The 115343-nt window shown below is 43.8% G+C and carries 99 protein-coding genes and 1 pseudogene (2 of these 100 cut by a window edge); 71 read left to right on the top strand and 29 right to left on the bottom strand.

What is annotated here, in order from left to right; all coding sequences use genetic code 11:
* The 6 genes and pseudogenes from MKY85_RS15970 to MKY85_RS15995 all read left to right on the top strand — a co-directional run.
* On the top strand, positions 1–1642 hold the 3' portion of the coding sequence (locus tag MKY85_RS15970) for an L-fucose isomerase (protein ID WP_342570047.1). Its footprint begins 149 nt before the window's first position; only the last 1642 of its 1791 coding nucleotides appear in the window; the start codon falls outside the window, past its left edge; its stop codon occupies positions 1640–1642.
* Positions 1643–1719: 77 nt separating this feature from the next.
* Positions 1720–3624 carry a DUF2961 domain-containing protein gene (locus MKY85_RS15975; RefSeq protein WP_342570049.1) on the top strand — a complete coding sequence of 635 codons (1905 nt, stop codon included), beginning with the start codon at positions 1720–1722 and terminating at the stop codon, positions 3622–3624.
* Between the two features lie 20 nt (positions 3625–3644).
* A pseudogene (locus MKY85_RS15980) lies at positions 3645–3743 on the top strand (LysR family transcriptional regulator); the annotation flags it as partial.
* Between the two features lie 71 nt (positions 3744–3814).
* The gene (locus MKY85_RS15985; protein WP_342570051.1) at positions 3815–4126 is read left to right on the top strand and encodes a hypothetical protein; all 312 of its coding nucleotides are present in this window, start codon (positions 3815–3817) and stop codon (positions 4124–4126) included.
* 200 nt (positions 4127–4326) lie between these two features.
* A complete protein-coding gene (locus MKY85_RS15990) occupies positions 4327–4767 on the top strand; it encodes a class I SAM-dependent methyltransferase (protein WP_342570052.1) in 441 nt (146 codons plus the stop codon).
* A 1-nt stretch (position 4768) separates the two neighbouring features.
* Positions 4769–5044, top strand: coding sequence for a hypothetical protein (locus MKY85_RS15995; protein WP_342570053.1), 276 nt, complete (start codon positions 4769–4771; stop codon positions 5042–5044).
* A gap of 95 nt (positions 5045–5139) precedes the next feature.
* Here the strand turns inward: MKY85_RS15995 and MKY85_RS16000 are convergent, their stop codons facing one another.
* Positions 5140–5484, bottom strand: a complete 345-nt coding sequence (locus tag MKY85_RS16000; RefSeq protein WP_339233920.1) for a helix-turn-helix domain-containing protein — start codon at positions 5482–5484, stop codon at positions 5140–5142.
* A 275-nt stretch (positions 5485–5759) separates the two neighbouring features.
* Here MKY85_RS16000 and MKY85_RS16005 point away from each other — a divergent pair, with 275 nt between their 5' ends.
* The 7 genes from MKY85_RS16005 to MKY85_RS16035 all read left to right on the top strand — a co-directional run bounded on the left by MKY85_RS16005 (position 5760) and on the right by MKY85_RS16035 (position 13052).
* Positions 5760–7097, top strand: a complete 1338-nt coding sequence (locus MKY85_RS16005; protein ID WP_339233922.1) for an NtaA/DmoA family FMN-dependent monooxygenase — start codon at positions 5760–5762, stop codon at positions 7095–7097.
* A gap of 20 nt (positions 7098–7117) precedes the next feature.
* Positions 7118–7858: an oxygen-insensitive NADPH nitroreductase gene (gene nfsA, locus MKY85_RS16010; RefSeq protein ID WP_339233924.1), complete on the top strand. Its 741-nt coding sequence runs from the start codon at positions 7118–7120 to the stop codon at positions 7856–7858.
* A 92-nt stretch (positions 7859–7950) separates the two neighbouring features.
* The gene (locus tag MKY85_RS16015) at positions 7951–8682 is read left to right on the top strand and encodes an NAD(P)-binding domain-containing protein (RefSeq protein WP_339233926.1); all 732 of its coding nucleotides are present in this window, start codon (positions 7951–7953) and stop codon (positions 8680–8682) included.
* Positions 8683–8918: 236 nt separating this feature from the next.
* A complete protein-coding gene (locus tag MKY85_RS16020; protein WP_339233928.1) occupies positions 8919–9377 on the top strand; it encodes a MarR family transcriptional regulator in 459 nt (152 codons plus the stop codon).
* A 288-nt stretch (positions 9378–9665) separates the two neighbouring features.
* Positions 9666–10202, top strand: coding sequence for a GNAT family protein (locus MKY85_RS16025; RefSeq protein WP_339233930.1), 537 nt, complete (start codon positions 9666–9668; stop codon positions 10200–10202).
* Between the two features lie 662 nt (positions 10203–10864).
* Positions 10865–12055 (top strand): glycine C-acetyltransferase, encoded by a 1191-nt coding sequence (locus MKY85_RS16030; RefSeq protein WP_342570056.1) that lies wholly within the window; start codon positions 10865–10867, stop codon positions 12053–12055.
* A 37-nt stretch (positions 12056–12092) separates the two neighbouring features.
* The gene (locus tag MKY85_RS16035) at positions 12093–13052 is read left to right on the top strand and encodes an L-threonine 3-dehydrogenase (RefSeq protein ID WP_342570057.1); all 960 of its coding nucleotides are present in this window, start codon (positions 12093–12095) and stop codon (positions 13050–13052) included.
* 253 nt (positions 13053–13305) lie between these two features.
* Here MKY85_RS16035 and MKY85_RS16040 read toward each other — a convergent pair whose 3' ends face one another.
* On the bottom strand, positions 13306–13902 hold the full coding sequence (locus MKY85_RS16040; RefSeq protein WP_339233937.1) for a TetR/AcrR family transcriptional regulator: 597 nt from the start codon (positions 13900–13902) through the stop codon (positions 13306–13308).
* 197 nt (positions 13903–14099) lie between these two features.
* Here MKY85_RS16040 and MKY85_RS16045 point away from each other — a divergent pair, with 197 nt between their 5' ends.
* From MKY85_RS16045 to MKY85_RS16070, 6 genes are all read left to right on the top strand, one after another.
* Positions 14100–14759, top strand: coding sequence for an SDR family oxidoreductase (locus MKY85_RS16045; RefSeq protein ID WP_339233940.1), 660 nt, complete (start codon positions 14100–14102; stop codon positions 14757–14759).
* A gap of 38 nt (positions 14760–14797) precedes the next feature.
* Positions 14798–15442 (top strand): NAD(P)H-binding protein, encoded by a 645-nt coding sequence (locus MKY85_RS16050; RefSeq protein ID WP_342570058.1) that lies wholly within the window; start codon positions 14798–14800, stop codon positions 15440–15442.
* A gap of 56 nt (positions 15443–15498) precedes the next feature.
* Positions 15499–16131, top strand: coding sequence for a DsbA family oxidoreductase (locus tag MKY85_RS16055; RefSeq protein WP_342570059.1), 633 nt, complete (start codon positions 15499–15501; stop codon positions 16129–16131).
* A gap of 238 nt (positions 16132–16369) precedes the next feature.
* Positions 16370–17035: a GntR family transcriptional regulator gene (locus tag MKY85_RS16060; protein WP_342570060.1), complete on the top strand. Its 666-nt coding sequence runs from the start codon at positions 16370–16372 to the stop codon at positions 17033–17035.
* A gap of 17 nt (positions 17036–17052) precedes the next feature.
* The gene (gene ilvD / locus MKY85_RS16065) at positions 17053–18744 is read left to right on the top strand and encodes a dihydroxy-acid dehydratase (RefSeq protein WP_339255505.1); all 1692 of its coding nucleotides are present in this window, start codon (positions 17053–17055) and stop codon (positions 18742–18744) included.
* A 316-nt stretch (positions 18745–19060) separates the two neighbouring features.
* Positions 19061–20056 carry a glycoside hydrolase family 43 protein gene (locus MKY85_RS16070; RefSeq protein ID WP_342570061.1) on the top strand — a complete coding sequence of 332 codons (996 nt, stop codon included), beginning with the start codon at positions 19061–19063 and terminating at the stop codon, positions 20054–20056.
* Between the two features lie 273 nt (positions 20057–20329).
* Here the strand turns inward: MKY85_RS16070 and MKY85_RS16075 are convergent, their stop codons facing one another.
* The 5 genes from MKY85_RS16075 to MKY85_RS16095 all read right to left on the bottom strand — a co-directional run bounded on the left by MKY85_RS16075 (position 20330) and on the right by MKY85_RS16095 (position 24066).
* The gene (locus MKY85_RS16075; protein ID WP_342570062.1) at positions 20330–20800 is read right to left on the bottom strand and encodes a DinB family protein; all 471 of its coding nucleotides are present in this window, start codon (positions 20798–20800) and stop codon (positions 20330–20332) included.
* Between the two features lie 31 nt (positions 20801–20831).
* The gene (locus MKY85_RS16080) at positions 20832–21413 is read right to left on the bottom strand and encodes a TetR/AcrR family transcriptional regulator (RefSeq protein ID WP_339308144.1); all 582 of its coding nucleotides are present in this window, start codon (positions 21411–21413) and stop codon (positions 20832–20834) included.
* Positions 21410–21871, bottom strand: coding sequence for a nuclear transport factor 2 family protein (locus tag MKY85_RS16085; protein ID WP_339255511.1), 462 nt, complete (start codon positions 21869–21871; stop codon positions 21410–21412). Before MKY85_RS16085 ends, MKY85_RS16080 begins: the two co-directional genes overlap by 4 nt.
* A 299-nt stretch (positions 21872–22170) precedes the next feature.
* Positions 22171–23007, bottom strand: a complete 837-nt coding sequence (locus MKY85_RS16090; protein WP_342570064.1) for an alpha/beta hydrolase — start codon at positions 23005–23007, stop codon at positions 22171–22173.
* 483 nt (positions 23008–23490) lie between these two features.
* Entirely contained in the window at positions 23491–24066 is a 576-nt protein-coding gene (locus MKY85_RS16095) for a TetR/AcrR family transcriptional regulator (protein ID WP_342570065.1), read from the bottom strand.
* A gap of 260 nt (positions 24067–24326) precedes the next feature.
* On the opposite strand from MKY85_RS16095, the gene MKY85_RS16100 reads away from it, so the two are divergent.
* From MKY85_RS16100 to MKY85_RS16110, 3 genes are all read left to right on the top strand, one after another.
* Positions 24327–24959 carry an FMN-dependent NADH-azoreductase gene (locus tag MKY85_RS16100; protein ID WP_339233964.1) on the top strand — a complete coding sequence of 211 codons (633 nt, stop codon included), beginning with the start codon at positions 24327–24329 and terminating at the stop codon, positions 24957–24959.
* A gap of 128 nt (positions 24960–25087) precedes the next feature.
* Positions 25088–25558: a VOC family protein gene (locus MKY85_RS16105; protein ID WP_342570066.1), complete on the top strand. Its 471-nt coding sequence runs from the start codon at positions 25088–25090 to the stop codon at positions 25556–25558.
* A 372-nt stretch (positions 25559–25930) separates the two neighbouring features.
* Positions 25931–26878, top strand: a complete 948-nt coding sequence (locus MKY85_RS16110) for an oxidoreductase (protein WP_339255519.1) — start codon at positions 25931–25933, stop codon at positions 26876–26878.
* Positions 26879–27443: 565 nt separating this feature from the next.
* On the opposite strand, the gene MKY85_RS16115 is transcribed toward MKY85_RS16110, so the two are convergent.
* Complete coding sequence (locus MKY85_RS16115; protein ID WP_342570067.1) at positions 27444–29045, bottom strand: PucR family transcriptional regulator; 1602 nt, start codon at positions 29043–29045, stop codon at positions 27444–27446.
* 273 nt (positions 29046–29318) lie between these two features.
* On the opposite strand from MKY85_RS16115, the gene MKY85_RS16120 reads away from it, so the two are divergent.
* The 13 genes from MKY85_RS16120 (at position 29319) to ggt (ending at position 43606) form a co-directional block, all read left to right on the top strand.
* A complete protein-coding gene (locus tag MKY85_RS16120; RefSeq protein WP_342570068.1) occupies positions 29319–30116 on the top strand; it encodes an ABC transporter ATP-binding protein in 798 nt (265 codons plus the stop codon).
* Positions 30117–30146: 30 nt separating this feature from the next.
* On the top strand, positions 30147–31025 hold the full coding sequence (locus MKY85_RS16125; RefSeq protein ID WP_342570070.1) for an ABC transporter permease: 879 nt from the start codon (positions 30147–30149) through the stop codon (positions 31023–31025).
* A 27-nt stretch (positions 31026–31052) separates the two neighbouring features.
* A complete protein-coding gene (locus MKY85_RS16130) occupies positions 31053–32081 on the top strand; it encodes an ABC transporter substrate-binding protein (protein ID WP_342570072.1) in 1029 nt (342 codons plus the stop codon).
* Positions 32082–32144: 63 nt separating this feature from the next.
* Positions 32145–32957, top strand: coding sequence for a cysteine hydrolase family protein (locus tag MKY85_RS16135; protein ID WP_339233983.1), 813 nt, complete (start codon positions 32145–32147; stop codon positions 32955–32957).
* Positions 32958–32978: 21 nt separating this feature from the next.
* Positions 32979–34166: an amidase gene (locus MKY85_RS16140; RefSeq protein ID WP_342570073.1), complete on the top strand. Its 1188-nt coding sequence runs from the start codon at positions 32979–32981 to the stop codon at positions 34164–34166.
* Between the two features lie 72 nt (positions 34167–34238).
* Complete coding sequence (locus tag MKY85_RS16145; protein ID WP_342570075.1) at positions 34239–35081, top strand: creatininase family protein; 843 nt, start codon at positions 34239–34241, stop codon at positions 35079–35081.
* On the top strand, positions 35078–35944 hold the full coding sequence (locus MKY85_RS16150) for a fumarylacetoacetate hydrolase family protein (RefSeq protein WP_342570076.1): 867 nt from the start codon (positions 35078–35080) through the stop codon (positions 35942–35944). The genes MKY85_RS16145 and MKY85_RS16150 overlap by 4 nt, the downstream gene beginning before the upstream one ends.
* A gap of 35 nt (positions 35945–35979) precedes the next feature.
* Positions 35980–36996, top strand: a complete 1017-nt coding sequence (locus MKY85_RS16155; protein ID WP_342570077.1) for an ABC transporter substrate-binding protein — start codon at positions 35980–35982, stop codon at positions 36994–36996.
* A 46-nt stretch (positions 36997–37042) separates the two neighbouring features.
* A complete protein-coding gene (locus MKY85_RS16160) occupies positions 37043–38377 on the top strand; it encodes an FAD-binding oxidoreductase (protein WP_342570078.1) in 1335 nt (444 codons plus the stop codon).
* Positions 38378–38473: 96 nt separating this feature from the next.
* Entirely contained in the window at positions 38474–40156 is a 1683-nt protein-coding gene (locus MKY85_RS16165) for a CocE/NonD family hydrolase (RefSeq protein ID WP_342570079.1), read from the top strand.
* 46 nt (positions 40157–40202) lie between these two features.
* Positions 40203–40643 carry a cupin domain-containing protein gene (locus MKY85_RS16170; RefSeq protein ID WP_342570080.1) on the top strand — a complete coding sequence of 147 codons (441 nt, stop codon included), beginning with the start codon at positions 40203–40205 and terminating at the stop codon, positions 40641–40643.
* Complete coding sequence (locus MKY85_RS16175; RefSeq protein ID WP_342570081.1) at positions 40640–41968, top strand: amidohydrolase family protein; 1329 nt, start codon at positions 40640–40642, stop codon at positions 41966–41968. The genes MKY85_RS16170 and MKY85_RS16175 overlap by 4 nt, the downstream gene beginning before the upstream one ends.
* A 57-nt stretch (positions 41969–42025) precedes the next feature.
* A complete protein-coding gene (gene ggt / locus MKY85_RS16180) occupies positions 42026–43606 on the top strand; it encodes a gamma-glutamyltransferase (protein ID WP_342570082.1) in 1581 nt (526 codons plus the stop codon).
* Between the two features lie 332 nt (positions 43607–43938).
* On the opposite strand, the gene MKY85_RS16185 is transcribed toward ggt, so the two are convergent.
* Complete coding sequence (locus MKY85_RS16185) at positions 43939–44667, bottom strand: SDR family oxidoreductase (protein ID WP_339255545.1); 729 nt, start codon at positions 44665–44667, stop codon at positions 43939–43941.
* A gap of 198 nt (positions 44668–44865) precedes the next feature.
* Here MKY85_RS16185 and MKY85_RS16190 point away from each other — a divergent pair, with 198 nt between their 5' ends.
* The 12 genes from MKY85_RS16190 (at position 44866) to MKY85_RS16245 (ending at position 64883) form a co-directional block, all read left to right on the top strand.
* Positions 44866–45210, top strand: a complete 345-nt coding sequence (locus MKY85_RS16190; protein ID WP_307534208.1) for a helix-turn-helix domain-containing protein — start codon at positions 44866–44868, stop codon at positions 45208–45210.
* Positions 45211–45600: 390 nt separating this feature from the next.
* Positions 45601–46737, top strand: coding sequence for a GntR family transcriptional regulator (locus MKY85_RS16195; RefSeq protein WP_342570084.1), 1137 nt, complete (start codon positions 45601–45603; stop codon positions 46735–46737).
* Between the two features lie 166 nt (positions 46738–46903).
* Positions 46904–49129: a hypothetical protein gene (locus tag MKY85_RS16200; protein WP_342570085.1), complete on the top strand. Its 2226-nt coding sequence runs from the start codon at positions 46904–46906 to the stop codon at positions 49127–49129.
* A gap of 27 nt (positions 49130–49156) precedes the next feature.
* Positions 49157–52231 (top strand): glycoside hydrolase family 38 C-terminal domain-containing protein, encoded by a 3075-nt coding sequence (locus MKY85_RS16205; RefSeq protein WP_342570087.1) that lies wholly within the window; start codon positions 49157–49159, stop codon positions 52229–52231.
* A 25-nt stretch (positions 52232–52256) separates the two neighbouring features.
* Positions 52257–53171 (top strand): ABC transporter permease subunit, encoded by a 915-nt coding sequence (locus MKY85_RS16210; RefSeq protein ID WP_342570088.1) that lies wholly within the window; start codon positions 52257–52259, stop codon positions 53169–53171.
* A gap of 12 nt (positions 53172–53183) precedes the next feature.
* Complete coding sequence (locus MKY85_RS16215; protein ID WP_091020055.1) at positions 53184–54080, top strand: carbohydrate ABC transporter permease; 897 nt, start codon at positions 53184–53186, stop codon at positions 54078–54080.
* A gap of 80 nt (positions 54081–54160) precedes the next feature.
* Positions 54161–55816, top strand: a complete 1656-nt coding sequence (locus MKY85_RS16220) for an extracellular solute-binding protein (RefSeq protein ID WP_342570090.1) — start codon at positions 54161–54163, stop codon at positions 55814–55816.
* Between the two features lie 46 nt (positions 55817–55862).
* Positions 55863–57869 (top strand): DUF4965 domain-containing protein, encoded by a 2007-nt coding sequence (locus MKY85_RS16225; RefSeq protein ID WP_342570092.1) that lies wholly within the window; start codon positions 55863–55865, stop codon positions 57867–57869.
* Between the two features lie 24 nt (positions 57870–57893).
* Positions 57894–61175, top strand: coding sequence for a glycosyl hydrolase (locus tag MKY85_RS16230; RefSeq protein WP_342570094.1), 3282 nt, complete (start codon positions 57894–57896; stop codon positions 61173–61175).
* Positions 61176–61386: 211 nt separating this feature from the next.
* On the top strand, positions 61387–63423 hold the full coding sequence (locus tag MKY85_RS16235) for a GxGYxYP domain-containing protein (RefSeq protein ID WP_342570096.1): 2037 nt from the start codon (positions 61387–61389) through the stop codon (positions 63421–63423).
* A gap of 253 nt (positions 63424–63676) precedes the next feature.
* Positions 63677–64408, top strand: a complete 732-nt coding sequence (locus MKY85_RS16240; protein ID WP_339234025.1) for a hypothetical protein — start codon at positions 63677–63679, stop codon at positions 64406–64408.
* A gap of 172 nt (positions 64409–64580) precedes the next feature.
* Positions 64581–64883, top strand: a complete 303-nt coding sequence (locus MKY85_RS16245; RefSeq protein WP_339234028.1) for an immunity 53 family protein — start codon at positions 64581–64583, stop codon at positions 64881–64883.
* Positions 64884–65536: 653 nt separating this feature from the next.
* Here the strand turns inward: MKY85_RS16245 and MKY85_RS16250 are convergent.
* Positions 65537–66496 carry a carotenoid biosynthesis protein gene (locus MKY85_RS16250; protein WP_342570097.1) on the bottom strand — a complete coding sequence of 320 codons (960 nt, stop codon included), beginning with the start codon at positions 66494–66496 and terminating at the stop codon, positions 65537–65539.
* Positions 66497–66651: 155 nt separating this feature from the next.
* Here MKY85_RS16250 and MKY85_RS16255 point away from each other — a divergent pair, with 155 nt between their 5' ends.
* Positions 66652–67221 carry a TetR/AcrR family transcriptional regulator gene (locus MKY85_RS16255; protein ID WP_342570099.1) on the top strand — a complete coding sequence of 190 codons (570 nt, stop codon included), beginning with the start codon at positions 66652–66654 and terminating at the stop codon, positions 67219–67221.
* Positions 67222–67655: 434 nt separating this feature from the next.
* Here the strand turns inward: MKY85_RS16255 and MKY85_RS16260 are convergent, their stop codons facing one another.
* Positions 67656–67883: a hypothetical protein gene (locus tag MKY85_RS16260; protein ID WP_342570100.1), complete on the bottom strand. Its 228-nt coding sequence runs from the start codon at positions 67881–67883 to the stop codon at positions 67656–67658.
* A gap of 509 nt (positions 67884–68392) precedes the next feature.
* Here MKY85_RS16260 and MKY85_RS16265 point away from each other — a divergent pair.
* From MKY85_RS16265 to MKY85_RS16285, 5 genes are all read left to right on the top strand, one after another.
* On the top strand, positions 68393–69730 hold the full coding sequence (locus tag MKY85_RS16265; protein WP_342570103.1) for an extracellular solute-binding protein: 1338 nt from the start codon (positions 68393–68395) through the stop codon (positions 69728–69730).
* An 84-nt stretch (positions 69731–69814) separates the two neighbouring features.
* Positions 69815–70711: a sugar ABC transporter permease gene (locus MKY85_RS16270; protein WP_342570104.1), complete on the top strand. Its 897-nt coding sequence runs from the start codon at positions 69815–69817 to the stop codon at positions 70709–70711.
* 1 nt (position 70712) lies between these two features.
* Complete coding sequence (locus MKY85_RS16275; protein ID WP_342570106.1) at positions 70713–71561, top strand: carbohydrate ABC transporter permease; 849 nt, start codon at positions 70713–70715, stop codon at positions 71559–71561.
* Between the two features lie 296 nt (positions 71562–71857).
* Positions 71858–72004, top strand: coding sequence for a paeninodin family lasso peptide (locus MKY85_RS16280; RefSeq protein WP_145331132.1), 147 nt, complete (start codon positions 71858–71860; stop codon positions 72002–72004).
* 397 nt (positions 72005–72401) lie between these two features.
* Positions 72402–73238, top strand: a complete 837-nt coding sequence (locus MKY85_RS16285) for a class I SAM-dependent methyltransferase (RefSeq protein ID WP_342570108.1) — start codon at positions 72402–72404, stop codon at positions 73236–73238.
* A gap of 369 nt (positions 73239–73607) precedes the next feature.
* Here MKY85_RS16285 and MKY85_RS16290 read toward each other — a convergent pair whose 3' ends face one another.
* The 4 genes from MKY85_RS16290 to MKY85_RS16305 form a co-directional block, all read right to left on the bottom strand.
* Positions 73608–75011, bottom strand: a complete 1404-nt coding sequence (locus MKY85_RS16290) for a family 1 glycosylhydrolase (RefSeq protein ID WP_339234046.1) — start codon at positions 75009–75011, stop codon at positions 73608–73610.
* A gap of 21 nt (positions 75012–75032) precedes the next feature.
* Positions 75033–76901, bottom strand: a complete 1869-nt coding sequence (locus MKY85_RS16295) for a beta-glucoside-specific PTS transporter subunit IIABC (RefSeq protein ID WP_342570110.1) — start codon at positions 76899–76901, stop codon at positions 75033–75035.
* Between the two features lie 167 nt (positions 76902–77068).
* Entirely contained in the window at positions 77069–77914 is an 846-nt protein-coding gene (locus MKY85_RS16300; protein WP_342570112.1) for a PRD domain-containing protein, read from the bottom strand.
* A gap of 333 nt (positions 77915–78247) precedes the next feature.
* Positions 78248–79423 (bottom strand): MFS transporter, encoded by a 1176-nt coding sequence (locus MKY85_RS16305; RefSeq protein WP_342570113.1) that lies wholly within the window; start codon positions 79421–79423, stop codon positions 78248–78250.
* Positions 79424–79528: 105 nt separating this feature from the next.
* On the opposite strand from MKY85_RS16305, the gene MKY85_RS16310 reads away from it, so the two are divergent.
* A complete protein-coding gene (locus MKY85_RS16310; RefSeq protein WP_339234056.1) occupies positions 79529–80410 on the top strand; it encodes a LysR family transcriptional regulator in 882 nt (293 codons plus the stop codon).
* Positions 80411–80482: 72 nt separating this feature from the next.
* Here MKY85_RS16310 and MKY85_RS16315 read toward each other — a convergent pair whose 3' ends face one another.
* Complete coding sequence (locus MKY85_RS16315; protein ID WP_342570115.1) at positions 80483–81211, bottom strand: MurR/RpiR family transcriptional regulator; 729 nt, start codon at positions 81209–81211, stop codon at positions 80483–80485.
* Between the two features lie 557 nt (positions 81212–81768).
* Here MKY85_RS16315 and MKY85_RS16320 point away from each other — a divergent pair.
* Positions 81769–83190 carry a glycoside hydrolase family 1 protein gene (locus tag MKY85_RS16320; RefSeq protein ID WP_342570117.1) on the top strand — a complete coding sequence of 474 codons (1422 nt, stop codon included), beginning with the start codon at positions 81769–81771 and terminating at the stop codon, positions 83188–83190.
* A 67-nt stretch (positions 83191–83257) separates the two neighbouring features.
* Here the strand turns inward: MKY85_RS16320 and MKY85_RS16325 are convergent, their stop codons facing one another.
* On the bottom strand, positions 83258–83827 hold the full coding sequence (locus MKY85_RS16325; RefSeq protein WP_342570118.1) for a TetR/AcrR family transcriptional regulator: 570 nt from the start codon (positions 83825–83827) through the stop codon (positions 83258–83260).
* Positions 83828–83983: 156 nt separating this feature from the next.
* Between MKY85_RS16325 and MKY85_RS16330 the strand changes: the two genes are divergently transcribed.
* From MKY85_RS16330 to MKY85_RS16375, 10 genes are all read left to right on the top strand, one after another.
* Positions 83984–85498: an FAD-dependent monooxygenase gene (locus tag MKY85_RS16330; RefSeq protein WP_342570120.1), complete on the top strand. Its 1515-nt coding sequence runs from the start codon at positions 83984–83986 to the stop codon at positions 85496–85498.
* 176 nt (positions 85499–85674) lie between these two features.
* Complete coding sequence (locus MKY85_RS16335) at positions 85675–86100, top strand: MarR family transcriptional regulator (protein ID WP_339234067.1); 426 nt, start codon at positions 85675–85677, stop codon at positions 86098–86100.
* A gap of 315 nt (positions 86101–86415) precedes the next feature.
* The gene (gene namA / locus MKY85_RS16340) at positions 86416–87450 is read left to right on the top strand and encodes an NADPH dehydrogenase NamA (RefSeq protein WP_339234069.1); all 1035 of its coding nucleotides are present in this window, start codon (positions 86416–86418) and stop codon (positions 87448–87450) included.
* Positions 87451–87683: 233 nt separating this feature from the next.
* Positions 87684–88046: a helix-turn-helix domain-containing protein gene (locus MKY85_RS16345; protein ID WP_339234071.1), complete on the top strand. Its 363-nt coding sequence runs from the start codon at positions 87684–87686 to the stop codon at positions 88044–88046.
* Entirely contained in the window at positions 88027–88731 is a 705-nt protein-coding gene (locus MKY85_RS16350) for a response regulator transcription factor (protein ID WP_339234074.1), read from the top strand. The genes MKY85_RS16345 and MKY85_RS16350 overlap by 20 nt, the downstream gene beginning before the upstream one ends.
* A gap of 48 nt (positions 88732–88779) precedes the next feature.
* Positions 88780–89430 (top strand): cysteine hydrolase, encoded by a 651-nt coding sequence (locus tag MKY85_RS16355; RefSeq protein WP_339234077.1) that lies wholly within the window; start codon positions 88780–88782, stop codon positions 89428–89430.
* Positions 89431–89659: 229 nt separating this feature from the next.
* Complete coding sequence (locus MKY85_RS16360) at positions 89660–90445, top strand: hypothetical protein (RefSeq protein WP_342570126.1); 786 nt, start codon at positions 89660–89662, stop codon at positions 90443–90445.
* A 268-nt stretch (positions 90446–90713) separates the two neighbouring features.
* Positions 90714–92102 carry a PTS transporter subunit EIIC gene (locus MKY85_RS16365; RefSeq protein WP_342570128.1) on the top strand — a complete coding sequence of 463 codons (1389 nt, stop codon included), beginning with the start codon at positions 90714–90716 and terminating at the stop codon, positions 92100–92102.
* A 60-nt stretch (positions 92103–92162) separates the two neighbouring features.
* On the top strand, positions 92163–93608 hold the full coding sequence (locus tag MKY85_RS16370; protein ID WP_342570130.1) for a glycoside hydrolase family 1 protein: 1446 nt from the start codon (positions 92163–92165) through the stop codon (positions 93606–93608).
* A gap of 132 nt (positions 93609–93740) precedes the next feature.
* Positions 93741–94244, top strand: coding sequence for a PTS glucose transporter subunit IIA (locus tag MKY85_RS16375; RefSeq protein ID WP_342570132.1), 504 nt, complete (start codon positions 93741–93743; stop codon positions 94242–94244).
* Positions 94245–94469: 225 nt separating this feature from the next.
* On the opposite strand, the gene MKY85_RS16380 is transcribed toward MKY85_RS16375, so the two are convergent.
* From MKY85_RS16380 to MKY85_RS16395, 4 genes are all read right to left on the bottom strand, one after another.
* The gene (locus MKY85_RS16380) at positions 94470–94868 is read right to left on the bottom strand and encodes an RDD family protein (protein ID WP_342570134.1); all 399 of its coding nucleotides are present in this window, start codon (positions 94866–94868) and stop codon (positions 94470–94472) included.
* A gap of 299 nt (positions 94869–95167) precedes the next feature.
* Complete coding sequence (locus tag MKY85_RS16385) at positions 95168–95632, bottom strand: hypothetical protein (protein ID WP_342570135.1); 465 nt, start codon at positions 95630–95632, stop codon at positions 95168–95170.
* Positions 95633–95790: 158 nt separating this feature from the next.
* Positions 95791–96003 (bottom strand): hypothetical protein, encoded by a 213-nt coding sequence (locus MKY85_RS16390; protein ID WP_342570137.1) that lies wholly within the window; start codon positions 96001–96003, stop codon positions 95791–95793.
* Positions 96004–96056: 53 nt separating this feature from the next.
* Positions 96057–96347, bottom strand: coding sequence for a hypothetical protein (locus MKY85_RS16395; protein ID WP_342570139.1), 291 nt, complete (start codon positions 96345–96347; stop codon positions 96057–96059).
* A gap of 211 nt (positions 96348–96558) precedes the next feature.
* Between MKY85_RS16395 and MKY85_RS16400 the strand changes: the two genes are divergently transcribed.
* Together MKY85_RS16400 and MKY85_RS16405 are read left to right on the top strand one after the other, a co-directional pair.
* The gene (locus MKY85_RS16400; protein WP_342570140.1) at positions 96559–97116 is read left to right on the top strand and encodes an XRE family transcriptional regulator; all 558 of its coding nucleotides are present in this window, start codon (positions 96559–96561) and stop codon (positions 97114–97116) included.
* 53 nt (positions 97117–97169) lie between these two features.
* The gene (locus MKY85_RS16405; RefSeq protein WP_342570142.1) at positions 97170–97643 is read left to right on the top strand and encodes a YbaK/EbsC family protein; all 474 of its coding nucleotides are present in this window, start codon (positions 97170–97172) and stop codon (positions 97641–97643) included.
* Between the two features lie 152 nt (positions 97644–97795).
* Here the strand turns inward: MKY85_RS16405 and MKY85_RS16410 are convergent, their stop codons facing one another.
* The 8 genes from MKY85_RS16410 to MKY85_RS16445 form a co-directional block, all read right to left on the bottom strand.
* Positions 97796–100303: a WG repeat-containing protein gene (locus tag MKY85_RS16410; protein ID WP_342570144.1), complete on the bottom strand. Its 2508-nt coding sequence runs from the start codon at positions 100301–100303 to the stop codon at positions 97796–97798.
* A gap of 204 nt (positions 100304–100507) precedes the next feature.
* A complete protein-coding gene (locus MKY85_RS16415) occupies positions 100508–100786 on the bottom strand; it encodes a hypothetical protein (RefSeq protein WP_342570145.1) in 279 nt (92 codons plus the stop codon).
* Entirely contained in the window at positions 100773–102605 is a 1833-nt protein-coding gene (locus MKY85_RS16420) for a hypothetical protein (RefSeq protein ID WP_342570147.1), read from the bottom strand. The genes MKY85_RS16415 and MKY85_RS16420 overlap by 14 nt, the downstream gene beginning before the upstream one ends.
* Before the next feature lie 4 nt (positions 102606–102609).
* Positions 102610–106164, bottom strand: coding sequence for a DUF4132 domain-containing protein (locus tag MKY85_RS16425; protein ID WP_339234174.1), 3555 nt, complete (start codon positions 106162–106164; stop codon positions 102610–102612).
* A gap of 19 nt (positions 106165–106183) precedes the next feature.
* Complete coding sequence (locus MKY85_RS16430) at positions 106184–107407, bottom strand: VWA domain-containing protein (protein WP_342570151.1); 1224 nt, start codon at positions 107405–107407, stop codon at positions 106184–106186.
* A complete protein-coding gene (locus MKY85_RS16435; protein ID WP_342570153.1) occupies positions 107392–109860 on the bottom strand; it encodes a DUF5682 family protein in 2469 nt (822 codons plus the stop codon). The genes MKY85_RS16430 and MKY85_RS16435 overlap by 16 nt, the downstream gene beginning before the upstream one ends.
* Complete coding sequence (locus tag MKY85_RS16440) at positions 109848–110948, bottom strand: AAA family ATPase (protein ID WP_339234181.1); 1101 nt, start codon at positions 110946–110948, stop codon at positions 109848–109850. The genes MKY85_RS16435 and MKY85_RS16440 overlap by 13 nt, the downstream gene beginning before the upstream one ends.
* Before the next feature lie 417 nt (positions 110949–111365).
* The gene (locus tag MKY85_RS16445) at positions 111366–112343 is read right to left on the bottom strand and encodes an aldo/keto reductase (RefSeq protein ID WP_342570154.1); all 978 of its coding nucleotides are present in this window, start codon (positions 112341–112343) and stop codon (positions 111366–111368) included.
* 188 nt (positions 112344–112531) lie between these two features.
* Here MKY85_RS16445 and MKY85_RS16450 point away from each other — a divergent pair, with 188 nt between their 5' ends.
* From MKY85_RS16450 to MKY85_RS16465, 4 genes are all read left to right on the top strand, one after another.
* Positions 112532–113731 carry a cytochrome P450 gene (locus MKY85_RS16450; RefSeq protein WP_342570155.1) on the top strand — a complete coding sequence of 400 codons (1200 nt, stop codon included), beginning with the start codon at positions 112532–112534 and terminating at the stop codon, positions 113729–113731.
* Positions 113732–113771: 40 nt separating this feature from the next.
* Complete coding sequence (locus tag MKY85_RS16455) at positions 113772–114119, top strand: ribosomal protein L7/L12 (protein ID WP_342570156.1); 348 nt, start codon at positions 113772–113774, stop codon at positions 114117–114119.
* 130 nt (positions 114120–114249) lie between these two features.
* A complete protein-coding gene (locus MKY85_RS16460; RefSeq protein WP_278294764.1) occupies positions 114250–114537 on the top strand; it encodes a metalloregulator ArsR/SmtB family transcription factor in 288 nt (95 codons plus the stop codon).
* A 245-nt stretch (positions 114538–114782) separates the two neighbouring features.
* A protein-coding gene (locus MKY85_RS16465; RefSeq protein ID WP_342570158.1) for an MFS transporter crosses the window boundary here: on the top strand, positions 114783–115343 show its beginning. Its footprint extends 624 nt past the window's final position; only the first 561 of its 1185 coding nucleotides appear in the window; the start codon lies at positions 114783–114785; the stop codon falls past the right edge of the window.

A 115343-nucleotide genomic window follows, 5' to 3' on the forward strand; every position in this document is an offset into this window, starting at 1 on the left:
CCGAAACCCGGACGGCTCACCCGTGCAGGTTGTCATCTTTAATACATGCATCTCCGGAATGAGCGAAGCAGCCCGTTGTGCCGAGCAATTCAGGAAGGAAGGTGTCGGCGTCCTGGTCACGGTAGCAAACGGTTGGTGTTATCCACTTGAAACGATGGAAACCGACCCAACCCTGCCTCACGCCGTCTGGGGATTTAATGGCACCGAACGGCCCGGTGCGGTCTATCTGGCTGCGCTGCATGCGGCGCATAATCAGAAAGGCCTGCCCATTTTCAAAATCTACGGCAGACATATTCAGGATCTGGAGGAACGCAAACTGCCAGAGGATGTTCGGGATCAACTGGTCCGGTTCACTCGTGCGGGTCTGGCTGCTGCACTGCTGCGAGGAAAATCCTATCTGTCGATCGGCTCCGTCTCCATGGGCATCGCAGGTTGTATTGTAGACGAAGATTTCTACCAGCGTTATCTGGGCATGCGCAATGCCTATGTGGACATGACTGAGGTTACGCGCAGGCTGGAGAAGCAAATCTATGACGAGCAGGAATTCCACTCAGCTATGGCTTGGGCCGATCTTCATTGCAAGGAAGGGCCTGATCCCAATCCGGAGTCGGTTCAAATTGATCCGGAGAGCAAAAAGGAGAACTGGAAAACTTCCATTCGCATGACGTTGATTGTGCGTGATCTGATGATTGGCAATCCCAAACTGGCCGAAATGGGATACGAAGAGGAGGCGTATGGTTATAACGCCATTGCTTCCGGGTTCCAGGGACAGCGTGAATGGACCGATCACCTTCCCAGTGCAGATGTGCTTGAAGCGATTCTATGCAGTTCATTCGACTGGAATGGCATTCGCGAACCCTATATGGTCGCCACCGAAAACGACAATCTGAACGCCATCACCATGTTGTTCAATCACTATTTGTCGCATACTGCCCAGATTTTTGCCGATGTTCGTGCATTCTGGAGTCCGGAAGCTGTGAAACGCGTGACAGACTGGCAACCGGATGGCTTGGCTGCGGCAGGGTTCATACATTTGATCAATTCGGGACCGGCGGCGCTTGATGGAACGGGGGAGCAGCTTCGCGACGGTCAGCCCGCGATGAAGCCTCACTGGGAGATTGATGAGCAGGAAGTTCATGCCTGCCTCAATGCGGTTAGCTGGCGACCAACCTATATGGACCAATTTGCAGGCGGAGGCTATTCTACCGATTATACAACGCGTGGGGGGATGCCCGTCACCATGGCACGCATTAATCTCATAGCAGGGCTGGGGCCGGTGCTTCAGCTTGCGGAAGGGTATACGTTGGAGTTGCCAGAGGAAGTGCATCAACGACTGGATCTGCGAACGACACCAACGTGGCCAACAACATGGTTTGTCCCGAATCGGGTAGCAGGTGATCCGATATTTGATGACGTCTACAGCGTGATGGAAGCCTGGGGTTCGAACCATTGTGCTGTAAGCTATGGCCATATCGGAGCCGACTTGATTACACTTGCGAGCATACTGCGCATTCCGGTTAACATGCACAATGTTGAAGTAAAGCGCATTTTCCGGCCCAGCGCCTGGACAGCATTTGGCACAAAAGATCATGAGGGTGCAGACTATCGTGCTTGTGCTGCATATGGCCCGTTGTATGGCTGAGCAGAGAGGATGACAGGATTGGAAAAGCTTTGTGAATTTGGAAGGTATTCATCTAATGACTCGGAGGTTGCAGACATATGACGACCCATTTACAGCCTAAAGGAATTGGCAATATGGAAAGGTTCGACTTGCTTCCTGTACTAAAAGACCGCGTGCAGGTTCACTATGAAGGAAGCATCGACAAGCAAGGACGCAATGCGGACTGGGATTGGTGGCTTTATAAGGACAAGGAGGAATGGGTGATTTTTGATTATTGCGGTCCAGGCTGCATCTATAATTTTGTCCAACACCGTTATCCCGAAAGTCCCGAACCTACCTTTTCTTTTTATTTTGATGGCGAGGATACACCCCAATTTGTGATCAAGGCCTCCGAATTCGGGAGTAAATTTCCTTTCGTAACTCCACTGGCAGACGTTTATATTGGACCCGAGGACAATGGGCGTGGACCGATACGCGTCGTTCGAAGTTATGTGCCTATGCCTTTCAAGAAATCATGCAGGATCACTTCGGATATTCAACTAAAAGGAGCAGCCAAAGGGGATGGCGGTTGGGGCCATGTCGTTTATCATTCCTATGATGACTCTGATCAAATATCTACGTTCACCGGAAAAGAAAACTATACCCCGCTGATTGAAATATGGTCTCGGGTTGGTGAAGATCCCAAACCAGCCGTAAAATGCAAATCCCGATATTACGAAATGCTGACCGTTAAAGCAGGAGAGAAACGAACCATTCTGGAAGAGGTGGGTCAAGGCAGTATCTCCTCGATAAGCGCTGCATTCAATCCCCACTCCTTTTCATCCGAAGACCTGCAACACCTCTGGATCAAAGCAAGCTGGGATAAACATGAACAACCGGATATTTGGTGCCCCATAGGTGTATTCTTTGGCAACGAGCTTGGATTCAATCCTGTCGGTGTACTGTCGCATGGAAGAAGAGGGGACGGATTATTCTATAACTATTTCTCCATGCCGTACTGGGAGCATGCGGTAATTGAACTGGTGAACAAAGGGAACCGTGACGCCTTGTTATCCGAATTAAACATTGAATTTACAGCAGAGCGAAACGCGGTTTATGAGAAGGGTCGAACCGGTTATTTTCGCACATCGAAATATTATGAACGTTTGGCAACAGAAGGGTCTGACAGCATCATCGGTCAAATCAAGGGAAAAGGACATATGGTGGCTGGACACGTAACAGGCTTTACCCGTAAACCAGGTACTATCAGCTGTGAAGGCGATGTCCGTATCCACATTGACGGCAATGCGACACCACAAGTTGAAAGCGACGGTTCCGAGAGCTGGGTATGTTATGGTTGGGGATTTCCCACGCCGCCTGAATGTAATCCATCCAGCGCCTATGACGGAATCCCTGACAACCCATGGTCCATGGTCAGAATGTGCAGCGGTGACTGGTATCCCTTTCAGACGGAGCTCGTATTTGGTATCGAAGCAGGCGAGTATAACAATCAGTATCTCGAACATTCAGGCATTCTGTTCTACTATGGTGTGGACGAACCGGGAATGGTTCTGACGGACGAAATGGATATTGGCGATCCCTTATCGGAGAGGAACCATGATTACAAAACAGAAGGCAGCCGCGGTTACTATACTCTGGATTCAGCTTATGAAGGCGACCAAGACGATATCATAATTCGTGACAGCGGTCATGAAACAAATGGTTATAGTGAATTCACAATCCGTATCAGGGAGGACAACAGAGGCGTAAGAATGCGGCGGCGGTGTGATCAGATCACAGGCAGACAACGGGCCTTCGTTCATGTAGATGGGGTGAAAGTAACAGAAAGAACGTGGTACACGGCGGACCGAAATCCCTATAAACGATGGTTGGATGATGAGTTTGTAATCCCTGAATCCTATACCAGAGGAAAAAAGGAGCTGCATATTCGAATCGAATTCATTCAGGACGGCGAGGCCAGAGCATGGAATGAATTCCGTTATTGGGTATATGCGATGAACTAGAGGAACGGAAAGATGAGCTGGGCGTTCGACTCTTTCACTCAGTACCTAATCAAGAGTTCAAACAGACATTATTTGAGGGAACTACGGATATCCCTTATATGCTTGACGAACCTATTAGAAGAAAAGCTGCGTTCGTAAATGGTTATGGTTTATCAAAAATGGTCTGGAGCCGAATGGACAGCCGTATGTTATGGCAATCACATTCCATCGTAGTGAAGTGGATGAACTGGCCATTAAGAGTCTTGGCGATTCCGTTCGGGATACAGCGCAGTATGATAACCTGAATCCGGATGGGCTAACACCTCAAGCACTGACCGCCCCAGAAGGTGAAGGATATATGGATCAGAGTATTACGAGAGCCATTATTGCTCCAAGTGAAGCTGAAGCCAACACTGTATTTGACAAGATGCTGGAGGATATGAAGAAGGCTGGCGATGAGAAAGTGGAAGATATCATTAACGAGAAATATGCTCAGCGTATGGAACTGTGGTCTTCAAAATAATTGGAAATAAACTTATAAATAAAAGTGTCCCGGGCGATTGCTCGGGGCGCTTTTTATTTGTGGACGCATTTAATCATAAATCCGTACGAAGTGAGAGGTAATTCATAGATCAATTAACAATTTCTTTGACTCTAATTGACTAAATCATTTCTTATCTGATGAACTAGTAAAAATGCTACAGCAAAGTGGGAACAACATCTATGATTCCATTTGTATATGACCAGATTAACCATTGGGGAAAAGACGACGAGTTTTTCCTTGCCTTACCAAATAAATTAAAAGTAGAGTCTATCGTTGACTTAGGCTGCGGAACAGGAAGATGGACGACTCATCTTGTTCAGTACGGTTATAAAATTACAGCTATTGATCCCCATGAAGAAGCAATTGAAGTAGCGAGAATTAAAGATAATGCAGGCAAAGTGAATTGGATTGTAGGAGATAGCTCAAATTTACAAACCAATACCAATGACGCGGTTATTATGACTGCCAATGTGGCACAGGTATTTCTAACTGATGATAGTTGGAAGAAAGTAATCTCAGACGTATTTCGATCCCTAAACGTTGGCGGCCACTTTATTTTTGATATTAGAAACCCTTTGGTTAAAAGTGTGGGAAGAGTGGGAGAAGGACAAGACTCCTGACTTGGCTAAAGATATGCGAAGTGGAGACCCTCTCGAAATCTATACAGAATATGAAGGGTTTGAGGGAGATATCTATACTTTTTATGAAACTGTGAAAAATACAAAAACAGACGAAGTCCTAGTTCATGAAAAAATGCAGATCAGATTTCGAAATCAAGGAGAATTGGATGAGTCGCTGAAACAAACAGGGTTTTCGGAAATTGAAACATATGGCGATTGGGAATTTGAACACGCAAATTCTAAAAATCGATTCTTTATTTTTCATTGTGTAAAATAGAGTCATGCACAGAAATTAAAATCTTTAGCCTTTAGCTATGGTGTCAGACATTCCCAATCGTATATTTCAAGGCAACCGGATCAAGTTGCTAAATTTCAACCGAATTCTTTACCGAAGTCCTCCATCTTTTCAAGAATTGGAAGTAACTTCATTCCCTTTTCTGTCAACGAGTACTCGACTCGTGGAGGAACTTCCGGATAAATATCACGTTGAATAACGCCATCATTCTCTAATTCCTTAAGTTGCTTGGTAAGTGAGCCTTGAGAAAGATCCCCAAGGAATTTTTTGATGTCCGAATAGCGACGTGTTTCATCTTTTAGATACCATAATATAAAATACTTCCATCGTCCGGAAAGAACATTTTGCGTAAAGGCTATCGCGTACATATCACTATTTCCATCGATGAACTCTTGCTCAAATCCTTCATTACAAACCCGCATTGATATCACTCCTATTCTATAGGTACAGAAAGATGTACTATGTTCATTTATATTGCCCTCTTTGCAAAACAAACGAACACACTTAAGATTGGGTCAACAACCAAGACAATTTAATTTTGTTTTATAACATAATATTATTTTTTAGTTATATATTTAGCATGCTAAGTAATTATTATATTTTTCAATGTCATCGTTAGCAAGCTAGACTATTAAATTAATTGTGTATTGTAAATCCACTACTTGCTTATATGGAATGAATGAAGGAGAAGAATTATATGCAACAAAATAAGAAGATGCAATTGGCTCTACAGATGGTTTCGGGATACGGCGGTGAATTCAGCGCTTGGAGAGTGCCTGGCACTGACCCAGCAGCTTATACAAATATAGATAGTTATGTAGAACGGGCGAAGATAGCCGAAAAAGGGAAGTTTCAAATGATTTTTATTGCCGACACTCCTTCATTAACTGTGAACTTAGGCCCTCAGACGCCTGCGTTCCCAATGGATCCAACGTTGGCTCTAATGGCCGTAGCCCGAGAAACGAAACACATTGGACTTGTTGCTACACTCTCTACGACATTCAACTATCCATACAACATTGCGCGTCAGTTCAAAGCACTGGATGTAATTAGTCAAGGACGTGTAGGGTGGAATGCGGTTACAACATCCGACCCCTCAGCTGCTGCAAATTTTGGTGCCAAAGTTGCCAACCGTAAAGAGCGGTATGACAAAGCACATGAAAGTATACAAATTGTTCAGGCTTTGTGGGGGAGTTGGGAGTCCGATGCTTGGACACTTGATGTAGAGGGAGGGCAATTCGCTGATATGGACAAAATCAAGCCAATAAACCTTCAAGGTCAATATTATGCATCTCGTGGTCCTTTGCCAATTCCCCCTTCTGCACAAGGCCAACCTGTTATCTTCCAAGCGGGAGGAGGAGGTGAGGGATTAGAATTAGCTGGGAGATATGCCTCGGGCGTGTACGCGAATCCCTATGATATCGAATCTGCTCGTGAACAAAGACAAGCGATTCGGCAAAGTGCCGTTCATTTTGGGCGAGAACCTGATGATATCAAGATGTTTGCTGGTTTTATGTTTTCGCTGGCATCTACCGAAGAAGAAGCCTTGAACCGTCGAAAACAGCTTATGAGCTTTAATCCTCAGGAGATTCCTAGTCGGGTAAGTTATCTCGGTTCTATGATCGGTTTAGCCTTGTCGGTAAACTCGATAGATATTGATAAACCAGTACCTCCTGACTTGTTGAAACATGCATATGCTCATCCAATGGACCCAAGATCACCAAAAGCTTTGCAATTACTGCAGCAAGGGCTATCCATTCGCGATGTTCTTGCCCATGGGGTCATTAATTATCATCCTGTCGTTGCAGGAACACCCACACAAGTTGCTGATTTTTTAGAAGAATGGTTTTTGGCTGAAGCTTGTGACGGCTTTTCGGTCGTCCCCGATATAGCTTTTGATGGCGTTGCGGATTTTGTAGAGCTGGTTGTGCCTATCTTACAGAAACGTGGTTTGTTTCACACTGAATACGAAGGAAAAACCCTTCGAGAGAACATGGGCGTTCCATACGAATATGGGATGCGGGTATTGAAATAAACAAATAAAGGAGAGATTACATGAATCACACACTTGAGTTGCTTCATAATCACACATCGTATCGTACGTACACATCGCAACCCTTAGCAGAGGAACAAGTCGATGCGATCTTTAAGGCCGCCAATCAAACTTCATCGTTCAGTCTTTTGCAGGCCGTGTCCATTGTTCGTATCACTGATCCGGTTCTACGAAAAAAGGTGAGAAAACTTTGTGTTGATCAACCTTATATTGAAGAGGCGGCAGAGTTTTGGATTTTTTGTGCGGATTTTAACCGAAACCATCAAATTGCTCCGGATGTAGATATCGAATATATTGAATTCCTCTTGATTGGTTCATTCGATGCCGGGCTCATGGCACAAAATGCATTAACTGCGGCTGAATCCATGGGACTAGGCGGTGTTTTTATTGGTGCGGTCAGAGCTAATATTGAGGAATTATCAGACTTGTTGGGCTTACCGAACTATGTGATTCCCTTGGTGGGATTATGCATAGGCAGTCCCACGGGAGATAAACCTGAACTGAAACCTCGTCTGCCTCAATCTATGGTTTTACTTGAAAATCAGTATCAGGCACTCGATCAAGATATAATGGCTAGCTATGACGAAACCATGTTGAATTACTATGAGAATCGTCTGGTAAGAGCTCCTTTCACAGTCAAAAAAGTAACAGGATGGAGTGACCACATTCAGGATCATCTACAAAGAAGTATCCTACCTCAAATGATGGACTATTTGAACAAACAAGGATTTGCTAAAAAGTAACACGGCACACCTTATCAAACAATTAAAATGAAGAACTATGCTATGAGGTAACATGACTCACAAAATGGAATATCAAAAAGGGGAGCAAAAAAATGAGATTTGGAATAATCGGAGCAGGACCCATTGCATTATCTATTTCGAAAAAGTTGGTAAATAATAATCACGATGTGAAAATTGCAGATGCTCGTGATATAGAACGGTTGAAAGGGAAACCTATTAACGCAATACCTGTAAAGGTAGAGGATGTCATTTCCAATATTGATGTTCTCATTATATCAATTCCTCTTCATGCGCTGCCTAATATTCGTAGTGTAGTTGAAAAAGCGGCGGATGAAGTTATTGTAGTCGACACTTCCAATTACTATCCTCAAATGGGAGTGAAAATTGATGACATCGAGAATGGGATGGTTGAAAGTGTCTGGGTTACAAAACAATTAGGCAGATCAATTATCAAAGCTTTTAATAATTTGTTAGCCTATACTTTAGAACATGAGGGTACACCGGAAGGAAGCAGTCATCGCATTGCGGCAGCTATTGCCGGTGATGATCTTCAGCAAAAGCAAACAATTATGAGCATAGTCAGTGAATTAGGTTTCGATACAGTGGATAGCGGGAGTTTAAATGATTCATGGAGACAGCAGCCAGGAACACCAGCATATTGCACAGAACTAACCCAAGAGGAATTAAGTGAAGCACTTCAAAAGGCCAAAAAAGAACAAGCCCCATTTCTGCGGGACAAAGTTATGGAGAAGCTGATCGCGGCTTCTGGTGGATATTCGCATAAAGAAATCGTCAACCTAAATAGAGAAATGTATAATTCCTAAATCAATAACTCGGATACTAATATAGAAGAAGCGGCAGATGAGGACACGCAATAATGTCTATCTGTCGTTTTTTTGAAATTTTGGGTCACATGCAGTACGGTTCCCAGAGAGATATTTGCTAGAAATGATGTCCTTAGCACCTGGGTGTTTGACTTGAAAGTGAATTGACTCCTAAAATAACGTCGTGATACATTTAGTTTGCTTAATATTAATCAGTTTAAAGGGAGGGATCATATATGACAGATGCAGTAGACTGTGACATTAGACAGTCTTTAGATCGGATTTCCTCCCAAATGCGTCGTAATTATAGTGAATCACTGCGGGAACTTAATCTTTATGTAGGGCAGGATAATTTGCTCTATCGTCTGTGGACAGGTGACGGCGTAACACAGATGCAGCTATGTGAACACTTAAAATGTGAGCCTCCAACAGTAACAAATATGGTTAAATCACTGGAGCATAATGGATTTATATATCGCAAACGGGATGTACAAGATGCGCGAGTCATGCGTATTTATCTGACCGAAAAAGGGAAAGAATTAGAGCAACCAGTCAATAAAAAATGGAGGGAGCAACAAGCAAAATTGCTTCACTCCATTTCTGAGGAAGAACGTCTGATCTTAAGAAAGCTAATGCACCAAATGGAGAGGAATATAATACGACCGGGGATCGGTTGCAGTTTTGCTGAAATGTAATCAACTGAGCGAAGATACTCGGCAGCACTGACCGAATGTCGCGAGACGAGAACATGTTTCCACTTAAGTCGCTAATTTAGCGGCTTTTTTATTTTATCTGTACCGATTACCGGAATGGACAAGAGCATATTTAAATCCCTTAATTTGCTTGATGTCTTGGATTCTAAAACTCTTAAAATTCTCAGTTTAATGGGCAGGTTAGTTTTAAATTTAACGGGATTATATTTTTGAATTTGAATAGTACCTATGCTATCATTTACACAAATATTTATAAGAGGAGTGCTTACTTTGAGAAGCGTCAACATACATATTAGGGATATTTCCGTCGATGATGCTGCTGGACTACTCCAGTTGCAGAAAGAAAACCGTGATTTTTTTGAAATCTACGCACCGATACGCACCGACGATTTCTATACGATAGAAGGACAGCTTAAGTATATTCAAAAGCAGGTCGAAGCTAGAAAAAATGACCAAGCATATAATTTTGGAATCTTCACAAACACCGATAATATGTTAGTGGGGACGGTAAGCCTTTTCCACGTGATGCGGGGCCCACTTCAAAGTGCATACATCGGATACGACTTAGATCAAAAAAGTAACGGTAGAGGCTACACAACTGAGGCTGTTCGGTTAGTCGTTGACTATGGCTTCAATAAATTAAAATTACATAGAATTGAAGCAGGGGCAATGACGCATAATATCGCCTCAATTCGAGTGCTTGAGAAGGTTGGTTTTCAAAAAGAAGGTATTGCTCGACAGAATGTTCATATTAATGGAAAATGGGAGGATCATCAGATACTCGCGATTCTTAATCCATACAGTTAGTTCTTTAGAATATGAGTAGTACTGCCTCCATATAACTTTACGTTATAGAGTATAGTAAGACGGGAAACGTTAGCTCAATAATATGAAAAAAGCAGCTGATCAATGTGATTGGCTGCTTTTTATTTTAACTATCGAGCAGGATCATTCAATGACTAAAAGGAAATAAATCAACGAAACAAGTGTCGAGGGACAAGAACATGATCCCATTGAATTGAAGTCGCTATTTTAGCGGCTTTTTTATGTTATCGGTAGAAGTTCTTGCCCCGAATCAAAGACAAGAACTTCTACCGATTACCGAAATGGACAAGAATATATTCCTTTTTCCGATTAGGTGAATATCTATGTGGTCAGGAGAGCCTAACTTCGGCAAGCGCTTCCCTACGAAGTCATCTCATTGCGTTGGCACTTAAGGACCCGTTTGCATTGGGGAAAATCGATTAATTAAAAGATATAAACAAAAATTTAATAGCGATTACTTCCGGGGATGAGAGAATAATCACTATGTATATTTGCGTATTTTTTTAATTTTTGTCCTCCACATGTGTACAAAGAATAAAAATGATGCTACATTGAAATTAGTAAAATCCCATTAACAACAAGGTTTTTTTGCATAATGACATGTCTCCTGTACAAGGACAAACGTATATTAAGGAGGGAATCGAATGTCAAGTCAAACATTGGACCAATTTTTAAGTTCGAAAATTGAAGATCTAAAGAATAAAGGTCTATATAACTCCATCGATACACTGCAGGGTGCAAATGGCCCTGTTATTCGTATTGACGAAAAGTCCCTAATCAATTTGTCTTCTAATAACTATTTGGGCTTGGCAACAGATTACCGACTGATTGATGCTTCTGTTAAGGCGGCGCAGACATACGGGGCAGGAGCAGGGGCTGTGAGAACAATTAATGGTACGATGGATCTTCATATTGAGCTTGAAGAAAAACTGGCCCGTTTCAAACAAACGGAAGCCGTTATCGTGTATCAATCGGGATTTAACTGCAATATGGCTGCGATATCCGCGGTAATGGACCAACATGATGCGATTTTATCCGATGAGCTGAACCACGCTTCCATTATTGATGGCTGCCGCCTGTCGAGAGCCAAGGTAATTCGCTTTAAGCATTCGGATATGAATGATTTAAGACGGCTGGCGAAAGAGACCAAGGAATCCGGTCAGTACCATAAAATTATGGTTATCACCGACGGTGTTTTCTCCATGGATGGTGATATAGCAAAGCTGCCCGAAATTGTGAAAATAGCAGAAGAATTCGATCTGATTACTTATGTGGATGATGCCCACGGTTCGGGCGTTCTCGGAGCAGGTGCAGGAACCGTGAAGCATTTTGGATTGTCCGACCGTATTGACTTCCAAATTGGTACTCTTTCCAAAGCGATCGGCGTTGTCGGCGGTTATGTCGCGGGTAAAAAGCAATTGATCGAATGGTTGAAGCTGAGAAGCCGCCCGTTTCTGTTCTCCACATCGCTACCTCCGGCTGCAATCGCTTCCTGTAGCGCTTCGATCGACATTTTGATGAATGACAAGGAGCTGATTGAAAAGCTGTGGGAGAACGGCAATCATTTGAAAAATGGCTTGAGCCGGCTTGGATATGATGTAGGCCAAAGCGAAACACCGATCACACCTTGTATCATTGGCGATGAAGTAACCACCCAACAGTTCAGCAAACGGCTCTATGAAGAAGGCGTTTACGCTAAGGCCATCGTGTTTCCGACAGTCCCGAAGGGAACCGGAAGAATACGCAACATGCCGACAGCAGCCCATACTAAGGAGATGCTCGAACAGGTGATCTCCGTTTATGAGAAAGTTGGCACAGAAATGAAGCTGATTTAGCTACATTCGCGGGAGACTATTTCGGGAGGAATGTCTTATGAAGAAGATATTGGTGACCGGAGCACTGGGCCAGATCGGTTCTGAGTTAGTTGTTAAATTACGTGAGATTTATGGTGCGGATCACGTTGTTGCTACGGATCTCAGGTCATCATCCCACGAGATCACCCGATCCGGGCCATTCGAACTGCTGGATGTGACAAATGATAAAGCGATGTTTGAAATCGCCAAGCGGTACGAAGTAGATACCGTCATGCATTTGGCTGCGCTACTCTCGGCTACGGCAGAGGAGAAGCCCCTGCTTGCCTGGAATTTGAATATGGGCGGATTGATGAATGCACTTGAAATATCCAGGGAGCTCAGTTGCCAATTTTTCACTCCGAGCTCCATTGGATCTTTTGGCCCTTCGACTCCGAAAGATAATACCCCGCAGGATACGATCCAGAGGCCTAATACGATGTACGGCGTGAACAAGGTGTCCGGCGAACTGCTTTGTGATTATTATTTTCACAAATATGGTCTTGATACCAGGGGACTGCGATTCCCGGGTTTGATATCTTATATGACGCCTCCCGGCGGAGGAACGACGGATTATGCGGTGGAAATTTACTATGCAGCTGTGACGAGTGGTCGGTATACATCTTATATCGCCAAAGACTCAAATATGGACATGATGTATATGCCGGATGCGCTGAACGCCATCATTGATTTAATGGAAGCGGATTCATCCCGTTTGATACATCGAAACTCATTTAATGTCACCGCAATGAGCGTCGATCCAGAAGCGATCGCTGCCGCGATTCGGGAAGAGATTCCCGGATTCATCCTGGATTATGATGTTGATCCGAAGAGACAGGCAATTGCCGATAGTTGGCCGCACTCCATGGATGCAACAGCTGCGAGAACAGAATGGGGATTTCATGCCCGCTACGACTTGAAGACCATGACGAAAGATATGCTATCACAGTTAAGTGAGAGACAAATGCTTCGCAAAGCTTAATGTTATTGTAAACTTACAGTACAGAGCGAGTAGAAACAAGGCTGGGTTGAAGGAACAGAACATGTTGATTACGAAATTTATCATTTCCATTAAGCCAACGGGCAGGATAGTGGTAAAGCGAAGAGCGGAGATGTTTTGATTTATCTTCAAGCGTACAATATTATTTTTTAAAAGTGTAATCACAGAAAAGGAGCCATCATTCGAGGGGCTCCTTTTCTGTGCTATCTACCCAGCTACTGTTCGCAAGCATTTATCACTCATCATCTATTGGAATACCTGCGGCTTTTAAGTGTCCATGAGTGAGAATTTTTCCGAATTGAGAAGCAAGTTCACTTGGAGTATAAGAAAAATCATTTTTAACCCACCATATTACAATGCCCATAAAAGTAGATGCGATATATTGAAGTAATAATTCCTTTGAAATCTGAAGGGGCATATTATCCAAGCCATCTTCCACTGTATTTTTTATAATTTCCTCCATCTTTGATTGAAACCCATAAATTCTATTCTCATCAAGTAACAATGCTTTATAAAAGGGAATATTGCCTTTAATTTTCTCCAGTATGGTTTGCATTAGTTGTTCAAGCATAAAGCCGCTTATAGGAGATTTGCTGCTCGAACAAAGATTGAGTGTACTCTTTAGTTCTTCTAATAATTCGTCCATAGATACGTTTAACAAATCGGGTTTGTTCTGATAATGAAGGTAAAAGGTATTTCGGTTAATCATCGCCTTATCGGCTATATCTTGAATCGTAATTCCTTCGTACCCTTTTTCATTAAGAAGTTCTATAAACGCCTTTTTTATCGAATGTTTGGAGCGAAGGATACGCAAATCGATTTTTTTGCTCATTATGGCTCATTCCCTTAACTTTTTTTGTTAGATATACGACATTTAAGTTGAAACTGTATTTTATCTCTCAAAATCAAAATTATTAAACATTGAATGCTGACCTTTTATTTATCATAATAAACAAAAGATAAATATACAACACATTGACCATTATTTATCTGGTTGATAATTAACTTTAACTAAAGGAGAGATTTTAGATGAAAACGATAGCGATTGTTGGAGCAGGAGCAGGTTTAGGGATGTCCATTGCAAAGAAATTCGGACAAAATGGATTCCGCGTAGCGCTTATTGCACGAAATGAAGAAAAGTTGAACCAACTAGTTATTGAATTAGAACAATTGGGAATCGAAGCTGCTTCATTTCAAGCGGACATATTAAATAAAGAACAAATTGAGATGGCATTTGCTGCTATTAAAGAGAAATACGGATTTATTGATGTTCTTGAATACAGTCCAACGCCGAGCTTTGACTCAGTAGCGCCAACACTAGATGTAACTGAAGAAAATGCATTATACCAATTTCAATATAATGTTTTAGGTGCTTTATCAAGTGTTAAACAAGTGCTTCCGGATATGTTGGATAAGCAAAGCGGTGCTCTGTTATTTACAACGGGAGGTGCTTCAGTACACCCGGTACCGATGATGGGTAATGTCGGCATTGCAATTTCAGGACTTCGTAATTATATCTTTAATTTGAACAGCGAACTAGCTGACAAGGGAGTTTATGCAGGTCACCTTTCGATCGGAATTTGGATGCAGCCAAATTCAGGAGTTCAAGATAAAATCGCTGATATTTGGTACGACATGTACAGCAAAAGAGACAGAGTAGAAGAGTTTATAACTGAAGATAAAGTCTAAGCTGAATAATTTATATTAGAGGAGACACAGGAAAGAATATGAATATCACTGTTTTTGGTGCAACTGGTGCAATTGGACAGCTTGTGACCCAACAAGCATTAGATCACGGAGATTTCGTTACGGCATACGTTAGAAACCCCAAAAAAATCAGCCTCAAACATCCAAATTTGAGTCTTGTACAAGGGGAACTTTCGAATAGCTCAACCATCGAGAAAGCCGTTGCCGAATCCGATGTCGTAATCAGCACATTGGGGCCAGCCTCCGATATGTCACGAAAGCTTAAAGGCACGCCGATTGCTGACGGACACGAACTGATAATTAAGGCTATGAAGAAACATAACAAAAAAAGGTTCATTACACTTGCGACGCCAGCTTTGCAATCAGATGACGATAAGAAAAACATGTCCACGATACTTCCAGGTGTATTAGCCAAAGTTCTCCTTCCGAACGGTTATGCAGAAATGAAGAAAATAGAAGGAATAATTAAAACATCGAATATGGATTGGACAGTCGTTCGAATTATTAACCCCAATGTTAAATACAAAGGGCAGTCTTATGACTATTCATTTGGAGATCAATCGGCTAAAATGTCTGTTTCCAGAGAAAATGTTGCCAAATTCATGTATTCTGCTGCTCGTGACAACCAATTGATTAGAAAAATGCCTATTATTTATAACAAATAAACTCAATAAAAATGAAGTATTCACCGATTAAGGTGGTTAGTGAGGGAGAATTCAAAATGAAAATCGAGATATGGTCGGATTATGTTTGTCCATTTTGTTATATTGGTAAACGACGATTAGAGTCTGCACTGGAGCAATTCGCTCATCCAAATGAAGTGGTCATTGAATATAGAAGCTTTGAACTTAATCCGCAAACATCCATGTACTCAGGCAAAAGTATGCATCAAATACTTTCTGAGAAACATGGTATGAGTATCGAGCAAGCGAAAAAGGCACATGCTGAACTTGAACAACAAGCAGCAATGATGGGTCTCGTGTATAATATCGACCAAATACAGCCCACCAATACGTTTGATGCGCATCGTTTAACCCAATATGCCAAATCAGTGGGTAAAGATCAGGAATTAGCAGAGAAGTTGTTCTATTCTTATTATACGGACGCCAAGCTAATTAGCGATTATGAAACCTTAGCAGATATTGCAGAATCAGTTGGAATGAACAGAGATGAGTCCATGGCAGTTCTCCATGACCCCTCCAAATATGCTAGCGAAGTGCGTTCAGATGAAGCTACAGCAAAACAATTAGGGATTACAGGAGCACCTTTCTTTGTCATTGATAGAAAATATGCGATATCCGGCGCACAACCAACAGAGGTATTTTTAAAAGCTCTTAACCAAGCATCTCAATAAATAAAGCCAGGTTTTGGTAAGACAAAGATACTATGAAAGCATTATCGAGAGAACAATCACAATGTATTTTAGAACAGCGTGTAGATAGTCAGTTCAAGCGAAATAGGCAAAATCATAAACCGCCCAAAATCCTTATTGGAATTGGACGGTTTTTCTTTTCTTCATCAAATAATATTTGCTTCTCAATCGTGTATGCGATATATTGCATATAAGATTAATTGTAATGAGGATGAAAACCATGCCAATTCCCAAAGATTTTTCCTTACCCGCCCGTATGTCTGCAAAAGAAAGAGCGTTTTCTCAGATTCAGCGATGGATTATTGATGGAACACTGCAACCAGGTGAAAAGCTTATGGATGCGGAATTGGCTGAATCGCTTGGAGTCAGCCGGACACCGATTCGGGAGGCATTTCAGTTGCTCGAAGTTCAAGGCCTCGTGTCTATGCATCCAGGAAAAGAAACAAAAGTAACGAATATTGAGAACAACGATATTTTCAAGATGTACTCAACGATGGCTGCTCTTCAGGCTTTAGCTGCTGAAATCACCGCCCAAATTATTGTTTCAGAACAGATCGAGAAACTAAGATCCATAAATTTGGAATTTGCTAGTTCCATTAAAAATGGACAAGTTTATCAGGCTATGGAGGTGGATGAGCAATTTCATAATTATATTGTGGAGCTCTCAGATAATCCTTATGTAGCCACATTTAATGCCTCTCTACAGATTCACATTAGGCGATTTAAATATGTGTTTTTAAAACAACCTATCACGGCTACACTAGCTTCAGTGGAAGAGCATGATTTGATTATTAAAGCTTTTGAAGGCAAAAATAGCGATGATGCCCACATACTAATGAAACAAAATTTTATCCGACCGATGCAGGAACTGTACGAAATACTTTGAAATGAGGAATAAAAAACATGGAGAATAAAAAAGATCTTCGTATTCGAAGCAAGGTAATCAGTGAAGGTGCTAACCGTGTACCGAACAGAGCCATGCTGCGTGCAGTTGGTTTTCAGGATGATGATTTTAAAAAGCCAATGATTGGAATAGCGAGTACGTGGAGTGAGGTAACGCCGTGTAATATGCACATCAATGATTTGGCCGTACAAGCTAAGCAGGGCGCACGTGATAACGGCGGTGCTCCACTGATTTTTAATACGATTACCGTCTCGGATGGAATTTCGATGGGGCACGGCGGGATGTTGTTCTCGCTACCAAGTCGGGAAGCTATCGCTGATTCGATTGAAATTGTGACCGGAGCGGAGCGATTTGACGGCGTTGTTGCAATCGGTGGCTGTGACAAGAATACACCCGCATGTCTGATGGCTATTGGACGCATGAACATTCCTTCCGTTTATGTATATGGGGGAACCATTCAACCAGGTAATCTCGACGGCAAAAAAGTGGATATCGTTTCCGCTTTTGAAGCCGTTGGTCAATATCAAGATGGCAAAATAACAGATGAACAGTTGCATAAGGTAGAATGCAGTGTTTGCCCAGGTCCAGGCGCTTGCGGAGGCATGTATACCGCTAATACGATGGCAGCCGCTGCAGAAGCAATGGGGATGTGTTTACCTGGTTCTTCTTCGACATCAGCGATTTCAGCGGATAAAGCATCGGAATGCGAAGCAGCCGGTAAACAGGTCATCTCACTGCTTGAACAAGAGATTTATCCAAGAGACATTATGACGAAGAAAGCATTTGAGAATGCGATCACTGTTGTTATGGCTCTGGGGGGATCAACTAACGCATTTCTCCATCTGCTAGCTATTGCGCACTCGGTAGAAGTCGATTTAACTTTGGATGATTTTGAGCGCATTCGCCTGCGTGTTCCTCATTTGGCGGATCTGAAGCCAAGTGGTCAATATGTAATGCAGGATTTGAACGATATCGGTGGCGTTTCAGGGGTAATGAAGCTATTGCTTGCTGAGGGATTACTTCATGGGGATTGCCTCACGGTAACAGGCAAAACGTTGGCGGAGAATTTAGCGGAAGCTGCTCCACTTCCGAATGGTCAAGAGATTATACGTCCGCTCGATAATCCGCTGAAGCCAGATGGACCATTAGTTGTGCTTCGCGGAAACCTCGCTCCTGAAGGCGCTGTTGCAAAAATGTCAGGTATGAAGATACAACAGTTCTCTGGCCCAACTAAGGTGTATGATAGCGAAGATGAGGCGACAGTAGCGATTATGAATGATGAAATTAAAGAAGGCGATGTCGTGGTCATACGTTACTGTGGTCCGAAGGGTGGACCAGGTATGCCGGAGATGCTTTCCGTAACAGCACTCATCGTAGGCAAAGGACTCGGTGGGAAAGTTGCTCTCATTACAGATGGTCGATTCTCGGGTGGCTCGCATGGATTTGTAGTCGGCCATGTATCACCTGAAGCACAGGTAGGTGGACCGATCGCTTTGCTCCAAAATGGGGATATGATCACCATTAACAGTGACATCCAGGAGATGAAGGTTGAGGTGTCAGAAGAAGAGTTAGCCGCTCGAGCGGAAGCGTGGGTACAACCTCCGCTGAAAGTAAAATCTGGTGTACTGGGCAAATATGCCAAATTAGTTTCATCTGCTTCCAAAGGGGCAGTAACCGATTCGATGGATTAAACCAAATATAATCGATAAATTTTAATGATTGCTTTTTCAAAGTCGCTCCGCTATGCGGGGCGACTTTTTGTTGCTATCTATCACATGAACGATATATAGATATTGCGATTGAAAAAAGAGTTAATTTCTATGTGGGAATTGTATATTTTATCGGGGGAAGACCTTTAGTATGTGTATAGGAAAAAACTAGCGGGGAGTGTAGAATTACATCATATATTGTAAGCGCTTGCTTTAATTGCTGAGAGAGGGTACGATGCATTCAATGAATTAACTCAACCCCGTAATTCTATTATTCCAATACCAAAGGAGATGCCATATGAATCAACAACAACTACCTAAGCCTCACCAGCCGCTCGTAACCCACATCTTCACTGCTGACCCGTCCGCCCATGTCTACGAGGGCAAAATCTACATCTATCCTTCCCATGACCTCGATCATGATGAGCCGAGCAACGATAACGGCGACCAGTATAAAATGGAAGACTACCATGTTCTCTCAATGGACAACTTCGATTCCCCGGTGGTCGATCACGGTGAAGCACTGCATCTGAGAGATATTCCATGGGCCTCCAAGCAGCTCTGGGCACCGGACGCCGCTTACAAGAACAATACCTATTACCTGTTCTTCCCGGCACGGGACCATGACGGCATCTTCCGTCTGGGTGTGGCAACATCAGAGTCTCCGGCAGGCCCGTTCACGCCGCAGCCGAATTATATGGAAGGCAGCTTCAGTATCGATCCGGCCGTATTGGTGGATGACGACAATCAGTCATACATCTATTTCGGCGGACTCTGGGGTGGCCAGCTGGAGAAGTGGCAGACTGGCAGCTTCGTGCCAGATGCAGAAGGACCGGCTCCTGACCAGCCGGCGCTTGGACCGCAAGTTGCCGTGCTTAGCGACGACATGCTGTCCTTCCAGGGCAAGCCTGCTGAGATATCAATTGTCGATGAAGACGGGAATCCGATTCTGGCGGGGGATGAGGACCGGAGATATTTTGAAGGACCGTGGATGCATAAATATAACGGATATTACTACCTGTCTTACTCTACAGGCACCACACATAAGCTCGTATATGCGATCGGCAACAATCCGATGGGACCATTCACGTTCAAGGGCGAGATTCTATCTCCGGTTATCGGCTGGACAACACACCACTCCATTGTGCAAGTTGAAGACAAGTGGTATTTGTTCTATCACGACAGCTCCCTGTCGGAAGGCGTCAACCACAAGCGGTGCGTTAAATATTCCGAGCTGAAATACAACGAAGACGGAACGATTCAGAAGATCAATCCTTATCCGGACGGTGAGTAAGCTGGCCGGTTAGCGGAAACAGATACAATTACAAGATAAGGCATAACCTGAGGCAGCTCCTGACGGAGCTGCTTTTTTGATAGGAGGATCAATTGTGTCACTCAAACGTAATTCTTAACTCCTGATCATGTTTAGGCTGCTTAAACTCGTTACATTAAATTTTAACCCAGGTTTGTAATCTACTATCTTTTTGCACTTTATAAACAAACCGACCTTATTCCGATTTTATTTAGAATGTAAGGTCGGTTTGTTTGTTTTAATGAAGGGACATTACTAACTGTCAATAATGCTCTTGATATTTTTAATTGTTGCAAAGTGCATGGCTTCATGGTAAATCAGAAAACTCAGTAATTGTTCTACATTTGTAAAGGTAAGTCCTGTAGAAGACTTGTAATGGGGATTGATTTCTTCTTTCAATTTGCCTAAAAGGATCGTTTCAACCCTTTCAATTTGTTCAGTTAACAAGTCGATTAGCTGTGCCATCGTTGGAGGCTCTATATTCCAGTCAGACGGTTTAGTTCCTGGATCAAACAACTTGCTAAAATGAGCAGGATATTTGGTTTCTTCCCCAGAAAGTTGGAACGCGAACTTCTCATGTATTACATACATGTGGCCTAGATTCCATTTTATATTGTTTTTCAAACCAGTTGGAATGATTTCCGAGGCAGAGTCAACTATATCCCTCACATAATCAACTGCCTGACGGCGAACAAATCCCAATTGATCAGCGACAAAATTGCTCATGATATTGACCTCCTATTAAAACAATTTTGTGTCAGTTAGCAGAGTTGCTTTTGGAAACATGAGTTGAGACCCGTTGTGACAGATTTGCCAACGTACGTTCAAAAAAGGATTCATCATTAAGAGCTCTACTCAGAATTAATCCCCCTTGAATACTGGCAATGGTTTCCTCTGAAATTTGGTCAGCAGTCTCTTTAGAGATACCTGTTTGAACTAGTGCCGCGCTGAAGGCTTCAATCCATCTTATAAAATATTGCCGAATTACAGCAGCGAATCGATCTCTTGTTTCGTCCAAAGCGAATGCACCAATAAGGCATATACGCTGACCGGATTGAAAATAAGTATCGACCTCTTGCCACATATGATCAATGGCTGCCCGGGGTTCATTCTTTTCGAGCGGTTCAAAAATGTTCTTGATAAACCATTGATCAATATGGGCAAGAATTTCAGCAGCCATCTCATCTTTTCCACCCGGAAAGAAATAATACAAGCTTCCTTTAGATAGACGCGTACGGGCTGTAATTTTACTCAAAGATGCACCCTCATAACCTAATTCACGAAATACCTCAGCAACGAGAGGGATGACATCCGCTTTTTCAAAAACAGTACGAGTCATAGGTTTAACTCACTTAGGCTTGGGTGATCAGCGGGGCGCGTGCCGAGAGGCCAATGAAATTTACGTTCCTCTTCCTTAATCGGCATGTCATTAATCGAAGCAAATCTGCGCTGCATCAAGCCGTCCTCAGCAAATTCCCAATTCTCGTTTCCATACGATCTGAACCAATTGCCACTATCATCACGCCATTCATATGCAAATCTAACGGCAATACGGTTATCCGTAAATGACCAAAGTTCCTTGATCAGGCGGTATTCCAGTTCTTTGGCCCATTTCCGAGTTAGTAAAGATACAATATCTTGGCGGCCTGTTATAAATTCGCTCCGATTTCTCCAATAACAATCCTCAGTATACACAAGTGAGACGCGCTGAGGATCTCGGCTATTCCAGCTGTCTTCAGCCATACGCGTTTTTTGGATTGCTGTCTCAAGAGTGAATGGGGGAGTTAAATTATTCATTAGATTTCCTCGCTTTCTAAACTGTTTGTATCAGTATAAACCGATCGGTTTATAAGTGCAAGTTTACATCCGAAATTCAATACAAATTTCGAATCGGTTCAGATTCATAATGTACCAAGTAGCCGTCAATCTTATGCGTAGTGGCTCTTTTTGTGTATTACCAATGATCACGAGAGTGTTCATTCTTCATATGCATATCCTATGAAAATTTTGAACAAGCAGGACGCTCTCCTCTATAGGAGGCGTTCTGCTTATTCTCTCATTTTGTTCTTTTAACTAAATGATCAGTCGAATTAACTTTAATCTTGCAAAAATTCGATCAATGCTGCATTAAATTGTTCAGAATGGGTCGCATTGAAACCGTGTGGTCCACCTTCAACAACGACCAGACGGCTACCAGGGATGGATTCATGAGTACGTTGTCCGCTCACCTCCAAAGGCACGATGGCATCTGAATCACCATGGATAACCAATGTAGGAATGTTGAACTTCTCCAGATCCTGACGGAAATCCGTAAGGGCAAAGGCAGCAATACAATCCAGTGTGCCTTTAGGTGAAGCCAGAGCTGCAATATCACGGTTATAAATACGGAATGGTTCGCTCACAAGATCTGTGCGGTCTCCAGCAGCGAAAAAGTTGCTTGTAAAACCATCCAGGAATGCAAGCCGATCCGCTTTTACCCCGTTTTGGAACTCTGCAATCGTTGCATCATCCAATCCGCCTTCAGGATTGTCTTCGGTTATATAGAGATAGGGAGGAACCGCTCCCGCGAATACGGCTTTAGAAACGCGTTCTGTTCCGTAGGTTCCCACATAACGTGCAACTTCGCCGCCACCCATGGAGAATCCGACTAATGTGGCATCACGCAGATCAAGGTGAAGTATCAATTTATGCAAATCCGAAGCAAATGAATCATAGTCATAACCATCCCAAGGTTGAGAAGACTGACCGAATCCACGACGGTCATATGTGATAACACGGTAGCCTGCTTCAATTAGGGCAGGAACTTGCTTCTCCCAGGATCGCCCACTCAAAGGCCAGCCATGAATCAGAATAATTGGTTTTCCCGCACCATGATCTTCATAATAGAGTTCAATTGCTTGTTCATTCTCAGCGCCTACATTCACTTTTGCCATGGGAAATACCTCCATTAGTTGTTATATTTTGTTTATACACAAGCTATTTGGATCAGACATACGAAAGGGGACTTGTTCATGAATCGCCTCACTCTCTATACCGTTTGTTTTATTATAAACCGATCGGTTTATAATTGCAAGTTCATATCTTAGTGTGGGTACTCAGTTGAGTTACCACGATAATTGAGAATCTGAGATGTTAACGCTTCAATTTATTGAATCCATTATTTAATAAAGGAGTGTATTAATATCGATATTCAATTACGTTTAACTGTCAAAGAGAATATTGAACAACGAATTGAAGAGCAAAAAAAAGAGGCTGATCAAATGGACAAGTGGTTGATGACTTATTTCAACATATCCAATAGCCTTACTTACAAATCATCTGCTTTTAAAATCTGTACAATTAGAGGGAACAGCAACAAGTTCGAAATCTCGAGTTTCAGTTTGTAACTCGAGATTTCGAACTTGTTTTTTTGGTGTTCATCTTGAATGAAGGAAATCAAGTCCGTGCATAACGTAAGGAATAGCCGTTTTTATATATTCTTCTGGTGGCACAGTGTTATTGTGTTGCCAATCAACTGAAGCCCCGAAAATTCCCCAGCTTAACATGACTGCTGCAACTCTCAGTGATTCATCGCTGTCTGTGGAATGTTGTTTTAATAACATTTGGTAAAATAAAAGCTCTAGTTCTTTTTGTATTATGACTTCAATTGTTGTCTTAAAAGTCTCGAAGCCGCTTCGACACTGTTTTGATAAAGCCACTTGAAAATTTGTGATGGACAGGAAAACATTTATGATCGTTGTTTGATTTAGCTCTCTATACTCAACGATTTCATTATACACAGTGGTCATGAATCCCTCTTTTATTACTTTTTCCAATAAATCATATTTATCAATGAAGTGATAATAGAAGGTGGCACGATTTACTGTTGCTTCTTCCGTAATATCATGGATGGTGATATCCTTAAATTCTTTGTTCTTTAAAACATGAATAAATCCATCCATGATTAATCTACGTGTTCGAATAATACGTGGATCTATTTTTGTTTCAGCCATAAGAAATCTCCTTTTCTTATTACTATTTTCTATACATATTCGCTTATTTGTCGGATATCCGACATCGGCTTAAAACTGTTGGTTGAACAATATTTGAATAATAATATAATTCAATTATACAACATGTGTTGTAAAAACAATAGGTGATAAAAAAGCGAGGTGTTTACAGCTAAATATAAGTGACTTGGAATTTAACAAGTTAACTCGCAAATAGATGGAAGCTTGAGATATTAAAAATTATTATTTTGGAGGTTATCCTTATGACAAGTGTATTATTCATCAAAGCTAACAACAGACCAGCAGAACAAGCTGTGAGCGTTCAAATGTACGATACTTTTCTGAAAACATACAAGGAGCGCAATCCGCAGGACACCATCATAGAACTCGACCTTTACAGTGCGGAGCTGCCGTATTACGGCAATGAGACCATCTCGGGACTTTATAAGAATGCTCAGGGATTGGAAGCCACTGCCGAAGAACGGCTGGCTGCGGAAATCGCGAACCGTTACTTGGACGAATTCCTGTCCGTGGACAAAGTCGTTTTTGCATTCCCTTTATGGAACTTAACAGTTCCGGCCCCTCTCATCACTTATCTTTCATATTTGTTGCAAGCAGGGAAAACGTTCAGATACACGGCAGAAGGGCAACCCGAAGGGCTGATTGGGGACAAAAAATTTGCTCTTCTCAATGCGCGCGGCAGTGACTTCTCATCGGAAGAAGTGGCCCCGTTGGACATGGGTTTAAACTACGTCAAGAATATAATCGGATTATTGTTTGGTATTAAAAATCCAGAGAGCGTCGTTATTGAAGGACATGCTAAATATCGGGACCAAGCTGCGGAGATTATCGAATCCGGATTGAAAAAAACGGCTGAACTGGCGGCAAGATTCTAAAAAAGCAAGCACACGAAAGGGGCGGAACGAATTAAAAGTTAGAGATTTGGGCAGACATCGGCTGCCCCTTTTGTTATATCGGTAAACGCTATTTAACTCAATCTGCTAGCATAAAGGGGCTTAACGATATGAAAAACGCAATTTTCCAAGGCACAATAGAACATTCGGGATTTGTAGTACCCAATATTGAAGTAGCAGTTGAATTCTTCACTAACATTTTGGGTTTTGAAGTCTTGTTCCGGCCAAAAGGAATGCAATTTGAAGACGATAATTTAAAGAGGTGCTTCGGGGTTCACGAGAATTCCGTTGTAGAAGGGGCAGCATTTTTACAATACGGGGGTAGAAAGATTGAATTGGTTCAATGGTCGACGCCAGATCAACAGAATGTTCACCTAAAACCCAGTGATATCGGTGTAGCTCATCTAGCTATTACAGTTACCAATTTAGAAGAGGTTTTGAAGTATTTTGCAGAACAGTCTGATGTTAAAGTTAGAGAGCTGAGCCCTCTTGGATTTTTCTATATAACAACTTCATGGGGGATGGAGATTCAAATAATGAAACAGATGCCAGGCACAGGAAGTATTCTTGAACACTCTTAACTATAAGTTCCACTAACTCTGGAAGAAGCAGTACTTTCGCTGGCGTCTCAAGAGGTACGTGTGTCGGTGCTTCGTCTTTCAGCAACGGGTCATGGCGGTGGTGAACACAATTTTATTAAGAAGCTAATTCACATCGCACGTGATAAAGGTGTTTCAGCGTATATAGGCGACGGGACTAACCGTTGGGCGTCTGGGAGCAAGAGTTGTTTGTGATCATGCTGGAGCTCTTCAAGCGCATCGACAATTTGGTTCAGTGGAATATATGCCATGACAATCACTTCCTAGCATTAGTTCTCATCAAAGAATACAAGTAAGAATGTTCCTAACTAACAAAGACGCTGAACTCGCCGAAAAATTAGAGGAGTGATTTATTTGACACGCCAAACGGGCAAAAGCGGAGAAATCGGTCATACAGGATTTACGGATGCCAATGTACCTGACCAGTCGGGCAAATGCTTCATCGTCACCGGGGCCAATACTGGAATTGGCTTCGAAGTATCGCAAGTACTGGCAGCGCGAGGTGCACGGGTGCTGCTGGCCTGCCGCAACGAAACGAAGGCGAAAGAAGCCATGGATCGGATTCGGATGAAGACCCCCGGAGCTGACCTAGCTTTCCTGCCGCTCGACCTGGCGGACCTGGAGAGTGTGCGGAGTGCAGCCGAATTGGCTTCCAAGGAGCCGCGCGTCGATGTATTGATCAACAATGCCGGCGTACAGGGTTCGAAGCTGAGGCATACAGTGCAAGGCTTCGAGCTGACGTTCGGTGTCAATCACCTCGGTTGCTTCGCGCTCACCACACTGTTGCTGCCCAAGCTCATGGAAACGCCTGGGTCGCGCATCGTCGTCACAAGTAGCGGTCAACACAAAGACGCGAAAATCGAATGGGACGATCTTAATGCAGAAAAGAGCTACAAATGGCTCCCCCGCTATGGCGCCAGTAAGCTCGCGAATATGCTATTCGTCTTCGAGTTGGACCGGCGGCTGCGGGCTGCGGGATCACCAGTAACAGTCGTGGCCTGTCACCCGGGCCTTGTGGGAACGGACCTTGGACGCGATAACATGGCTGGCAAAGTAATGATGCCGTTGATCGGCCTATTCTTTGCCAAACCTGCCATGGGTGCCTGGGGCGCGTTGCACGCAGCCTCAGGGAAGATAAAGCCAGGCGGCTATTACGGGCCGTCAGGATTAGGCGAGTTGCGGGGACCTTCCCGTGAATGCTCCTGCTCCGAGCAGGCGCGAGATCCGAAGCTTGCCAAGCGACTGTGGGATATATCCGTCGACATGACAGGGATCGATCCCGGCTTGCCTCCTGTAAACTGAAAGTGCACTTTTGTTTATAACAAGAAAAAGTTCTCCTATGGCGTCATCCGCGGGACGAACCGATTCCTGGTACCGGCGTTGGAATTGAGGGAGCTTTCGATCGAACGGATGAGAATTGTCATGGAGCAGGTGGTGCGTCATACCTCCTCACTGGGACTTGGCACCTGCTGGCCGGGAGGCACATTTAACCCCTTCGGCAAAATGATGGGGGCTCGAGAGAAGGAATAACATTCGCGCAATCGGCTATCCGAAGGACGGTCTGGTGTCGTGGGACAAGAACACGCTCCCATTGAAGTCGCTATTTTAGCGGCTTTTTTGATTTTACCGATTACCGTATTGGACAAGAATCTGTTCCAATTCATGATTATATATATATCTAATTTACATATTACGGATTAGATTAGAGTAGCCTCCCCCTTTTTAAAGCTAAACGATATCATTTGCTAAATGGAAGTGTGCATTATGAAGAAAATAAAAATAGAAGAAGGAATTTACCTCGAAATGATTTACTTTGGCGAAGTCTGCGCGACCTCCAGTCATTGCTGATTGATATCCAAAAGTTTTTTTAAAAAATTTGTCTCTCGGAAGACATTAAATGCCTAAACATAAGTCCCAGCTTTAAGAGCAGCAGATGATCGGTATTCTTCAAATCCAGATTCAGCAGCCCCGAAATTTTCTCCAGTCTGTACAGTACGGTGTTGCGATGGATATATAACTCACGTGCAGTTTCATTCACTTGACCGTTGTTGGCGAAATAGGCTTCAAGTGTGTGCATCATCTCGCTGGTGTATTCCTCTTCTTTGTCCAGTAAAGGACGGAATAAATAAGAGCAATACCTGATCATGACCTCCTGCGGAATATGCTTGAAGAGATAAATAAATTCCAGGTCAGCAAACATGACAATCGGTTCGCTTAAACCAAGCTCCGTACTGATTCTCTCAGCATCCCCGCACTCCCGGAAGCCGTCGATGAACTCCTCCATTCCCGTTCTTACTTTACTGATAAAACATGTCCTTGTTCCGTGGTCCCATGAATGCATCAAATCCGCATACAAACGTACCGAATCCTCATACTTCCTTCGATCCTTGGCCTCTTCTTCTAGAAGGGGGAAGAGTGAATATATGCGATTCATCACATAAAAATGATGGGATTCGAAGGAGGACGTTTTGGGATGATCCTGAAGCCTATTCTGAATCTCCCTCAGTTTGCGCCTCTGACTTTCATGGTCCCAAGCATCCGCTCTTGAGGAAGATACCATGCATACGTAGGGCGTGCTCCAAAATGCGCTTCCCAATGCTTCGGCAAATTCGAGCACCGTTTTTAAAGAGGCGTTCCCTTTTAAGTAACGTTCCATGGCCGTGCCAAGACGACTACCTGCTGCAGTTGCCTCCTGATTCTGGATGACCTCCAGATGATAGGAAAGAATAACGGCAGCTTGGTGAAAAATGCCCTCCATTTCATGTGCTTCGAGCAGGTTTTCAGTTTGTATCAGCAAGTAGCCGTATGACTTTCCGTTTTTCAGCAGGGGCACCCGATACAATAAGTTGCTCGCCGACTTATAAAACCGATTGTCCTGATTCCAAGGCCAATCGCTTAACAACTCCATATCGGAACAGCGGGTCATATTATACAAGGTCTGTCCTTCAGAGGTAACAATGGCTAAAGGAACCCCTAAAATGCTTGTGATACTTTGAAAATAATTGGTGTACTCATCCGCCTGCATCGCAAAATCAACCAGCTTCTTCTGCGTTTCAAGCAATTCATTCAGCCGGCGGGTATCACGTTGAAACTCGGATTGGTAGAGAGCGGTGATCTGCTCGGAGAAGGTGAATTGGAAAGGCAGCTCAATTAGGGGCAAGCCCAGCCGATCAGCTTCAAGCAGGGCTATCTCTGGTATTTCCGCCCAGTATCGACCAAGCTTGATGCCAAGTCCGGAGGCCCCACGTTCATTCAGCTTTTGCAGCAAATTAACAAACTCCTCGGGTGAATCCCTAATCGCATACGCTGTAGTCAACAAGAGTTCCCCTTCCTTCATCCAGTTGATCACATCCGGTGCATCCATCAAATTGATGGAGCTAATCGTTCGAGAAATTCCTTTTTTACCGGCTGCCAACTTGCCTTCCGATAACGGGTACACCGCCAACGCATCTTCTATCGTTAATTGCATGTCAATCCATCCTCCTAAACGATACATATCTGAATCAGGTACCGGACATCACGTGACTTTTTAAGCAATTATATAGGGGCTTGTCGAATTTTCGCAATCCCTTTTGTTATATATATGTGATATAAGTTAACCAAAAACATCAATTGTTCTGTTTTTGAACCAACGTAAAGCGTATACCGTTAGATAAAAAACCAAAATTGTGTCAGGATTATTTACACGTATATTTTTTGGCTATATGATAGGACACAACTTCAAAGAGAAGAGGGGATTCAGATGCAGCTCACCCAAAATCAACAGGCAGCGGCCCAAAAGGACAGTCTTTCCATGCTTGTAATCGATGATGTCGGCAAAATCTACCCCAATGGCACTGTAGCTGTGCAGCATGCGAATCTGCATGTGGGGGAAGGAGAATTTCTATGTTTTGTCGGTCCTTCCGGTTGCGGGAAATCTACCATTTTCAATATGATTGCCGGTTTGACGGAACCGACCTCCGGTCATCTGACCGTGCTGGGTACTTCTCCAAAGGAAGCACGTAAACAGAATGAAATTGCCTTTGTATTTCAGGAGCATACCCTGCTCCCGTGGGCCAAGCTGATTGATAATGTCACCATGCCTCTTACTTTGCGTGGCGTATCCAAAAAGGAGCGAATTACCGAAGGGGAGCGTGTTCTAGAGCTGGTAGGCCTGAAGGATTATATGAAGGTGCTGCCCCGCGAGTTGTCAGGCGGAATGAAGATGAGAGTATCTATTGCACGAGCGTTGATATCTCGTCCCAAGTTGCTGTTAATGGACGAACCGTTTGGCGCCCTTGATGAAATTACCCGGCAGACGCTGCAGAATGAACTGCTAAATATTTGGGAACAGGATAAGAAGATGTCGGTTCTGTTCATTACGCATAACGTGTTCGAAAGTGTGTTTCTATCAACAAAAGTCGTGGTGATGACGCCTCGTCCCGGTAAAATTTCGGATTTCATTGATATTCCGTTTGCCTATCCGAGGGATGATGAATTCCGGACGCAACCTGAATTCGGTGAATATGTACGCAGCGTGTCCAATGTACTGAATCATTGATAGCCAGAAATGAGAGGAGAGGGAAGCAACATGGAAGAGATGGTAGCTAATCCAGCCGTTGAAACGACACCAGGTATCCGAGCTTCTGGGAAGGAGAATGCCCGCAGCCATCATCCGGCAGAAGAGAGCCCATTCATTGGACTGCTGAAAAAAATTCTGCCGCAAATCGTCGTGTTTGTCCTGTTTATCGGTGGATGGGAATTAATCGTGCGGATACTCGGAATGCCCCCATATATCTTGCCCAAGCCATCCGATATTGCCGCAGCCGCTGCTGAGAACAGCGCGAATCTGATTACGTCGGTAAGCACAACCATTGTGGAGGCGTTGATTGGTTTTACGATCAGTGTAGTGCTCGGTATTTCATTGGCCATACTACTGGCTCTGTCCAAAACAGTGGAAAAAAGCGTATATCCCTACGCTATTATCCTACAGACTATTCCGGTCGTTGCGGTAGCGCCAATCATAGTGATCTGGTTCGGAGCGGGAATAAATGCCATTGTGATCATTTCATTCTTAATCAGCTTTTTCCCGATTTTATCGAATACGCTGATCGGATTGAATTCAACGGATCAGAACATGAAAAATTTATTCTATTTGTATAATGCAAGCAAGCTGCAAACCATTTGGAGGCTGAGATTTCCGGCGGCACTTCCGTACATTATGGCAGGACTGAAAATTTCATGCTCCAGTTCGGTTGTCGGAGCGATCGTGGGTGAATACATTGCAGGCATTGGTGGCGGACAAGGCGGACTCGGTTACGGGATTACCGTTGCGGCAACCCGCCTGCAAACGCCTTATCTGTTCGCCTGCGGTTTAGCGGCATCCGCCCTAGGCATCGCATTTTTCCTGATCATCAACATGGTGTCGAACAAACTTTTGAAGTCCTGGCATGAATCAGCAATGAAATGATACCAGAACCGGGGGAGAAGATCCAACATGTCCAAACATCATATGAACTTACGTTACAAGAAATGGCTGCTGTCGGCTACTTCTTTGATCCTACTGCTTCTAAGCGCATGCTCCAATTCCTCCGTTCTAGAATCCTCGGCATCGGCGGGAGGAGAAGCCGGAACAGATTTGAAGCAGGTGAAACTGATTGAGGGCTGGTACGCCAAAGGGGAAGATGGAGGCTATTTTGCGGCATTGCAGCAGAACTATTATAAGGACAAGGGGATCGACATGACGATTCAGCCTGGAGGCCCCGAGGTGTCAACCATGCAGCTTGTCGCTGCAGGCAAAGCTGAATTCGGTATCTCTTATGCGGATGAAATTTTGAAGGCGCGGGAACAGGGAATCCCTGTTGTCGGTATCCTTGCCGGTTTTCAAAGCACACCGCAGGTTCTGATGTACCACAAGGGGGAGAACATTCAGGATTTCACAGACCTGAACGGCAAAACCGTATACATCGGTACAGCGGTGCCTTACTGGGAATATATCAAGAGCCAATACAATCTGACAGATGTAAAAGAAATGAAGTATAACGGGCAGCTGGTCAATTTTATCAATGATCCCAGTTCGCTCAATCAGGGTTACATCACGAATGAGCCTTACGCACTTTCTCAGCAGGGGGTTGAGGTGGACTATCTGAAAATCGCCGATTCCGGTTATGCGAACTATGCAGACGTTCTTTTTACGACGGAAGATTACCTTAAAGAGCACCCTGATGTTGTTGAAGCTGTGGTGCAGGCAAGTCAGAAAGGTTGGAGCTATTATCTGGACAACTATGAAAAGGTAAACCCGTTTATCCAAACCTACAATCCCGATATGACGGTAGAAGCAATGAATTATGAGGCAGTGCAGGAAAAACCCTTTATTCTTAACAAAGATTCCGAAGCAAATGGTGTTGGTTACATGACAAAGGAACGCTGGAGCACCTTGCAGGATCAGATGATCAAGGGCGGAGGATTAACGAAATCACTAGATGTTACCCAGGCGTTTACAACGGAGTATCTGATGAAGCCATAGACCTGAACCAAAAGTATGTGAAGCTTCAAATCAGAAATTTCAGAAAAAATGAGGGGACTTAATATGTTCAAACTTGGAAATCGAAAGAGCTATTGGCAAGTGTCCGAAACGCTGGTGGATCTGAGGCGAACGCAAAAGTACGGCAAGTCAGTAACCCTCCCTGCACAGCCGCAGGAAGTCATATTTGATCTCGACCATACGGCAGTTATTGTCATCGATATGCAGAATGATTTCTGTACACCGGGTGGATGGCTGGATTCCATTGGGGTCGATACCTCTCCACTCCTTAACCCGGTCAGCCGGCTGAACCGACTGATGCCCGAGCTGCGCAAAGCGGGAGTGCCTGTGATATGGGTGAACTGGGGCAATCGGGAAGACCGAATGAACGTGCCGCCATCCGTGCTTCATGTCTACAATTCAGATGGGCGAGGCAACGGCATCGGGGACCCGCTGCCGGGGAACGGCTCCAAGGTGCTGGAGAAAGGCAGTTGGGGGACGGCCATTGTCGATGGTCTGGATTCGTCCCCCGATGATATCTATGTGGATAAATATCGCATGAGCGGGTTCTGGGATACACCACTGGACAGTATTCTACGCAATCTCAATATTCAAACGGTATTGTTTGCCGGAGTAAATCTCGATCAGTGTGTCATGCATACACTGCAGGACGCGGCTTGTCTCGGATATGATGGCATACTTCTGGAGGATTGCTCGGCAACAAGCTCCCCGGATTTCTGCATAGAAGCGACATTGTACAATATCAAGCAATGTTATGGCTTCGTTACGGATTCTACCTGGTTGGTACAAGAGCTGAGCGAGGGAGCGACTCCTATAGAGAGGAATACCTCGGAAGAGCTGGCATCGTTAGAAGGCTGAGCGGAAGGATGGGATGAAGAAATGAAGGACCAATGGAACGCCATTGTCAACCAGGTGATCGTTGAACCGACATGTCAGGGTAGGCTGAACGGACTCAGCTATATGGTCAAGGATGTATATGCCGTCCGTGGCAATACAAATGGCGCGGGTAATCCGTGTTGGCTCCAGACGCATGGACCCGAGGCGGAACACGCGGAAACGCTCAACCTGTTATTGCAGCAAGGAGCAAGGCTAACGGGCATGACGCATACGGATGAGCTGATGTTCAGCTTGAATGGTGAAAATGTTCATTATGGAACACCAGTGAATCCAAGGGCTCCCGATCGCATCCCTGGCGGTTCATCGAGCGGATCGGCGGTTGCCGTCGCCGCTGGGCTTGCTGACTTCTCCCTTGGAACGGACACGGGAGGATCGGTCCGTGTTCCATCTTCGTACTGTGGAATTTATGGAATGCGTCCATCGCATGGCCTTGTCTCCGCGAAAGGCGTTATCCCACTCGCTCCCAGCTTCGACACCGTCGGCTGGATGGCACGTGATCTCGAAACGCTGTGCCGGGTAGGAGAAGTGCTTTTGCCGCAGACAGACTCGGGTACAGGCTTCAGCCGGGTGCTCATCGGTGAGGATGCGTGGGAGCTTGCTGACACGGAGAGCAGAGAGGCGCTTACCCCTTACCTGAAGTTGCTGTGCGGCATGGCTGCGAGCCATGAAACTGTTCGCATCGCCCCGCAGGGTCTACCTGAATGGATGACCATGTTCAGGACGATCCAGGGTTATGAAATATGGCAGGAGCACGGGGCCTGGATTGAACGTGAGCAGCCGACCTTCGGACCAGATACGGCCGGGCGATTCTCCTGGGCAAGCACCGTTGAACGTGCCGATCAGGAGAAGGCAGCCAAACGCCGGGTTGAGGTGTGCAAGCACATGGCTGACCTGCTCAGAACGGATACGGTGCTTGTGATTCCGACGACGACTGGAGCGGCCCCGAAGCTGGGCTTGGGCGGGCCTTTAATTGAAGAACGAAGAGTGAAAACGATGCGTTTAACCTGCATTTCCGGCTTGTCGGGTCTGCCGCAGCTTACGATTCCCGCTGCGGAGGTACTGGGCTGCCCTGTCGGTATTTCGATCATTGCCGGTCCGGGACAAGATCAACGTCTGCTGGAATGGGCCACATCCTTTCTTTCAGCAATAAATTCAGAAGTAAAAGGATAAGAGCATCATTCGATATATGGACATGAAGCTACGCGTAAAAACAATAAAGCCTCAGGAGAAAGGGTGTCTGTTATGTTTCAACGATATGAAGGAACAGCGTGGGAGGAACGATTTTTGCCCCGTCTTACAAGCAAACAGGTTCAAGAACTGCCGAAGGATAAGGCGCTGATTATTCTCCCAGTCGGAGCTGTGGAGCAGCATGGCCCCCATCTGCCTGTATATACGGACACTTTGATTGGGGAAGCGACATTATCACAAACGCTGGAGCGGGTGCGGGCGGATAAGGAGATCTGGCTGCTGCCTCCGGTCTCGTATGGCAAAAGCAATGAACATATCGGACTTCCGGGCACGATTTCCTTATCTGCAAGCACACTGCATGCCATCATGCTGGACATTGCAGAAAGTCTGAAGGCTAGTGGTTTTCGCAAGTTACTGTTGTTTAACACCCATGGCGGCAACGCGGATTTGCTAAATACGGTATCACGAGAAATACGGATCAGAACGGGGATGATGGTTTTCTATCTCAGTCCCGGCAGTCTGAATGTGGCAGAAGATCTCCTGTCTTCCGAGGAGCTGGAATACGGTATTCATGGTGGTGATTATGAGACCTCTCTCGTGATGTCCATCAAACCGGACTGGGTGAGCAAGGAGTTCCTCGTCAAAGAGCTTCCTGATATGTCCTCTTACCGCTTTCTTACATTAGAAGGGAAAATTCGTTTCGCCTGGAAGATGGCTGATATCTCCGCTACCGGCATTGCTGGTGATGCTACGACGGCCACGCCTGAGAAAGGCAGCATTATTCAGGATAGAATCTCAACGATTTTGTCAGAAGCGCTGGAGGAACTGTGTGATTTTGAAATCACTGATGTCCGCGGGACCGAACCGGTTCAACAGCCAGCAGGAAGCACCCTGTGAAGCTCGTCAGTCTGAAACACGGGAGTGGTGAACAGGCCGCGATTGAACATGGGGAACGATTCTTTCTTCTGGAGGAGATCAACAGGGCGGAAGGAAGCACATGGGGCACCTCCGTTATGGAGATTTTGCAGCAAGGCCAGCTAGAGGAGCTAATCCAGTGGTATCAGAAGCACTGGGATAGAGCAGTTTCATCAATACCTTTCATACCTTCAGAAGGAGCCATAGCTGCTCCTCTCTTCCGCCACCCTCGTAAAATATGGGGAATTGGCATGAATTATGTGCAAAAAGCGATCGATCTCGCGTCTACTCCTCCAGAGCGTGAGCCAGTCTGCTTCATGAAGCCGGACTCAAGTCTGATCGGGCCGGAAGAGTATATCCAGCTGACGGCTCAGGATGTGAATGTGACATCAGAAGCAGAACTTGGCATTATCATCGGCCGAACCTGCAAAAATGTGCCGGAAGAACGTGCGCAGGAGGTCATTGCAGGTTTTGCCGCAACGCTGGATATGACTAACCAGGACATTCACGCACGGAACCCCAGATTCCTGCAGCGATCCAAGGTATTCGATACATTCTTCAGTCTTGGACCACAACTCATAACACCAGATGAAATAAGTGATCTGCAGAGCCTCGTCGTTGAAACTGTGTTGAATGATGAGATTATTCATAGCAATACGGTGTCTCACATGATGTATCATCCATGGTTCATTGTCTCGTATTTTTCACAGATGATGACTCTCTATCCGGGTGATGTGATCATGACAGGCACACCCGGGTCCGTCCGGATTCAGCAAGGAGATGTGGCCGAGTGTAGAATCAGTGGCTTTATGACGCTTCGAAATCCGGTAGGGGAAGTCGTATAAATCATCAGTAATTTTCCTTGGGGAGTGGTAATGAGATGAACAAGTACAGACAAAAGGGAACTGTCGTTTTACTCGCAGCAATATTTTCCTTATCCACATTGCTCGCGGCTTGCGGGAATCAGCCAACGGCTGAGAATGCCTCTGCTGCAGGGGGAAGCGAGGAACTCACGGCAATTACACAGGTGACGAACTGGTTTGCACAAGCAGAGCACGGGGGTCTGTATGCGGCAAAGGAACAAGGATATTACAATGAGGCTGGTCTCGATATGACCATCCAGGCAGGTGGGCCGCAGGTGTCTCCAACACAGATTGTGGCTTCAGGCAAGGCGCAGTTCGGACTGGCAACAGCGGATCAATTGCTGGTCGCTCGTGAAGAAGGGATCCCTCTTGTAGCGATTGCGACGATATTCCAGAAAAGCCCGCAGGGACTTATGGTTCATGCCAATCAGAACATGTCCTCCCTGGCCGATTTGAACAACCGCTCCGTATACGTGGGGACAGGCTCGGTGTTTTGGGATTTTGTGAAGAGTAAATACCAATTGGGTAACGTGAAGGAATTGGCTTATACCGGTTCTTTGGCTCCTTTTGTAGCCGATGAAACGGTTGCCATTCAGGGATATGTAACCAGTGAGCCGTACGAGATGAAGCAGCAGAATGTAGACATTGATTTCCTGCTACTGGCGGATGCCGGTTATAACCCGTATTCCAATGTGCTGTTCACCACGGAGCAGTATATCCAGGATCATCCTGATATTGTGCGTGGTTATGTCGAGGCTTCGATGAAGGGCTGGGATTATTACAAAACCAATTATGATACCGTGAATGACGTCATTTTAAAGGAAAACCCTGATTTTACGAAAGAAAAGCTGAACTATGCCGCAGAAGCGCTTATCCCGTTTGTATATGAAGGTGATGCGGCGACACATGGTGTTGGCTACATGACAGAGGAACGCTGGACGGAGCTCGGAAAGCAGCTTAAGGAGATTGGGGCATTGAAAGAGGAGCCTGATGTCAGCAAGGTGTTTACGGATGAATTCTTGCCGAAATCCTAAGAGATTCCTATGGAGATCAGTTTTACAAATACGGGAGGGGAACCGAATGAATGAACATTGGATAGCCGTATTGAAAGAACGCATGGATCCGGAATTGCTGCATTGGGAGGAGGCGGCGCTTGCCAAATATTCGATGGATTATCATCACTTCTCTCCTGTGCTGGCCAGTCAGCTGCAGGGTAAGGTCGCCGAGTGCATCGCCAGTCCGCGCACCGAGGAAGAACTTGACGATCTGCTCTCCATAGCAGCAGAGCTGGGAGTTCCGCTAACCATCAGGGGGAACGGCACCGGCAACTATGGCCAATGTGTTCCGGTCACAGGCGGAATCGTCCTGAATCTGGCCAAATACAACAAGGTGCTCGAAATGGGACAAGGCACGATGCGGATCCAGGCCGGGGCCAGACTCGGCAAAATGGAATCTACTGCCCGCAAGGCAGGTTACGAGCTGCGTACGATGCCTTCCACCTTTCAATCCGCGACGATCGGCGGTTTTTTATGCGGCGGTTTTGGCGGCATCGGTTCGATCAGCTGGGGAACGATCTGGGATGGGCTGGTACGTTCTCTAAAAATCAAGACTGTTGAGGTTCATCCCCGTACCATTGAGCTCCAGGGGGACGAAGTGCTGCCTTACCTGCATACTTACGGTACAATCGGTATTTTGTCCGAAGTGGAAATCAATCTGGCTCCCCGAGTGGAATGGATGCAATGGGCCGTAACCTTTGACCGTTTTGAACAGGCTTTTCGCTTCGGGCAGTCGGTAGCTGAGGACAATTCCTTGGTGAAAAGGCTAATTTCCATCCATGAATGGCCGGTACCATCCTATTTTCTTCCGCTTGATCTCCCCGCTGACCATGCTGTCGCATTACTGGAAGTGGATACAGCCAACGAATCCCAGCTTGAACGTATCCTATCGGAGTATGGAGGGCACTTGGCTATGAAGGTCTCTGCCGAACAGTATCACAAAGGTGTAGGTGTCTCCGATTTCACATGGAATCATACAACTTTGTGGGCGCGCAAGGCAGATCCTGGCTTGACTTACCTGCAGCTCAATTTTGACCCCTCTAGTGCCCTTGAGCAAATCTCATCAATGAAAAAGGAATATCCGGAAGTGATGAATCATATCGAGTTTGCCCGGCAAAACGGAAATTTGCTGATCTCCGGCTTGCCGCTGGTTCCCTTCACAACGGAGGAAAACCTGAATCAGCTGATGGAATGTTACGAGAAAAACCGCGTTATCGTCAACAATCCGCATACATGGGATTTGAAGGAAGGCGGGCGATCGTACGCCCATGATTGTTTGTGGGAAATCAAACACGGCAATGACCCGAAGGGAATTCTGAATCAGGAGAAATTAAAGCGTTCGACAGTTAGCGGTATCTGATCAACGGGTGACGGAAGAATGGCGCAACCTGCAGCAGTTAACGTGCCATGCGGATTTTAATAGTCAATCCGTATCTACAGCAAAGGAGCGAGTTGCATGAAATTTGGAAATGTAGTCATCCGCCGAAAGGTTCCTTGCACGATGCGCGACGGCATAACGTTGTATTCAGATATATACCTGCCGGACGAGACGGGGGAATATCCTGTGCTGCTGATGCGCCAGCCCTACGGACGGTCGATTGCTTCTACCGTTACGCATGCCCACCCCGTCTGGTATGCAAGTAAGGGATATATTGTGGTAATCCAGGATGTCAGGGGGCGGGGCGAGTCGGAAGGCGAATTTAATCCGTTTGTTCAAGAAGCAGAGGACGGATTTGATACCATCGAATGGGCAGCCAGTCTGTCCGGCTCGACCGGGAACGTAGGCATGTACGGTTTCTCTTATCAAGGCCTAACACAATGGGCAGCAGTTTCCCTTCACCCCCCTGCGCTCAAGGCGATTGCACCGAGCATGTGTCCGGCAGACATGTATCATGGCTTGTTTTATCCACATGGCTCCTTCGCACTTGGCAACCATCTGCCGTGGGCTTTCCAACTGGCTCGTGACACGGCACAAAGAGCGGGTGACTTCGAAACGGCAGAGCAATGCTCACGACTCATGCGCAGCCCAGAGGAGATGCTTTGGAAAATGCCATTGAATGAAAGACATCCAATTCTGGAGCAATACTTTCCCGCATTTTATGATTGGATCGATCATCAAGCGTACGATGAGTACTGGGAGCAGATGAACTGGATCAACGATATCGTAAAGGAACCCGTGCCGGCGCTTCATATTGGGGGATGGTATGACGGTTTCCTCATGGGCACGTTACAGTCGTTCGAAGCTCTGCAAGCTACGGCCACACCGGATTGCTTTCATCGGCTCATTGTCGGCCCGTGGGCCCATATTCCATGGGGGCGCAGAGCGGGCGGAATCGATCATGGCGAGCAGGCGGATGGTGGTCATCATCTGGAGCAGCTGAGCTGGTTTGATTATTGGCTGAAGGGCAAGGAAGACATAGAACTGTCTGGTGAACTGCCGATCCGATATTTTGACCAATTGAGTCATGAATGGCATACGGCGGAACAGCTACCTTCGCAATTTAAGGATGGGGCCTCTTCGTCCAAATGGTTTTATCTGTCCGGGTCACAGACCCCGGCGAATGGTGCGGCAGGAGGGGGGAGACTCGAAAAGCATAAGGAAGATGTAGAGGAAGCTGTGCCGGATGTATTCGTGTACGACTCACGCCTGCCGATGCGCCTGGACTCTTACCTGCCGTCGGACCGAGCTGCCATTCAGGAACGGCAAGAAATTCTGGTATATACGGGAGGGCCGCTTGCAGAGGATATCCCGATTTTTGGGTCCCCGGAGTTATCCGTGCAGTACCAAACATTAGGGGGACCGACGGATCTGGTAGCCATCCTCACCACCGTATCCGAGAAAGGAACGGCCCGGCTACTGAGTGTGGGTCGCACGGAAATCTGCAGTGAAGGAGCAGATGCTTCCAATGAATGGAGAACAGCGCAGATCCGGCTGCGTCCCTTGGCGGCCACCCTTCCGGCTGGCTCGTATGTCCGGCTTGAGTTGACAGGCAGCGCCTTCCCGTTATTCGCCCGGCATCCAAACGGTGTTAGAGACGAGATGAACAGCACGGGAACAGGTGGGTTGAAAATTGCTACCACAGCTGTTCGCAGTACAGAACAGGACATATCCTGTTTGAGGCTACCGGTAAAAAGATAAAAAGCGAAGCATAAATTAAAATCAATCAAAGTGAGGTTGAATGTATATGGTGAACATTCCAGGTCTGGTTGCTGGTAACTTTGAGAATTGTCCCGTCCACAAAATTTCCGCACAGGATACGAATAAGTTCATCCTGCTGTGCGACAGGGAGCAGGTTCCTTTCACTTCATTTGTGGAGATCTTCGAGGTTGGAGGCAGAACTCCATCCAATGAACACCGGGAAGCTTATGAATATTTTTATGTGTTAAAAGGGGAGGGGCTAGCCAAAGTTGGCAGCGAGTATGAGACTCCGATCCGCCAAGGCTCGTTCATTATCATTCCACCGGGCAACCATCACGATATTATTAACACGGGTAGCACACGTCTGTATTGTCTGACGACCATGGTACCGGACGAAATGTTCTCGGATATGATCAAAGCGGGTCCGTCCACCGAGCTTGACGAGGAGGATCTGGCCGTGCTTCAAGCGCTGGCTACCGCACAATGAGTGCAGGGCTACGTTTCATTAATGTATGCCTTCCGCACCGGGAAGACCTTGGTCTTTATGAACTAAAGGCGGAGGTTGGAAAATGGGTTAGCATCCGTCGGCAAGATGATTTCCTTGATGCATGGGAAAGCGGCGCTTCCCGTCTGATGGTCCCGCAGCAGGCTGGATCGGATCTGAAACGGCTCGCAGACGCGGATTGCATCGATCTGCAGGGCGGCATGATGCTTCCTGGCCTGGTTGACTGTCATATGCATCTGGATAAGGCCTTCTCGCTTGAGCAGGTGTCGAACCGATCCGGTACACTTCATGAAGCTATTCTTAATTACAGCCAGGCTGTACAGACATTCAGCAAGGAGCAGTTAGCGGAACGCATGCTGACGACTGCCAGAATGGCACTAAGCTACGGGACCACGACCATAAGGAGCCACCTCGACTTCCCTGTTCATTTGGGGAGAGAGGTGGCCTTTCGGACAATTGAGGCAGCCTTGGAAGTACGGGAGAAGTTGAAGGGTAGTATGGCTATTCAATATGCGCTCATGGTTCCGTTCCGCGGCAATCATGAAGCTGCGGATGAGGCCATCGAGGAAGCACTGCGGATGGGAATTGATGTACTTGGCGGAGCCCCTCATCTGGCAGACGACTCTGAAAGAGAGATTAGCAGGATTTTTCGGTTAGCAGAACGTTTCGGTGTACCCATTGATCTGCATGCTGATGAAAGTGATCATCCCGGAAAAAAAACCGTGCTGAGCATCGCTGAGCATACGATTCGCTACGGTTATCAGGGCAGAGTGACGGCAGATCATCTGTGCTCATTGTCCGCAATGACGGAAAAAGATGCACAGCATGTGATGGCGAAGATGAAGGAAGCCGGTCTGAACGCGGTAACGCTGCCTGCGGTGAACCTGTATCTTCAAGGACGGGAAGATCGCGGCCTGGTAAGACGGGGCACAACACGCATTCGCGAGCTACTTGCAGAAGGCATTCCGCTTGCTACGGCCTCCGACAATATTCAAGACCCGTTCCATCCGTTCGGTCGCGGGGATCTGATACAGATCGCCCAAATCACATCATATGCTGCCCATATGGGCAGTGAACGGGATTTCGTACAGCTGCTGCGGATGATCACGGATATACCTGCTGAAATCACGGGCTGCGACGAGTATGGAATAGAAGAAGGGCATGAGTGCAACTTTGTTGTCACGGATGCTTCGGATGTGACGCAGCTGTTATCAGGTACAAAAATGAGTCGCTGGGTGTATGCCTTCGGCAGATGGCAGTCTGCTTTGCATACCGCTCAGACATTCGCGTCTGAACTGGTAACATGATTAGCAACAAACAGAAATTACCCTCAGTTGAACATAGCAGAGAAAGAAGGTGGCAAGATGGTTCAACAAGTCACAGGCACACAGACGATGGTCGTCAGTCCTCATACTTTGGCCAGCGCGGCAGGATCGCGTATTTTGCAGCAGGGAGGTAACGCCTTTGATGCCGCCGTGGCGGTGAGCGCCTGTCTTGCCGTGGTATACCCGCATATGACGGGACTGGGAGGTGATTCCTTCTGGCTGACCTATAGCACCGAAGAGAGAAAGGTCAGGGCATATAACGCGAGTGGACGTTCGGGCAGTCGGATTACCGCGGCCTGCTTTGCCGGCGAATCAGCCATCCCGCAGCGGGGACCCCGAAGCGTCATTACCGTGCCGGGTATGGTGGACGGTTGGGATGCCATATTACAGGAATATGGTACGAAGACGCTGGCGGAGGTGCTTGAGCCCGCGATCCGTTATGCGCTGGAAGGTTTCCCGCTATCGCCGGACCAGCATGTCAATACGGCTGAGCGTTTCGATGTGCTGGCAGCTTATCCACAGACTGCCGCCATCTATCTGCCTGGAGGCAAGGTTCCGGAGCAAGGCAGCCGCTTTGTGCAGTCTGCTTTGGGAAGAAGCCTGCTCCAGGTTGCGGATCAAGGTCGAGATGTATTTTATTCAGGCAGTGTTGGTCAGGAGATTGTTCGCTCACTTAAGGAGCAGGGAGGTCTACTGACACTGGAGGACTTTGCGAGACACAGAGGTGAATGGGTGGAGCCGATCAAAGGGAGTTACCGAGGGCTTGATCTTTATCAAGTCCCACCGAATTCACAGGGCTTTACCGGTATAATGGCGCTTCAAATTATAGAACAGTTTGATTTGGAGAATATAGAGCACGGTTCCTATGAGTACTATCACTTGCTCGTGGAGGCGCTGAAGCTGAGCTTCCGTGACCGTGATCGTTATTTGACAGACCCACAATTTTCCTCCATTCCGTTGGACCGACTGCTATCCAAATCCTATGCTGCGAAGCTGGCGGCCTGCATCGATATGGAGCGAGCTCTGCCCATGGATACCCAGCCGGTAGGTCATGATACGGCATATGCGGCGGTAGTAGACAGCGAGGGGAATGCTGTGTCATTTATCCAAAGTCTCTATTTTGAATTCGGCTCGGCTGTGGTTGGGGGAGACACCGGTATATTGCTGCAGAACCGAGGCTCATTCTTCTCCCTTGATCCGTCGCATGTGAACAGGCTGGAACCGGACAAAAGAACCTTTCATACGCTGATGCCGGCGATGGCTTGCCGTGATGGGAAGCCATATATTTTGTACGGTACCCAGGGAGGAGAAGGTCAGCCCCAGACTCAGACCGCGCTGCTGACTCGCATAGTGGACTATGGTATGACTCCCCAGACCGCTGTGCGTGAACCCCGCTGGGTGTGGGGAAGAACGTGGGGAGAGGCAACACAAGAATTGAAAGTGGAGGGCCGAATCGTGGCAGAAGTGCAGCAGCGTTTAAAGCTAGCCGGACACAAGGTAAACACAGTTGAAGAGTTTGCTAGAGTCATGGGACATGCGCATGCCATTATGATCGATGACAATGGTTTCCTGCTCGGGGGCACAGACCCCCGCTGCGATGGTGCGGCTATCGGATGGTAAAGCAGAACCAAGTGAAAGGTCTGAGTGTATGCCGCCCAGGCTTTTATTATGGCTTTAGCTAGTTGAGTGCGTGAAACGCGCGAAACAAAAACCACCTGCTATGCGGGTGGAGGGATTGAGGGTTTGACCACTAAGATCATTCCGATACAAACCCGCTCTAGGCGCGTTTTTTTCAATTTAAAGGGTCAAGTTCATGTCCTTGGTCAGGCACATGAATTTGACCCTTATAGCCGTTGACTACACAGAGAGTCTACTCCCGCTACTCTGGTGAATGGGACTGGGAAACTGCATGTAACTTACGGAATACTCAGAAATTGCTCGGGTAAAATGGTTTACCAAGGCACAACTCCATTTTCATCAAAAAATCTACCGGTTGGACCATCATTATTGATTGTGGCGAGCTTAACTACACTGGAAGCTGCTTGTTCGACTGTGCGATAGCCACTATTACCATTTAAATCGGTAGCTGTAAATCCAGGGCAAACCGAGTTGATTTTAATAGGAGTATCTCTTAATTCTTTAGCAAAGAAAACAGTTAAAGCATTTACAGCCGTTTTGGAACTATTATAGGCGAGCGAATTCACATTATAAAATTCCGACGTTGGATCTGAATTCAAAGTTAAGGAACCTAATCCGCTGGAAAGATTTACGATTCTTCCGGCAGAAGATTTTTGGAGCAAGGGAAGTAATGCTTTCGTGACAGAAAATACGCCGAAAACGTTTGTCTCATAAGTATTCTTGAGAACGGACAGTTCCAGTTCACTTGGAGATGTGGTGCCTTCAAAAAACACGCCTGCATTATTAATCAAGATATCAAGGTATCCATATTCTTGTTCAATCCATTCTACTGCGGAGAGAATGGAGCTGGGTTTTGTGACATCAAGAACCACCGTTTTAGCTTTAATGTTCTCCGTTTCCAAGTGCGTTACGGCCTCTTGTCCTTTTTCTTCGCTTCTTGCTCCTATTAAAATCTCATACCCCATGTTTCCCAATTGTCTTGCTGTCTCAAAACCAATACCCTTATTGCCACCTGTAATTAATACGATCTTGGATTTATTCATAAGATTGCCTCCCTAATCTGTTTTCTAAAACCTGTACCTACGAAAATATATTTAATTCTTATAGTTGTGACTGCCATTAAGATTCTCTCATTGTACCCATGATATATCTCCTTTCATTTTTGATATAGTTAATATAGTGGAAATGATTGAGACTTATAAGTACGCACATTTTTGTAACTTAATGAATGGAGTGGCAATATGGGATATGGATTAAAAAATTATGGCGATTGCAGTGAAGAGGTTATAAAGGCTTGTCCTGTTGAAATGGTTTTACATATGATAGGAGGAAAATGGAAGGGAATCATTATCGACATTTTATCCGAAAAATCGGTCAGATTTAATGAACTTAAACGATTAATACCAGGGATTACACAACGGATGTTGACTTTACAGCTCAGGGAACTTGAGGCGGATGGAATTGTGAAGAGGATAGTAGATGACACTGTGCCACCCAAAGTAGAATACTCCCTCACTGAACAAGGAAATAAATTGTCGAGTATCATCGATTCTATAAGAGTATGGGGAAAAGAGTTTCAATCCTAAGTCTGCGATCGGGAAGTCTTAATGGATAGCCGCGTCGAAAAAAAATCGTAGGCGTCTCCACTTTTCACCACGCCGCATAGCAAAATTCGATTCAGAAGTTTTGATTCTGGGCGGACTGCAACTCTAATGTTGGAATGCCTGAATCGCTGAACCAATAAGGCTTTTGTGCCCTAAGGGATCACCAAGCACGATTAGTTTATGGCCACACGAGAGCAGGGAATCAACACCTGATGATCCTGCGCCCAGAAAAATGGTTTGTCTCCCCAATAGAGAAGATGAGTCAAGGAATGAAGGATTGACAGGCATTATGCGGTTGTTTATTGTACTTATATGTGTAAAAATATATTTTATATATAAAAATATAATGAATGAATTGGTGATGTGATTATCATGAGTACGAATGATAGAATACCGTTGTACCAACAAATTCAAGACTACATCCGCAAATTCATTGCTTCCGAAAATATGAAGCCGGGTGATCGAATACCGACAGAGAAGGAACTCATGGATCGATTTAACGTTAGCAAAATTACAGTTGTGAATGCCCTGACAGGCTTGGCTAACGAGAAATTGATTGCACGCGTCCCGGGGAAAGGAAGCTTTGTCGCGGAAGGCACAGATGCAGCAGACACCGCATTTTCTGAATCTCCGGCAGTAAAGGGAGGCAGATCGAGTACAAGAATGATTGGAGTGATCATGCCTACGATTCATGACTACTTTGCGATTCGACTCATCGAAGGGATCGAGCAGTCACTCAATCAGGAAGGTTATCGCAGCATGATCATGCTGACGCATGGCAACATCGAGAAAGAAAAGGATGCGATCAGGGAGTTAAAGGCACTTGGAACTGAGGGGCTGTTAATCTTTCCTGTGGATGAAGGTAACTATAACGAGGAGATTCTCGGCATGAAGTTATCCGGCTTCCCTTTTTTACTGATTGACCGATATTTGCCTGGCGTCGAAACCCATTACATTGCGGCTGATGGAAGGTTGGGCGTGAGGCTGGCCGTTGAACATCTATGGGAGCTTGGACATCGTGATATAGCGATCTGCTCGGATTCTCCATTGCAAACCGTCACTGTCCAGGAGCGGATTGATGGTTATATTGAAGCACTGAAGGATAAAGAAGCATTGATTAACCCTGCACATATGATTACAGATTTCAAACCGCTGTCTGTTCTGAAAGACGCCGAAGCCCATCCGTTGTACCGATATATCAGCAACAAAATGGTGACTGCTTATATATCGCTGAATGGCAGGCTGGGGGTTCAGATCTATCAAATGGCCAAGCAAGCCGGTCTTCGCATTCCCGAAGATGTATCGATTGTAAGCTTTGATGACCCCACTTCCATCGTGGAGGAATTCAGTATTTTTACACATGTAAAGCAATTTGAGAGAGAGATGGGAATCCGAGCAGGCAACCAGCTTCTAGAAGTCATTCGGAATAGCCGCGAGATTACGGGCTTCAGCAAAATTCTGATTGAACCTGAACTTGTCGTTCGTCAAACGACTGGAAGATGTCCCTAATCATATATGAATGCTTAAATTTAAGTCTTTTCCGTAGATGTACGGAAAGGACTTTTTTATTTTTATAAAAACATATTGAATATATTCTTAATATATATTATATTTTGTAAAATGGTGAATATTTACAACGAAAGACTAATCCAACAGGGGCAGGGAGGTCATAGCTGTGGTTAGAGATCGGAAAGAAGAACGAACCGGATTCCAGGAATCAGCACCCTATCATCCTGATTATGATCTGCAAACGGATTTTGTCATGGTCTATGGAATGGACGATACGATGCCGCAACGTATCCAGGAATGGAAGGATAAAGGGTACGTGGTTCATTTAATGACAGGAGTAGCATGGGGGACCTATAACGACTATCTGGACGGGGAAATAGACGGGGAAACGCACTGGGATGAAGCCCAGATGGATCGCGATGGCGAGATGATTGTACATGGGAAGGAACCTATTATTCCTTACATGGTCCCAACGGTTTCCTTTGGTAAATATATCGCTGAACGCATCCGTGCAGCTGTTGATTCTGGCGTGGAGGCGATCCATCTGGAGGAGCCTGAATTCTGGGTAAATGGGGGGTACTCGGAATCGTTTAAGAGAGAATGGCAGTTATATTACAAAGAACCCTGGAGTCCGCCTCACTCCTCACCCGATGCACAGTTTCGGGCTTCCAAATTGAAAGCGTATTTATACACACGTGTGTTAGACCGATTGTGTACCGAGATGAAAGATTACGCTCTGAAACGTTACAATCGCATCTTTCGATTCTACGTTCCGACCCACAGCCTGATCAATTATACGCAGTGGCGAATTGTTAGCCCGCAGTCTCGATTGATAGAGCTTCCCTCCGTAGATGGATATATTGCACAAATCTGGACCGGGACATCACGAACACCGAACGTGTATGAAGGGGTGCGCAAAGAACGCACTTTTGAAACCGCTTACTTGGAATATGGTGTCATGCAAGAGCTTGTGCGGGGTACAGACAGACGAATGTGGTTTCTGCATGACCCTATCGAGGACAATCCGAATTATACATGGGCCGACTATAAACAGAACTACCTGAAGACCGTTGCTGCTTCCCTGCTTCATCCCGGGGTTTCCCATTACGAGGTCGCACCTTGGCCGCGAAGAATTTTCAAAGGAACTTATCCTTCCGATGAAGGCACGCATAAAGAGCGGATTCCACCTGACTATGCAACGACATTGCTGCATGTGATGCACACACTTGGAAATATGGATCAAGACAATATCGAAACAGAAGGTGAATCTCCCCGCATTGGTGTATTGATTGCCGACTCAGCGATGTTTCAGCGCATGAAGCCTGAGCCGGAAGCACCGAATGCAGGAAAGTATGACGGCACAGATCCGGAAGGTTTTCAAGAGGATGGCGACACGGAGCTGCTGGATTTCTCTCCATTCTATGGGCTTGCCCTGCCATTGCTTAAACACGGAATACCTGTGAGACCCGTCCAGCTTGATAATGTGAGGCGCTATCCACATTACTTGGCTCCATATCGTGTTCTGCTGTTGAGTTATGAGTACATGAAGCCGGAGCACTCCGATATCCATTATGCACTGGCCCAATGGGTACAGGATGGTGGTGCATTGATTTATGTGGGAGACGACAGCGACCCCTATCACAACATCCGGGCTTGGTGGAATGATGACCAGCGCAGGGAAAGCACGAATACCATATATCCCTCACCACGCGAGCACTTGTTTGAAGAGCTAGGGCTTAAGTTAGAACAGGAAGGGGTTCATCCTGTGGGCAAAGGGGCGGTGTATTGGCTTCCTGTACATCCGGCTGCATGTGCGTCAAGTAAAGCGAGTGCAGATCAACTTCGCCAGACTGTGAAAGAAACATGGGAGAGACTAAAGGATCCCAACTTCCGTTGGGAAGCCAAGCATTATTTTAAAATTAAACGTGGGCCCTACATCATAGCCTCTGTCCTGGAAGAGTCCATATCCGAAGAACCACTGATTATCCCAGGTCCGGTGGTGGACTTGTTCGATCCATACCTGCATGTTCGGCAAGAAGTAAGGTTGGCTCCTGGTGAGCAAGCACTGTTATACGACATTACGGCAGGAAGGCCACAGCAAGACAAGGTGAGCCTGATCTCTGCCTCTTCCAGAATTGAAGATCTGACGATAACGAATACAGGTTTTCAATGTGTAGCCAAGGGTCCGACCAACATGCAGGCCACCGCCAGATTCTATTGCCCATTTGAACCCATATCCGTTTGCAGTATAGATCAACACCAGACTGTGCTTGCCGAATGGAAATGGGATTCAAAATCGAAAACCGTACTGCTGAACTATGGGCATGGCAGCAAGAACAAGGTGGAGATTCAAGTAAGGTGGGATCATGAGAATGCAAAAGCAAAAACTTGATGAACGAGAGGAGAGAACACAACTATTATGCCATATGAACCGATTAGACTCGGACATCTGAATCAAATGCTGTCCAAACTCCGTGAAGCCATATATGAGCCCATTGCCCAGTTGAATGTGAAGGCATGGGTTACCCCGGAGCCTGTTCCATTCGAGGAAAGAATGTCAGGTCAGCAAATCACTCTTTCACAGGGCGAGCATTGGGGGAAGTTATGGGATTGTGCCTGGTTTTGTTTTACAGGGAGCATTCCACCGTCCGGTAGTGACGCCAAGGCTGTTCTTCTACTGGACGTGAACGGCGAACTCTGTCTGGTAGACCACGAAGGAACGCCTGTACAGGGATTGACAACGATCAATTCAGAGTTTGAATTCACACTGGGTCTCCCTGGGAAAAGAATTGTTGAACTGGACCATTCGTCAATAACGTTGACGGACGGGGCATTCGAGCTGTGGGCTGATGCCGGCAATAACGACTTATTTGGCAAATACCAGGGCGGTACAGTAAAAGAAGCGATGTTGGCCATTTGTCATGAAGATATACGAAGCTTGTATTACGATACCGAAGTGCTTCTGGAGACGGCAGAACACCTTCCTGTCAACATGGCGCGCAGAGAAAGGATTCTTCAATCCCTGTATGACGCTTCCATAGTATTGACGGAATTAACGCCTGACCGCATACATCGCGCCAAGTTATTATTGAACGAACCATTATCACGTCGTGGCGGCGATCCTGTGCTGAACATAAGTGCGGTTGGGCATGCACATATTGATTTGGCCTGGTTATGGCCGATCCGTGAGACGATCCGAAAAGGCGCAAGAACATTCTCCACGGTGCTTCGCATGATGGAGCGTTATCCCGATTATGTGTTCGGAGCGAGTCAGCCTCAGCTATACGATTGGATGAAGCAGCACTATCCCAAGATGTATGACCAGATCAAGGAACGGGTGCAGGAAGGCAGATGGGAACCGCAAGGAGCCATGTGGGTGGAATCGGATACCAATGTGCCAGGCGGTGAATCTCTTGTACGCCAGATTCTGTATGGCAAACGTTATTTCCAACAGGAATTTGGAATGGAGATGAAGTCGCTGTGGATGCCGGATGTATTTGGCTACTCCGCAAGCTTGCCGCAGTTGTTGAAGAAATCCGGTGTAGATTACATGATGACCCAGAAGCTCTCCTGGAGTGAGTACAACCGCCATCCTCACCATTCCTTTCTGTGGGAAGGGATCGACGGTTCCTCGGTGTTAACACATATGCCACCTGAGGATACGTACAACAGTCCGGCCGCCCCACGTTCCATTGCCAAAGCAGAGCGGGAGTATCTGGACAGAAATGTTTCCAGCCACGCATTGATGCTCTTCGGCATTGGAGACGGCGGCGGCGGGCCGGGAGAAGAGCATTTGGAACGGTTGGAGCGGGAGAAAAACCTGCTCGGTCTGGCACCTGTTGTGCAGGAACCTTCCTGGAAATTTTTTGAACGATTGAATGAAGAAAGAGAGCGATTCCAGACCTGGCGTGGGGAGTTGTATCTCGAAAAGCACCAAGGAACCCTGACCAGTCAGGCACGGAGCAAGTGGTATAACCGCAAGATGGAGAAAGCTCTGCGCGAGCTGGAATTTGCTGCTGTACTGGCTGCCCGCATAGGCAAGTCTTATCCGGCCGAAACATTGGAGACGATCTGGAAGGAAGTGCTTCTGTACCAATTCCATGATATCCTCCCCGGATCTTCGATTAAGCGAGTATATGATGAGTCGTTAATACGGTATGAAGCATTGCTCCAGCAGACGGAAGGCATGATCACCGAAACCTACAGCTATATTACAGATTATATCTCTTTCCAAAAGGAAAGCTCCAATTCAACTGTGGTATTCAACTCACTACCGTGGGAACGTCAGGAGTGGCTGCACCTCCATGGACGATGGCATAAGGTGCAGGTTCCATCCATGGGCTACACCGTGGTATCTAATCATGAAGATCAGGAGGTCATGGGGGAGATCGCAACGGGTATTGAAACGGATGTTGCTGCGCTGGAAACAGATTTCCGTGAAACAGCCAAGGAGTACAGTATGGAGAATGACATTCTCATCGTGAAATTTGACCCCAATGGCGGCATTACCTCAATCCTGGATAAGCTGGAGGCACGTGAAGTTATCCTGCAAGGACAGCGGGGGAACGATCTTCGTGTATATCATGACGAAGGCGATGCCTGGGATTTCCGCCATGATTATTCAGCGCAAGTGGGGATGCCATTAATTCTGAATGATATCCGTGAGCTTCGGGATGGTCCGAAAGTTGGGCTGGTTTTTGATTACAGCTACGGAGAATCGTCTCTAACCCAAACCGTTATTTTAACTGAGGACAGTCGGCGTATTGATTTTGAGACGGTCGTGGATTGGCAGGAACACGGTAAAATGTTGCGCACTTCGTTCCCGGTGCAGATTCGTACCGATCAGGTACACTGTGAAATCCAGTTTGGCAGCCTGAGCAGGCCGACTCACCGCAATACGATGTGGGACTTTGCCAAGGATGAGATATGCGCTCACCAATGGGTGGATATATCGGAACCGGATTACGGAGTCGCCTTACTCAACGATTGCAAATACGGGCATCGAGCCATTAACAATGTGCTTGACCTTCATTTGCTGCGCAGCAGTTCGTACCCGGATCCGGTGGCGGATCGTGCAGAGCACCAATTCACCTATTCGTTATATCCGCATCAGGGGAACCATATTCAGGCTGAAATCTATCGAAGAGGCAATGAGCTCAATATTCCGCTGCGCCTGAGCTCCTTGTCTGCACCTTCAATGGATGTCGAAGAGGAAGAGCTGCCTTACACGAAAGCATTCCTGCAGCCGGATCATCCGCACATCATGGTGGAGTCCATCAAAAAAGCCGAGGACAGCAATGACATTATCGTCCGTCTGTATGAGACCTCGGGAACCCGGGTCAAAACGAAACTGTCTATCGGTTGGGATGTTGAAGAAGTCTGGGAAGTGGATCTCATGGAGAATAACATTTCATCGCTGGAGCTTCAGGATCAAGCCGACATAGTTGTATCCTTCACACCATTCGAGATCATCTCGCTGCGATTGAAAGGTTAGTTTAAGAGAAAGGAGCGTTGGGAATGTGATTAAGAACAGTGTGTTAATGAAGCGAATCTGGAAGCATAAGATCTTTTACTTGTTCATGTTACCTGGCATTATCTGGTTTTTCTTATTCTCCTATGTTCCCTTATATGGAATCCAGGTTGCCTTCAGGGACTATACCTTCGTTGGCGGTTTTACCGGGAGCCCTTGGGCAGGTTTCAAGTACTTTCAACAGTTCTTTAACTATTATCAATCTGGTGATATCATCCGCAACACGGTGATCATCAGTCTCATGAAGCTGTTAATCGGCTTTCCGATGCCAATCATTCTCGCCATTCTTTTAAACGAAATACGCATGATCAGGTTCAAGAAAACCGTTCAGACACTTTCCTATTTACCCTACTTTGTATCCTGGATTGTGGTTGTCACCCTGATGCAGAGATTGCTTACGCCATACGGTGGGCCAGTGAATGATTTGCTGGGGTCGTTCGGAACTGATCCAATCCAATTCCTGAACAATCCCACCTGGTTCTATCAGATGATTGTTGGATCGGATATTTGGAAGAATATCGGCTGGAACTCCATCATATTCATGGCTGCGATTGCCGGAATTGACCAGCAGCAATATGAAGCTGCCAAGATCGATGGTGCTGGGCGTTTCCAACAGATGTGGCATGTGACCCTGCCGGGTATCCGTAATGTCGCCATTATATTATTTATTCTCGCCGTGGGTAACTTGATGAGCGCGGGTTATGAGCAGCTGCTTCTCCTGAATGGACCTGCGACCGCTGGCATGGGAAGTGTACTCGACGTGCACGCCATTAACTCGGGTATCCGGGAAGGGCGTCTGAGTTACGCGGCAGCTGTGGGGCTGTTCCAGAGTGTAATTGGGCTTATTTTGGTGCTAACGGTCAACCGGATTGCCCGCAAAGTCAGTGATGTATCCCTGTTCTAAGGAGGTGATGTGATGACACGCAAATGGTCCTTATTTTCAGTTATAAACTATACCATTCTCGCTTTGGTCGGATTCTCCATGATCTACCCGTTTATTTACATCCTGGCGTACTCGCTGAATGACGGCAAAGATTCCATGCAGGGCGCGATCTATTTCCTTCCACGCCAATTTACATTGGAGAACTATGCCCAGGTATTTGATAATGCACGCATCTGGAAGGCGTACCAGATCACCATCATGCGAACCGTGCTGGGTACGTTCCTTCATGTGATTCTGTGTACATTGATGGCTTACGCGCTCTCAAAAAAATCATTGCCGGGCCGTTCATTTTTCACCTTTTACATCTTTTTGCCTACGATTTTCAGTGCCGGATTCATCCCGTTCTTCATTACGCTTCAGAAGCTACATCTGATCAATACCTTCTGGGTGTACGTCTTGCCGCTGTTATTCAACTTCATGCATATCATCATTATCCGGACCTTTCTGCAAGGAATTCCCGAAGAGCTGGAGGAATCAGCCCACATTGACGGGTACGGGGATTTTCAAATCTTCATTCGCATCATTCTGCCTCTCTCGGGACCCGTACTGGCAACCATCTCCCTCTTCATTGGGGTCGCCCACTGGAATGACTGGTTCTCGGGTGCCTACTATGTATCCAACAAGGATCTGATTCCGGTGCAAACCCTCTTGCAGGAGATGCTGACCGAAGCAGAGTCGCTGTCCAATTCGATGCAGCGCGCAGCACAACAGGGCGGGCAGACGATTGGCAGTTCAGGCGGAGCGGGTGCGACACCCGAATCCCTGCGTATGGCTTTGCTTGTCATTACCGTCTTCCCGATCCTGTGTATCTACCCGTTCCTGCAACGATATTTCGTAAAAGGAGTGATGATCGGTTCGGTGAAAGGTTAGGTGGTCCTAACCTGGAATTTGCTGAGTTTTATCAGGCTTGACCCAGATCATTCATCATCATATTTCAGGAGGCGATTGGTTTGAACCGAATTTGGTCGAAAGGCGTATCCGTATTACTCGTGTCCATCTTGGTTGGAGGATCGTTGAGCGGATGCACGGATTCATCAGGAAATGGGAATAGTGGAGAAGCAGCTGATGGTTCATACAAGCTCAAAATATTGCACAACTGGAACGGTTCAGGTGGTTCGGACAACGGAATAACGCCTGTGGAAGAAGTCATCAAGGAGAAGACTGGCGTCACGCTGGATTGGGAGTATACCAAAGGCAGTGAGACCGAGAAGGTAAACCAGATATTTGCCACGCAGGATCTGCCGGATATCTATACCGGACCCGCATGGGGAGGTGAGCTGGACGGCATTATCAAGGCGGCCAAAGAAGGGCAGCTCGTCGATATTTCCGACAAATTGGGGGACTATCCTAACCTCGCGAAATCCATTGCTGAAGAAAATGTACCCCCAGCGCTCTACGAAAAAGCGATTAATGCCTATGACGGCAAAAAATATCTACTCCTGCAAAACCAGCCTGCCCAGAATGAAGATGGCATGGATTGGCTGTACGGCTTCTATGTTCGCAAGGATATCGCGGATAAGGTGGGTATAGACCCTCAATCGGTCGTGACAAAGGAGGAATTCTATAACTTCCTCAAAGCAATCAAGGATGCCAATCTGCAAGAGAACGGGCAGCCGGTCTTTCCATTGGGTGGCTTCAGCAACGGCTGGTCCGTCGGCATCGGCAATACCATGTTCAATTCGGGTGGCAGTTATGTTGACAAAGGTGACGGAACGGTAGAGCATAACTTTTTCACCAAAGGTTATGAAGAATACACCCTGTTCTATCGGAAATTGGTTGAAGAAGGGTTAATGGACCCGGAAGCATTCACCCAAACTGACCCGATCGCCAAGGAGAAAATCAATCAGGGCCGCATCGCCACTCTGGCCGCACACTATCCGGCCATTTTGGATGCCTCCAAAGAATATGTTACTTCACACCCAGGAAGCGATTACATCCCGATCGGCCCTTTAGAGCGTGCAGATGTTGAACCGAATCGCCCTGCGGATCTGGGCATTCAGGGCAACAACGTAACAGTGATCACCAAAAACTGCAAGGGCGCATGTGTAGATGCGGCGCTGAAGTTCCTCGATTACATGGCTTCCGATGAAGGATTTATGCTGGCAAGATACGGAGTGCAGGGCGTTCATTGGGATATGAAGGAGGGTAAACCTGTTGCCAAAAAGGAGTGGTTCGATAAATTTACGGCAGATCAATCGGGTAAAGTTCGCAAGAACGAAGGCATTTCCATTGGTTTGGAATCCATCACGGGGCCTGATCGAATCAATTCGGTCGCAGGCGGAGATATCTGGGCCGATCAGAAACGGCTGGATGCCATGGAACAAGCCAGAAAAATTCTGCGTCCTAATGGCATTCATGTCATTACAGCCTATAACCCGGGCGATGTGATTACCAAAGCACCGGAATGGGAGATGCTGAAGCCTTCCATGGATCGGATGGGTGATGCCTGGAAGGAAGCCATCTTTGCGAAATCGGATGAAGCGGCGTTGGGCATTATCAACGAGCTTCGCGAACAGCTTCGAAAGACCGGATATGATCAAGCCATGCAGTTTACGAACGAAAACTTGAAAGGGAAAGACGTAGTTACCGTTCAGATGCCGAACTGATCACCCCCCCATATTCTTAATTTTAATTTGAAGGAGTTGCATTCATATGACGACTGAGTTCAGACCACCTTCCGTACCTCTGGTTACTGTGGACCCTTATTTTAGCGTATGGTCAGCCGCGGACCATCTGTATGAAGATCATACCCGGCATTGGACGAACAAAACGAATGGCATGGTGGGCTTGGCGGTGATCGATGGAAAGCTTCGACGATTTATGGGGAAAGTGGGATCGGAGGAGCGTACAGCTGTCCAGGAACCTGAAGTGCTGGTGCAGACCAACCTGACTGTCCAGCCTGTAACGACTCGATATACGTTTCAAGGGGAAGGAATTGAAATTCATGTTCAGTTCCATACACCTTTATTGCTGGATGATCTGGACCTGTTATCCAGGCCGGTGACGTATTTGACTTTTCAGGCCAAATCCATCGATGGGGCATCCCATCAAGTCAAAATATATTTTGATGTGACAGGTGAATGGTGTGTAAACACATCCGATCAACACATTACATGGGAACGCCATGTGATTGAGGGGCAATGGAATGTCATGTCCATGGGCACTGTGGATCAGCCCGTATTACAGCTTGCCGGTGATGATACACGAATCGATTGGGGATACATGGTTCTGGCTGTTCCCCAATCTTCCGATATCCAGACGGCCATTCATTCAGTAACAGGCCGTGAGCAGTATGCACGCACTGGACAATTGCCTATCGAAGATGATCATCCTCAGTCGCGAGCTGTATCGGACAACATGCCGGTTATGGCCGCCGAGATCGATCTGGGGGCTGTCCGGGACGAACCGATATCCGAATTTCTCATGCTTGCGTATGACGATATCCATGCGATTGAATATTTTCAACAGCCTTTACATGCCTATTGGAAAAGAAATGGATTAACGTTTCATGAAATGCTATTACTGGCAGCTCAACAATACGAAGAGATTCAGCAGCGCTGTGACAGCTTTAATCTTGAACTCATGGCAGAGAGTCAGGCCGCAGGCGGTGAGAAATACCGGGATATTGTGGCGCTAACCTACAGACAGGCGATTGCAGCGCATAAGCTGGTTGCCGATGAGGAGGGGAATGTTTTATTTTTCTCCAAAGAGAATTTCAGCAACGGATGTATCGCTACGGTGGATGTCAGTTACCCTTCGATCCCATTATTCCTGAGATACAACCCTGAACTGATCAAGGGCATGATGCGTCCAATTTACAAGTATGCGATGAGCCCGGATTGGACGTTTGATTTTGCTCCTCATGATGTAGGAACCTACCCTAGGGCCAACGGTCAGGTGTATGGAGAGAATAAGCTGGAATACCAGATGCCGATTGAGGAATGTGGCAATATGCTGCTGATGGCTGCGGCGGTCAGCAAATATAAGGGAGATATCGAATTTGCTCGGCAGCATTGGGAACCTCTTACGCGATGGGCAGATTATTTGCTGCACAATGGACTCGATCCTGTAAACCAGCTGTGCACGGATGACTTCGCCGGGCATCTGGCGCACAATACCAATTTATCGATCAAGGCCATATTGGGTATTGCTGCGTATTCCTATATGTGTGACAGGCTCGGACTGAAGGAAGGCGCGAAGTACCTGGAGGAAGCTCGGAACATGGCTCAGGAGTGGGCGAGCATGGCAGATGCCGGGGACCATTATAAGCTGACGTTTGACAGTCCAACCGAGTCATGGAGCATGAAGTACAATCTGGTGTGGGATCATCTGCTCGACCTGCACCTGTTCCCGAAAGAGATCGCCGCCAAAGAACTTGAATATTACATGCACAAACAAAACCCCTATGGCCTGCCGTTGGATAGTCGTGAAACGTATACCAAATCCGATTGGCTGGTATGGTGTGCCTCCATGAGTGCAACGAAAGCGCAATTTGAGTCTTTCATTTCACCGCTGTGGGATTTCATGAATGAAACTTCGTCTCGTGTTCCCGTAACGGATTGGTATGACACGATCACCGCTAAGCAGATGAATTTTCAGAATCGCTCTGTGGTCGGCGGCTTCTTTATCCAATTACTCATGCAACAGTCTACAGACTAATGGGTGTGAAGGCAGGTGGTGAATATGAAGGCAGACGCAGAGGAAGTCTGTGATCATTTACAGCAGCTCAAGCAGCAATTTGCGAATCCGGATGCAACGTATCGTCCGCAGCCTTTCTGGTTTCTGAATCATGCGCTGGAGAAGACCGAACTGGAGAGTCAGATTCAATCCATGTATGAAGCGGGAGTTGGTGGTGTGGTTCTGCATGCCCGGCACGGAATGCTAATCCCATATCTCTCGCCAGAATTTATGGAGGTGCTGGAGTTTTGCACAGCAGAATGCAAGAAACGTAATATGGTCGTCTGGCTGTACGATGAAGAGAATTGGCCGAGCGGAACCTTGGGCGGCAGACTGACACGGGAACAACCGGAATATCGCATGCGTTATTTGAGAATAGAGGAAAAGCGATATATGCGAGATGCGCCGCCGGAAAGCTTGAAGCTGGATTTTGCCTCCCATGATCACAATGAGCTGATTGCCATCCTGGCCTATCGCGCGGTTAACCGCGATGGAGAGTGGTTGCTTCATGATGAACCGGAAAATATCACGCATTATTGGGGAGAGGAGTGGAGTCCGGGTCACGCCCATGATTCTTATATTGTTCTCGCTTGCTGGTCCTGTGAGATTGCCGAGGGAATCACCTTCGCTAAAGGGTATTACCTGGATACATTGAATCCTGAAGCGGTTCAGTCTTTCATTCAGATGTCTTATGAACCGTTTCTGGCATTAAAGTCCTATTACGGATCAACCATTCAAGGGGTGTTTACTGACGAGCCGGGTCTTATGATTCACGATGGCTTCTTCGGGGTGGAGGCCATCCGAACCGCCGTTCATGATGTAGATGCTACGTTGCCCGGCCTCGTCTTCGCTTGGACCGAGGGAATGGCTGAACGATATCAGCAAGAGAATGGGTATGATCTAATCCCGCGGTTGGGGGCATTGTTGTATCCCATGGCAGACGGCAGCCGATCCGCAAGACAGCAATATTATGATACGATCACCCGCTGGTACGTGGATGGATATCATGCAGCGATTCGTACATGGTGTGAACAATCCGGTCTGCTCTATATCGGTCATACGCTGGAGGAGCCTGTCTGGGGGCAGGCTCGATCTCAGGGCAATCAGACCCGGGTATTGCAGCAATTCCACTATGCAGGCGTGGATTATCTCACTCCCGGCATCGGGTCAAAGGCGAATCCGCATCGCATTGTGTCCGTCAAGACAGCGGCTTCTGTCGCGCAGCTGAACAGGAAGGAGCGGGTGATCTGTGAAGCCTTTGGTGCAAGTGGTCATGGTTATTCCATGCGCCAGCGGCGACTTGATGCCAATTTTATGGCCTTTTTGGGAGTTAATCTGTTTATTCCGCATGCATTCTATTATTCGTTTACCGGGTATCGGAAGACCGACTTTCCGCCGACTGAATTCAAACATGCACCCCATTGGCTGCATTATCGTGCTTTTGCCGATTATATAGGGCGATTGAGTCTGCTTGGAGCAAAAGGAAAACGAACGCCAGAAGTTCTGCTGTTCTCGCCTATCCATACGGTATATGAAACCATGTTCACATCAGGCGAAGCGGATATGCATCCTGCATCAGATGTGCTGTTCTCGCTTTTGTCAGATCGCTTGCTGCGATCATCTATCGACTACGACTATGTGGATGAATGCCAGCTTCGCGAAGCGCTCCTTGTTGAAGGAGAGGGTTTGCAATTTGATGGCCATGGATATTCGATCCTCGTTATGCCGGAAATAGAGGTGCTGTCAAGGGACATCGCAACTAGGCTTGTATCCTTTGTTAAGCAGGGCGGAACGTTAATTGCAATAGGTACAATTCCGCAGCATAGTGAATCTTTGCGGCATGATCCGGTGTTGTTGAAGGATATCCAGGAGCTGTTTGGTTCCGACCCGCCGCACGGAAAATTACGTGCTGTTGGCAAGGGTCACAGCCTCTTTTATTCCATGGATGACGCTGTTCATCAAGGCGGTCAGAGTCAGCGTCTGGATCAACTCGAAGCGTTTTGTATTCAATTAGGGGAGTTGATTAGAGAACCACCGGTAATACGATGGGATTGGCTTGAAGGTCAGTCTGACGATTTGATTAGTGTCGAACGCAGAATTGGAAATCTGGTGTATGTATGGCTGATGAATTGGTCGGAGCACTCCGTGACCATTAAGCTCATTTGCGATGAAAATAAAGGTGGCTTGCAAGAGTGGGAGTTGGAGAGCGGAAGCGTATGCAGCATTGAGGCTGAATCGTTCCTTTCATTCGTACCCGGAGAGCTGCGTGTGCTGTCGGTAAGTCCTCAAAAGAGCTCCTCTATTCCGCAAGAACGTACGGATCATGCGGAGTATACAGAGCAAGCGTGCCTGGGAGATAAATCTTTTTCCATGAATGTGGTAGAGGTCATTCTGGATGAGCAGTGGGAGTTCAGGACCGCAGGCCCCAACGTTCTTCTGCTAGATCAATGGCATGTCACATTGAATGACCGACACTCCAGGATGAACGCGACCATGCCTGGGCAAGTAAATACGTATCGCACGACGTTTGGCATGACGCCAAAATTGATTGAACGGCTTCAATCCCGGTGTGGTTCGGATCGTTCCGGTAAGGCGGGAGAAGAATCATGGGGCAGGATGGAATTGCTTCTGGATGATGTAGATCAGAACATTCCATCCCATATCGGATTTTTGCAGCGTAGGCGTAATCTGGAAATATTCGTCAATGGGGTACGTCAGGAAGCGTTAAGACGCTCTTCGTGGCAGGCTGGTGATGTTGACAGTGTAGATATCACTCCACATTTGTTGGCTGGCGAGAATGAGCTGGAAATTCTGACGGTTTCGTTATTGGAGCCGATGCCTGCTATTTCATTCCCAGCCTTTCTGATTGGTCCGTTCGCGATAGAAAACGATACAACGTTAAATACCGATGTGGAACAATGGGGTCGATGTTGGAATACTGCTGGCTATCCTTATTATTCAGGTACGGGTGTCTACTCGCAGCAGGTGGATCTGTCTAACGTAAACTTAGCTGCAAATGAGGAGCTATGGCTGGTGGCCGAAGATATAAGGGAGACAGCCAGCCTATATGTGAATGATATTGAAGCAGGTACTCGTTTATGGCCGCCTTACCAATGGAACATTACGCCATATATTCAAGAAGGATTGAATGAAATGAACTTACATGCCGCAAATACACTGGAGAATTTGTATGGAAAATCAGCGCTGACATCAGGAATTAATGGACAGGTGAGGTTGATCCGACGAACGCGAAGAACATCACAGACGCAACATCACAACAAATCATAAAAAACATTAAAAATGCGTGTTCAAAAAGTCAGTTTTTCAGCACCGAGAAGGTTGGATGAAGCTAGGGACGGAGTAGCAGAGCGTAGGCAAACCTACGTGAGCAACGGAAGGCCCGGCTGAATTCAAGATTCGATGTCGAATCCGCTTCTCGAGTTACCTCGTGATCAAAATTTGGCTTTTTGAACAACCTCTAAAAGGAGATATGAACTTTATGATTCGTAAATTAACTATTTTGTGTGTTGCCCTGGTCTGTACAACCGTGTTATCGGCTAGTGCATTTGCTGCCACAGATGAGTTGAAGCATACCAACTCTTTGAATTGGCCCCAAAATCAAGCGCTTCCAACTTTCAATAAAGTAGAACGTTTGGATGTGGCGAATGTATATGAGGAATCTGGCGATATCAAATTGCTTTTGACGACGCTTGAAGGGGTAATCAATCGAGAAAAGCCGCGAATCTACATTCAACAGAATAAAGTAGACCCTTGGCTGCAGGACTTGAACGTCCCTTATAAGCAGCATGACAACGTAATGGATGTTTTCAATAAATATGCGAAAGAGATCAAAGGCGTTATCGTATATGATCCGCAGCTGCCGGACTCCATTAACGTGGCCACGACACTAGCCGGACTCAAAAATGCTGTTGTTGCCAGTCCTGAATTGGCTCAACAATTGACTGCTGCACCGTATCACCTGTCGGTAATCGAAGACTTGCAGGGCAAGTTCAAGAATCGTATGGATGCATACAACTGGCAGTATGAGCATCTCTGGAGCCAGTCCACTCAACGAATGTTGGTCGGATTGAGTCCAAACACCTCCATCCCGATTCCGTCCGGAAATTTTGATTCATTCCAAACGGTTGGAGTGGAGAAGGAACAGATTCGTGATGCAAGTAACAGGAAGACCTATGACTATGACTTGTCATCCTATTTGGGAAAAGAAGCGGTCTACCTCCGCTTTAATGATGCCTTTCCTCAGGATGGCTGGGGACCTGCCGTTCATCAAGTGACGGTGAAAGCAGATGGACAGATTATTGCGGATTTCAAAACGGGTTCTACTGAGGAAGAAGCGTTTCTCTATGACCGACATAACTCCAAATTTTTGCCTGGAAGCGATCACCGCTTCGCAGATAATGGAAACTACTTTGTATACGAATTTAAGCCTGTAGCGGATACAAAGCAACTAACCGTATCGATCGAGATGTGGAACCAATACAAGGTATCTGCAAGCAATGTTCAACCACTCTCGTCTGAAGAAAAGGAACCTTATGGCTATCTCCGCGATTATGCTGTAGCGAACAAAGCCATGGTGTTCTGGTTGTCTACCAGTGTGCCAGAGGAAAAGGCGCTATTTGAGAAGATTCTGTCTGATGTAAAGCCAGGGACACCTTATCTCGGTTGGTTCGACAATGATTTTGAAGGCGAAGTTGCTGGCATAGAACTCACATCTCGTCATGGTGTCTATGTTGTTCCTTCCGACTGGTTCCATAACATGACCGTATTTTCAGGAACAAACGTAAAACAACAGCCTGCTCCCAAACCGATAAAATCCAAGCTGGAGAACAAAATCTATGTAACCTATACCTTTGGCGAAGGTGACAACCTGCAATACGATCAGAATCATATGCGTAACCTGTGGACTGATCCCGCTCGGGGTAAAGTGCCTATCAACTGGACTTCCAGTCCGTTGCTCTACGATGCAGCGCCTGCCATTCTAAACTATTACCGTTCAACCGCGACGCCAAATGATCAGCTAGTTGCAGGCCCATCCGGAGTGGGTTATTTCAATCCAAATGTCTGGCCAACAGACACATTCCCGGCGTATCTGAAGCAAACCTTCTCTTATCTGAAGAAAACTAACATGTCGTACCCTTTTGTGCTCAATCGTGAACTTGGAAAAGACGTTCCGCTGAGTGATTCGATTGCAGCTGCGTATGAGAAGAACTATAAACTTCCAGGCCTGTTCCTCGCAGGCGAGGACAAAGCCAATGTTCAGATCATGAATGGCAGCCTTCCGGTTTCCATTCTGCGAGGCATCTCAACGGTGCAGGATGGTAAAGATATTTTGAATCGAACCAAGACCGAATGGGATGGCAAATCTCCAACGTTTATTTCGGTTGGGATTAATGCATGGAGCATGACCCCATCGGATGTGCTGGCGATTACGGAATCTCTTGGAGCCGAGTTTCAGGTCGTTAAGGCGGACGAATATTTCTCGCTGATCCGAAAAGCGTACGGCTTGTCCAAGTAGGATGACAAAGTGAGCTTAAGGAGCTTTGATCCGTCTTCAAAGCAATCGGAAGCTCGAATCTGGCAAAGCGATCTATAGATATTCAAATATCATTCGGCCAATAAAAGACCTGCCGGATCCTTGCGGATCAGGCGGGTCTTTAGCTTGTGAATACGTTTATTATGGTAGAATTAATGAATGGATTATGTCCAAGGACAATGTACAATGACACATCAAAACTACGCCCATGGGATTACAGGAAGGAAAGAATCAGATGTATCTAAAAGCATTTGACTTAGACTTACCATATATTGCGAATGATGAAAGCATTGAATCTATAATGAAAACACAAATATGTGAGTACAACGAGGCAACAAAATTAGATTATGAATTGAATTGGAAATGGAAAAGACGTTCATTTAGATTGGAAACTCGCTGTATTACAGCAATGTTTGAACGTTTATTCGGGAAATACAAAACGAAAGATTGTTGGAAAGTCCTAATAGAATGTGTAGAAAATATTTCGGACGAAAGAATTGTTAATGATTCAGGTGTTTGTTCGGCGCCAATCCAATTTAATTTGAATGACTTTCGTGCAAAACATGAGTTGGAGAAAAAAAAGGTTACGCTTCGACTACTCATGGACGGGATCGAGAAACTTGCTCTACGTAATGGTTGGAATATTGATCTATTTAGAGAAATAGCATTACAGATAGAAGAGTTAGGTTATGTAAATGAATGGACTTGGAAAAAAACAGTAAGGAGTTCTAATATGAAGTACACTGCTAAAGTTATATGCCATCATAATGTAGAAAGCATGGATATATTCATATCTATTCTACAACGAGATGGTAAGCAAGTGCTTTTAAAAAAGGTCATATCAGAACAACCAGATGAATTTGCTTATACTAAGCATTTAGGCGAACTTAAATGGGAATCTGATTTTGAAGTTGCTTTAATCAATAAAAAGGCAAATGAAAAGTATTTGGTAGCCATAGAACACTAATTATATTGTCGTTAGAAATAAATTGTATAAGGACAATATGCTCACTTGATGGAAAAGGACATATCAACAATTTAACAAAGCAAAATGTACCAACACCTCATGTTAAAAATAAATCAATACCTGGGGGAGTTAGACTATAAAGAAAAGATGAAATTCCGCAGAAGAGGTAGAGATGATGAACACATTAAAATGGCTTCAAAACTGGTATCTTGAAAACTGTAATGGTGATTGGGAGCATTCATACGGTGTTAAAATTGATACTGTGGATAATCCCGGTTGGTCTGTCAAAATCGATTTAATAGGTACTTTTTTAGAGGATGTTCCTTTTGATATGATCGAAGAAGAGAGAAATGAAGAAGATTGGTTCTACTGTATCGTGAGTGATAGAGTCTTTCACGGTGCAGGAGGAGCAACAAATTTGGAAGAAGTACTAGACTGCTTTAAAAATTGGGTTTCGAGTTTAGAGATAAGTTAATTTTTACACCTATGCGATGAATCGACAGTTTGATATTCGATATCACAATTTAAGGGAAACAAATCGTTGGATATTTCTTTGAAGGTAGTACGGCTCATAAACTAATCGATTTTTTTACATTGAGAATAACGATAAAGAAGGGATTTCGCGTAAAAGTTTTTTTCAAGTCATACTTTTATTTAGAAATCAGCACGAAAGGGATCAGTTTATTGTTCATGTGCAGCGGAATGAAAGTGACTTTAAAGATAAGCTTTGCTCTCTAAGCGAAGATTATTCAGCGCTTGGAACACATTGTTGAGCATATGAAAACACCAAAAAGTAGCTAATCAACTATTACTATCTATTTTTTATCATATCTCCGAAATTGGTAATTAAGAAAAAGTATGTGTTAACTTTTCCCATCAGTTAACACTTATTTTATGTTCACATTGTCATGGACAACTGAAGAATAAATAAGGAGCCGTGCTGTAACACGACTCCAGTGTACATTAACTACATTAAGAGCAGTCGGCCGCTAGGTGGTCGTCGGAATAGACTGTTAGCTTAGGGTGGACGGTTTATTTCTTTTCATGTAAGCAAGAAGCACCAAAATTAAAATACCGAAAAGGAACAGTAATGAAAGTGTGTCTTTGCCTCCATGCTTGGGTTTATGGTTATTTCGTGATTGGACTTGCTTTTTTACCCATAATGTAAATTCCAATCCAGCCTAGCAATAAGAAAATCTGAGCCAGAGCGACCAGCCACAACACTTCCGTATAACCGCCTATAATGCAAAATATAGTATTGACTAGGGGGAACCCTACGAAAGTAAACATGATAGGAAAATCTTTTTTGGGAGTGATTGAATAATTAACCTTCCGGTCCCAAAACTTTATAAAAGCTAATGTTAAAATTCCGATTGTAATTACAGAAAGTGTAATCAACATCACCCATTGCATATTAGAGGTTCTTTCGAAGAACGGCCCCATATAATTAAGGAAGTTAGATAAAGGTGAGAACATACAGGCTAATGACAGAATGGCCGCCAGAAACGGATAGATATAACCAATTGATTTACTATAGCCTTTCTTTTTATGCCACCATTCTCCAATTAGAATAAAGACGGTCCAATATCCTGCTATATAAATCCATCCTGTAAAATTCATCACAGGTTCCCCATAGATCTGAGGTTCACCGGCTAGCGGATAATAAGTCCATCTTGCCATAAGTCCATCTGTAGTCTGAAATATCTGTTTAACAGCCACCGGGTCGAGTGAAAAGTCAAAAACCATAGCGCTCAATCCCGTAATAAATGGTTTAGTCCAGGACGGTATATTTACAGACTTTAGAACACGCAAAGTTGAATAAATGATCAGAAACTCAATAATAGGGACAGTAATCGGTATATTAAATAACATTAAAATACTCCGCCCATAGGCGTAAAAGCCTTCCCCAAGCGATGAAGCAGTAATTTCAAAAACGGCTGCGTAAAAAAACACAAAACCTATAAACTGCAGTAGAACCGTTTTGGGATGCGTTTCCTTATCCAGGATATAGAAAACCATTAGAACAGCAGCAATTAAGACTATAAGATCTTGAATTATCCATACAGGTACTACAGTTATATCGCCCATATTTTACCTCCATTTCAGTTTAAAACTAGAATTGAACGTTCAAATAAATTATAATTTCACTGTGTTACTTAAACAACAGGCTGTTCGATTGAGATATGTTAGTTATCATACAAACCACCTTAGATTTGTTCATTATTTTAAATTAGGAGGATATTATGGCAGACAAAAAAACAGATCACAGAGTGAGATATACAAAAATGGTTATCAAAGAAAGCCTGTTGAAGCTGTTGACAGAACGGTCTATCAATAAAGTTACAGTGACCGACATTTGCAGAGAAGCAGGGATTAATCGCAACACCTTTTATACACACTATGCTAATCAGTTTGAGCTTCTTTCAACGATTGAAAATGATCTTTACGAAGACATTAAGCAGGTTGGGATGAGTTCTTCCAACCCTCAAACGCTATCTTATGAATTATGTAAGTACATAAAAGCGAATAAAACGATATGTGAGGTTCTGTTCTCAGAGCACGGCGATAAAGAATTATTAGAACGAATCCTCTATATCAGTCACGATTTAACTATTGAACGATGGAAGACGGAATTAACATATTTTGATCCACAATTATTTGAGTCCTGGTATACGTTCACCGCTCATGGCAGTATAGCTATTATTAAAAAGTGGGTGAGTAGTGGTCTGAAGGAAAGCCCGAGTAAAATTGCAGCTTTTATTGATAAAGCTACGGAATCCGTATCTAAAGCTTTTTATTCTGAAGAATTGTAGGATTTCCCCGCTTCTCACCAAAAAGCCCGGCAGCTTCTACGCAGTATGAGTGTTGAAACTCACGCCGGCAAGGTGTGGGGTATTGTATTCGTAGGTCATATCAAAGGAATTATTTATAAGTTTCCTACATCGCGAAATAAATAAACGATAAGACTTTTTTCTCTGAGCAAGAAAACAAACTAGACTTAAAGAAATAGCTAATGAAGATAAGGTTTCAACTTCATTACGAGCAGCAATCAAACGTGATCTAAAAAATGACTTCCATTTTGCCAATAAATATTCTTAAATAATGCTGATCATGCTGTATTAGAAGTGGATATACCGAGGGACAAGAACATATTCCCATTGAAGTCGCTATCGAAGCGGCTTTTTTTATTTTATCGTTGCAAGTTCGTGTCCCGAGCCAAGGACAAGAACTTGCAACGATTGTCGTGTCAAGGAAAGATGAGTTGCACGGGAATAATGGCGTACTTAGGAGAATAAGTATCTTCCATCTGTTCACGTAACAGCTTGACTGCTGTTCGTGCCATTTCCTGTTCATCCTGCTGCACATAAGCTACGCCAGAAAGATGTGGATTATCGAAAGATAGCAAATCGATATTGGAGTGATCGTTCAGACGAAGGATAGCGGTCGATGTAAGGCGTGCTGTTTCTTCAGTCAAGGAGAAGGCTGCCGAAATTCCACTGTGGTTCAGCAAGAATTCGCTTACATAGTCCAATGCATGCTCACTGCGTAGAATGCTGAGAGGGATGTGACACCACAAGCTCTTGTCAATCGAGATACCTTGAGCTGTATATGCTAGAAACAACAAGATTTGAAGAGACGGATGAGCCTTTGCCTTGTACGCGTATAATTAATCCTTCGTCAGCGAGTTTTCTCGAATTTGTTTGTAGAGCGCCAGCTTTTTCAAAGAGTAAAATCTCCCCATAAACTTTATGATTTTATAATCAAATGGTTATATAACGCTTATTTCATATATATATTAATACGGCATATGAAGCGCTTACAGTACGGAGTCTAAGAAATTGTTGCGAAGGGGTCTTTTCTTTGAAAGGTTAGAATTATGTTAAGGATGGTGGTGCCAAGATGGATTGTAACCGCTTAAATCAACAGAACTAACTTGTCAGCCGACTTTTCAAATGCATAACAAAAAGAGAGGATGACGAACAAATGAAAAAACGCAGTGCTTTAATCTCCATCGTTACACTCCTTATTATGTCACTTGTTTTTACTGCATGTGGTAATCCTTCTGGTTCAAAAACGGAAACACGACAATTAGGCGCTAATGCCGGTGAGAATGCAACAGAATTATCATTTTGGACATTCGTAGATTTGCACGGCAAGCATTTGGATAAAATGCTGGGGTTATGGAACCAACAGAACCCAGACAAACAGATTAAGTTAAATGTGACGGTTATGCCTTACGATGATATGCATAACAAGCTTTTACTGGCAGTTACAAGCGGAAAAGGTGCTCCTGATATCGCGGATATTGAGCTAGGTAAATTCCCGAAATTCTTGGAAGGTGACAACGTTCCCCTGGAATCTTTGAATGATGTATATGCACCATACAAAGACGCTGTTGTTCCTTCACGTGTCGAGATTTACTCCAAAGCCGATCAGGTTTATGGCTTTGATTATCACGTAGGGGCTACGCTTGCTTTCTACAACACTGAAATTCTCGAACAAGCAGGTGTTGACTACAAGAAAATCATAACGTGGGAAGATTACAAACAAGCAGGTATCCAGGTTTACGAAAAGACTGGCAAGTACTTAGGTACTGCTGATACGTCAGCTTCGTTCCAAGCATCGCTGCTACTAGCTCAGCAAAATGCTGATTTTACAGATGAAAATGGTAATCCAAAAGTGAATTCGCCTGAAATGATTAAAGCGTTTGAAATGTTAGTCGATCTGCAGAAGAACAATGTTATTCATACGATCCCTGGCGGACAACCCGACACAGAAGAAGCAAAAGGCGAATATAACAAAGGCAACTACGCAAGTGCATTAATGCCTGAGTGGTACATGTCCCGCTTTGTAAACGAAATGAAAGACCTTAAAGGGAAGTATGCAATAGCTCCATTGCCTGTATTCGAAGAAGGTAACCCTCGTTCCGTTGGCTTAGGCGGTACTGGCACAGTTGTTACTAAAAATGGTAAAGACGTTCAGTTGGCAAAAGAATTTGTAGCCTTTGCTAAGCTTTCGAAAGAAGCTACGACTGAAATTTGGAATACACTTGGATTTGACCCAATCAACATGGAAGTATGGACAGATGACGCAGTTACGAAAAACCCTGAAAATGAATACGTCCAATACTTTAAAACAAATGCATTTGACACTTTGAATGAAATCAAGGACGAAATTAGAGCGATAAAGTCCGTTAAAGCTTCACCAACCATCGGCAATATATTCAATACGGTTACTTTAAATGCGATCTTTGAAGATGGCCAAGACGTGAAGGAAGCGTTGGATGAAGCACAAGCAGCAATTGAACAAGAATTGAAATAAATATAATAAGTAAATGATTCGATTAAACCTGTTGGCAGGTATAGTGGTCGGCAGGTTTAACCATAGTCAAGGGAGATTGAGAATATGATAAAGAAATTTGTATACTCTCAAAAAGTTGCGCCTTATGTTTTTGTATTGCCATTTATATTCATATTTTTGATCTTCTGGTTGTATCCGCTTGTAAATTCATTCGTAATGAGTTTTCAAGATCGGATGCTGGGACAGGATCCTAAATGGATTGGTGAAGCGAATTATTCGAAATTGCTTACAGATAAAGTGTTTTTGATATCGATTAAAAATAGCGTTGTGTACATGATAGGAACCTTAGTGCTGTTAATTCCCTTTCCCATGTTATTCGCCGTTATGATCAACAGTAAGTTAATGGTGGGAAGAGAGTTTTTTAAATCTTCGTTCTTTCTCCCTGCCTTGACATCTGTCGCAGTTGCGGGGACCATTTTTCGTCTTACATTCGGTGAAATGGAAGGTTCCTTAATGAACAGTTTCCTGGGTCTATTTGGCGTAGAGCCTATTAAATTTTTGAAAGACGGAGCATGGAGTATGGCGGCACTGTTAATCCTCGCATGTTGGAGATGGACGGGCGTTAATATGCTTTACTATCTATCGGGTTTGAAAAGCATTGACAATGAATATTATGAGGCTGCTTCAATTGACGGTGCATCTGCTTGGCAGAAGTTTAGAATGATCACAATGCCATTATTGAAGCCGACCACGGTATATGTTACCACAATTAGTGTTTATGCAGGTTTAGCCATGTTTACCGAGAGTCTGATGATGTTCAACGGTAACAAATCGCCCCAAAATATTGGCTTAACCATTGTTGGATATCTGTATAGACAAGGGATTGAGCAGAATAAGCTGGGTTACGCAGCTGCAGTTGGTATCATTCTGTTAGTCATTGCGATGGTTATCAATTTAACACAGTTGAAATTTAGTGGAATGTTCAAAAAGGAGGAGGATTAAAGTGGGCAGAAGTCAGACGAGGAGTGATTTCATCTCTAGAATAGTAATTATTGGTTTATTCATTATACTATTCGTTATAATTATGATCCCATTCTACGCAGTGGCCCTATCTTCCTTTAAGCCAGGTGAATCATTAGTTAGATATGGTCTTAACCTAAGTTTGGATTTTGAAATCATGAGTTTTGATAATTTCATCTTTCTGTTTACTGGAGAACATGATTATTTTGTGTGGTTTTGGAATAGTTTGATTCTAACAATTGTTCAAGTGGTTTTAACACTTTTTGTAAGCGCATTTGTTGCTTATGGTTTTGCAGCATATGATTTTAAAGGCAAGAACTTCCTCTTTATATGTGTTTTGCTCATTATGATGGTGCCTTTTGAAATACTGCTGGTTCCTTTGTATAGCCTAATTAATGATTTGGGAATGGTGAATAGCTATTCGGCAATCATTTTGCCAGGTATAGCCAATGCCGCGACAATATTTTTCTTCAGGCAATATCTAAGAAGCATACCCAAAGAGATTATTCAATCTGGGCGAGTTGATGGGGCAAACGAGTATGCAATTTATTTCAGGCTAATTATGCCGATTATGAAGCCATCCTTTGCGGCAATGGCCATTCTGAATGGGATGAATAGCTGGAATAATCTGTTGTGGCCATTCATGGTGTTAGGAGATCAGAGTAAGTATACACTTCCAATCGGTTTGAAAACGTTGTTAACTCCTTATGGCAATAACTATGACCTCTTGATCGTGGGCTCCTTCTTCTCCATCATTCCAATTTTCATACTATTCATTGCTTTCCAGAAATACTTCATAGACGGTATGACTGCAGGCGCTGTTAAAGGGTAGTATATATTATGATGAAACAGGTGATAAGATGGAAATCCAACAACGAGCGAAAGTGAACGAAGGCGCGGCATTTCTTCGCAAGGGTAATATATCTATTAGTAAGGATGTAAGCAATCGGATTGAATTTTGCAGATATTTATAGAAGGAAAGGGATGAAATATTTGTTTACTTAGATACGTATTGTGTCTTATAATTCCCATAAAGATACATTTCGTATCTTTGAAAGTTGTATCACGCAAGTAATGTAAGGGTGCTCGCATCTTGGTTCTAGTTTTGTAGAAAGGAGGAGACGACCGCTGGAAACGAAAAAAGCGCCTTGGCAGGCACCGAAATTAGAGGTTCTGGATGTGCGACAGCAAACGATGGCTGGCCGTGGATACAAGCAAATTGATTGGATCTCCGAACATGATGCAGACCTATATAATCCAGCGTCCTCAAGTTGAAAATCGTATTCTTGCTCAAAAGGTCGCCTGTGGGCGGCTTTTTCGATGCTCAGATGAGGTGTATCAGCCTCCTGTTGATGTAACATTAGTTCGAATACATTGCGAAATTCATTACGCCGCTCGACAAACATTGTCCAATCGAGGCCTTCACGAAAAAATGATTTCTATACATAAGCGATTTCAACAAAATATAGTGATGCATCATCGTAAACGGCTCTTCTTTTGTCAGCTTCAAATGGACGGGGGAGAAGGAGTCAAAAAAATACGCTTCTCTAAATACGATTGAATTGTGCATGATCAGATTCCCTTCGCTTCGTAAGTCATTAAATTGGATTCGTTTGTTATGTTAGAACAGGTTTTACACCATTCATAGCGTTGTGAGAGGGGAGTGATGCTTTTGAATACTTCTAAAAAAATGATGCCTCATAATTCCAATGATCGTTTTAGTAAACTAGGAATTTATAGCATCCAAAGTGTCTTTATTATTCTGTTCTTGCTGTTAACCCCTGTCTACTATTTGAACAAATGGGACTTTAAACGTCACAAAAAGCGGAAACCTTTCTACACCAGTAAATTGGTTCGATTGCAAGAGCGTTATCCGATTTTCTACGAATTGGCCATGTATGTTCAAAATTTCCCTATTCCTCGTAATGTCTACAAAATTTTACCCCCTTTAAAGGGCGATGTTCTTCAGGTGGGCTGTGGTACAGGTTTATTGAACAAGTATCTTCGCAAGCAGAAGGATGTTCGTTTTCTCAACATGGATCCGAATTTAAATGCTCTAAAACTTGGAAAGAAGTGGGGAAGGTTTAATTCTTATATCCATGCATTCATTGATAAGCCAACTTCTTTACCTGATCATAGCTGCGATATGATTTTGTTTGCACGAAGCTTTCATCACATTCGCTATCACAAAAAAGCCTTCATAGAGAGCTGCAGACTGTTACGTGACGGTGGATCTATCATTATTGCGGACCCGGTTGTTCTCAAGTCTCTTTCAGGTTCTGTAACAGACCGTGGTTATATGGCGAACTCTTCGATTGATGGTGTAATTTGGAGATTTACCAAAGAAACATTAATTACTCACATAGAGCGCTGTCTTCCTCCTGAATTAAAGATAGAATCCGTAACCGAAACGAGACAAGTGCATGTAACGAATTATAATTTATTTGTACCTCAGACAGATATCGTAGTGGTACTGCGAAAAAGGGAGGCTGTATACAATGACAACTAAATTTATTTATGGTGTTTGAAATCTGCAGCATTATTTAATGCTTATCCGTTGCTAGAGGTACCTGCTGGTGTTTTTTAGACGGAAGTTAATGACGTAGGGAGGCAGCACTAAGAAATAGTTGCCGTTCCGAACCAGGCTGTTATTTCATGTGAGGAATCACATATACGCTGCATGCAGGGTATCGTCAGAGCTAACTGCTTCCTTATTTAAACGATACATAATGCTTGAAAAGCTATGATTGCGCTTAGGCTGGTGCCCTATATACTTTAATATTTATACTAAAACCTCCACTGTAGTGGAGGTTTTTCGTGTTGTCTTAAGAAATAGAGAGAATCAGTCATTCCGCAAAATTGATACGCATGAATTTTCTTAGGCCAAGTCGTCCCCATTGCTTTCAATTACTTTCTTATACCAGTTAAAACTTTTCTTTCTTGTTCTATTCAATGTTCCTTTTCCTTCATTATCCCGATCTACGTAAATGAATCCGTATCTTTTCTTCAGTTCTCCTGTTCCGGCGCTAACGATATCAATCGGTCCCCAATAGGTATAGCCCATGAGTTCTACACCATCTACAACGGCTTCTTTCAATTCTTCGATATGAGCTCTTACATAGTCAATGCGATAATCGTCATTGATTTCACCGTTCTCGATTTCGTCATTTGTTCCCAAACCGTTTTCCACAATGAAGAGTGGCTTCTGATAACGGTCATATAATTCATTACATACATAACGAAGACCTTTGGAGTCAATCTGCCAACCCCAGGGTGTAGCCTCCAAGTATGGATTCGGCGTTCCTGCTATTCCTCCCGTGTGTCCCAAGATTCGAGTTCCGGCTTTGTGTGTAGTTGATCGATAATAACTAAAACCTAAATAGTCCGCTGGATATTGTTTAATTAGATCCAGATCACTGTCTTCCATCTTGATTTGAACATCATGTTCATCCCAAATACGATAAATATAACTTGGATACGTTCCCCGAAGAAGAACATCACCAAAGAATAGGGCACGTCTTCGTACTTCGTAGGTTTCGAATACATCATCAGGGTGGCATGTATTTGGATAAATCGCACTAAGTGCTAACATAGCCCCCATTTGAGAACCAGGGATGATGTCATGACATAATTTCGTTGCTAATGCACTTGCTACAAAACAATTGTGACTTGCTTGATAGATAGCCTGAAGTCGATTCTCATTTTCTTCAATCAAGATTGCTCCCGCGGCTATGGGGCTTGTGTAGATGTTATTGATTTCATTGAAACCCATCCAATATTTCACTTTATTCTTGTAGCGATTAAATATCGTTTCACAATAACGAATATAGAAATCGATCAGTTTACGGTTTTTCCAGCCGCCATATTCTTTGACTAAATGCCAAGGGGTTTCAAAGTGAGAAATGGTCACAACCGGCTCGATTCCATACTTCAATAATTCACCGAATAGATTGTCATAGAATTCCAAACCCTTTTCATTTGGATTCGGTTCGTCTCCTTTTGGAAAGATACGGCTCCAGGCAATAGAGGTACGAAATGTTTTAAACCCCATTTCCGCGAACATAGCCACATCTTCCTTGTAGTGATGATAGAAGCCAATCCCTTCATGATAAAGGTTCAGGTCGGTACTATCCTCTTTAAGCTCCGCGAGAAGCCCATTTGGCATTAAATCAACAATAGATAAGCCCTTGCCATTTTCAAGATGAGCACCTTCAGTTTGGTTGGCGGCAATCGCACCTCCCCATAGGAATCCTTGTGGAAATGATTTATTTCTTTGATTCATTGTTAGTCCTCCAGAGTTAGCTTATTTTATAACGGTTAGTATCTGATCTCCTGCATTAGTTTGCTTGCGATCAGCAGGAAGCACATCCAGATAGTCACTTGTATTCGCAATAATAACAGGTGTAACGGTTTGAAATCCTGCATCCTTGATTCCTTGAACATCAAAAGTAACTAATTTGTCTCCCTTTTTCACCACTGCACCACTCTCAACATGAGATTCAAAATATTTGCCTTTTAATTTGACCGTGTCAATTCCAATATGAATTAGTAACTCAACACCTTCATCGCTTGCTAAACCAATGGCATGTTTTGTGCGGAATAAATCGACCACTTTTCCGTCAAACGGAGAGAATACGATCCCTTCAGTAGGTTCAATTCCGATGCCTTTACCCATCGCGCCTGTTGAAAATACAGGATCATCTATTTTATCCAGCGGTACGACTTCACCCTTCAAAGGCGAAAAGATTTCTTCAACTGCACTTGATTTAATTTTATCTTGCTTGAACGTAGTAACTTCATCCTGTTTTTTTTCATTTGAAGAGCTAGTTTTATCGATATCTTTAATACCAAAAATAAATGCTAAAATCGTTGCCGCAAAAAATGAAGAGCCTATTCCCATTGCATATCCAAGTGTAGGCGTGTAATTAGGAATTGTAAAAATGCTGTTAAATACAAAGGTCGAAATTCTCACATCGAATACAGCAATCATTGCTCCGCCAATCGCTCCTGAGATAAACAGCAGGGGAATCAATTTTCTGTGTCTTAGAATCAAACCATACAGAATAGGCTCAGTTACGCCGGCTAACAGTCCCGATACCGTGCCTGCAAACGTAAAGGAGCGTAAATCTTTGTTTTTTCTTGAACGCAGGAAGATACCAAATGCGATCCCCATTTGTGCAAAAACAGATGCGGCAGTAATCGGTTTAATCATATCTCCGCCATTGGCCATGTTATCCAATATGATAGGCAGAGTGCCCCAGTGGATACCAAATATAACGAGAAACGGCCAAGCAGAGGCAATGATAATACCTGTCAAAATTGAAGAGAAGTCCATCATGAAAGCAACGCCGTTTCCAATTCCTGAACTGATATATTGTCCAAATGGACCAAACACGAGAGCTGTAGCTGGAACCATGATCAAGATACCAACCATAGACACGAAAAATAACTGAATCGTATCAGGAGTTATTCGTTTTAACCATTTTTCCAGTGGGGCGTAAACAGCCATCGCCATGAGAATTGGAAATACCGTTGAAGAATAGCTGGCAAGGATTAATGGAATACCCATGAAGGTTGTATCCAAACCGCTTTCTTTTAATGCGGTGAAATTAGGGTCCAGCAAGCCTGCTGCAATCACACCGCCAACAAAAGAATTGGCGCCAAGTTTTTTTGCAGCAGATATACCTACAAAGATAGGCAAAAAGTAGAACAGACCACTGGATGCAGCATTTAATACGGCATACGTTGAACCCTTGACATCAATCCAGTGAAGCACACTGAGAATGGCAAGCAAAGCCTTTATCATACCGGCACCGGCTAAAGCAGGGATGAGTGGAGTAAATACACCTGCGATGTAATCAAAAACTTTTGCCATAATTCCATCTTTCTGGTCATTAGGATCACCGTCTTCAGATGCACCAGAAGTGATATGGTGGGAATTCATAATCTCATCAAATACCTTACCTACTTTATTTCCAACGACAACTTGAAGTTGTCCCCCTTTTTCTACAACAGTAATAACATCAGGAATGGTGGACAAGGATTCTTTATCGGCCTTACTGCTATCTTTCAGCTTAAATCTTAACCGTGTTGCACAGTGAATGAGTGATTCAACATTTTTCTCGCCACCGACTAAGTGTACGATTTTGTCGCCTAATTCTTTATTTTTCATCGTTGGATCTCCTTTATCGCAATAGTATAGTCTGGGATGTTTGTAAGACTAGAAGGAGGGTAGAAGATAAAAAAAACTTGAATTAAACCTAAAGCAATTGTCTTTGTGACAATGCTCCAGATTGAATTCAAGTCTAGCCTCCCGAAGAGTAACAAGTTTGAAAAGTGTTATTCAGTTTTTCTAGTTAATAAACGCTGAATATGAATGGTTAAGTAAGTCACCTCCGTATCGGAAACCTCATATGCATACTGATTACGTATAAAAGTTTTTACTTTCTCCGTAGTTTTGAAAGCTTCCGAGTATCTCTCTTTGACTAGCTCATATATATAAAAATCCTCATCTCCGTCTTCGTAAGTTTCTTGAGAGAAAATTCTATTCGCAAAGAATTTCAAATGTGTGATAAAGCGAAATCCGGATAAGGATTCCTCATCCACTGTAATTCGAAGTTGATAGTTGATAATATTTAAAATCTCTTTTATAAACTGCGTTATCTTAGTAACTGTATTCATGCCGTTATTCAACTGAGCATTCACAAAATGAAAAGCAATAAAACCTGCTTCATCTTCGCCAAGCTCGACTTTGAATTTTTCGTTAATCATCTGGACTGCTACTTTGGCTATACTAAACTCCTCTTTGTATATTTTTTTTATCTCCCAAAGTAGTCCGTTCTTCACATCCAAGCCTTCTCTTGTTCGTGTAACGGCTAAGTTAATATGATCTGGCAATGAGATGTAGATGCTTTCATTCAGATCTTTTTTCAGCCTTTTTTTAGCAAGGCTAATGATGTCATCGGATATATCTATATCTTCAACGGAAACCTCTTTGAGGAGTTTTTTGAACTTAGCATACAATCCTTTGTCTTCCAGATAGAAGCGTTTTTCCACAAGCCTTGTATCTAGATCATCACCCTTTTTTTTATTAAATGCTAAACCTTTTCCAATCAGTATGATTTCATCTCCTTGGGCATCCACACTTATGGCAATGTTATTATTAATGACTTGTTTTATTACCACTAAACTCCCTCCCGAACCCAGACATGAAAAAAAGACTTCAACAAAACATAGGATATATTATCCCCATTTTTGCTGAAGTCTCGCCTGCATGACCAGTAACAATCTTCAATCGATTTGTATTTACTTATGGAATAGATGATAACTCGTAAACGTTCAAATGTAAACACTTACTTTAAACGCATATTCCGCAGCAATATGCGTTTAGATTCCATTACCATTCAAGCTCAGGAAGATCCTGATTCGCTAACCCCTCAAAAAAGCAGTTGATCAATATGATCAGCTGCTTTTTTGTTTTGTTGTCCATCGAATCAAAACGTTGAACTTCAATGGAGTTTATCCTGCATTTGTTTTAGCTGAGGGTTTGGTGATTTTCCAACCTAAGACAATCACTACGAATCCAATAGCAATCAACAGATACATGGTTGGTAGGAAGCTTCCTGTGTAGTCATACAATAGTCCAATGATAAAAGGACCTATTGCACCAATCATATATCCAATCGCCTGTGTCATTGCAGACCATGTGCTGGCCTCGATGGGGGAACTTGTCTTATCAATGGGTAATAACAAGGTGAGTGAAACTAGTCCACCTGCACCAATACCCAAACATATACTGGCTACAATTGGTGTAATATTAGTAAAACTTAAAAGAGCTAATCCAACAATTTCACTTATCGTGAAAAAAGTAATCCAAAACCTTCTACTCGGAATGCTTTTTAAGAGGAAAGGCAACAATAGAGTTGCTGGTAGCTGTGCGAGCATAGATAATGTGCCTATAAAACCAGCGTAAGACGATGCATATCCCTTTTTCTCCACAATGGCTGGCAGCCAAGCCGCGAAACAATAAAACAAAAGAATAACAATCCCTACAAAAGAGGTTAAAAGCCAGGCTTCCTTATTTTTCAGCGGTAAGGAGACGTTACTGCGTATTAATGCTTTTTCTTTGGTAGTATGAGGATGCCTGATGATCTTAAACCAAAGTGGAACAGCAATAAGTGCAAATACAAACCAGAAACCTAAACCAATTTTCCATGAATCATTGAACAAGTGTTGAAGAGGCGTCGTTAAACCTATGGCAATGGATGCACCTACGACCATAGAAGTAGAATACATACTAATCATCAAAGGCACCTTATCTGGAAAATAACTTTTAATGAAACCGGACATTAACGGGCTCACAATACCTATTCCAGCGCCAATAAATAACGCAGTGAATAATAGATATACTGGTGAATTCGTAAAGAAGCGTAGGAATGTTGCGATACCAATACAAGTAATAAAGATGGTAATGATTTTCTCGGCTTGGTAGCGGTTTGCCAGACGTCCGGCAAATAAGGAGCAAAACCCGATACAGAGTAAAGGGATCGAAGTCAATAAACTTGCTGAAGTCGAACTCATGCCTAAGTCATCGGTTATGCCGTGTAAGACTGGACTGATTGAAGTAATGCCAGGCCTAAGATTGAAAGAAGCCAGAATGAGTGCGAAAAAAAATAACTTGTAACGAGTTGCCATGCACGAAATACCTCCAATGAATGTCTTGATGAAATATTTTCTTTTATGTTACATTAAATTTTACATATTATAAAATGCATATTCATTATAAAGGAGATATCAAAATTGATATGGAATGAGACGCAAATTCAACTTATTGTTAAAATATCGGAGACAGGCAGTTTCACAAAAGCTGGTGAACAGTTGCATATGACACAACCAGCGGTAAGTCGTATTGTTGCGACGGTTGAATCCGAATTGGGAACGAAACTGATTAAGAGAAATAAGAAGAGTGGACTGGTTTTTACAGAGGTAGGGGAACAGATACTAGTCCTTTTTAGAAATGTGCTGAGTGAATTGCGAAAAGTAGAAGAGTTAGTTGCAGCTGAACAAGGCTTGGAGATCGGTAAAATTCACGTTGGAGCTTATCCCACAGCATGTACAAGGTTCATTCCTAAAGTTATACGAAAGCTTGAAGAGGAACATCCTGGTCTTGAAATTAGGCTCTCGGAAGGCAGTGTAAGTCAAGTGAAAGACTGGTTACGAACGAAATCCATAGACGTAGGAATAACGATTTCGCCGGATCAAGATTTTGATGTCATTCCTTTAGTAAAAGATGAGTTAATCGTAGTTATTCATTCACATCATCCTTTAGTTCAGAAAGAATTTATAGAAATTCCTGACTTGGAAACCGAAAATTTGATAGTGGGGAGAGGTGGTTATGATGTAGAAGTGCATGCTATATTCAAAAATTATCATATGAAGCCTAAGGTTCGGTTCGTCGTTGATCATATCGATACAGCATTGAGTATGGTCAAAGAAGGTCTGGGGATTATCGTTACAACGAAAGGCGCCATTTTGTCGCTACCAGAGCAAGTGACATACCGAGAACTTAAACCAAGTATGTTTAGAGATATTAACATCGCAGTGCCAGATCTGAAGGATATGTCTAAGGCAACGGATGTTTTTATCCAAACGGCACGTTCCCTTTTTAGTAATAACATCTAAATGAGGCTGAAGAGTGAATAAAAAAATCCCTTACTCTGATGAGGTACCATCGTAGTAAGGAAAAGACTGAGATCATTCGATTTTTGAAACCTCTTTGGCCAACCACTCTACTAAAAAGAGAACAGGGAATTGAGTTGTAATGTTAGCTGATTCATAAAATTCTTCAGCAACGTAGTATGAAATATTAATATCTGACATTTTTGCAATGGTAGACTGACGATTGTTGGTTATACTCACAATTTTGTTTTTTTCCTGCTTAATTTGTTTCAGAAGTGGCAGTGTAAAAGGGTTCTCACCTGAAGTTGATAAAGCAATGGTAACACTATTTTTACGCATTTTAGCATGGACAGGGAAATGGGGATCATCGATATACATGGAGAATGTACCCAAACTTGAAAAGTACCTTGCTCCATATTCAGCCATAATACCAGAACTTCCTGTACCTATAAAAATGACACCGCTGGCTTTAGAAATCAACTGGGCAGCATTTTTAATTTTTTCTTCCAAATTAGGATGTTGAAACCTCTCAAAAAATTCATAGGCAGCCTGGTGGGGACTTTTTAAGGTTCTCGTTGATGTTCTTTGTTGAGACAAGAGCATTTTGAGCTTTACTTTAAACTCGGAAAAGCCTTCGCAATCGTTTTTTTTGCAGAAACGCAAGACGGTGGTCGTCGAAACATGAGTTGCATCGGCTAGCTCTCGTATACGCATATATGTAACTTTATCCATGTTCTGCATAATATAGTTAAAAAGAGACATTTCCAAATCATTATATGAAGAAATTTGCTCGTTAGTAAACATGATTTTCCTCCTCTGATTGATAAACTTTAAAACAAAACATCTAACTTACCATCCTTGCTAATGTAATATACTATTCCCCAAGAAAACAAGGCGTTACACATAAATAACAAATTTCATTTGATGTTAAATCAAACTAAAGGACTGCAACATATATATTTTCTATGGTATTAACATGAAATTTAAAAAGCCTTTCTTTCTAGCTCTCACTGGGGGAGCTGGAGCATTTACAGGGATACTTGTCATTAAATCTTTTTTTTTGTTGGGACTGCAGGTAAAAAAGTAGCAACTCTCCAAACATAACTTGGAAAGGTGCTGCTTTTCTAAAAGCTTAAATCCAAAGAAATTAAGAAACAGTTTCAAAACAAAAACACAGCGTTTTATTTAAGTAACAAATTCGAATAAGTGTTAAATCAAACTAAAAGTTGTGTATCTATTTATTTTCCTTTGTGATCTAAGTAACATGGATGATGCAAGCTTGAATCTGTTTAAAAAACGGATTGAACAGATACTCTAATAAATAAGAATTATTTGATCGCAACATGAAAGGTGGAACAATAATGAATCAAACATTTCAATTTCCAGATGGCTTCCTGTGGGGTGGGTCTGTATCCGCTAACCAATTAGAAGGTGCTTATCTTGAGGATGGAAAAGGGTTATCCATTCAAGATATCATGCCGAATGGTATTATGACACCTCCAACGGCTGAACCTACCGAAGATAATATGAAGTTAGTTGGTATCGACTTTTATCATCGATACAAAGAAGACATTAAACTGTTAGCGGAAATGGGATTTAAGGTGTTCAGAACATCAATCGCTTGGTCCAGAATCTTTCCGAAGGGCGACGAGCTTGAACCAAACGAAAAAGGACTTCAATTTTACGATAACTTGTTCGATGAGTGCCTGAAATACGGCATAGAGCCGTTAGTTACCATTTCTCATTATGAAACTCCGTTACATCTGTCCCGTGAATATGATGGATGGGTTAACCGTAAAATGATTGATTTCTACGAACGATATGTGCGGACTATTTTTAACAGATATAAAAACAAGGTTAAATACTGGCTGACATTTAATGAGATCAACTCGATTTTGGAGCATCCATTTATTAGTGGTGGTATCAGCACACCTAAAGAGCAACTTAGCAAACAGGATTTGTACCAAGCGGTTCATCATGAATTTGTGGCAAGTGCACTTGCCGTGAAAATTGGTCATGAAATCAATCCGGATTTCAAAATCGGTTGTATGGTTATTGCAATGCCCATTTATCCATTAACTCCTGACCCTAAAGATATGATTCAAGTTATGAATGCTGACCATAAAAATACGTTTTTTGCCGATGTGCATGTACGTGGTTATTATCCAAACTATATCAAGCGGTATTTGAGAGAGAACGGAATCAATATCCACTTCGAGCCTGGAGATGAGGATATCCTCAAACACACGGTTGATTTTATTTCGTTCAGTTATTATCAGAGCAGTTGTGAAACAGCAGATCCTGCTAAACAAATTAAGGGAGAAGGTAACCTTATTGGCGGTGTACCTAATCCACATCTGAAAGCAAGTGATTGGGGATGGCAGATCGATCCAGAAGGCTTGAGATACATTATGAATGTTCTGTATGACCGCTATCAGAAACCATTGTTTATCGTGGAAAATGGATTAGGTGCAGTAGATCAATTGATTACAGATCAAAACGGAGAAAAAACAGTTGAAGATGACTATCGTATCGATTATCTGAAGCAGCATTTAATCCAAGTGGCTGAAGCTATTCAAGATGGTGTTGAACTTATGGGGTACACGACTTGGGGTTGTATCGATTTGGTGAGTGCAACTACAGCGCAACTGAAAAAACGCTATGGTTTTATCTACGTCGATCGTCATGATGACGGTACAGGTACATTGGAACGTTATCGTAAAAAGTCGTTTTATTGGTATAAAGATGTAATCAGCAGCAATGGAGGAAGTTTGTTCAAATAATAAGAAAAAGAATGAATAGGGAAAACCCTCATTCGTGAGGAAAGCCGCTGCAATAGCGGCTTTTTTTCTATTCCAGCATGATCTTCTCATTAACTAACTGGTAGTAGTACTCATCCATCTGTTCTGCTGTAACATCTTCTTCAAGATGATATATCCACCATGTGACCAGTAAACTAATAACGCCAGAATGATATTCGGCTAAAAGTTCAATAGGTGCTGAAAGTCGTTTCCCCCTTCGTTTGAGTTCAAGAAAATCTCTTCTGGAAATATCACCGATATAGTTTTTAAAAAAATCAGTAAATTCCTTGTCATTTTTTTGATTTTGCACAATCGGCTCCAGCAAATTTTCCAACATGAATTTAGACAGGCTTTGCAGGGGCTGTTTTAGCCGATCCTCTGTGTTCATTTTCAGATAATCCTGAAGCACCCAGGTCAGGGTTGAGTGTAAGAGTGCAAATTTATCCTCAAAATGTTTGTAAAATGTGGTACGGTGAACCATCGCTCTGTCGCATATTTCATTAATCGTAATATTGCTAAATAGTTTTCCTTGCTCGGATAACAAATCTTTAAAGGAGATAGTTAACAATTTATGTGTTCTGAGAACCCTCAAATCTACCTTGGTTTTTGTCTTTTTCATCTACATCACTTCCATATTGTAGTTTAACTATATAGTGACTTTGTATTGAATCTTACCAGAAGAGAGATTTTAATTATATATTGGTAGTATAAGTAATATTTTTATCCTTCTACAACCGTAGAACAAAACTAAGTTTGAAGAAAGGATGAAGTTGAGATGTCTGAAGCGAAAAAAGCTCTGGTCATTGGGGCAGGGATTGCAGGATTGATTACGGCAAGAATGTTAGCTGACTATTATGACGAGGTATGTGTGATTGAAAGAGATGAATTCCCTTTGGATCCAGATAACAGGCAGGGTGTACCTCAATCATTTCATCCACACCGTGTACAACCACGTGGCGCACTCATTATGGAGCATTACTTCCCGGGATACAATGATGAATTAATCCAAATGGGAGCGATATCTTCACATGATGAGCAGTTTCTGATTGCTAACCGATACGGCACATTAGTCAACAAGGAGGACCCTTCTTCGTTTGAAATTGCATCGTGTAGCAGAGCTTTGCTGGAATGGGTGCTGCGCAAGCGAATCCAGAACATGCCTCAGATCAGCTTTTCAACAAGCAAGGAAGTGACTGGACTTATCGTATCTGAAGATCAGCGTACTGTCACAGGCGTTTATACCAAAGAAAGAAGCGGAGAAAAAAAAGAAGAGCAAATTTCAGCAAATATGGTTATTGATGCTTCTGGACGTTCTTCCAAGATAATCAGATGGCTTAATAAGATTGGATTAACAGTACCAGAGCCTGAAGTGCTTAAGGTATCTCTTGGTTACAGTACCCGGTATTACAAAATAAAAGGCTCCATTCCGAACGAATGGGTGATGTCTGACTCCGATCCTGAGCAAGGTATTCGTGCAGGTATATTTACGCGTATTGAGGATGATATTGTTGGACTCATTCTTTTTAATGCAGGAGGAAATGAATACCCGTCTACTCAGCCGGAGGAGTTTCAAGAACAAATCAAACATCTGTTCGCTGGAGATAAAATCGTCGAACTTATGGAGCAATTAGAACCCTTGCAAGGGCCTAGAGGATACCGTATTTCGGAGTCTGTTCGTCAGCGTTTTGAACTGATGGAGAATTGGCCCTCTGGCTTACTCGTCCTTGGTGATGCTCTGTGTGGTTTCGATCCTATTCACGGACAGGGCATAACTGTTGCGGCGATTGAAGCCGAGACGATAGGGAAATGTCTTGAAGAACAGCGCATACAACCTGAACCACAGTTTGAGCGTAAGGCGTTACAGCGTATGCAGCAGGCCATTGAGCCAGCCTGGTGGCTTAGTTCTGTGGCTGACATGCGTTGGAAAGGGGTGGAACATGGTGGACCTTTCGAAATGAAAGGAGTTACTTTTGGTCAGAAATATATTAATTTGTTTACCAAGCAGGCGATGAAAAAAGCTGAACAAGAAAAAGATAATCAACTTTTCTTTATGCAATTCCTGATGAACGCATTGATCCTTCCGCCAAGTGAATACTTTAAAAAGGAAGTTCTGGACATGATTCTGGACGATAATGGTTCAAAAGAGGAGATGGAATTAAGAGCAGAGCTTGGTGTACAGGATCCTGATTTGTTTCAGCAAAAATTAGATAAGATTCTTCCTACATTTGAACTGGAGTATAATGAGCAGATTAAAGAACTTTTAGACTCACTTCAACCTGCGATGAGCTAATCAATAACAGAAAAGTCTTGTATGTACGAGTAAATTATGCCCCTCCATCGTTTCAAGAAACCCAGGTCATTCCGAGACTCTGGGTTTTTTAGCCTGTGTACTCCAGCGGTCATTTGTCACACCTTTCTAGATGCCCTATAATGATGAACAAGAACAATAACAAATGAGGGAATTCCATGGATTTATATAATATTACCGGTTTTCTTATACACCGAACAGATATAAAGCTGACCAATTATTTTACAAAACAATTAAAACCTTACCAAGTCACACCTGAACAATGGAATATTATAAGCTATTTGAATACGGATAAAGGGATGAACCAAAAAGAATTGGCAGAGGCCATTGATCGTGACCAGACAACCGTCGTTAGAATGGTACATTCTCTTGAGCGTAAGGCTATGGTAAAACGAATGACGAACAAACAAGACAAACGTTCCCATGATTTATTTTTAACCCCTAAAGGAGAAGAAATCAAACAGAAATTGTCACTAATTGTATTAAATGCTCATCATTATGTAACGCGGGGAATCGAATCTCAAGAGTTGGAACAATTAAAAGTGCTACTGGAAAAGTTGTATTCAAACGTACAGAACGAATAATTCCTTTTAAAGGTCTCATATTCATTTTTCCATCGAATAGAAGCTTGTTACAATACAGTTGGCTACAGGAAATACTTTGTTTATAGGTGGAACTGCTTTGAAAAATAATCATGATGACTTGAATGTATGGGTATTTTAGCGTACTAATTCCAGCTTGAATGTAGGAACTCACTGTATTTTAGTGAGTTTTTTATGGTTTTGTAAATCAAAATCTTCTCCACACTCTTGATTATTTGACAGGCTTAATGGACATAGTGTTATAATATATATGCGTACACATGTAAAATCAAAAAATGCGTTAGGAGCGGGAAACGAATGACTGTAAAATTATTTACACCTTTCACCATTAAAGATACTACATTTAGAAACAGAATTGTTATGTCTCCCATGTGTATGAACTCCAGCTTGAACAAAGATGGAAAAGCTACCAATTGGCATGTGCTCCATTATGGCAGCCGAGCGGTTGGCCAAGTCGGATTAATTATGGTTGAAGCAACAGCAGTTTCTTCTGAAGGTAGAATTACGGATGAAGACCTCGGGATTTGGTCTGACGAGCAAATGGACGATTTAAAAAAAGTTGTTGATGCTGTTCATGAGAATGGATCGAAAATTGGAATTCAGATTGGTCATGCTGGCAGAAAGGCGGAGCTAGACGAAGAAATTGTTGCTCCATCAGCAATCACGTCAGAGGGTAAAAAAGTACCCAAAGAGATGACCCAAACTGATATTTCCGAAATGGTCTATAAATTTAAAGAAGCGGCCCGTAGAGTTAAAGAAATAGGATTCGATGTGATAGAGCTACATGCCGCTCATGGATATTTAATCAATCAATTTTTATCTCCAATTACGAACCAAAGAACGGATAAATACGGTGGAAATGAAGAGAATCGTTACCGTTTCCTTGAAGAAGTTATAGATGCTGTTAAAACAGAATGGCAGGGGCCTTTGTTCGCACGTATTTCAGCTACGGAATATGACAAACAGGGGAACTTGATCGAAACATACATTCGCTATTCATTGAAAATGAAAGAACAGGGCATAGATCTGATCGATTGCAGCTCCGGTGGAGTTGTCACCCTTCCCATTGATGTGTATCCAGGATACCAAGTTCAACTAGCTGAGACTATTCGCAAAGAATCCAACATTCCAACTGGAGCCGTTGGACTGATTACTACAGGTATTCAATCGGAAGAAATTCTCAAGAACGAAAGAGCTGATCTCGTATTTATCGGGCGCGAACTTCTTCGTGATCCATATTGGGCTCGAACAGCAGCAATTGAATTAAACACAATAATTGATTCTCCAGCACCTTATCAAAATTATGGAGCAAGCTGGTTTCCTAAGAAATAATTTTTTTCACCTTTAGAAACGTTTACCTCAATGTAGAGATTGAGAACAAAAAGCCACTTTATTGATATAGCGGCTTTTTGTTCTATGCGAAAAATCTTAATGTTGTATTTAGTAAAAGCTTCTCTTAACAAAAGTTCTTGCTAATCAGAACTCCATTAAAGATTGACATTGTATCAAATTTCAAACGAAATATATGCTATAGCATATATTAAAGGGACAAAAGGAGACTTTATATGGACATGATCAGCGAAAAACTCTGTTCAACCTATAACATTCTCACTAAACGGTGGAGTATTCATATACTTTACGTGCTCTTGAATAATCCTAAAAAATTCAAAGAGATTTACCAAGAGATCGGTGGAATTTCGGAAATGATGTTGGCCAGAAGGTTAGTTGATCTTCAAAAAGAACATTTAATTACAAAAAACCTGAACTCCAATAAAGTTTATCCTAAGTATGTCCTAACTGAAAAAGGGCGAGCGCTATCTTCATTCATACCTACTCTAATTCAATGGGGCTGTACTGACTTCCCCTTAACAGGAGATAGTTACTCAATAAATAAGGAGGAGAGAGGAGATGGAACGGCTTTCTCATAAAATTTTGATTGTTGACGATGAGCAGCGAATTCGAAATCTTCTGCGCCTTTACTTAGAACGAGAAGGGGTTGATGTAGAGGAAGCTAGTACAGGAGAAGACGGGCTAGACAAGGCACTCAGCGGTTACTACGACCTTCTTATCTTAGATGTCATGTTACCAGGTATGGATGGCCTCTTCTTAACATCAAAAATTCGTCAATACAAAACAACGCCTATACTTATGATAACGGCAAAAGCGAGTGAAAAAGATATCATTGAAGGGTTTGAAGCAGGAGCAGATGATTATGTAATCAAACCTTTTAGCCCCCGTGAAGTGGTACAACGAATAAAAAGGTTAATTCAAAGAAGTCAGGGGATGAACGAAGACAATATTAATTTTCAGAGAAGATTGAAACTGCGTAATTTTGTTATTGAAGAGAATCACTTATTGACTTCAAATGGAAGAGAAGTATATCTTACAACAAAGGAATATGAATTGTTATTTTATTTGGCAACCTCTCCAGATAAATTGTTTACAAGAGAAAACATTCTACAACATGTATGGGATTATGATTATAGTGTTGATTATCGAACTGTAGACACTCATATTATGCGAATCCGTGAAAAGCTGGATATGATCTCACCCAATTCATCCTCTATGATTAGAACTGTATGGGGATTAGGATATAAATTTGAGCTCAATTAATTATTTTTAATTCTTAGGATTTACTTTTAATTATGGAGGAGGATTTGTATGTCACAATATACTAGACCTGATTGGAGCCGTAGCGCTTTAATCACTATTGATTTGCAAAAAGATAACTCTCTTGCCGGATCAGTTGCAGAAGTTCAAGGTACCGCTGAACTTTTACCAACGATAGAATTGATAACGAATGCTTTCCGAGCTGCTAGTCGGCCTATTATTCATGTTATTCGACTTTATAAAACAGATGGATCAAATGTCGATCTTTGTCGCAGAGAAGTCGTAGAGAATGGTTTCCAATTTGTAGTGCCTGATACGGAAGGCTCCAATTTGGTTAACGCCGTAAGACCAGCAAACAGCCCCGATCTTGATGGAGATGAACTTCTTAGCGGGAAGTTCCAGCAATTAGGAGAACAGGATTGGGCCATGTATAAACCCAGATGGGGAGCATTTTACCAAACTCATTTAGAAAAATTTCTAATTGAAAAAAAGATTGATACATTAGTTTTTACGGGCTGCAACTTTCCCAATTGTCCACGAACCAGTATTTACGAAGCTAGCGAAAGGGATTTCAAGGTGGTCATGGCCGATGATGCTATATCTGGACTATATGAGAAAGGCGTAGCAGAGATGAACAATATTGGTGTTTCAGTCGTATCCTCCTCTGAAATTATACGGAATTTAGAACTTATCTCCGAGTAGATCAAAAATGAGCTCAGCTCCAACTATAGAATTCATAATTAGTCGCTATTATAGCGACTTTTTTTATATTATGGGTATGGTACAGGATTTTGATTCTAGAGTGCAACTTCTTCTCAAGAAAGAATTTTATGTTGCTTATTCCTTATGAGAATAATTATATTAACAAAGGGTACCATGAAAAAGTAAAGATATGCTGCTCCCACACAACGAAGAAAAGAGAGTGATTGATTTGGAATATATTAATCGTTGGGGATTATTGAATTCTTTGATTAGCATTATAAATGAAACTTCAGATAATGATACCAATGTGATGCTAGCTAAATATCTACTAGAAAATTACAATCGCTTACATGAACTTAATGTTTATGATATTGCGGATGAATGTTTTGTTAGTCGAGCAACGGTCAGGCGACTCGCACAAAACTTAGGATACGATAATTTCAAAGATTTAAAAAAACAATTCGACGATTTTTATAGTAATTATAGTTTTTATCGCTTTGGAATTCCTGCTACCAGCGAAGAACACTCCGTTGCCAAACAGTTATATGAGATGGCTTTGGAATGTGATCGTCACCTCACACCTGATTTTCTAGAGCGGGCGGTTACAAAAATTCATCAAAGCAAGCAGATCGTTTTCTTGACTTCAGACGTTTATAGTGACCAGTGCAGTGATTTTCAAAAGGCTATGATTTTATCCGGTAAAATTGTTAGAGTTATTTCAAATAAGTTTGAAGATAACGCTGTGCTTGAAAGTCTAAACCGGGATGATATGCTGGTTGTTCTATCGGTCGCTGGTTTTTTTGCGAGTGTATCATTTGATATGGTCAATTCCTTAGATACCAACAAGATACTAATCACAACCATTCATAAGGAATTGTATGAGAAACATTATGATGAGGTATGGTATCTAAGCAGTTCGGATCTTTCTCAAAGCCGAAGTGTGTATACAATCTATGCTCTTAAATATTATCTCGAAAGCATTTATGCGACATATATCAAAAAGTACGGCAAATAAAGTGTATCCGCTGGACTGCCGAGTCTCCTCCAATTTGATTTCCTAAAGAAACCAACGTTCTAACGTTAGGTTTCTTTTTAATTCAATTTTTGTAAATCAGAGTCGGAGGTGTCGTAAGCGCTTTCGGAAAGATTGAAAATCTGGGGTGCAGATTTTGTCCCCAACTTTATAAATCAAATAAATATAATGAAATTACAGTATACTTCATCTTCAAATGAGCACATCGAACATGAGGATGTACTAAAAAAGGTGTAGGGTGGGTGGGAGTATGGTTTCAAATAAAACGCTTGTACAGGATATTCTTGATGCTGCCGGGGGGACATCTAATATTCGAAGCATAACACACTGTGCGACAAGACTACGTCTGACAGTCAATGATCCAGCAAAAACAAAAGATGAACAATCAATCAAAAAAATCAACGGTGTTCTTGGCATGGTCATGCGAAATGATGAATATCAGATCATTATTGGCCCAGGAGTTGAAGCTGTGTATCTAGACTTTTTGAAGTTGGGAGAGTTCAAAAAGTCTGAAGTTGATGAAGATTCGCAGAGTGCACCGGAAAAGACAAAAAAGGGTCTTCGATCCCTCTTATTGAAAGCGATTGATTTCATCTCTGGTTCGTTTGTACCTGTGTTACCCATTATAGTGGCCGGTGGTTTAATCAGTGCCATTCTTGTTGTATGTACTACCTTTTTTGGAATGAGCACCGAATCAGGGACATATGTCGTACTCAATGCGATTTACAAAGCAGCATTTACTTTTTTACCTATATACGTGGGGTATAATACGGCTAAAAAATTGAATGTTACACCTATGTTGGGGGCGCTTTTAGGCGGTGTGTTTGTTACCGGCAGTATTAGTGGAGTTAAAGGACTTGATTTCTTAGGAATCCCTATTACAGCAGTAGACTATGGAAGTTCAGTTCTGCCAGTTGTGTTCGGTGTGCTCTTTATATCTGCAATATATCATCCGCTCGAAAAACGGATTCCTAAGTCGATCAAATTCTTTGTAGTACCAACCATTACGATGATTATTACCGTTCCAGTCGCTTTAATTGCAATTGGTCCATTGGCAACTTGGCTTGGTAGCTACATTGCAATCGGTCTGGCTTGGCTTCATACGAACCTTGGTTGGTTCTCTGTTGGGGTTATGGGTGCCCTTGCACCAATATTGATCTTTAGCGGCACGGGTACTGCGTTATATCCTGCGATCTTTCTTTCATTCACAGAGAATGGATATGAAGGTTTTGTAATGACGGGCCTGTTGGCAGGGAATCTTGCGGTTGCAGGGGCTGCCATTGCAACAAGCATGCTGTTAAAGAACAAGGAATCCAAATCTGTGGCCATGTCTACAGGCATCACTGCTTCTTTCGGTATTACAGAGCCCGCGATTTTCGGAGTATTAACTAAATTTAAACGTCCATTTATAGGGGCGATCATTGGTGGAGCTATTGCTGGATTGTTTGCAGGATTAATGCGGGTCGTAGAGTATAGCTTTTCATCACCCGGTATTGCTAGTGTTATCGCCTTTATTAATCCCGATGGAACGCTTTTTAATTTCTTCATGGCCATTATAACGATCGTAATTGCATTTGTTTGTGGCTTTGTTGCTACTCGTATACTGGGTGTGGAAGAAGACACGTTAATTGAAAATTAGTTTGTTTTAGGAAACTGCATATGTAAATGCTAAAATTCAATATTGAAAGGAACGAATACAATGACTACTATTTTTCCAAAAGGATTCTTGTTTGGAGGAGCAACAGCAGCAAATCAGCTTGAAGGAGCTTTTGATCAAGGAAATAAAGGTCTCTCCAGCTCGGATATGGTTCGTTACATTCCACTGGATAAGGCTAATAAAGAGACCTCTTTTACCTTTGATGTAAACCAAGAACAAATTGACGAAATACTCAATGATCCTGACAAATTTAACCTTCCTAAACGTAGAGGTGTCGATTTCTACCATCACTACAAAGAGGACATTGCTCTTTTTGCCGAGATGGGCTTCAATGTATTCCGTATGTCGATTTCTTGGCCTCGGATCTTCCCAACAGGTGAAGAGACCGAACCAAATGAAGAGGGCTTGCAATTCTATGATGATGTGTTCGATGAGTTGGCTAAATATAATATCACTCCGTTAGTCACGATCTCGCACTATGATTATCCGCTGCATCTCGTTCAGAAATACAATGGATTTGAAAGTCGGGAAATGATTGATCTATTTGTGAAGTATGCAAAAACGTTATTTTCTCGTTATCACAATAAAGTGAAATACTGGCTCACATTTAATGAAATTAACATGGTGATGGACAGTCCTTATACTTGCAGTGGAGCTATCCCTGAAAACTCAAAACGAAATGAAATGGATTTGAGGTTCCAGTGTACGCACAATCAATTCGTTGCATCTGCCTTGGCTGTTCAGGCAGCACACGAAATTGATCCAAGCCTCAAGGTTGGCTGCATGGTTTGCCGCTTGGAATACTACCCAGAAACATGTGAACCAGCTAACCAATGGCGCGCTTTGCAAGAAGGGCAGTTGAACAATTTCTTTGGTGATGTGCATGTATTTGGTGAATATCCATTTTACATGGAGCGTTATTTTAAAGAAAATAATGTTCATATTGAGATGCAGCCTGGTGATCTTGAGATTCTGAAAAATGGACGTGTGGATTTTGTATCTTTTAGCTACTACATGTCTTATATCGCTCGTGCCAACTCAGGTGATCTGGGTCATTTGAACAGTAAAATTAAGAATCCTTATCTGAGCTCAACCAAGAGCGGCTGGCAAATCGATCCGCTGGGATTCAGAATTGCTTTAAATAATTTGTACGATCGATACGAACTTCCGTTAATCATTGCAGAGAACGGCTTCTCAGATGTAGAGATCCTTGATGACAACAACGAGATTCAAGATGAAGGAAGAATTCAGTTTTTGAAGGAACACTTGGAACAATTACAAGAAGCTATCCTCGATGGGGTAGACGTATTCGGTTATTGCTGGTGGGGACCAATCGACATTATTTCTTCAAGCTCATCTGAGATGACTAAACGATATGGATTTATTTATGTGGATCAAGATAATGAAGGAAACGGCAGTTTGAAACGGTATAGAAAGAAAAGCTTCTATTGGTATAAACAATTTATCGCTGAACACTCCAGTAAATAGAGCTTCCAGAATTACCTGCTACTCCATTTTAAAAATGAACTAGATGTACCGTCTTGGAGTCATTTTAAAAGATACACTGATCACGGTAATCGTCTTTCCAAGATCAGACTAAAAAAAAAGGAAATGATTGTTATGTTTAAAAACTTGTTTGGAAAAAAAGAAGAAGTGCCCACAACGATTGAATTAAAGGCATATGCAACAGGGCAATTGGTGGGTATTGAAGAAGTGCCAGATCCGGTTTTTTCAGAAAAGATGATGGGAGAAGGCGTCGCCATTATTCCTTCAGAAGGGAAAATATACGCACCCATTGAGGGTGAAGTGGTTAGTGTATTCCCGAGAAAACATGCAGTTGTCATAAGAGCGCACAATGGCGCAGAAATTCTAATTCATATTGGCCTTGAAACGGTATCCATGAAGGGTGAAGGATTTACCACACATGTTACCGAGGGAAAAAAAGTCAAAGCAGGGGATTTGCTTGTAACCGTTGATTTAAATTTGGTGAAAGAGAAAGCAAAAGATATTATTACACCGCTTGTTATCACCAACGCTGATATAATCGAACGTGTAGAAAAGCCAATTTCTACTGGAAAAGTGAGTGCTAACGAGCAAATTATTTTAACGGTAACTGCAAAGTAGTATGACGTCCTGAAAACATATCTATATGAGGAACTGCTAGTGATAGCAGTTTCTTTATTAGCCGTTTTGGATGCCAATAACGTCCTTTAACGGAGAACGCTCAAATTGAAACATATGTACAAAATACGAGTTTTGTGAAACAGTACTAATGATTTAAAAGCTGCACAGTTGATTTCGCTGTACAGCCATTTCTTCAATTCTTTATAGTTCTCCAATTTTAATCGTTTAATCCCAGACTACTTCTGTTCCTGCAATAAAATCATGAATCGCACGTCGATCCTCACGTAAACCAACCATAAAAGCACTCACAATAACTCCGATACCCAAAGTTATTACATACACAAGTCCAGCCACAACAACTCGCATCAGCATCGTACCAATTTTTGGCGGTTCATGTGTATCGTATTTACGGATTCGAATTCCACATATACGTTTTCCAATGGTTCGGCCATACCAGTAAACTGGTAATAAAATTGAATATATCGCACTAAGTAATTTGGCAATCGGTTCATCCGTATCAAAATTACCCGTAAGCACACCTGCAATAATAACTAACGGAATTGAAATAATAAGACTATCCAATACATTTGCTCCTAATCTAATCCAAAAACCTGCTTTATACAAAATGTTTTCCTCCAAACTACAATTTTAAACTAAATTTCTAAATTACTTCCTGAACTCCCTTCATTAAAATATCTAACTTTATGTACACAACTCAAATAGTATAACAGAAAATTTTACCTATTTACGATATAACTACTATTCATTTTAATTGCAACCTTTGTGAATTTTATAACAAACTTCGAATTTACTTAACTGCTGTTCACACTGCTTACTCTTATCTTTTCTAATATTTAGCTTCTGAGTCTCCAATAAATACACCATAATAATTATGTAAACCAAGAAAATCTACTCAACATTTGTTAAGTAGCCTTCTGTTCGTTCTGCGTCTGCCCTCTTCGCCAAATCTTATACTCCACAATGGCATAGACTAAACCGGCGATGGCAAATATCCATATCGATGTCATTCGGTTCAGATGGTATCCATTCACGAAATATGGATTGTACATGAGATCAAAAACCCATAGCCCGCCCCATCCAAACCCAATCATATAGATGATAGTTCTCATCATAGGAAAGCATACATATTTCCGCAGCAGCCATGAGATCGGGATAAGAATAACAACATGAAAAACGACTAAATAGTGACCAAATCCCAGGATAAGCGACAAAATATATATCAAGCCCCCTAGATTACGTAAGCCGTAATACTCTGTCGTTGTAATATGGTACCCTTCAATCCTCTCAAGAACGATAAGTGCTGTAAAGAAGATCCCGATAAATATCAGTCCTAATACCATGTAACGTTGAACCGCGTTCACCAACATCAGATCACCCCAATGTCTAAACGCAGCCAGGATCGTTCAAGTTACATGATTTCGAACAAATTACACAATTACACATAGGCGTTATTAGGTTATGTTAATGTTAAAGTTAATCCATCGTAAATTGCTCTCATCCAACGACTACTTCTGACCTTCCAGAATCATCGTATCCAGGCGGTCCATAAGCTCATTTTATAGATCTTTTCATTCTTCACTGCATTCATGATATTCCACACCTTGCTGTCTGCCATCTTATTCTCGCTATTCTCCATCAATAGCAGACGATCCGGATTAACGGTAGCCAGAGCCTCCAGTGCGATCTGTTTACCGCCCCAGTCCTCTGTGCGCTTCAGGCCCCATTCACCGTATAACATCTCAGCTGCCCCTTTATATCAGTAGACGACCAGGTTGTTTGGATTTGTCTCAATTACGGCAAAGGATTCACCATGTACAGCCGCCTCCAGCTTTTGTTTCCACTCTGCAGATTTCGCATCATACTTGGCCAGATATTCATCCTTCTTGCTTTCTTCTCAATTGTAGGTCCCATGATGCCTTCCAACCCAATGGAAGCTGACTTCAATTCATCAAAAGAACGACGCATCCGTTCAAAACGTTTGCCCCCCCATATTGTGGGTGTCTTGATCTCACGAATACCGCTCAGATATTCATGCAGGCGACTGGCGGCTTCATTTTTGATTCTATTTACAATTCTCGCCAACCAAAAGAAGTGTCGTCGGAGAAAATTCCCGTTTTTTATTATATAGACAAATGTGACTTTTTTGATCTTTAACTCCCGTAATATTTTCCATTTATTATGGATAAATATGAGAAGTAGTTACTTATATCATTAAACTGTCGCCTATTGAATCCAACCGCTTGTATGTTATGATATATTTTAAAATGTTATAACATACAAAAGGAGTGATGCAATGCAATCGCCAGTATTAACTATTGGAGAACGGTTAAAAGAAATACGAGCAACTAGAAATCTTACACTTGAAGATGTTTCTAAACTGACTGATGTAAGTAAGCCTATGCTTGGACAAATTGAAAGAGGACAGTCTTCACCAACGATTACAACTCTTTGGAAAATCGCAGTCGGCTTAAAAGTCCCTTTATCTTTATTATTGGAAGAGCTAGAAGATGAGTGCAGTGTGGTTGATACACGGTCCAAAGACGCTATCATTGAAAATGACGGAAAAATGAGAGCATTTCCTGTTTTTCCTTTTGACCCTACCCGTAACGTTGAAATATTTTATATCGAATTTGATCCTGGATGTCACCATCCATCTGAAAGACACCTTGATGGTGTGGAAGAATATATTTTTGTGGTACAAGGTATGTTAGAAATGGTAGTCAACACAAAAAAAATTGTTTTAAAAGAAAATCAAGCACTCCGCTTCCGTGCTAATGTTTTTCATTCCTATAATAATCTCTATCAGGAAACATGTATCATTTACAACATGATTTTTTACCCAAGAACATAGGCAAGTTTCATCTGTGATCATCTAGAAAATATTTAAAATGAGGTGTGGTGATTATGACAATTGAAAAAGTAAAAGATTTTTTTAAACAATATGGTATGAATTCTCAAATTATCGAATTTGAAGTATCTAGTGCAACCGTGGATTTGGCTGCATCTGCATTAGGTTGTGAGCCAGAGAGAATCGCAAAAACACTTTCTTTTATGGTGAATGGACAAGCTGTTTTAGTAGTTGCTGCCGGGGATGCAAAAGTGGATAACAAAAAATTCAAAGAGTATTTCAAAACAAAAGCAAAAATGCTTTCTCCTGATGAAACCATGGATATGGTTGGTCATGCCATTGGAGGTGTTTGTCCATTTGCTATCAAAAATGATGTTTCTGTTTATCTAGACATATCTCTAAAACGTTTTGAGACAATCTATCCAGCTTGCGGGAGTAGCAATAGTGCTATTGAACTTACCATAAAACAATTAGAAAAATACTCTAGTTATTCAGAGTGGATTGATGTGTGTAAAGGATGGATTGTTTGATTTATAGTAGCTCTATATGGGGTAGCGCCAACATTTGACTGTTTTATACGCTAAGTATCAGCGGACATTTGCTTAAAGCAGAAAAAATTCGCTGTCTTTCGCCTTAACGTCCTTAGTGTATATTTTCGTTAAAATGTTGGCTGTACCCTCAATCAACTATGAAAAGCTTTCCAGAACGAACCTTCTGTATTAATGATATCCTTGATCTGCACAAACGGAATCGTAAACGTTGGAAACCCTGCTGCATAAGGTGCGATATCATATGGATTGAAGTAGAGATGCAACGCATATGCAGTGACAAAAAACGGCTGATCCGCACTAATGCCCGTATAAGTGTCCGGAAACACATACGAGTATTGAGGATCATTTTTGATCTGATCCCCCACAATCTGGCTTAACACTTTGACATAGTCACTATTCGGTTTAAATAAATCCTTCAGCTCATACAACTGACCGTTCGTCAGATTAATAATCGCATAGATCATCGTAGGCATACCATGCGCTGCACCAGCCGGGTAGTTATAACCTGTGAGTTGCAATTGCAATAATTGCTGCTGATAGAACGTGATATCAAAATCCCCTGTATACGTGTAATCTAGCTGCTGATCGGCAGGAATCGGTTTAACCTGAGAGAGCTCCTTCAACTTGGCATTCAGCGCAAGTTGCTCCGCTTGGTTCGTGAATCCTTCCACTTGCGGATAATATACGAGATAGTCCCTGTTCGGTTTGTACTTCTCTTCGCGTACACGGTACGGCGGATGAAGTGGAACGATTGTATTTTGCCGCCAAATGATCTGTCCTGCCCGGTTCACATATGATAAGCGCTGATCTACATAGGCTTTAATCAGATCTGGTGCCACGACCTCCAGCGTACCCGAACCTTCTACATGGGGATATCCAGCAGCAGGTCTTCCACTCAGATCCAGCAGATAGGTCTGTCTTCCGTCGGATGCAGAAGCCAGACCGTTTGTATAATTGCCTACATCGCGATATATGAAATCCGTAAGCCTTCTACCATTAATCTCTGCAATCGCGTATACAGAACCAATATAAGGCTGCTCAGGATTAATGGCTTGCCCTAACGCATAACGTTGCTCTCCTAATTCGCGAATATCATTATACGCGGGTTGAATAATAAATGATCCTTGCGTATTAATGACACCATAGTTCGATTTGTAGTCCTCCGCTGTATTAACAATCGCTTGCCCGAAACTAAAAGGAAATGCCGATGAAAACTTGGGCTGAATGCGAATATTCCCCCGTTCGTCGATATACCCATATTTGCCAGAAGCCTCTTTTTGAAAAGCAAGCAGTCCATCCCCCAGTGGTCCCACATAGGCATAGGGATAAGTCGCGAGTCGTTGTCCATTGCGATTAATAAGCGCATATTCATTATCTTTGATCTGCACAACCGCTTTGCCATCTTGAAAATCATTCCCTGATGTGAACTGTGCCGGTATCACCTCATTGCCCGAAGCATCCAGATAACCATACAGACTCACCGTTCCATCTGTCTGACCAGGATTGGAATCGTAAAACAACGCTCGGCCGTCCTTCATATTCGAGATATACGGGTATGCCCGTTTGGTCAGGACTGTACCTTGTTCATTAATCATCTTAAATCCTTGAGAATCAATGGTTATCGCCCGTTCTTCAGAAAAGGAATTGATGGAATCGTATACAGGTTGAACGACATACTTCCCTTGAAGATCAATTACGCCGGCATGACCATCCTTCACAACGACAGCCAATCCATTGGGCTGGAACGCTTGCGCGTCATCCAGAACTGGCTCAAGCCGAATGTGACCTTGGGCATCCATATACCCCCAACGCGTCCCATTCGTGGTTCGAACGGAGATGGGGTATAACCATGTTGTTACCCGAGCATGGCTTATGGGGACCATCGCCTGCTTAATTTTCTTTTCCAGTTCCTGTAGTACTTCCCTGGAAGGATACGCTTCCGGGAAACTGAGTGCCTTCTGAACGGAAACGAGTGCTGCCGGATACTGACCTGCATGGTACTGAGCATCCGCAAGGTAATACCAGTAGAAGATATAATCAGGATATTGCTGGGTTAGTTGCTCGTAATATTGCACCACTTTGGGATAATAGGTTGCATATACGTCCGGTGCAGGAACCCATTTCCCGTTCTGCCATCGGATGATCTCTACACGATAGGCTTCACCTGTGTCATGAATCCAGAGTGCAATCTCCACCTTACCATCTCGACCATGCGGACCAGGCATATCTATAATCTCTGCATAGCTATAATATAGATCGTCAGGCGCCAGATCTTTGAGCCCTGATTCAGTCCACTCATATACAGCAAACTTAGACCAAATAGATCCAATCCGCCAACCAATGATGAGATTGTTCCTTGCCGTTGAAGTTACAGGGGCAGCAGTCATTAAAGTCACCCCATAACCCAATCCCTTAATTAGTGCCATCTTGATCCAATGCCCTTGAACAAATTTCAGAATGAGCAAATACAGCTCACCATTCAACTGATAGACTGCAGCAATCTCCGGCATACCGTCACCGGTAAGATCTGCCGCATAGATTGCTTGATGTTGAACAGGTTTATCAATAGTGACGACCGTTGCACCAGCCGGAATATGTTGATTCACAATCTGCGTTAACAGCGGTTCGCTCATGGACATCTCAGTTTCCTCCCTTATGACCGCATTCGCCTAATGGTATGCGTCATAAATCGGGATATGACATGTAATTCATTTAATCTTACTCCACGATAAAAAAGATTTGCAGTGACCTTGTGGCCTTCTGCAAATCTTCTTATTTCTATGCTATATCTTATTTTCTACATCATATCGCTTCAGATGTCTTCGCTTGCATTACAACCAATATTAAGCCTCTTCTTGCATACTAAGCTGTACATATTGGGTGAGACGACAATACTGAAATAACAGCAACTCTTCATTACCTTGCCCAAGAGCTACACTACGCCCTTCCTTGATCGTGTGATTTAACAACTCGTGAAGGAAACTCATCTGCAAACGCATGGATTCCGCTGCGAGCTGCTCAAGTACTTCAATATCTCGGATTGCAAACTGGGATACCCCACGCAGGAGCAACTCTTCAGACCAGCTGCTGATTCTATGCATGAACTGATTATATTCTTCCAAGTCTCCCCATCCTTCCATTCCCGATATCCAGTTTAAGACTAAGCACCGTTTGACCCTTCAGGAAACTGATTGGGCTAATCCGTCTTGATTCCACACGCACGAACGCATAGAAGTGTTCAAGGGATTGGGAACCATATCCTGATTCCAGTCTTTGGATCATTGTCTGCCAATCTGTTGAATACGGGAGAGTGAGTGTCAGTAGTTCTCCATCGGCACTCTCAACCTTTAGGACAAGATCTTGCGTTTGTTTGACAAAGCTATGGTCCACAATTCGAGCAACTTTGATCACAGCCAGTCGTTCTCTAGGCGCAGTGAATAAGTCAAATGTTCGCGATTCCTCTTGAAGTACAGACGATGCATCCTGCATGATTTTGCCCATATTCAGCGTTTCCACGCCCGAACGTGGCAAAATGGCAAGCTTGGCACCTTCTCCGGAGGAAATCCGACGTTCTTCATTCACTTTCACGGATTGGAATTGAACTTCTTCACCCACGAACTGACGAAAGGTCACATGAGGCAGCCATGGTGTAAATGCACCATAATGCTCTGTATATGAGAACTGCTGATCATCATAATACACAGCACGTACATCGCTATAGGTGTAGATTTCCCCATCATCGAAACAATAGAAGTAATAGGTGATACCACGGAAACCGGATCGTGTCTCCCATGCATCGGCTCCCAGTCCATACAGGTGAAGTGAAGGAACCGTAAAGTATTTACTTCGAAAACTGCCAATGAGCTGACTCTGTTGAATGGTTGACACCTGTTTCTCTTCAAGAACCTGGAGTGCAAGATACAGCTTGCTTACTCGATCCAGCATGGATTGCATGGAGAAACGGATATGTCTGTTGAAAAACAACTGTAGTTCGCCTTGAATCCCTCGCAGACTGCGTTCGATGTCAGGCAGGTTACCACTATGGGCAGCAATGGCCAGTGTCTCCAATTGTGCCATATAGGACTGCGGAAGACGGGCCAGTCCCGTCTTCAACAATCCTGCCAGCATCATGCGACATTCCTGCACGGTCTGCAAAGAAAACTTGGCTTCGTACACTCGTCCACTTAATGCATCCGTATCATCCAGCCCTTTTAGTGCACGATACCGTAACAATGCTTCAAGCTTGGCCAGCTTTCCGGCTGTCTGCGGCACCTTGCAAAGAGCTTTCGCAAGACTGGCTTCCTCAGTAAAAGACACCTCAATGTTCTGGCTTGTCAGCTGTACCGTAAGAAGTGAATCTTCAATGATCTTCACCTCTTCAGGGTACCTTAAGCGGAATACAACTTCCTCTATCATGGAAGCACTATATGGTTTAATTAACACGCTAAGATCAGACTCCGTCATCCAGCGGAAACGAGACTCGATCTCACGAGATGCTCCATGCGAAACTACGTCTGAATCATCCCTATTTGATCCTACGTTTGACACAAAGTCTGTTACTGTTAAACCTTTTAATACGTACAAGGAATTCTTTTCCGATATTCCTGAGTCCTTATCTGGCATTTGCTTCTCGTCAACACTGATCGAATCCTGTAACGAATGTTTCCGTTGATCATATAGAATTGCAATCAGCACATGCTTGCAGATATGCTCTGACGGACAGGAACAATTCCAATGATCCAGCGTATCCTCAAGCGTACATTGTGTCCCATCACTTAACTCGCAGCTCACGGATGATTCATTCCATGTGTATCTTACAGTTACACCATTGTCCAACTCTTTCAAAGACCTTTTGTACAATCCCTTGTTGGCGTAACGGATCAGATAATCCTCTGTACACAGCTTCGAAAAAATCCGGAATTTCTCCTTGAACGCACTCACGTTATCAACGCCCCGTTGCTCTCAAAATATCGTAGATCGTTTCACTGAATACGCGACCTGAAACGTTGCCCAAAGCAATGGGTTTGTTGTCACCGTAGTAATAATATTGCTTGTTATTCGGTTTGAAGAAATGCAGGGATTCCAGGGTAATGTCATCCAATCCTTCGTAATACGTAATACTCGTACCACTGAATTGCAATTCCGCAACAAGATCTCCGTACTCTTTATAAAATTCATGATACCAGCCGCCGTCCTGTGCAGGCCCCTTGATCCAGCCGTATTTCTCCAGTGCTTTGGGGAAAGACGTTGGTGAGAAATCAGACTCAGGTAGACGATCGTATTCATTCTTGGTCTTGTCCTCATCTTCAGGCTGATGAATTTCACGATTCAGTTGTTCAAACGGCTGCTTGATCTCGTAATCCTCCAACTGCGTTATCCAACCTTCAAGCGTCGCCTGATCCAGTTCCAATGGGTGTATAAGTCCCACTTGTGCACCTGAAGGCAGATCAACCTCATCTTCATCCACGGAATTAAAGGTGCCGTCCTCCATATAACGGAACGTGCTGATCAGAACGCCATCCTCATACGTTCCCCAGATCAGACCAACAGCAAATTTTTGCATGATGACATTATCAACAAACAGAGATTTCCACTCATCGGCAGACCACAGACGTTGCTTGGACAATGATTCTTCCAGACGCTGCGCCTGAATGTTAACCATGGATTTGAGATCTTTTTTCAGCTGCGTAAAACGTGCCTTGGACTGTGCTGCGAGTTCAGCATCGTCTTTCTGTGCAGGAGCAGGCAGACTCTTCACGGATTTGCCCGTTTCTTCATTGAGTACAACCACTTGCAAGTCTCCATTCACCTTAACCAGGAAGGAGCGCTCCCCGTAACTCAGCTGCATGGTCCCTTTTTCATCAAAACCAAGTGTAGTGACCAACCGATCTTCCAATTGTTCCGAGGTAAGTCCCATATTATCAGCTGCAAGCTGCAATGCTTCTTCAGCTGCACCTTTCACTTGGCGGTTCTTCACACCACGTTTGATCTTGTCAATCGCCATAAGAGCGGATGGATCTTTCAGATAAGCGAGCACTTTTACAGCATCCGCTGCAATCGCACCACGACTGTTTTCGGTCCATTCCTTAATTTGCGGAGCCAGAATATTTACAATCTGAATATCACCAAAGAGTGCTGAAACATACATCACCCACTTCTCTTTCGCGGGAGCACCTTCCTGAATCCAGACCTGAAGCAATTCACTTGCAAAACGAGCGAGCGATGCCTCACTTACGTAGTCCCGTAATTCATTTAACCTTTCATTGGGACCAGATGTATGATCCAAGGATTGCACCAGCACATAAAGCTTAATTCGGTCATCTACCTTTTCATTATCCTCTGTCCGTATCAGGGAAGGGAGATCTTTCAGGGACAACCAGCTTAGTCTGGACAGCTTTTTGCTATCTGCCTGATCAGCAAGCGCAGCATGGGCATACTCCGGGCTCAGATCCGCGGTATCGAGCAGAATTTGAATCAGGTTCTTCCAATCGGCTGCCTTCTCCTTCTTCAAAAGCTCACCGTACAGCTCTTTGCTGTTTTCCAAACTGCGGATTGCGGTCAGAGCCATCTCTTTGATTCCCACTTTTTTCTCCGAAAGGTATACGAGTGTATACAAGTCCTGATCAGGTATCCGATTGAATTCGGCTAACGCCACACCGTTGGCCTTCTTGGACGAATCCTGCAGTCCGGCACGAATCGCTTCGGACAGTTGTTTCTTCGAGAGCTCATCACGCTGTTCAAAAGTAATCTCCAGAATTAAAATGCGCGTATCCGTTGGCAGTTTCTTGTACTGTGTCAGTGCATAGTCCAGATTCTGCTGAATGATTCGGCGGTATTCGTCATGTGGCATGGCTTTGTATCTGTAGTCGGTCATGCCATTGAGAGAGATCAGGCTGGTCAGCAATTTTTCACGTTGCACCTCAGGATCTTGTCCATAACGTTGAAGCAGTTTCTCTCCACTAAACGCGTATGAATTATACATGTCTGAGACAATATCCAGCGTCCAATCGGGATGAGTGGTCAGGATTGCGAATCTGCGCATTGCTTCCGACTCCAAGGGCAGAAAACTAATACTGATGAGAATATGAACACGCTTCTTGTCCCGATTCAGTTGATTAAACAACGCACGACTATTCGAGTCTTGCCAATATTCCTCAAGGGTGTTTTCCCCACTTAAGTATCTTGCAATCGCAATTCCCTGGCGCCCCCCATCCAATGGATGCCGCAAAGCGCTGAATACTGCTTGCTCCAATGACTCCTCTGCATTGGGCAGCTCCAATCCCTGATCCTCCATGAATTTTTGAATGCAAAGTTTGAGGAATGGCGTTTTGATCAACTCGTAAGCTCGAATTGCTTGTTCAGGATGATTCGTGACCGCGGATCGTAGCATGTTCCAGGATATGGTATACATATTAAGCTCGTCTCTCAGCATTTCAACCAACTGATAAGGCTCATCCAGAGGCACAAGTCCAGCAAGCAGATCATTGGGACTCTTTGCTCTCGGGTCCATACTCAGCAAGTAACTTCGAACTTCAAGTGGATAAATCTCATGTAACTGATGCAGGGTGTGAAGCAAAACATTCCCAATCTCACTCTTTGCATCAAGAAACCGTTGTTTGCCTCCACTAATATTAATCAGGTACAGCAAGGCACTGCTCACCAGTACCATCGTTTGATGGAATACAGCGTGTGAACATTGCTCTTTAGGAGAGAAAGACGTATTGGGATACAGCTCAGCTATGAGCTGACTACGCTTTTGCTTGAGGAATTCATCTTTTAATTCTTGGGAAGAGCCGTTATGCTTCCCTTGAATGTTACTGACCACTATAGGTTCGATCAACGTATGTAGCTCATTCCGCAACTGATCAGGATCATTCGCCATCACATGTTGAAACAACGCTGGCAACGATTGCGCAGCAGATTCAACCTCTGCATGAGAAGAGGTATCACTTAGCTTCGAATATAGTTGCAGGAGCATTAATGCATTAATGACATCCCGATAATTCCCCTGACTGTCCGCTTTTTTGGAATCAAAAAGCCACTGGGCACGTTTTAATTTGCTCTTCAATTCAGCCAGAATTTCGTTTTCGCCCGCAAACTGTTGGATCTTCTCCAACCTGGCCAACAACCCGCCCATGCGATCAGAACTTTTGCTCTTCCCGCTTAAGCCGTAGGCTTCAGAATCATTTCCCATACAGATGGTAAAGGCATCCGTTCTCCATGTATTTCTTTTGGAATAAGTCGATTCCAGATATATCACAATAGCCCCGGCACGGTAAAAGATGTCTCCGTCCTCTTTTTTGGCGAGCTTCATGAGCAGATCAATCGTCTGATACACATAATGACTCGAATTTCCCAACATATCCGGGAACTTGTCTGTCGTTCCCAAGACATAATCAATAATCTCGGAGCTTCGATCTGTTTTTAATGAATACTCGTTTGAACACGTTACTGCGAATTTCTCCACCAAAGTTTCTACTGCACGATCTGTGGTAAGCATTACACATTCCTCCTTGAATTTAAGTGATGATCTCGCCAATCCAATCCGCAAGCTCGTTTGGGGTAATTGCTGCTACATGTGCGCCCATATTGGTCAACGTCTGTGCGGCATGTTGGTTATAGACTGAATCTCCGTTAAAATCGAGCGCAGTGAGAACCAGCAATTTGCAGCCTGCGTCGATGATATCTTTACAGGCTTTGTACATCTGCGCGATTGGGTAACCTTCCTCCAGGTCACTGACCAGAATAAAGATCGTTTTGCCTGGATTATCGATCAGCGTCTCGCCATAACGCAACGCTTTGGTAATATGTGTCCCCCCACCGAGCTGTACATTCATAAGCACGTCTACGGGGTCTTCCAGCCTGTCGCTCAGGTCAACCACCTGTGTATCAAAAATGAATAATTTCGTGCGCAGCGCATTCAAGCGATAGAAGATGCTGGCCATCACCGAACTGTAGATAACTGAATCCAGCATACTGCCACTTTCATCCACCCCAATAATGATGTTCCACTTGTTATGAGGTTGTATATTCCCGTCGAAATAGAGGCGATCAATCACAAATCTGCGCTTATTTTTATCATAATTTTTCATATTTTTGGTGATGGTTCGTTTGAAATTCAGATTGCGCAAGGATCGTACTGAACTCGAAGTATAACGACTGCGCTTACCCATGATACTGGCTCGAGTCTGAGATTCCAGCTTGCTGCGGAGTTCCTCAACCACCGTTCGCACGATCTCTTTGGCGCTCTTTAACACCTCACCTTTCATCCGTCCTTTGAACTGCATAATGTTCTTGAGCAGATTCATGTTGGGTTCAAGGGACTCAAGCAGCTTTTTGTCTGTTAACAATTCAGTCAGTCCATAGCGGTCGAGTGCCTGCTTCTCCAATATTTCTACCGTTGGTTTGGGAAATAGGTCCCTGACCTTGTGTAACCATTTCGGTACAGTCAGGTTGGACGCACCGCGTCCTCCTTCTTTTCGGTAACCTTGTTCTTCACCGTATTCACGGTTGTAGAGATAGCCCAGAATCTCATCCATTTCCGTATATTGAAATTCACTCGAAGTGTATTGGTCTGTATTGCACAGCCCTTCTTCGGCCGATTCACCAAGAATCAGACGCCAGCGATTTAAGGTTTCAGCAGAAGGATGCTCCCCTCGTTTGCCTCCATCCAGATTGGAACTTTCCTTGATTACTCTGGGTTCGCCCGCGCTCCGATTCGCTTCATTCATATTAGCTTCCATGCGGCAAACTCCTTTCGAAGCGCTTCGTCCCATGCTTTGGACTGGATCAGCATCTGTTCATCAACCGCAGGTCTTGACATCTCCACTGGTTCAACCTGATGCAGACTTGCCACCCGTTCAGCAATCAAGCCTGTTTCCATTGGTGTAAAGTAAGTGAATGCCAGCCTTAATTCCGGTACCATGCTGATGAAGTCGTCGTATGACAGCTTTTCAATCAACACATTCAACTCGGATAAGAGCTGATCTTCATATAAAAAAGCGTCACGTGCGACTGTGAATACGCCCTGTAAAAAAAATGCCGTTTGACGGGTCTGATCCGGTGTACCATGGATATACCCGCGAGCACGATCAACAATCTCATCTCGGGGCCTGTCGCCGAGCCCTGAGGAAATAGCCACACACACACCCTCCAGCTGTGCAGGAAGCTGGTGATCAGACAAAAGCTCATTCAGATGAATTCGGAATGTCTCATCCTGAAAATACGCCTCCGATGACTCCGCGAGCATGGCTAGCAGCTTCAGTCCCTGAATAATGGCTTCATGTTCATCCGGATTGGCTCTGGAGAGCTGCAACAACTTGTCCACGGCGTTCCTATAAGCTTCGGATACCAGGTCAGGGAGATGTTGCTCGTCAGATAATCCCAGCAACCTGCGGTGTTGATGAATTCGGTTCAAGACTTGCAAGCTGTTACATAAGGATAGGAAATTCCCGTCGGTTCTCAGCGCCGAGCGCACCTGTTCATAGAGCTTCATTGCTGTGTTCTGAAGTCCCATGAGCAGTGCTTGAAGCATGAGCCCGGCAAGTTCACCGCTATGATGATCCGGGATCTCCTGCATTTGTTCTTCCATTTTGCGTGTGGCTGCTCCAGCAAGCGTTCCGCCATAAAGGGAGTTCTCTATCAATCTGGCCTCAATGCGGGAAGAGTACATATAAACCCAGGTTTCACGAACCAGATTCATGTCACGCTCTGCGATCCAGTCTGGCCCCGATTGCCGTTTTGCGAATTCTGGAACCAGATACGTGATGCATTGAATCAATTGGCTGATCTGACGATGCTCTGGTTTCGCATACAAATCCAGCACTTTCTTGTGTTGTCCTGTTGTGCGAATCTGCAATTTGTAGACTGTACAACGCGCCTTGAAATCCTCCACGATGGGGATACTGAATGAATTGGGAGCCACGCTTCCAATGACGTCTCCTGTCAATAACTGCTGTAGCTCTTGCAACGGTTTATCGGTAGCCAAGGTAAGCTCCCCCTTCACAAAGGAAGAGAGTGCTGCATCCATCAACTCGTACACGCCGCCTTCCCTTTTACCCCGAAGACCGGCAAGTCCCTGAATCATACTGTACGCCTCAATCGCATCACTGGTTGATACATGTTCGTGACCGTCCCGTAATTTGCGCATCAGCCGAGATAACAAGTCCAGAGCCGTTAGATTGTATGGTGTACTCTTCTTGCGAAGCAGCTGGTTCCAGATCTGATCGTAATAATTCACATAAGGCATGCCGCTTGCATATCCATTAAGCCGATCTGCTTCAGCAAAGGTATAGACCATCGGGTACATCTGTTGGTGAACCGCACTTGGATCAAACGCACTGTGTGGAGACCTACCTGGTTTACCTTGTGCATCCAAATGTTGTTCTGCATGTTGTTTATCCATTTCTGGCTGTTCCAATTCTGATTCATGTTTCTCTGACATCAACAGTCCATAAGTATGAAATCCACCGGTAATGACAAGCACACGCTCATGCTCAAGTACCGCTTGTTGAATACGTTGTTTCATATACACTTCTCTTGCCAAATCACCTGAAGACTGTAATCGTTCCGTGGAATAACACATTCGGGATAGCGTGCAATACGTGAATACATCCTGCACGAATTCCTCAGTAGATTTCTCCAGTCCACCAATCTCAAACACCTTTTCCCACAATTCATCAAAACTGCGACAGTTTGTTTTTTGGCACAATCGGTTGATAAATTCCGACCCTGCAAGCAAGGTTTCGTCTTGGATGGAGATCTCCTTTTGCTCTATCTGGCCGGATTTGGATGCATGAGTGGAGAAATGTTGGTAGTCCAGGTCAATAAACTTCGCCGGAATGCCCAGTCGTTTTGCTTCTTTCATGGCCACATATTCAGGCGAATAACGAAGCATCGGATAATAGCAGGCTTCTCTCTGCAACTCACTCTCATAGGTGTAGTACAGACTGACAGGAGGCAAGGTTGCCTCATCACTCAGAACCGAAATGAATGGATTACCGCTCTCTGGTCCTTCGATCAGAATGATATCCGGCTTGTACTCTTCGATTAATCGTAACAAGTGATATGAACATACAGGACTGTGGTGTCGTATTGGGTAATAGACCGTATGATTACTCAGGTTATAGACATGGGACTTGAACAAGGATTGTAACTGATCAACATCAGGGTCCAGAACTGCTGTTAACCGATCCATTTTCTCTCCTCATAATAGTCCTTCCATATTCCCTCTTCCCTGGAACGTTCTTTAACAACCTTGGAGAAGTAGGTTTTGAGAATGGACAGATCCTTGTCGTTTTCCTTCGCAATGGTCCCTAGCATGTTCTGCACTAATCGATCCAGCGCAATAGCCTTATCTTCGTAGTAATAGGAAGTCATCGCACTCTGGACATAGACTGACACCGCTTCTGCTGTACTCATGGAGGCTTGAGGTGTATCCAGCTTGTAGCCTTCCCGTGTCATGCCGGTGCGCAGTTCCATAAAGGTTGTAGCCAGCAATTCAACCACATCCGGGTTAATTTCAATATCAATTCCACTATGTAATAACAGGCTTCTTGCCTGGGATTCAATAATTTTGGCTTCCATCTTCACGTTATGAATGGGCTTGATCGTTTCAAAATTGAACCGCCGTTTCAAGGCACCGCTCATTTCGTTAACACCTTTATCCCGAATATTGGCTGTAGCAATAACGTTAAATCCCGGCTGGGCAAACAGTACACCGCCATCCAGTTCGGGAATGCTCATAACCTTGTCACTGAGAATACTGATCAGACTATCCTGCGCTTCAGCGGGACAACGTGTAATCTCTTCAAATCGGGTAAGAATGCCTTTCTTCATTCCGTTATATAACGGCGATGGTACAAGCGCCGCTTCCGAAGGGCCTTTATCCAGCAACATGGCGTAATTCCATGAATACTTGATCATGTCTTCCGTCGTACCTGCTGTACCTTGAATCGTGTTCAGGCTGGTGCCGGAGATCGCTGCGGTTAATAGTTCGCTAAGCATGGTCTTGGCTGTTCCGGGTTCTCCCACAAGCATTAATCCCCGATTGCCTGCCAAAGTGACTACTGCACGTTCGATCAACACGTCATTGCCATAAAATTTGCGGGTAATCGGGATTTCTTCTCCATTCCATAGCGCTGGCTTATCCCTGCCAATAATAAAATCACGCACATAGGCGGGAGATAACAGCCAGTTCGGGGGACGTTTTCCCTGATCCTCTTCTCGCAGTGCACGTAATTCAACCTCGTATAATGTCTCGGCGGGTGGTTTAAGCATCTCCATCGTCAAGGTGTCTCCTCTCACATAAACAGATCGTATGTTCTTATTCCTATCATTTTATCACAGCACCCTAACATCTACCCGGTAAAACGATAAAAATGGTTGAAACGTCCTTCTTATCAGCACTCTTCCTAAGCCCATGGACATATCCTCTAGCACAAATATGAAGTTGAATTATCCTTATAGTCGTTTCGACACACGGGTTTCGAGCAAAAGAGCATGCTTATGACTAGTACATTCGCAGTGTAGGTCATATGATCATAGGAATCATTACACTTTCCATATTGTGTTTCAACCAAATGAGGCCAGATATCACAAAGAAAGACACAGCTCAGCAACCGTGTCTTCTTCTACAATCATCTTTCACACAATATCTATTAATTTTTCGATCAAAACGAAGCAATCCTCTGATATCTCTAGTTACATCCTACGCCCGCATGAAGCGGAATACAGCTCGTACCACTCATAACGGGTAAGCTCCATATTTGCTGCATCACGACAGGCCAGAATACGTTCTGGTCGAATCGAACCAATGACTGGCTGAATCCCTGCTGGATGCTTCATTAACCAAGCCAGTACAATAGATTCCGGTGTCACCCCACGCTCTTTGGCCATTCGATCAACCAGCCCAGCCGTATGCGCAATCTCCGGGCGTTGCCCTTCGACGACCCTGCCCGTAAATCGACCTTGAGCAAGTGGACCCCAAGCTTGCAGTTGAATATGTTCTGCCTGACAATATTCCATCGTGCCATAGGGAAATACGTTGTCTCTGGCTTGGGGGCGATTCACCGTCACACTAGCTTCTACGAATCCGATTTTGTCCAGACTCATCTCCAACTGATTCACAATCAGAGGTACTTTACTATGAAGTTGAAGAAGGCGAATCTGTTCAGACCCCATATTGGATACACCAAAATGGCGTACCTTACCGGAATGATGCAGCTCAGCCAGTGCTTCTCCAATCTCTTGTGGATGGGCTAGTGGATCAGGACGGTGTAACAGCAAAATGTCCAGATAATCGATGCCAAGCCGTTCCAGGATACCGTCGACACTCGCCAGGATATGTGCACCTGAAGTGTCATAACGCTGCGGTCCTTCATCATCACCCACAAGACGTATACCACACTTCGACTGTATAATGATCTGTTCACGTAAGCCAGGAGTTTCGGATAAGACTCGCCCCAATACATGCTCTGCCTTACCACGTGTGTATATATCCGCCAGATCAAAGTGATTAATCCCTATTTCGATAGCCGCTTCGACCGCTCGATGACCCTCCACGACAAGATCTGAAGTAATGGGAAACCCGTCCCATTCGCCCCCAAAACGCATACAGCCAAGAACCATTCGACTTGCCGGAATCCGGTGTTGATGCAAAGGAAGTTGTGTGTAAGACATGTCAGCGTTCACCTCGTTTTCATTTTTACCAAGCATAATAATCATTTCTATCTACCATGTCTTCTTCCATCTTCCTCTATTTTCCTGCTCAATCATTCACCTGGACCAAAAACAAGGTTTCAAAAGCCTACGTATTGAATATATAGAAGGTGCAGACATATGAAGGAATATGAGAGGAGATTTTGCATTTGAAACCGAATGAAATACACGAATCCTCAAAGCCAGCGTTTTTTACCAAAGAATTCACACATAACCCTTACCCGGTGTATGAAAAGTTAAGAAAAGATGAGCCTGTTTTCAGAGTCATGTTTCCACATGGAGAATTCGGTTGGATTATTACCCGATACGAGGATGCAGTCCAGATTTTGAAAGATCCTCGCTTCAGCAAAGACATGGTCCGACGTTATGGCGCTGAAAATCAAAGCATTTTCTCGAATAATATGTTATTCTCCGATCCGCCAGATCATAGACGTCTTCGGGGACTTGTGCAGAAAGCATTCACACCCAAAATGGTCGCTAACATGCGAAGCCATATTCAGGACATCGCTGATGAACTGCTGGACAACCTCCCGTCACAGGAAAAAATGAATCTGATCGATGATTTTGCTTTCCCGCTGCCCATCATTGTTATCAGTGAAATTTTGGGAGTCCCTGCCCAGGATCGTGACCAATTCCGCATATGGTCCAATACGGTAATCGACGCTTCCACAGCGGAGAGCGCTGAGCTGTTTGAGCAGCATTCCAAGGAGTTTACAGATTACCTTACGGCCTGGTTCGCGAAAGTACGCCAAGACCCGGGCACAGATCTGATCAGCCAGCTCGTCATTGCAGAAGAATCCGGGCAGCAGTTAACTGAACAAGAATTGCTTGGCGTGGTCTCTTTATTAATCATTGCCGGTCATGAAACAACCGTTAATCTCATCGGGAACGGCATTCTCGCCCTGCTGGAGCATCCGGAGCAACGCGAACTGCTGATCAAGCAACCCGAGCTTATTCACAATGCCATTGAAGAGATGCTGCGTTATAACGGACCGGTAGAGTTCAGCACATCCCGTTGGGCTCTTGAAGATATTGAATTCCGTGGACAGCATATTGCTCAAGGTGAACTTGTCATCGTTGCGCTTGATTCTGCCAACCGGGACGAACAGCAGTTTAAGGATGCTGATATCTTCGACATTACCCGCGAAAAAAGTTCACACCTGGCTTTTGGCAAAGGCATTCATCTCTGCCTCGGAGCCCCGCTTGCTCGTCTGGAAGGTGAGATTGCAGTCAGCACACTTCTGAATCGTTTTCCAAATATGCAGCTTCAGGCAGATGTGAATGAACTGGAATGGAGACCTGGCATGATTGTTCGTGGTGTCAAGGAAATCCCGGTTCAACTTAAATAATGGCTAATAAGGAATACATGAAAGCGAGGCACATGACATCATGGAAATGAACACCTTGATATGGATCGTTCTGTCGCTTCTGATCCTAGTATTATTGGTCCGAGTTACCAGCCTGCAACGCCAATTGAATGAATTGAAAAGAGATGTGGAGCGTCTGGAGAATGGTTCAACCGCAATCGCCAGCCCACGCTCCGACTACAATTACACCTTGTCGCCGAAGGAAGCATCTCCTTCACACACAAGCCCACCGGGTCAAACTGATCTGGATTTGGAGCTGCTTGCACTTATACAACAAGGGAAAAAAATTATGGCGATCAAACGACTGCGCGAGGCCAGAGGTCTTTCGTTGAAGGAAGCCAAAGACTATGTTGATTCTCTGGAACGGTAATATACAACTATATACAACTCACATCACTCTCGGGGGAAGAATCTTCGTCCGAGAGTTTACTTTTCAAAGGGCATATGATACTGTATTTCTATATTACTAGAAATAAGAAATAAAGACGAAAGGACGGATGATGATGCAACCAAACCCGAATGAACTTGAACAAGTGGTCAAAATTCATAAAGCACTTGGTGAACATACACGCTATAAAATCATTCAGATTCTATCGGGCGAAAGCAACCTGTGTCCTGCCGATCTGGAGAGTCGCCTTGTTACCGTTGCCCTATCAACTCTGTCTCATCACCTGAAACAGCTGTCCGATTGCGGCTTGCTCACCTCACAGAAGAAAGGTACGTATATCTACTACAGCCTGAACACGGAGACCGCACAGAAGTATGTTCCCTATCTTCTAAATAAATAAAAAATTTAAGTTATATTTCTATATAATTAGAAATATAGAAACAGTGAACAATTATCATTGTAGAATGAGGTCACATAAGTTTATGCTTATGCCAATCTTCAGGATCTCAGTTGTTACATCACCATTCGCAGATGGGTTACATTTCACATATGATTTGCATTCACAGATTCATGCCTTGTTCTCTCGTCTTTATTTCTATATTTCTAGAATTATAACAATTATGAACAGAAAGAGGTTGTGTATCCATGTCTTCTACGCTCAAAATCTATGTTCTTGCCTTGGTCAGTTTCCTTGTAGGAACGTCCGAATATGTCATTGCCGGCATTTTGGATCGCATTGCAGATACCATGAATATCTCTTTGATCGCTGCCGGGCAACTCATTACGATTTTTTCGCTCGTATATGCGCTTGGTACACCTGTCATTATTGCACTGACTTCGCGCTGGGATCGTCGCAGGCTGTTGCTGTACTTCCTTGGTCTGTTCGTTCTAGCGAATGTACTTGCTTATCTGTTGCCGGGCTATGGTCTGTTCGTCGCAGCACGTGTCTTGATGGCTCTCGGTGCAGGCGTCGTTGTTGTCACGGCGTTAACAGTCGCTTCCCAAATAGCTGCCGAGGGCAAACAAGCTAGTGCAATTGCCACAGTAATCACTGGCTTTACCGCTTCATTGATTGTGGGCGTTCCGCTAGGAAGGCTTGTAGCTGCATCATGGGATTGGAAGCTTGTTTTCGCAGGTATAGCCGTTCTCGGCATTCTCGCCATGCTGGTTATTGCGGCCACCATTCCGCCTTCAAAAGCGGAAGCA

The organism is Paenibacillus sp. FSL R5-0749, from assembly GCF_038595085.1.
GTDB lineage: Bacteria > Bacillota > Bacilli > Paenibacillales > Paenibacillaceae > Paenibacillus.

Coding starts and splice junctions, on each gene's coding strand:
- MKY85_RS15975 (WP_342570049.1), top strand. CDS start 1,720: ATGACGACCCATTTACAGCCTAAAGGAATTGGCAATATGGAAAGGTTC.
- MKY85_RS15985 (WP_342570051.1), top strand. CDS start 3,815: ATGGCAATCACATTCCATCGTAGTGAAGTGGATGAACTGGCCATTAAG.
- MKY85_RS15990 (WP_342570052.1), top strand. CDS start 4,327: ATGATTCCATTTGTATATGACCAGATTAACCATTGGGGAAAAGACGAC.
- MKY85_RS16000 (WP_339233920.1), bottom strand. CDS start 5,484: ATGCGGGTTTGTAATGAAGGATTTGAGCAAGAGTTCATCGATGGAAAT.
- MKY85_RS16005 (WP_339233922.1), top strand. CDS start 5,760: ATGCAACAAAATAAGAAGATGCAATTGGCTCTACAGATGGTTTCGGGA.
- nfsA (WP_339233924.1), top strand. CDS start 7,118: ATGAATCACACACTTGAGTTGCTTCATAATCACACATCGTATCGTACG.
- MKY85_RS16015 (WP_339233926.1), top strand. CDS start 7,951: ATGAGATTTGGAATAATCGGAGCAGGACCCATTGCATTATCTATTTCG.
- MKY85_RS16020 (WP_339233928.1), top strand. CDS start 8,919: ATGACAGATGCAGTAGACTGTGACATTAGACAGTCTTTAGATCGGATT.
- MKY85_RS16030 (WP_342570056.1), top strand. CDS start 10,865: ATGTCAAGTCAAACATTGGACCAATTTTTAAGTTCGAAAATTGAAGAT.
- MKY85_RS16035 (WP_342570057.1), top strand. CDS start 12,093: ATGAAGAAGATATTGGTGACCGGAGCACTGGGCCAGATCGGTTCTGAG.
- MKY85_RS16040 (WP_339233937.1), bottom strand. CDS start 13,902: ATGAGCAAAAAAATCGATTTGCGTATCCTTCGCTCCAAACATTCGATA.
- MKY85_RS16045 (WP_339233940.1), top strand. CDS start 14,100: ATGAAAACGATAGCGATTGTTGGAGCAGGAGCAGGTTTAGGGATGTCC.
- MKY85_RS16050 (WP_342570058.1), top strand. CDS start 14,798: ATGAATATCACTGTTTTTGGTGCAACTGGTGCAATTGGACAGCTTGTG.
- MKY85_RS16055 (WP_342570059.1), top strand. CDS start 15,499: ATGAAAATCGAGATATGGTCGGATTATGTTTGTCCATTTTGTTATATT.
- MKY85_RS16060 (WP_342570060.1), top strand. CDS start 16,370: ATGCCAATTCCCAAAGATTTTTCCTTACCCGCCCGTATGTCTGCAAAA.
- ilvD (WP_339255505.1), top strand. CDS start 17,053: ATGGAGAATAAAAAAGATCTTCGTATTCGAAGCAAGGTAATCAGTGAA.
- MKY85_RS16070 (WP_342570061.1), top strand. CDS start 19,061: ATGAATCAACAACAACTACCTAAGCCTCACCAGCCGCTCGTAACCCAC.
- MKY85_RS16075 (WP_342570062.1), bottom strand. CDS start 20,800: ATGAGCAATTTTGTCGCTGATCAATTGGGATTTGTTCGCCGTCAGGCA.
- MKY85_RS16080 (WP_339308144.1), bottom strand. CDS start 21,413: ATGACTCGTACTGTTTTTGAAAAAGCGGATGTCATCCCTCTCGTTGCT.
- MKY85_RS16085 (WP_339255511.1), bottom strand. CDS start 21,871: ATGAATAATTTAACTCCCCCATTCACTCTTGAGACAGCAATCCAAAAA.
- MKY85_RS16090 (WP_342570064.1), bottom strand. CDS start 23,007: ATGGCAAAAGTGAATGTAGGCGCTGAGAATGAACAAGCAATTGAACTC.
- MKY85_RS16095 (WP_342570065.1), bottom strand. CDS start 24,066: ATGGCTGAAACAAAAATAGATCCACGTATTATTCGAACACGTAGATTA.
- MKY85_RS16100 (WP_339233964.1), top strand. CDS start 24,327: ATGACAAGTGTATTATTCATCAAAGCTAACAACAGACCAGCAGAACAA.
- MKY85_RS16105 (WP_342570066.1), top strand. CDS start 25,088: ATGAAAAACGCAATTTTCCAAGGCACAATAGAACATTCGGGATTTGTA.
- MKY85_RS16115 (WP_342570067.1), bottom strand. CDS start 29,045: ATGCAATTAACGATAGAAGATGCGTTGGCGGTGTACCCGTTATCGGAA.
- MKY85_RS16120 (WP_342570068.1), top strand. CDS start 29,319: ATGCAGCTCACCCAAAATCAACAGGCAGCGGCCCAAAAGGACAGTCTT.
- MKY85_RS16125 (WP_342570070.1), top strand. CDS start 30,147: ATGGAAGAGATGGTAGCTAATCCAGCCGTTGAAACGACACCAGGTATC.
- MKY85_RS16130 (WP_342570072.1), top strand. CDS start 31,053: ATGTCCAAACATCATATGAACTTACGTTACAAGAAATGGCTGCTGTCG.
- MKY85_RS16135 (WP_339233983.1), top strand. CDS start 32,145: ATGTTCAAACTTGGAAATCGAAAGAGCTATTGGCAAGTGTCCGAAACG.
- MKY85_RS16140 (WP_342570073.1), top strand. CDS start 32,979: ATGAAGGACCAATGGAACGCCATTGTCAACCAGGTGATCGTTGAACCG.
- MKY85_RS16145 (WP_342570075.1), top strand. CDS start 34,239: ATGTTTCAACGATATGAAGGAACAGCGTGGGAGGAACGATTTTTGCCC.
- MKY85_RS16155 (WP_342570077.1), top strand. CDS start 35,980: ATGAACAAGTACAGACAAAAGGGAACTGTCGTTTTACTCGCAGCAATA.
- MKY85_RS16160 (WP_342570078.1), top strand. CDS start 37,043: ATGAATGAACATTGGATAGCCGTATTGAAAGAACGCATGGATCCGGAA.
- MKY85_RS16165 (WP_342570079.1), top strand. CDS start 38,474: ATGAAATTTGGAAATGTAGTCATCCGCCGAAAGGTTCCTTGCACGATG.
- MKY85_RS16170 (WP_342570080.1), top strand. CDS start 40,203: ATGGTGAACATTCCAGGTCTGGTTGCTGGTAACTTTGAGAATTGTCCC.
- MKY85_RS16175 (WP_342570081.1), top strand. CDS start 40,640: ATGAGTGCAGGGCTACGTTTCATTAATGTATGCCTTCCGCACCGGGAA.
- ggt (WP_342570082.1), top strand. CDS start 42,026: ATGGTTCAACAAGTCACAGGCACACAGACGATGGTCGTCAGTCCTCAT.
- MKY85_RS16185 (WP_339255545.1), bottom strand. CDS start 44,667: ATGAATAAATCCAAGATCGTATTAATTACAGGTGGCAATAAGGGTATT.
- MKY85_RS16190 (WP_307534208.1), top strand. CDS start 44,866: ATGGGATATGGATTAAAAAATTATGGCGATTGCAGTGAAGAGGTTATA.
- MKY85_RS16195 (WP_342570084.1), top strand. CDS start 45,601: ATGAGTACGAATGATAGAATACCGTTGTACCAACAAATTCAAGACTAC.
- MKY85_RS16205 (WP_342570087.1), top strand. CDS start 49,157: ATGCCATATGAACCGATTAGACTCGGACATCTGAATCAAATGCTGTCC.
- MKY85_RS16215 (WP_091020055.1), top strand. CDS start 53,184: ATGACACGCAAATGGTCCTTATTTTCAGTTATAAACTATACCATTCTC.
- MKY85_RS16225 (WP_342570092.1), top strand. CDS start 55,863: ATGACGACTGAGTTCAGACCACCTTCCGTACCTCTGGTTACTGTGGAC.
- MKY85_RS16230 (WP_342570094.1), top strand. CDS start 57,894: ATGAAGGCAGACGCAGAGGAAGTCTGTGATCATTTACAGCAGCTCAAG.
- MKY85_RS16235 (WP_342570096.1), top strand. CDS start 61,387: ATGATTCGTAAATTAACTATTTTGTGTGTTGCCCTGGTCTGTACAACC.
- MKY85_RS16240 (WP_339234025.1), top strand. CDS start 63,677: ATGTATCTAAAAGCATTTGACTTAGACTTACCATATATTGCGAATGAT.
- MKY85_RS16245 (WP_339234028.1), top strand. CDS start 64,581: ATGATGAACACATTAAAATGGCTTCAAAACTGGTATCTTGAAAACTGT.
- MKY85_RS16250 (WP_342570097.1), bottom strand. CDS start 66,496: ATGGGCGATATAACTGTAGTACCTGTATGGATAATTCAAGATCTTATA.
- MKY85_RS16255 (WP_342570099.1), top strand. CDS start 66,652: ATGGCAGACAAAAAAACAGATCACAGAGTGAGATATACAAAAATGGTT.
- MKY85_RS16265 (WP_342570103.1), top strand. CDS start 68,393: ATGAAAAAACGCAGTGCTTTAATCTCCATCGTTACACTCCTTATTATG.
- MKY85_RS16270 (WP_342570104.1), top strand. CDS start 69,815: ATGATAAAGAAATTTGTATACTCTCAAAAAGTTGCGCCTTATGTTTTT.
- MKY85_RS16290 (WP_339234046.1), bottom strand. CDS start 75,011: ATGAATCAAAGAAATAAATCATTTCCACAAGGATTCCTATGGGGAGGT.
- MKY85_RS16295 (WP_342570110.1), bottom strand. CDS start 76,901: ATGAAAAATAAAGAATTAGGCGACAAAATCGTACACTTAGTCGGTGGC.
- MKY85_RS16305 (WP_342570113.1), bottom strand. CDS start 79,423: ATGGCAACTCGTTACAAGTTATTTTTTTTCGCACTCATTCTGGCTTCT.
- MKY85_RS16315 (WP_342570115.1), bottom strand. CDS start 81,211: ATGTTTACTAACGAGCAAATTTCTTCATATAATGATTTGGAAATGTCT.
- MKY85_RS16320 (WP_342570117.1), top strand. CDS start 81,769: ATGAATCAAACATTTCAATTTCCAGATGGCTTCCTGTGGGGTGGGTCT.
- MKY85_RS16325 (WP_342570118.1), bottom strand. CDS start 83,827: ATGAAAAAGACAAAAACCAAGGTAGATTTGAGGGTTCTCAGAACACAT.
- MKY85_RS16330 (WP_342570120.1), top strand. CDS start 83,984: ATGTCTGAAGCGAAAAAAGCTCTGGTCATTGGGGCAGGGATTGCAGGA.
- MKY85_RS16335 (WP_339234067.1), top strand. CDS start 85,675: ATGGATTTATATAATATTACCGGTTTTCTTATACACCGAACAGATATA.
- namA (WP_339234069.1), top strand. CDS start 86,416: ATGACTGTAAAATTATTTACACCTTTCACCATTAAAGATACTACATTT.
- MKY85_RS16345 (WP_339234071.1), top strand. CDS start 87,684: ATGGACATGATCAGCGAAAAACTCTGTTCAACCTATAACATTCTCACT.
- MKY85_RS16350 (WP_339234074.1), top strand. CDS start 88,027: ATGGAACGGCTTTCTCATAAAATTTTGATTGTTGACGATGAGCAGCGA.
- MKY85_RS16355 (WP_339234077.1), top strand. CDS start 88,780: ATGTCACAATATACTAGACCTGATTGGAGCCGTAGCGCTTTAATCACT.
- MKY85_RS16365 (WP_342570128.1), top strand. CDS start 90,714: ATGGTTTCAAATAAAACGCTTGTACAGGATATTCTTGATGCTGCCGGG.
- MKY85_RS16370 (WP_342570130.1), top strand. CDS start 92,163: ATGACTACTATTTTTCCAAAAGGATTCTTGTTTGGAGGAGCAACAGCA.
- MKY85_RS16375 (WP_342570132.1), top strand. CDS start 93,741: ATGTTTAAAAACTTGTTTGGAAAAAAAGAAGAAGTGCCCACAACGATT.
- MKY85_RS16385 (WP_342570135.1), bottom strand. CDS start 95,632: ATGTTGGTGAACGCGGTTCAACGTTACATGGTATTAGGACTGATATTT.
- MKY85_RS16390 (WP_342570137.1), bottom strand. CDS start 96,003: ATGTTATACGGTGAATGGGGCCTGAAGCGCACAGAGGACTGGGGCGGT.
- MKY85_RS16400 (WP_342570140.1), top strand. CDS start 96,559: ATGCAATCGCCAGTATTAACTATTGGAGAACGGTTAAAAGAAATACGA.
- MKY85_RS16405 (WP_342570142.1), top strand. CDS start 97,170: ATGACAATTGAAAAAGTAAAAGATTTTTTTAAACAATATGGTATGAAT.
- MKY85_RS16410 (WP_342570144.1), bottom strand. CDS start 100,303: ATGTCCATGAGCGAACCGCTGTTAACGCAGATTGTGAATCAACATATT.
- MKY85_RS16425 (WP_339234174.1), bottom strand. CDS start 106,164: ATGCTTACCACAGATCGTGCAGTAGAAACTTTGGTGGAGAAATTCGCA.
- MKY85_RS16430 (WP_342570151.1), bottom strand. CDS start 107,407: ATGGAAGCTAATATGAATGAAGCGAATCGGAGCGCGGGCGAACCCAGA.
- MKY85_RS16435 (WP_342570153.1), bottom strand. CDS start 109,860: ATGGATCGGTTAACAGCAGTTCTGGACCCTGATGTTGATCAGTTACAA.
- MKY85_RS16440 (WP_339234181.1), bottom strand. CDS start 110,948: ATGGAGATGCTTAAACCACCCGCCGAGACATTATACGAGGTTGAATTA.
- MKY85_RS16445 (WP_342570154.1), bottom strand. CDS start 112,343: ATGTCTTACACACAACTTCCTTTGCATCAACACCGGATTCCGGCAAGT.
- MKY85_RS16455 (WP_342570156.1), top strand. CDS start 113,772: ATGGAAATGAACACCTTGATATGGATCGTTCTGTCGCTTCTGATCCTA.
- MKY85_RS16460 (WP_278294764.1), top strand. CDS start 114,250: ATGATGCAACCAAACCCGAATGAACTTGAACAAGTGGTCAAAATTCAT.